Source organism: Maricaulis sp. (genome assembly GCF_048269565.1).
In the GTDB taxonomy this organism is placed as follows: Bacteria; Pseudomonadota; Alphaproteobacteria; order Caulobacterales; family Maricaulaceae; genus Maricaulis.
Genome location: NZ_JBLXIK010000001.1, coordinates 1 through 110,668, shown reverse-complemented (window position 1 = coordinate 110,668; position 110,668 = coordinate 1). Strand labels below are relative to the sequence as shown.

Here is a 110,668-nt window from a genome sequence, read left to right as displayed (position 1 = left end):
CCGTCCGACGACGGCGATGCGGGGTATAAAATCAGTCATTTGTTTTTTGGCCTATCGAAGCGCGATCAGGCGCGCCTCATCGGTAACCACATAAACGGTCTCATTGGCAATCACGGGTGCCACAAAGACCGACTGTCCGAGCGAGAACTGACGGATGATTTCGCCGTCATAGGCATTGACCAGGACGCCATCGCCATCGCTGGAGGCGAGGAAGACCCGTCCCCCGGCCAGAACGGGGCCGGCCCAGGCGATGCGGTTCTTGCGCCGGTTCGGATTCTCGAACAGATCGAGCTGGGTAATCCAGTGTACCACACCCGTATTGCGGTTGAGGCAGACCAGTTCGGCCTCGCTGGAGATGATGTAGAGGAAGTCGCCCGCAACCCAGGGCGTGTGCAGGCCACCGGCCGGCTGGCTCCAGACCCGCTCGCCGGTGCGCAGCTCGATCGCCACCAGCGTACCGGAATGGCTCATCGCATAGACGATGCCGTCGATGATGACCGGGCTACCGGCGACGTCATTGATCTCCGACAGGGCCGTCAGGCCGGCACCGCGGGTCAGGCTGTCCGACCAGACCGGATTGCCGTTCTGGACGCGCAGGGCCACAAGCTCGCCGGATGCAAACGGGGCGACAACGATGTCACCCAGCACAGCCGGGCTGGGCCCGGTCAGCAGGCGCGCCGTCTCGACGATGCCCTGATAGGTCCACAGCACCGCGCCGGACTCGGCATCAAGCGCCAGCATTTCATTGTCGTCGCTGGTCACGAAGACGCGGCCGTCGGCGACGGTCGGCGCACCATGGAAGGGCACCAGCGTCTCGGTACGCCAGATTTCCTCGCCGGTTTCGGCATCGAGCGCGACGAAGAAATTGAAGCCGGAATGGGCATAGATATGGCCCGAATCATAAGCCAGACCCGACCCGAATGACATACGGTCATAACGGTTCGGGACGCGCAGACGGACCGACCAGAGCTGATTACCGCTATCGGCATCAAGCGCGGTAATCTGTCCCGTCGCATCACCGGCGAAAATCCGGCCTTCGGCGACGACCGGCCGGGCATTGAGCCGGCGGTTATTATTGGAGCCCTGGCCAATGGACTGGCGCCAGGCGGTGTCGAGATTGCCGCTGGCCTGGGTGTGCTGCAGGGCATGGGTCGGATAACCGCCCGGCTGTGGCCAGACCGAATTGACATAGGCCTGCGGCAGCGTGACAGCCTCCAGCTCGGTATCCGTGCTGATTTGCAGCGTCTGCTCGAAACTGAGGATCGAGACGCGGCCATCGGTCGGCGCTGAATCGGCGTTCTCATCGTCGCCCGAGAGAAAATCCAGGGCATTCATCGGATTGGGGACCGAGGAACAGGCCGCGAGCGGCGCCATAACCAGGGCCAGAGCGGCTATACGCAAACGCTTTACATCAATCATCGCCCGAATCCCCGGCGCTAGCTTGTTCAGTCTCTGAGTCGGTTTCGGTGGTGGCAGCGGCCGGTTCCGGCACCGCCATTTCCGCGTGATCGGGCTCGCTCTGGCTGGCGATCAGGGCCAAACCCTCCAGCGCCCGCCGCGCCACGCCCTGCGGCGCGTCGAAACTGGTCGACAGGAATTGATACTCGCGGCGCGCCCGCTCCATATCGCCCGCCCGCAACGCGGCAACAGCGATGGCCTCGCGCGCCAGATGCCGGTAGGGCGAGGTCGCGGTGGTCAGCGGCGTCAGGCGAATCTCGACATCATTGAAGCTCAGCGTGTCCCACAAGGCCCATACCGCCTTCAGCGTGGCCAGGTCACGGATAAGGGGTTCGGCGGTGCGTGCGGCGGCCTGCTCGTAAAAACCGGCGGCGGCAGCATGATCACCCGCTTCAAGCGCGATACCCGCGCGTTGCATCAAGGCCAGCGTCGCATAGGAGTTGGTGCCGGTTTCCACCACCGTCTCCAGACCTGACACGGCCTGTGCCGGACGCCCGGCATCGAGCGCATTCATCGCGACAGCGAAGGCATCCGAGGACTGTTCACGCGTTGAGGTCTGCCAGGCGTGCCAGCCCTGATAGCCGGCGGTTCCAAGGATGATCGCAGCGGCGACACCCAGCACCAGCGGCCCGTATTGGCGCGCCAGATCCTGGTATTTGTCTCTGCGAAGTTCCTCGTCAACTTCTTCGAAAATATCGACCACGTCGAAGCGGCTCCGTGCTTATAGGATAATATGCGCGCGACCCTAGCGCCCGCGCGCCTCAGCGGCAACAGACCTCAACCGTCAACACGCTTCAGCGTGTAGACCTCGTCGCCGGAGGGAAAGCTGCGCTCGCGCACTTCGCGGGCATAGCGCGCCACGGCCGCGTCGGTGCGCTCGGCCATATTGTCATAGCGCTTGACGAATTTGGGCGTCCAGTCGAACACGCCGAGCATGTCCTGGGTCACCAGAATCTGCCCGTCACAATGGCCCGATGCGCCGATTCCAATCGTCGGCACCTTGACGGTCTGCGTGATCTCGCGCGCCAGATCCTCATCGACGCCCTCGATCACGATCGCGAAGGCGCCAGCCTGTTCGGCGATCACTGCCTCCTCGATGACGCGAGCCCGCTCGGCACCGGTCTTGCCCTTGGCCCTGAAACCGCCCTCGGCGAGCGCCGCCTGCGGTCGCAGCCCGACATGGCCGATCACCGGGATCGAGCGCTGGGCCATGAATTCGATCGTCTCGCCGGCATAGGTGCCGCTCTCGATCTTGATCGCCTGGCAGCCGGTCTCGCACATGATGCGGGCAGCATTCTCGAAGGCCTGCTGCGGCGATTGTTCATAGCTGCCAAACGGCATGTCGACCGCGACCAGCGCCCGTTTCGCCCCGCGCATCACGGCCTGGCCGTGCAGGATCATCATGTCCAGCGTGACGCCGATCGTGCTCGCCAGCCCGTGCACAACCATGCCGACACTGTCGCCGACCAGAAGCAGGTCGCAATGCGGATCGAGCAGACGCGCCATCGGCGCATCATAGGCGGTGAGGCAAACCAGGGGCTCAAGCCCCTTTCGCGCGCGAATATCGGCCGCGGTGATGCGGCGGGTCTGGGTCTGGGCGGACATGGATGCGGCCTCTCGGGGCTGGAACTGCCGCGAGACTAGCGCACGATGCTGCAGTGCAAAAGTCTCGTGCTCTCCCGCATTCGGGAAGCGTGGAACCGGTACGCAGTCCGGCGCCCTGGCGGTTCAGGCTATCCGTCGCGGCAGGATCAGCGCCACCATCCCCAGCGCCACCGCCATGGCCAGCGCGGCCAGGGTCTCCGGTGACATCAGGAAGGCAAAGTTCGCCATCAACCCGTCAGCGGGGATCTGCGCCCGGTCGAACACGCCTTCCAGCTGGGTGCCGGCAATCGCCGAGCCGATCGAGCCGGCGCCGCCCAGCATCAGCGCGCGCTTGCGGTCGGGATGCGACAGCTGCGCCACGACCTTGGCGGCAAAGGCATCGGCCTCGGCTTTTTCATTCAAAGGCTCTGCAGCCTCCGCGAAGGCGTCCCTGAGCCGTTGGTCAAAGGCATCGTTCATGGTCATGACGCCATTACCTCCGCGTCCGCAAAAAAGGCCTGCAACTTGGCACGCCCGCGATTGACGTGCGACTTGATGGTCCCCAGCGGCATGCCGGTCGCCTCGGCGGCTTCCGAATGCGACATGCCGCAGGAATAACACATCACCACCGCCACACGCTCTTCTTCTTTCAATGTGGCGAGCGCGCGATCAAGATCAACCACATTGCCCATATCGCGCGGCGCCTCCGTGTCTTCCATCCCGCTGCCAAATCTTTCCATGGCGCGGTCGGTCGACTTGCGCTTGCGCGCCGATTTGAGGAACTCGGTATAGGCGATCGAACAGAACCAGGACTTGATCGACCCGGTCCCCAGATAACTGCCGATCTTCTCGAAGGCCCGGATGAATGTATCCTGGGCGAGATCATCGGCGAGGGCGTGATTGCGGCACATGCGATGCAGCATGCCGCGCACCACGCCCTGGTGGCGCCGGACCAGCTCTCCGAAGGCGGCGGCGTTCTTCGTCGCCATCACCAGAGCCGTGAGTTCTTCGTCCGACGCCTTCATCGCACCAGTTCCTAGAGATTGTCTTTTTTGGAACCGAACAGACCGAAGCCGATCAGGACCAGGCCGATAAAGCCCGGGAAGGCCGCGATGCCGCTCATCACCGTGAAGGCTTCCTGTGCATCCTCGTCAACGCCCGAGATCGTCCAACCCATCACAACGAAGGCGATGGCGACGGCCAGAAGGATTGCCCCGGACTTGAGATCGCCATTGCCGTCCTTGCGCGGCATGCCCAGCGCCCGGACCAGTTCCGGCGTCACCTGTTGACCGGCACGAATGGCCTCTTCGACCGTGCTCAGCGCAGCCTTGCGCTTCTGGGTTCCGCCATTGATCGAGATGAACACGATGGCCACGACCATCGCGAACAGGCCCAGCGGGACCATGATTTCAACACCCATTTCAACCTCCATTAACGAGCGGCACCACGCCGCCTCTTACCCATCAGATGCACGGCGGCAGGCAATTGGATGCAAAGGCCTCAGCCGATAATGGCGACACCGAACAAGTACATGTGAACATTGATGATTATCAGGGCGAGCAAGGCACCCAGCACGATGGCCGTCAGGTCCCCGCCCCAGCCCTTGACCACAGGCGGAGGGGTTTCGCGCAGGCAGGCGGAAATGAAGGTGATGCTCGACCAGATGAAGAAACCGCCAAACAACAGCATCGCCGACAATTCGCCATTGGCCAGGAGGTGCGCGCCGGACCAGAGCGCCACCCCGGCCAGCATCGGATGGCGCACGATGCGGCGGATATGCCCCGGCGCATAGGCGGAGACGAGCAGGATCAGGGACAGCGGCACGATCATGAAGGCGACATGCCGGGTCCATTCCGGCGGCGCCCAGATCGCGACGGGCGGATGGGCGATGATCTTGCCATAGATCAGCAAGGCAAAACCGATCAGCGACGCGGCGGTATAGATCAGCTTGTAGGGCCCCTCACCCAGCGCGCCCTTGAGCCCCGTCCGCAGGCCCGGCACCACCTGCAGCGAATGCACGCCCAGAAACAAGACCAGTCCCGCAATCAAAATCAGCATGTCATCCCCCGGCTGCCAACGCCCGACTATAGGCGATTCATATCCGCCTGGCCGAAAAATCTCCGGCCATCAGGGATGGTTCAGAGCAGGCGCCGGGCCCAGCCGGGCAAAGCCACGCTATCGGTCGCGAGCTTGTGGGCAATAAAGGCGACCAGCGCGACCACGCCGAGGACCAGCAGGACCTGCTGAAAGGAGGCGGACAGGAGAAGCAGAAGCGACAGCATCAGCGGGCGCAGCAGCAACAGCGCCACAAACACCGCCAGTCCGGCCACAGCCGCACGCGCCAGCTCCAACTGGAAACGGCGCCGGGCGACCCGTTCCATCACAGCCATCCGGAAACCGGCATCCACCGCCGGTGCGGCATCAGCCTCAAAGAATGCCTTGAGCGGATCAGCTTTCATCATCACGCACTCCCAAAATCTCTGCCAGCCGGGCCCGGCCGCGCAGGGCATGTGACTTTACCGTACCCAGCGGCATTGCCAAAACCTGCGCTGCATCGGCATGGCTCCAGTCGCCGGCAAGGCACAGGGCAATGACCGCACGCTGGTCGGGGGGCAATTGCGCCAGCGCCTGCTGCATGGCGATATTCAGCTCGGTACCGGGTTGATCACTGTCCGGCCGCTCGCCCTGCCAGTCGGTCTCGCGCCACCGCGTCCGCGACATCGAACGCGCCATGCCCTGGGCGCGCCGCCAGGCAATGCCGAACAGCCAGGAGCGGATGCGCTCGGGCTTGTCCAGCGTGCGCAGCGAGGTCCAGGCGGCGAGGAATGTCTCCTGGGCCAGGTCATCGGCATCGGCCGCATGGCCACACACACGTCGCAGGAAGCTGCGCACCGCCTGTTGATGCCGGTCCACCAGGATCGCAAACGCATTGTCCGAGCCTGACCGTGCCGCCGCCACCAGGGCGGCATCGGTCCTTTGCGTCGACATCAGTCGCCCTTGCGGCCACTCTTGAACAACGAGGACACCAGGAAGGCGAGCGACAACACGCCCATGATCATGGCGATGAAGTAAAAATGGGTACCCGTTTCGCCCAGCAAGCCGGCATAGCCGGTATAGGCGAACACACCGGCCAGTCCGGCAAACAGGATGACCAGGAAGGCCTTGCCACCGCCGCCGCGCCGCTCGCTGCCACCCTCATCACCCGACCAGTCCGACTGGCTGCTCTCGGGCGCATCGAGGCTGGCGATCAGCTCGGCCGGGACTTCCTTGCCGGCGGCGGCATAGGTCTTGATCAGATCGATCTTCGCCTCGGTGCGCTTGTAACGCATCATGCTGTTCCAGCCGGCCCCGAGGAACCAGAACAGCGGGAAGAGCAACCACCAGTAACTTTGAAACAGGTCAGCCATTTTCAATCCTCTCATGCCGAAGCGATCTTGCTTTCACAAACAGGTCGCCGCTGCACGCCGGAATGGATGCAGGCCGGGCTGTGATTGTGCAAAAAATTCGCGCGCACCCCGATTGCGTGACCGCCGCTCTAGCAGTTGCGGTCACGCAGGGCACCCGGATTGGCGCTATTGTTCCAGTGGATTGGCGGTCAGATCCGGCAGCTCGACTATGATCTCCCCGTCGGCGACGGGCTCGCCGCGCATGAAGCGGTGCATCACCGCAGGCACCTCGGGCGTGGTCATGTAGAGATTGTGCCCCGCATTGCGCACAATGATGCGGGTGACATCGGTCAATCCGGCAATCGCCTCGGCCTGGCTGTCGAGATAGGTGCGGCCATCGAGCGTACCGCTGAGCAGAAGCACCGGCGTGTCGCCCTGCGGCGGCTGGCGGTACTCATCGCCGAGATCGAAGCCGTCCCAGGCGCCGCGGATCTGCGGCATCGGAAAATTGAGATAACCGCCGACCAGACTGCCCGGCAGCTGGCGCTCGAATTCGGCCAGACGCGCATCACTGATCCCGGAAGCCAGGTCCATCGCCGTCGGCATCGCGCTCAGCGTGATCGGCTCGCCGATATCCCAGAAGCGCTGCAACAGCATTGTCGTCAGCTCATACTGCCCGGCATCGACCTGGGTGTAGAGCATCAGCAAAAGCGCGGCATATTGCGGATCCGAGATCAGGCCCGAGGTGAAGCCCTGCAGGTGACGGCGCTGCAACAGGAATGGGAGGGTGGTGCCGTCCTCGGTTGGCAATTGCAGCATCACCGGCGCGGCGTCGAGCCGGTCATGCACGCGCCGCATCAGTTGCGCAATATCGGGATAGAGCGCCCGGGCTGCGGGCTGGCTGTCGATCGCGGCCTGCAGGCGGGTGAAATACAGATCGGTCTGGGCCGGCAGCTTCACCGTCTGGTCGAGCCCCTCGGCGCTGGCGAGAATGACGCGGTCGATCTGGCCGGGAATATCCTTCAGCGCCGCCAGGGCGAGATGGCTACCATAGGAAATCCCCCACAGTGTCATCTGCTCTGCCCCGAAATGATCGCGCAGGGCCGCCAGGTCCTGCACGCTTTCGCGCGTCGTGTATCCACGAACATCGATGCCCTGCTGACGCCAGAAGACTCCGCACGCCCCAACTGCGCGCAGCTGCGCCGCGGCATAATCGGCATCGCTGACGGCTTCGATCTCGGAGACAAATTCAGAGGATACGCAACGCGGCAGTTCGGTCGAGCCGCCGGTGCCGCGCTGGTCAAAGGCGATGACATCACCGTGCTGACGCATTTCCTGGAACAGCGAAAAGCGTGGCCCGCGCGCCGTAGCGCTGCCCGACCCGCCCGGGCCACCGGAAAGATATATGATCGGCGAGCCAGGATGATCACCGGTCGCCGGGAAACGAATATAGCTGACCTCGATCATGCGGCTGTCGGGATCGGCGCGATTTTCAGGCACGGTGATGGTGCCGTGAAAGGCCGCAACGCTATCGCCGCTCCGCGCCGTGAATTCGATCGCCTCCTCGCCATAGGCATTACGCACGTCGGCCGGCTGGGCCAGGCCTGGCGGAACCAGGATCAGCGCGCCAAGCGCGGCGGCCAGCAATGGGTGTTTCCAGGTTTTCATGTCTCACTCCGCAAATTCGAGCCCCCCGGCCGACACCATCCTGCCCGGCGCGGCGCTGCAGACACGCGCCAATCTGGCAATGGTCGCTTTGAACCGTTGAACGGCGGGACGTCCGCGCGCGCAGGCGCTAGAGTGAGGCCATGACACGCACGCCCCTCGCCTTCCTGATAGCCCTCGTGTTGGCGGCCCTCGCGGCCGGAGCCAGCACGGCGCAACCACATCTGATGCTCAATGATGCGCCGCTGCGCATCTGCCCCGCCGCCGCCGGTGACATAGCCGACTTTACGGCGCCGGACTGCGCCGACATCCCGCTGCGCAATCTCGACCCGCAGGGGCGCGAGCTCTGGGTGCGCACCGGCTTCGACTGGGATGGCGCGCTCTGGCCGCAGGACCGGCCGATCGGGCTCTTCGTGTTCGGCAAGGCCTCGAGCGAAGTCTGGCTCAATGGCCTACGGCTCGGCGCCAATGGTGCACCGGGCGCGGACGCGGCGACGGAACAGCCCGGCCGGATGGATGCCGTCTTCTACGTCCCGCGCGATGCCCTGCGAGCCGGTTCCAATGAACTGGTGCTGCACATGTCAGCGCATCACGGCCTGCTGCACTTGGGCTGGCCGATCCATATGATCCGCTTCGACCGCTATCAGCCGCCAACCGCGCTGATCTCTGCGGCCTACGCGCCCAGCCTGATTACGCTGGGCATTTTCGTGCTCGGCTTTGTCTTCTTCGCCGTAATGGCCATCCGCAGCAGTGATCGCGAGGGCTCCGCGCTGGTCAGTGTGCTCTCCCTGATCGCCGGTTGCCAATTACTTGCCGAGACCAGTCGCGGCCTGATCGCCTATCCCTATCCGGTGCATGATGTGCGACTCGTATTGATCGTCGGCTTCACGGCCCTGTTCGGCCTCACCCTGCTCGCCTATCTGCTGCACCGCTTCTCCGGCCTCGGACCGGGCGCGCGGCTGCTGCGGGTGCTCTGCCTGGCCGCCCTGCTCGTGCCAGCGCTATGGCTGGGACAGGGCTTCGATGCCAAGACGCTGAATGCCTTCCTGCTCACGGCCCTGGCCGGCATCGCCGGCTGTGCGCTCTGGGCCTGGCAGGGCAAACCGGGCGCCCGCCCCCATCTCGCCGTGCTGGGCGGCCTCACCGCGACCGCGCTGCTGTTTCCGGACGCCTTCGTCGACCGCTATTTCTACCAGGCGATCGCCGCGCTTCTGCTCTTCCTGTTCGTGCAGCAGGCCATCGCCCTGGTGCATGAGCGCCGCGCCCGCCGCTTGGAAGCCACCCGCGCCGACCGGCTCGAGATCGCCCTGAGCCAGGCGCGGCAAAAGGATCACCCGGTCCAGATCGAACTGGTGAGTGCCGGCCGCACCGACTACATCGCCACTGACCGCATCGCCCAGCTCAAGGCGGCCGGTGATTATGTCGAGGTGCATTTCGAGAATGGCCAGACATCGCTCTATACCGGCTCACTGACCGGCCTCGAGGCGAACCTGCCGCCGACTTTCCTGCGCGTCCACCGCTCCCATATCGTCAATACCGGCTTCGTCAGCGCCCTGGAGCGCGATGCCTCCGGCGTCGGTCGGCTGATCCTGACCAACGGGATGGATGTGCCGATCAGCCGTCGGATATTGCCGAAGGTGAGGACGGCTCTCGCCGAGGCGGCGGAATAACGCGGCGCGCGTCAGCCTACCAGTGCGGCGGCGGCCGGTTTTCCGGGGCCGGGCCCTGGGCCTCGACGGCGTGGATGCGGTCGAGGAATTGTGCCAGCCGGGCCTTGATCAGGTCGAACTCGGCGCGCTGGTCATTCATGACCTCGGAGAGCTCCTGCAGCATCTTGTCCTGGTGCGCGATATGGGCTTCGAGCGTATCGAGCCGTTCGGTCACGTCGTCGGTCGCCTGGTCGGTTGCCTGTTCGGGCGCGTGATCGGTCATTGCGTCTGTCCACCGGTAGGGAGTGTCTGGGCGCCTGTTTAGGCAAGCCGCGCACCGAAGACCAGAGGCCTGAGTCTGCGAAACCAGCGCGAGATGCAGGATTATGCTGACCGCGCGGTTAAGACCGGCTCCAGGCTCTCCAGCCGGTCCTTGCCGAAATAGAGCTCGCCATCAACGATGAAGCTGGGAATGCCGAATACGCCCTGGTCGACGGCCAATTGGGTATTGGCGATCAGCCGGGCCTTCACATCAGCGGTCTGGATCAGTTCCAGCAGGCGATCCGCCGGCAGGCCGGCCTCGGTCAGCGTCGCGTGGAAGACATCGGCATCGTCGAGCTTGCGCGGCTTCTCCCACATGAAATGGAAGATCGCCTCGACATAGGGCGTCAGCACGCCCTCGGCCTCGGCCGCGACGGCACCGCGCATGGCGCTCAGCGTATTGACCGGGAAATGCGGGTTGAAATTGAAATGGGTGAGCTTGTGCCGGGCGATGAAGCGCTCGATTTCCTTGTATTCATAGGCCAGCTTGGCCGGGACATCGGCGAAGGCGATCATCGGTGCCTGATTGCCGGTCGCCTTGAATATCCCGCCGAGCAGGACCGGGACATAGCGAAACTTGACGCCCGTGCGCGCCTCGATGCCCGGAATGATGCGGTGGGCGAAATAGGCATTCGGGCTGGCAAAGTCGAAATAGAAGACGGGGTCGTTTGAAGGATCACTCACCAGTTTTCTCCATAGGGCCGAAGGTCGAGTTCATGCGTCCAGGCATCGCGCGGCTGACGATGCAGCATGAGATAGGTCTCGGCAATCGAGGCCGGGTCCATCAGCGTGTCGGGCGGCAGGGCGGCGACGGCGTCAGTACCATGCGCCTGGGCGATGCGCTCGCGCACCCAGGCGGTATCCACGCCCGCATCGATCACGAGATGAGCGACATGAATCCCCTGCGGCCCCAGCTCGCGCGCCATGGATTGCGCCAGCGAGCGCAGCCCGGCTTTGGCCGCCCCGAAGGCCGCATAGCCCTTGCCGCCGCGCATTGAAGCCGTGGCACCCGTAAAGAAGATCGACCCCGCCCCGCGCGGCAACATGATCCGCGCCGCCTCGCGCCCGGTCAGGAAGCCGGCCTTGCAGGCCATGTCCCAGACCTTGGAGAAGACGCGCTCGGTGGTGTCCAGCAGCGGGAATTGCACATTGGCGCCGACATTGAAGATCACGGCTTCCAGCGGCGCCGAGGCTTCGGCGGCATCGAGGAAGGCCGTCACGGATCGCTCGTCCCGCGCATCCAGCGAATGCCCGGTGAAACGCCCGCCCGCAGCCTCGATCTCCCGCGCCAACGGTTCCAGCTTCTCGCCGCCGCGCCGCCCGCCATGGACATGATAGCCCTCGGCGGCAAAACGCCGGGCAATGGCGGCACCGATAAAATCACCGGCGCCGACGATGGCGATGCTGGCTTTGCGCTGGGTCATGCTGGGCCTCCTGATTGAGATCACCTTGGCGCAAAAGCCGGGCGGGCTCTAGCGGGACGCGCTTCGACTCGCGCGGCGGGCATGAATTCTGACCCAGGCGGTGCGCCAGGCTGCGGCACTTTCAAACTAGATCAAGTGTAGTCTTTGTGCTACAAACTTCGCTAATATGTAGCGCGAAGATGACAAATGCCAACACCACACCTTCCATCTGCCGCCGTCAGGCGCGCCTTGCGCAAACTCGGCGCGGATATCCATGACGCCCGCCGCCGCCGACGCCTGCCGATGGCGGTTGTCGCGGAACGTGCCTTCACGTCGCGGTCGACATTGCAGAAAATCGAAGCTGGCGACGCCGGCGTCGGTATCGGGATCTACGCCGCCGTATTGCAGGCACTCGGCCTGCTCGACGGGCTGAGCCAGATCGCCGACATCGGCAATGACAAGGTTGGACAGACACTGGCCAGTGCGGCCCTGCCCAAGCACATCCATCTCAAACGGACAGGCAAGCCGCCAACCGATGACTGACATCGAAGTTCATATCGATCTCGACGGGCGCACTCGGCCTGTCGGCCTGGCCCGTAGCAATCGGGTCCGGGGCATGGAAACGCTTGTGTTCGAATACGCCCCGTCATGGCTGGCCGATGCCGATGGCTTTTCACTGGAGCCAGCTCTCGCGCTGACACGAGGCGGCTTCGTTCCAGCCGACGGCCAAGCCATCTTTGGCTCGCTGGGCGATTCCGCGCCGGACACTTGGGGACGGCGGCTGATGCAGCGTGCCGAGCGTCGTTCGGCGGAGGCCCAAGCACGCCCGGTTCGCACACTCATGGAAAGCGATTATCTGCTTGGGGTCGCCGACGAAACCCGCCTGGGTGCATTGAGATTCCGCCGGGCGGGCGAGACAGCCTTCCAAGCGCCGATCCGCGCCGGGGTTCCCGCCCTGATCGCACTTGAGCGCCTGCTCCAGATCACCGAGCGTATCCTCCGGGATGAGGAAACAGACGAGGATTTTGAACTCATATTCGCACCCGGCTCCTCGCTCGGCGGCGCAAGGCCGAAAGCATCCGTCATCGACCGGCATGGGCACCTCTCCATCGCCAAATTTCCTAAGGAAACCGACGAGTACAGCATCGAGACCTGGGAGGAGATCGCCCTTCAGCTCGCCAACCAGGCCGGCATCAGCACGCCGCAGCATGAGCTGGTTCAAGTCGCAGGCAGGGCCGTGATGCTGTCGCGGCGTTTCGATCGCGCCGGCGCGACCCGAATTCCCTTCCTATCGGCAATGGCGATGATGGGCGCCCGGGACGGGGAACACGGCAGCTATCCGGAAATGGTAGACGCGCTTGGACAATACGGCGCGCAGGCAAAGGTCGATGCCCATGCCCTCTATCGACGCGTCGCCTTCAACGTAATGATCTCCAATGTCGATGATCACCTGCGCAATCATGGATTTTTGTGGCGCGGCAAGGCGGGATGGACGCTATCGCCCGCCTACGATCTCAACCCGGTTCCGATCGACCTCAAGGCGCGCGTGCTGACGACCAATATCGACCTCGATGAGGGCAGTTGCTCGCTCGACCTGCTCGAGGCAGCGGCGCAATATTTCAGTCTCACCCTCGCGCGGGCCCGCACGATCATCAAAGAAGTGGCGAGCGTGACCGCGACCTGGCGTCAGACCGCGAAGGCCGTCGGCGCCCGGCCGGCCGAGATCACCCGCATGGCCAGCGCCTTCGAACATGACGATCTGCGCAGAGCAATCAAGCTATAGCCCGAGCGCCGCCGGGTGCGCCTGCCCCCTACTCCCACTCAATCGTCCCCGGCGGCTTGCTGGTCACATCATAGACGACGCGATTGATGCCGCGGCATTCATTGATGATGCGGGTGGCGACTCGCCCGAGGAAATCATGCTCGAACGGGTAGTAATCCGCCGTCATGCCGTCGACCGAGGTGACGGCGCGCAGGGCGAGGACGGCGTCATAGGTGCGTTCATCGCCCATCACGCCGACGGTGTTGACCGGCAGCAGCACGGAGAAGGCCTGCCAGATGACGTCATAGAGGCCGGCCTTCTTGATCTCGTCGATATAGATCGCATCGGCCTTGCGCAGGATATCGGCCTTCTCCTTGGAGACGGCGCCGGGAATGCGAATGCCCAGGCCTGGTCCCGGGAAGGGATGGCGTTTGACGAAGGCTTCCGGCAGGCCGAGCTCGCGGCCAAGCGCGCGCACTTCATCCTTGAAGAGTTCCCGCAGGGGCTCGACCAGTTTCATCTTCATGCGCGCCGGCAGACCGCCGACATTATGGTGGGATTTGATGGTGACCGAGGGGCCGCCATCGAAGCTGACGCTTTCGATCACATCGGGATAGAGCGTGCCCTGGGCGAGGAAGTCGGCGCCGCCGGCCTCCTTCGCCTTCTCGTCGAACACGTCGATGAAGAGGCCGCCAATGATCTTGCGTTTCTGTTCCGGATCCTCGACGCCCTTGAGCGCGCCGAGGAAGAGCTCCTCGGCCTGGGCGTGAACGAGCGGGATATTGTAATGCTCGCGGAACAGGTCGACGACCTCGTCGGCCTCGCCCAGCCGCATCAGGCCGGTATCGACGAAGACACAGACCAGTTGGTCGCCAATCGCCTCGTGCAGCAGCACCGCCGCGACGGAGCTGTCGACACCGCCGGAGAGGCCACACAATACCCGCTTGTCGCCGACCTGGGCGCGGATCTTGGCGATGGCTTCATCCTTGAAGCTCGCCATCGACCAGTCGCCACGGAAACCGGCGATCTGATGCGTGAAGTTCTTGAGCAATTCGGCCCCGCGCGGCGTATGCACGACTTCGGGGTGGAATTGCACCGCGTAGAATTTGCGGTCCTCGTCGGCGATCGCCGCAAAGGGCGCATTGCCCGAGGTGGCGATGACCTTGAAACCGTCCGGCAGGGCGCTGACGCGGTCGCCATGGCTCATCCAGACGCGTTCTTCATGACCGATGGGGCCAAACCCGGCAAACAGCGGGCTGTCGGCAACAATCCTGATATCGGCGCGGCCAAATTCGCGCTCTTCGGACGCTTCCACCTTGCCGCCGAGCTGGGCGCACATGGTCTGTTCGCCATAGCAGATGCCGAGCACCGGAATACCGCGCGTGAAGACGGACGGATCGGCCTTGGGTGAATTGTCCCAATGGGTCGAGTGCGGCGAGCCTGACAGGATGATCGCCTTGGGATCATAGCCGTCGATGAAGGCCTGGTTGGCGCGGTTATAGGGATGGACTTCGCAGAAGACGCCGCTCTCGCGCAAACGCCGCGCGATCAGCTGGGTGACCTGGCTGCCAAAGTCGATGATGAGGGCTTTTTCGTGTTGATCTGTCATGCGCTCTCACTCCCGCAGGCGCGGGCTTTCCGGGGACAAAATGTGGGGGTTATGGCCGAGCTCGATATCAGCATGGCGCCGATTAGCGCGAGTCAGGCGCGATGGCCAGCAAGGAATCCGGTTTTCGCCCGTGCGAATGCGTCATGGCAGCCGGGCGGCGATGGGAAAACGGCGAAATCGAGTCCGGAAATTGGCCGGAATGCGGCCGGCACCGGGACGCGCCGCTGGCTGGTCCCGCCCGCTCATAAACCGTTCATGTTACTGTAATTAATTGCATTTCCGTAACCGCCCCGTCACCCCACGATCATCTTCCCCGGCGCTTGTATGGCTGCAGGCGGGAGACATCGGACATGCAGGAAATCATCGGCCAGGCTCCGATCTTTATCGGCGGCGCGCCGCGCTCGGGGACGACCTTGCTGCGCGCCATTGTCAATACGTCGAAGGGCATTGTCTGCGGGCCGGAATCCCGGATCGTGCCGGCGCTCGCGGCCCTGTCCTCACAGATCGAGCAGCTGCACATGCCGGTGCTGGAACGGCAATACGGGCTTGATGCCGACATGCTGCACCAGCGCTTCGCCTCCACGATCAATGGCTTTCTGGCGCCGCTACAGGCAGAATCGGGTTGCCGTATCGCCGAGAAAACGCCGGCCAATATTCTCCACTTCACGCAATTGCGCCTCCTGTTTCCCGGCAGTCCGCTGGTCGGCATTGTTCGCGATGGCCGTGATGTTGTCGCCTCCCTGCTGACGATGGACTGGCGGGACTCCCGCACCGGCCAGCCGTTGGCGATCACGCGCGATCCCGCAGCAGCGGCCCGCCTCTGGGTCCAGAGCGTTGAAGCCGGCGCGGCGATGCGCGAGGATCCAAATTATTTCGAGCTGCGCTATGAAGCCCTGGTGCGCCACCCGCGCGACATGATCGCCGGGCTGTTCGCCTTTCTTGGCGAAGACAGCGATGCCATCGAGGCGGCGCTGGACCATGCCAGCACCTTCAATCCGGCCTCGGGCGCCAATGAATCGAGCAATGACCGCGTCGCCCAACCCATCGACACGCGCGCGATCGGGCGCTGGAGGGCGGCGCTCGACGCGTCGCAACATGACTGCGTCATGCGGATTGCCGGCCCCGCCCTGTCGCGGCTGGGTTATGTCTGAGGCTGTAAGCGGCACCGGGTTCGTCTTCCTCGGCGGCTGCCCGCGCTCGGGCCTGACCCTGATACGCCGTCTGCTCGACGGGCATTCGCGGATTCATTGCGGTCCCGATACAGGACTGCCCGTGGCGATTGCCATGCAATGGGAGAATTTCGCGACCCAGCTGGGCGATCTGCATCGCGAGGATTTCGGGCTCGAGGCTGAACAGGTCCGCGCCAATATGGCCGGGCTGCTGACCGGGCTGATCGGAGAAGCGGTGCGGGACAGCCCCGGCGACCTGCTGGTGGAAAAGACCAGCCTCAATGTGCTGGCCTTCGAACGTCTCGGCCGCCTGCTGCCGGCGGCGCGTTTCGTCCACATCGTCCGCGACGGCCGCGATGTCGCCGCCTCGCTGCTGCAGCGCGACTGGCGCGGCCCCGATGGACGTCCCTTCGCGCATGTCAGCGATCCGGGCGCGGCGCTGAAATACTGGTGCGATCTGACCGGCATCGGCCTGCAGGCGGAAACCACACTTGCGCCCGGGCGGGTGCTGCGCCTGCGCTATGAGGATGTGGTGAAGAAGCCGAAACGCAGCATCACGGCGCTGCTGCGCTTTCTCGGCCTGAACTACGAGCCGGCCATGCTGGATTACACCCGCCAGCCGATCGAGCTGATCGGGCTGGAGCGCGACAGCCTGCCTCTGCTGGACGCGCCCCTAACCACCGCGCGGATCGGCGGCGGTCGCGCAGTGAACGCGGCGGTGAGCGCCGCAGTCGGCGACCGGTTGCGCGTGCTGGGCTATCGGGTGGATTGAGCGATCAGCTGCGGGCCTCGCCCGCGCTGTTCAGCCCCCTACCCCACGCGTTCCAGCACGCAGATATAAAACCCGTCGGTGTCGGTGCGCGCCGGTGAGAGCTGCAGCGCGCCGTGGGCGCCTTCGCATTTCGCGAGGATCTCCTCGGCGCCATTGGCGAGACCGCCGGAGGCGCGCATCGCCTTGATCGCGGGGACGGGCTTGAAATTCTCGTGACTGGCGAGGAAGGCGGTGATGCGGTCCCCGTTTTCTTCCGGCAGCACCGAACAGGTGACATAGACCAGGCGGCCGCCCTGTTTGACATAGCGCGAGCCACGCTCGAGCACGGTGTCCTGTTCGCCCATGCGGGTTTCCAGCGCGCGCTCGCGCAGGCGCCATTTGGCGTCGGGGCGGCGGCGCCAGGTGCCGGTACCGGTACACGGTGCATCGCAGAAGACGACATCCATCTTGCCCACGAGGTCGGCGAGGCATTTGTCTTCCTCGGCATCCTGGACCTGGACATTATGGGCGCCGGCGCGCTTGAGGCGCGGCCAGATGGCGCGCAGGCGGCGCCAGTCGATATCCCAGGCGTGGATCTGGCCGGTATTGTTCAAGAGCGCCGAGAGCGCCAGCGTCTTGCCGCCGGCACCGGCGCAATAATCGAGGATCTGCATGCCTTCGCGGCCCCCCGAGGCCAGCGCCGCGACTTGCGAGCCGATATCCTGGACCTCGACCCAGCCCTTGCCATAGGCGGGAATGCTTTCCGCCGCCGCCGACTTGCCACGCGGATCGCGCTGCGGGATGCGGATCGCCATCGCGGCGAGCTCGGACGGCTCGGCTGTCTTCAGCTTGGAGCTGACTTCCTTGAACGCCTTGTCGAAGCCGACCTGGACTTCATTGACGCGCAGATCGACCGGCGCGCGCGCGCACAGCTCGTGGGCCTCTTCCTCGGCCTTGTCGCCGAAGGCGCGCTGGAAGCTGGCCTCGAGCCATTCGGGGAAATCGCCGCGGATATGGAGCGGCGCATCGGAGATATCGCGCTCCAGACCGCTGCGCTCGGCATTGGTCAGCGGTTCCGGCGCGTGCGGATCGCTGTCCATCATGGCGTCGATCTCTTCGACCGAGAGGCCCCAGACGCGGGCGACGGTACCGAAGGCGAGCGCGCGGGCGCTGTCATCCTGCATCGCATGGCCGACCGAGGACTGATGACGCAGGGCGTCGAGCACGAGGCCGGTGATCCAGGCGCGGTCGCCGGAACCGGCATAGCGATTGGCCTTGCCCCAGTCGCGCACGGCATCCTTGACCGGCGTGTGCTGGCGGTTCTGGACTTCGAGGATTTCAATCGCTGCGGCGATCTTGGCTGCGTCTCTCATTTTGGCTGTGCTCCGCCATAGGTGGTGGCGAGCTGATGGCAGATCGCGATCGGGTCGGTCAGGAAACGGCGATCATTCGCCGTCTCCACCTTTGAATGGGCCTTCGTCTCATCGGCCAGGATCAGCGTCGGCGCATTCTGGTGCGCCTCGCCGAGCAGGGCGATGATTTCCGGCCGTGGCCGGGGGTATTCGATGCGGACGATGGTGACGGCCTCGGCCCAGTGTGGATTGCCGAGCAAGGCGCCCTCGATCAGGCAGCAATCGGCACACAGGCGCGGCCCGTCAACGCCGTCCCAGGCGCCGGTGAGCAGGAAGAGGATATCCTTGCCGGTCTCGATGGCGGGCTGCACCTGCATCATCGCGTCATCAGCTCCACAGCGAACACGACCCAATAGCCCAGCAACACCAGAAGCCCGCTGGCAAAGGCCATAAAGCGCGAGCGCAGATTATTGCTGGTGACATGGATCAGGGCGTGCAGCAGGCGCAGGCCGACATAGGCCCAGGCCAGAATGACGAGCAGCACGCTGGTGGCGCCGGTGATCAGGGCGAAAGCCGTGACGGCATAGAACAGGACCGGCGAGGCGAGCTGGTTCTCATAGGCATTCGAGACCTGCTGGATGCGCACCGGCCAGCCGGGCTGGCCGAGCGCGATATCGCCCGGCTTGACCTTGCCGGAAGCGATCGCGCCATAGCGCATCGCGCCCATGGTGAAGACCAGCACGAAGGTCAGGGCGACCTGGACGAAGACGGGAATGAGCAGTGCGGAATTCATAACTAACATCCTTGTTCAAACGGGGGGCGAGCCAAGGCTCACCGCCCCTCCCGGTCAATCGACAAAGGCGCAGACAGGCCATACGCGCCCGTCACTTGCCAGACGCCAAATCCTAGCTCTGCGTCGGATAATTCGGCGCTTCGCGGGTGATCTTGACGTCATGGACATGGCTTTCACGCAGGCCGGCATTGGTGATGCGGACGAATTGGGCCCGTTCGTGCAGCTCGCCGATCGTCTTCGAACCGGTATAGCCCATCGCCGCACGCAATCCGCCGACCATCTGGTGCAGGATCGGTGCGACCGGACCCTTATAGGGCACCTGGCCTTCAATGCCTTCGGGCACCAGCTTCATGCGCTCGGTATCCTTCTGGAAATAGCGGTCGGCAGAACCCGCCGCCATCGCCCCGAGCGAGCCCATGCCGCGATAGGATTTGTAGGAGCGGCCCTGGTAGAGAAACACCTCGCCGGGCGCTTCTTCCGTGCCGGCCAGCAAGGATCCGACCATGATGGCATCGGCGCCCGCGGCGATCGCCTTGGCCATGTCGCCGGAGAATTTGATGCCGCCATCGGCGATGATGCAGGCGTCCGAGCCTTGTGCCGCGCGGCGCGCATCCATGATCGCGGTCAATTGCGGCACACCGACTCCGGCGACGATGCGCGTCGTGCAGATCGAGCCCGGGCCGATCCCGACCTTGATGCAATCGGCACCGGCCTCGATCAGCGCCTTGGCGCCGTCATAGGTGGCGACATTGCCGGCGACGATCCGCGACAGGTTCGATGCCTTGCGGATGCGCTTGACCTGGTCGAGTACCGAGGAGCTCTGGCCGTGGGCGGTGTCGATGACGACGACATCAACGCCGGCATCAATCAAGGCCATGGCGCGTTCATAGCCACTATCGCCGACGGTGGTCGCGGCGGCGCAGCGCAGCGAGCCTTCGCGGTCCTTGGCGGCGGTGGGGTGGGCCTGCGCCTTTTCCATATCCTTGACGGTGATCAGGCCGATGCAGCGATGATCGGCATCGACGACCAGCACGCGTTCGATCCGGTGGCGGTGCAGCTTGGCGCGCGCCTCGTCCTGGGTCGCGCCTTCATTGACGGTGACGACGTCGCGCGTCATCAGATTGCCGACCTTTTCATTGGGATCATCGGCAAAGCGGACATCGCGATTGGTGATGATGCCGACCAGCTTGCCCGGCTTGCCCGGCGCCGCGCCCTCGACGACAGGAATGCCGGAGATCCGTTTTTCCTGCATCAGGGCCCGCAGCTCGGCCAAGGTCGCCTCCGGCGAGATCGTCACCGGATTGACCACCATGCCGCTCTCGAAACGCTTGACGCGGCGCACTTCCTCGGCCTGTTCGGCAATGGTCAGATTGCGGTGGATCACCGCCAGCCCGCCGGCCTGGGCCATGGCGATCGCCATATGCGCCTCGGACACCGTATCCATCGCCGCAGCCATGATCGGAATATTGAGACCGCAATCGCGCGCCACGCGTGTGGACACAATGGCGTCGGCGGGAAGAACATCGGACGGGCCGGGCTGCAAGAGCACGTCATCGAAGGTCAGACCTTCACGAATCTCCATCAGAGACTCCTTTTTGCTGCTTGCGGCGCGGCTATAACAGGTGTGGCGCGAAGGTCAATTGGCGAGTGCGGGCGACAGAAACCGGGACTGTCATGATTTCGCATGTCTGCCATCCTGCCATCCTGGCATTGAGACGCGCAACGCCTTGTATCAACTGGCGATAACGGCGGCGGGACGGCGCTCCGGCCCTGTCATCGAATGGCAGGGACTGCCACGTGCAGGCGCATTTCGGCTGTGATTTTTTGCGAGGGGCAACGATGTCAAAGAGCGGGGATCGCCCGATTATAACGCTGCGGCGGAGGCCGTGGATAAGCGGGGCCATCCGGATGTGCCTGCGCTTTCAATCCCCCACCCGTTGTCATCCCGGGCGAATGCCCGGACTTGATCCGGGGCCCTCTGTACTCAGGAGCAGGCTCCGGGCCGGGACCTACCCGCCATTCCAGCTGGTCTCACGGGTAGGTCCCGGATCTGCGCCCCGCCTGCGCGGGGCATTCGTCCGGGATGACAAAGGTTGGATTTTTTCAGGTGGAAGCAGCGGCCCGCCACGGGCCAGGACCCGCCCTGCAAACCATGCCGAGACCCGGCCCTCAATCCTCGGGACTGGTTTCCACCGGCGGGCAGCTGGGGACGTCGACGGCTTCGCAGCTTTCCGAATAGTTGCATTCCGGCCAGAGCCCGCCGGCGCCGGTACGAGTGCAGCGCTGGGTATATTCCAGGCTGCTGCCGTCGGCACAGCGGATCTGGACGGTGCGCTCGATATGGCTCACCGTCGAACAGGCGCGCAGGACGCGATTATAGATATCGATCAGAATGCCGGAGGATTCCTGTGCCACCGGTACTGTCTCGCCATTGTCGCGCGGCGGGCGCTGGGCGATTGCGGCAGAATTGTCCGGGCGCTGCACGGCCGGTTGCACCTGGCGCGTCTGGGCCGCTGCGCCATTGGCGCCGGCCAGGGCCAGCGCCAGCGCGCCGGTCAATGCAAGTCTGGTCATGTCATCCCCTCCAAAAGCCAGGCCGGCATCAAAGCACCTGCCCGCCCGCCACGCAATTTTACCCGGCCCGGCAGCCATCACGGACCCGGTCCGCTTTTTTGCTGGCGCCCGAAGTGAACAGCGTTCACAATGCGCCCAACCGTAACAGGACACGCTCCCATGACCGCCGCCCCCGCCGCCACCAAGACCACCCCCGACGACCTCACCGTCACGCCGCGCGATATCCATTTCGCGACCGAGGCCGCCCACAACAAGGCCTGGCTCGGCGGCGATCCGGTGGCGACGGCGGTGTTCAATGCGATGTCGCTGACCTTCCCCGATGGCGAGCGCCTGTTCATGGACGCGGTGCGCCACTATCGGGGCGAGCTTTCCGGCAAGCTGCTGGAGGATGCCAAGGCCTTCATCAAGCAGGAGGCGATCCATTCGCGCGAGCATGTCGCGCTCAATGGCGGGCTCGACCGCAATCATTATCCGATCGATGAGATCGAGGCGGAGATTCGCGACCGGATCCGGGTGACACGGGAACGCGGACCGATTGCCATGCTCTGCGTGACGATCGCGCTCGAGCATTTCACGGCGATGATTGCCGATGTCACGCTCGAGGATGGCAGCGTGTTCGAGGGCACGCATGAGGACATATTGCGCCTGTGGCAATGGCATGCGCTGGAAGAGACCGAACACAAGGCGGTCGCCTTCGATGTCTTCCAGCAGGTCACCGCCAGCTGGAAACCGCGCCAGCGCTATTTCGCGCGGGTGCGGGTGATGGCGCTGGTGACCCTCCTCTTCACCTCGAATATCTCGCGCTATGCCTCACGCCTGCTGATCGCCGACGGGGTCAGCCCGTGGACGGCGCGGGCGCGGGTCTTGTGGTATCTGCTGTTCAAGCCGGGCCTGTTCCGCAAGGGCTGGCGCACCTACTGGGCCTGGTACAAGCCGGGTTTTCACCCCTGGGACCATGATAATCGCGCCACAATTGCCGCCTGGCAGGACAGGTTTGCCCCGGACGGTGCCGAGCCCGGCACCGCCTGATTAGCGCTTGCCCGGCCGCACCGCGCGTGCTGTGGTTTCCCGACAGGCAGCACGGGGAGCGCCATGATGCGGATACTGGCCATTGTCGCGGCATTGATCGTCGCCATCGAGCATGCCGGCTTTCTGGTGCTGGAGATGTTCCTCTGGCAGGAAGAAGCCGGGATGCAGGTCTTCGGCCTCACAGCCGAACAGGCCGCACAGACCGCCACCCTCGCCGCCAATCAGGGCCTGTATAACGGCTTTCTCGCCGCCGGACTGGTCTGGAGCGTGCTGCGCGGCAATCGCGAATTCCTGCGCTTCTTCCTGCTCTGCGTCATCGCGGCGGGAGTTTATGGCGCGATCACGGTGAGCCCGGCCATCGCCTATATCCAGGCGGCCCCGGCGGCGGCGGCGCTGGTGCTGAGCTTCGGCTGGAAGCCGCGGCGACTGAGTTTTCGCGGGGCTTAGACGCGGTGCGGGAATACCCCGGCGCGCAGAGCCCGGCTCCTTCAAAACGAACAACAAGCGACTTCCCCCGGACCTGTTCCGGGGCCTGCCTGAGGGGAATCCAGCCAGACTCCAATCCTCCGGCACGCCCCGGAATTCGCTGCGCTCCTCCGGGGGAAGATGGTGGGTTGGTGTTGGGGGTTGTGTCTGGCGGAAGCCGGCCGATGCCGGGCAGAGCCCCTCTCACCCCTCAAGCCGCATAGCTCACCACCTCAAACTCGATCCCGTTGCCGTCGTAGAAATAGAAGCGCCGGCCCGGCTCGTAATTGCCGTGATTTTCGCTCTGATAGCCGGCGGCGAGAACGCGGGCCTCGGTGGCGTCGAGATCGTCGACGAGGATGGCGACATGGTTGAGATTGGCCTGGCGGGCGGCGCTGCGTGCGTCGGCCGACTCGGGCGTTCTGGCGCCGTAGAGTGCGAGATACTGGTCATCCGTGCCGACATGGACGGTGTGGCCGCCATTGGCCGAGGGGCCGCTCCAGCGGATGTGCCAGCCGAACAGGTCGCACAGCATGGCGGCGGTTTCGGGCGGATTGGCGACGGTGAAATTGACGTGTTCCAGCAGGCCTGTCGTCATGGGATTTCCTTTTCTGACGCGTGCAAATGCCGGCCCCCGATTCAAGCAATGGATTCGAGCGATGGGCCGGTCGATTTGCCAAGCGTAATTGCTCAACTTAAGTTGAGGTCAAGCTATTGTTTGCAGCCAAACCGGGGGACGGAAACCATGCGTGCAACGGACCTCATTCCGATCGGCAAACTCGCCGCACGGGTCGGCGTCTCCGTCTCGGCGGTGCGGTTTTACGAGGCCAGGGGGCTGATCCGCGCCGGACGCAATGCCGGCGGCCAGCGGCGCTTTGTGCGCTCCGATGTGCGCCGCCTCTCCTTCGTGCTGATCGCGCAGCAATTGGGCTTCTCGATCCAGGAGATCGGCGAGCGCCTCGCCACCCTGCCCGAAGGCCGCACCCCGACCGCCGCCGACTGGGCGAAGATCAGCGCCAGCTTCCGCGACGCGCTGGAGGAACGCATCACGCGCCTCACCGCCCTGCGCGACCGGCTCGATGGCTGTATCGGTTGCGGCTGCCTGTCGCTGGAAAAATGCGCCCTCTACAATCCGGACGATCGCGCCGCCCGGCTTGGCGCGGGGCCGCGGTATTTGCTGGGGGACAAGCCGACGGTTTGAGGTCGGAAATGGTGTCGCCCTCAGGGGTTCAGCCTTTAAACCCCATCGCAATCAAAAACGTTTCGGCGCTTTCCGAGCGGCTGGAGGCGGGCTTGAAATGGCGGACCTTGGCGAATTTCTGCTTGAGCTGTTCGAGCAGTTCCCCCTCGGCGCCGCCCTGGAAGACCTTGGCGATGAAGAAACCGCCCGGCTTGAGGGTTTCAAACGCGAACAGCGCCGCCAGTTCGACCAGGCCGACAATGCGGACATGGTCGGTATTCTTGTGGCCGGTGGTCCAGGGCGCCAGATCGGAGATGACGCCATCGGCCGGTCCGCCCATCGCGGCCTTGACCATGTCGGGCGCGTCGTCCTCGGTGAAATCTTTCTCGAAAATCGTCGCACCATCAATCGGATCAATCGGCAGGAGATCGATACCGATCACCTCGGCCACGCCCTTCTTGACGCAGACCTGCAGCCAGCCGCCCGGCGCCGAGCCGAGATCGACAATGCGCATGCCCGGACGGATAAAATGGAAACGCTCATCGAGCTCGATCAGCTTGTAGGCGGCACGGGAGCGATAGCCCTCCATCTGGGCTTTCTTGACATAGGGGTCATTGAGCTGGCGCTGCAGCCAGTTCTTCGACGAGGTCTTGCGGCCGCGCGCGGTCTTGACGCGCTCGAACATCTGTTTCGAGGCGCGGCTGTCACCGCCCTTGGTGACCGGCCCGCCGACACGGCGGCGGCGCTTGTTGTCGTCAACCGGCGGCGTATCACCGGCCGGCTTGTTGTCGTCTTCGTCCGAAGGTCCACTCATGTGCTGGTCGCTCCTGGCGATTTCTTGCGGCGGCGGCGCGATTTGGTGCGCCGCATCAGGTTGAGCAACAGGCCTTCGCGCAGACCACGATCACCGACGCGTAGGTTATCCGCCGGCCACAGCTCGGCCACCGCTTCATATATCGCACAGCCCGCCAGTACCAGCTCGGCGCGGTCATGACCGATGGTCGGCTCCAGCGATCGCCCGGCCAGATCGAGATCGCGCAGCCGCGTACAGGCCGCCTCGGCCTCGGCACAGCTCATCCACAGACCGTCGACCTTGGAGCGTTCATAGCGCGGCAGGCGCAGATGTACGCCGGCAATCGAGGTCACCGTGCCGGAAGTGCCGACCAGATGCGCCCGGCCTTCGGTGAAGATCGGCCGCATCGAGCGGGCGCCGCGCGGCGTTTTCATCAGCTGGCGGACATAGGCTTTCATGTCGTTATACCAGGCTTGGCGGTCCTCGCGTTCGGGAAAGCGCTCGGCCAGGGTGACAACACCGACCGGGGTCGAGGTCCAGGAGCGCACCGGCGGACGGCCGCCGCTCTTGAGGCCGCCGCGCTCACGCCAGGCGGCCAGGTCAACCCAGGACAATTCGGTCGAGCCGCCGCCGATATCGATCACCAGGGCGGCATCCTTGGCCTCATCGAGCAGGTCGAGACAGCCATGCAGGGCCAGGCGCGCCTCTTCCTCCGGGGTGATGAGGTCGAAGGCGATGCCGGTTTCGGCCTTCACGCGTTCGAGAAATTCAACGCCATTGCTGGCTTCACGGCAGGCCTGGGTGGCGATGGCGCGGTGGCGGATCTGGGCGTGGCGGCCGAGCTTGTCGGCACAGATGCGCAGGGCCTCGACGGCACGGTCCATGGCGCCCTGCGACAGCACACCATGGGCATTGAGCCCCTCGCCCAGCCGGACGACGCGGGAGAAGGCATCAATCACCTGAAAGCCGCCACTGGTGCGTTGCGCCACCAGCATACGGCAATTATTCGTACCCAGATCGATCGCGCCGTACACTGGAGCGGCAGGCCTGCGCCGTCCGCCCCGCTTGCGTGCGGCGGATCCGGTCCCCGGGCTTTCCGGGGGCGAAGGCTCCGCCATGTCAGTCCTTTCGCCAGTACGGAGCGCCTGCAAAGGCCGGCGCATCACGATCTGGCCCAATTTTCTTTTCATGTTCAGCATACCCGTCTTCCACCACGCCGCAAGGCGGCGTAACGCAATCAGGGGCCGCGCGGGCCCGGCGCACTCGCCGCGGCGACTGCGATTGGCCCACAGGAAATTAACCGGCAGGGTTCAAAGTGTTGCGATGGAAATGCGTGAAGCCAAATTCGGACTCGGCGATATCGTCCGCCACCGCCTCTACCCGTTCCGCGGTGTCGTCGTCGATGTCGATGCGGAATTCTCCAATACCGAGGAATGGTACCAGGCCATCCCCGAAGAGGTGCGCCCCGATCGCGACCAGCCCTTCTACCACCTGCTGGCCGAGAATGAGGACAGCTATTACGGCGCCTATGTCTCCGAGCAGAACCTGCTGCCCGACGCCGAGAACGGACCGGTCAGCCACCCGCAGATCGACGAGGCTTTCGAGGCGTTTGACGGCACCCGCTACATCCTCAGAGACCTGCCGCAAGTGTCGAATTAACCGGGCATAAACCCTGTTTCCACTGCCCCGCACCCGACCGCGATTTTCGCGCCTGTCTGGCCTGCGACTTGCTGTGTTTGGCGCATATCCCCGGATTGAGACATCCGACGCGCGCCATGGGAGCCAGATTGATGAGCACGAATCGCAATATGGGAATCGATACGCTGCGCGGGCTCGCCTGCGTCCTGCTGGTGGCCTTCCACGTTATCGGTGAAGCGCCCGAACACGGCCTGCGCCTCGACTGGGATCACCCCTTCGCCATGTTCTCGGCCCTGTTCTTCCATCTGCGCATGCCGCTGTTCGCGATGCTGTCAGGCTTTGTCTATGGCTATCGCCCGATCCGCCGCGGCGAAGGTGGCAAATTCCTGACCGGCAAGGCGCGCCGCCTGGTTCTGCCCTATCTGTTCGCCGCGACGGCCTTTGCGGTCGTCAACACCGTGCTCGGCGGTGCCTTCGCCGTGCCGCTGGGTGATTTCTGGCAGGTCTATCTGGAACCCTATGCGCATTTCTGGTTCCTGCACTCGATCCTGACCATCTTCCTGGTGATCGCGGCACTGGACTGGATCTGGCCACGCGCGCCGCTGCAGGTCGCCGTCGGCTTCCTTGCGGTCAGCTCGGTCCTGTTCCTGACGCCCTTCGGCGGCGAGATCAAACTGTTCTCCTTCTTCCACACGCCCTATCTGGCGCCCTTCTTCGCGCTCGGTCTGGTGATCAACCGGATGGAACTGGCCAAGGTGGGTGAGCTGCCGCGGCGACTGGTCTCGACCGTGCTGGTCGGCGGCCTGGTCACGATGTTCGCGGTGCACGCCTATATCGTGCTCTCCGATCCGGGCCATGAGCTGCTGCGCCGCGACTTCGTGGCGCTCGGCCTGGGCCTGTGCTTCTCCGGTGCGCTGATCATGCACCGCTTCACCATCGCGCCGCTGGCCTGGGTCGGCCAGTATTCCTTCTCGATCTATCTCTACCACATGTTCGGCGCGCTCGGCCTGCAGATGGTCTACAACTTCATCGGCATGCCCGAACCGGCACTCGGCCTGGCGCTGGGCATGATTGCCGGCCTCGGCGCACCGATAGTGTTCCAGATGCTGACACTTCAGGTCGGCGGTTTCGCACCCATGCTGGCGCTGGGCCTGAAATCACGCCGCAAGGCCAGCCCGGCCGTCACAGCGGCGCCGCGCCCGGCCAGCGCCATCTGACACAGGCGCCATCTCTCAAATGAAAAGGCCAGGACCGGTAACGGTCCTGGCCTTCTCGTGTCTGGCTCATGTCTGCAGTGTGGGCCGGTCTCAGGCCTTGACGACTTCCTGTTCGATCGCCCCGAAAATCAGATGCCCGGCGGCATCCTTCATCGAGATGCGGACGGTATCGCCATATTTCATGAAGGGCGTGGAGGGCTTGCCGTTCTCGATCGTCTCGATCATGCGGATCTCGGCGATGCAGGAATAGCCGACCCCGCCTTCGCTGATCGGCTTGCCGGGGCCGCCATCGAGCTTGTTGGAGACGGTGCCCGAACCGACAATCGTGCCGGCGGTGACCGGACGCGTCTTGGCGAGATGGGCGATCAGCTGACCGAAATCGAAGGTCATGTCGGTGCCGCAATCGGCCTTGCCGAACATTTCGCCATTATATTTCACCAGCAATTCGCCATGCAGCTTCTTGCCGTCCCAGGCATCGCCCAGCTCGTCCGGCGTAACGGCGACGGGTGAGAAGGCGCTGGGCGGCTTGGACTGGAAGAAGCCGAAGCCCTTGGCCAGTTCGCCCGGGATCAGCCCGCGCAGGGAGACATCATTGACCAGCATCACCAGACGGATCGCCTTGGCGGCTTCGTCGGGCGAGCAGCCCGCCGGCGCATCGCCGGTGATGACGGCCACTTCGCCTTCCATGTCACAGCCCCAGGCCTCATCGCCGAGAGGGATATTGTCGCGCGGGGCGAGGAAGGCATCGGAGCCGCCCTGATACATCAGCGGGTCGGTCCAGAAGGTCGCCGGCATTTCCGCATTGCGGGCCTTGCGCACCAGTTCGACGTGATTGACGTAGGCCGAACCGTCAGCCCACTGATAGGCGCGCGGCAAGGGCGAGAGCGCGTCGCGCTCATGGAAGCGCTCCGACGGCACCGTTTCGCGCTCGAGCTGATCGGCCAGCGTGCGCAATTCCGGCTCGCAGCGCGCCCAGTCATCGAGCGCCGCCTGCAGCGTCGGCGCGATCAGGCTGGCATCGGTACACCAGGCCAGATCCTTTGATACAACAACGAGTTTTCCGTCGCGATGGCCGTTTCTGAGCGAGGCGAGTTTCATGTGCGTTGACTTCCCTTCTTGTGAATTTCCAAAGGATGGCCGGGACGGCAGTGTGGCCCAAGCCGGATCAGTTCGCCAGCAAAGGATGCGGCATGGCGCCGGCGCGCGGCGAGGCCGGGAACAGACCGTAGCTCCACTCGATAATCGCATCGAGCGATGGCCCGATCGCGCGCGCGGCCTGTTCGGCCTCTTCGGTGCGGCGTGCAGCACTATAGGCCTGGGCCGGGTCCTTGGAATCGCGGGCGAATATCGGCCCGGCGACCAGCTCGCGGGCGTGGCCGGCCCCAAGTCCGAGCCCGAAGAAGGCATCAACCGCATTCAGCGCCGGCTCCGGCTCTTGCAGGAAGCGGTCGCCATCCAGCGAGGCGAAATGTCCGGCACCGGCGGCGCGCGCGCCCTCAAGCACGCTGGCCAGCTGCATGTGCCAGACCAGCGCCGCGATCTGCAAATCGGTCAGTTTCAGCAATTCGCGCGGCGCGGTGCCGGCAATGGCATGGCCGTCCATGGCGAAAATCGTGAACAGCTGCCGCGCGAAGGCCCGCCCCGGCTCGCCCTTCTTGGCGATGGAGAGCAGGAAGGCCCGGATATCGGAATAGAGCAGCAAGTGCCGCGCCTGCGGCAGAAGACGCGCGACATCACCGGCGAGGTTGTTGACGGTATTGGTCGGCTTGATCGTCACATGTTCGCGCCACACGAATGGGCGTGAGAGCAGTGCCAACACCGGCCCCAGCTCGCGGCCGAGTGCTTCGGCGCCCTGGGTGCGTTTCATGTTGGCCAGGCTCATCAGCACCGCTGGTTCGCGCAGGCTGAGATTGGAGCCAGGCCTATCGAGACAGCGCGCCAGCAGGGTCGAGCCACAAAATGCCGTGTGCCAGATGAAACAGGGCGCGCGTCTGGGCAGTGGCAGACCGGCAAAGTCACTGACTGGATGGGCCGCCTGCTCGGCCGCCGAGCGATCCCAGCGATCATCAAGAAACGCCTCCTCGGCCAGCGCCTTGCGGCTGATCCGGCTCAGGCGCAGCGTGTGGCTGCCGGCATCATGGGCATCGGGAAACCAGGCGGGATCGGCGGCAATTTGCGGCGCTTTGCTCACTGCGGCTTTCCTCCCGGCCGGACCTGATTCACGTCTCGGGCGATACTGGCCCTGACCGGGTCACGGTTCCACCGGCTCAAACACACCATCGGACCGCATCCATTCCAGAATGCCGGTCGCGATCGAAAAGCGGGCGCCATGCAATTGCATGCCCCGCGACTTCACCGCCGCAGTGACGAAGGGAAACTGGTGCAGGCGCCCGACCGATTGTTGCACCGCGAGCAATTCCATTTGGTCGCAGACGGTCGCCAGACTGGCCTCGCCGACCTTGGCGAGCACCTCTTCGCGGGTCGGCTCAAGCGGCTCCAGCCAGGGCCCGAGGAAGGTGCTCTCCAGCTTGTCGAGACCGACAGCGCAGGCTTCAATCCCGCCGCACTGACCATGCCCCATCACCACGACATGTTTGACCGCCAGCTGCTCGACCGCAAATTCCAGCGCCGCGGAAACCCCGTGGCGGCCGCCATCAAGATCAATCTGGGGCACGAGGTTGGCGACATTTCGCACGACGAAAAGATCGCCCGGCCGCGCACCGAAAATATGCACAGGATCAACACGGCTGTCGGAACAGGCAATCACCAGCGTATGGGGTTTCTGTCCCTGGCTGAGCTCCTGGTAGAGCGAGCTTTGCGCCTTGTAACTGGTGGCGCGAAACCGGCGATAGCCGGCAGCGAGTTGTTCGGGAGGCCCCTGGGTCATCAGTCCTCATTCCAGCTCTGCGCCCCGCATGTTCCGGGACTGACGGCGAATGTCACGCAGGCCGAAACAGGCTCTGCCGACGGCGCGAGCCCGTGTTTTACTGTCAAAGCGGCGCCAATAGAAGACGCTTGTGTCAGCAGGAAAAAGCGGGCCGGAGCTTCAGCTCCGGCCCGAATGAATGCGGCAAAGATTATTGGGGCCCGGGAGGGACGACCAAGACTATGCGCATTGTGCGAGCGAAAGATTCGCCCGGACTTCGTCTTCATCGCCGGCGAGCGCGGCAGCAGCATTGAAATCGGCGATGGCCGCCGCGCGGTCGCCGGCAAGCCAGTGGGCTACACCGCGATTATTCATCGCGCGCCAGGCGTCGTCCCGCAGTTCGAGGGCAGCGTCGCAGGCTTCAATGGCCAGCTCGAACTCACCGGTAGCAGCATAGCCTGCGCACAGATTGCTGAGGGCCGCAGCGCGCTGGCCGGGGGCGGCTCCGGAATTGGCGATTTCCTCGCCGAAATGGATCACCTGGCGCCATTCGCCGCGCGTGACGGCATTATACTGGGCACGCACGCCGCTATTGGCGGTCCGGTGAGCGGCGAATTGTGGCTCGGCGTCACAGGACTGCGCCTGGGCGCCGGCGGTCGCACCGGCAATGAGCGCGGTGGCGAGGATGATTGAACGAAACATTGGTAACTCCATGAGTGAACAGCGTTCAACTTGGGAACAAAGGTATTCGAATGGAATTGACGAATTCAGGATCATAGATATACAGAATTGCATGGAAGACTGGTCCGACTATCTCGTATGCCTCGCCATCTCTGAAGCTGGCAGCCTGACGGCTGCCGCGCACCAGCTTGGCGTCAGCCAGCCGACGGTGACGCGGCGCCTGCAAGCCCTGGAACAACGCTTCGGCGAGCCTGTGTTCGAACGGGATAACGGCCAGTCCCGCCTGACGCCGCTGGGCCAGAAAATCGTCGGCCATGCCGCGCGCATGCGCGAAGAGGCCTCGGCCATCGAACGCGCCGTGGTGGCCCAGGACCAGAGCCTGTCCGGCCGGGTGGTGATTTCAGCCTCGGAAGGCATCGGCGCCGACTGGCTGCCGCGCGCACTGGCCAGCTTCCATCGAACCAATCCGGGCATCGGCATCGAGATCTCGATCAAGAATCACCCGGCCAATCTCGCCGATCGTGAAGCCGATATAGCCCTGCGCTGGAATGGCCCCGGCACACAGCAAAGCCTGATCGGACGCCGCGGTGCCACGGTCGGCGCCGGCCTGTATGCGTCCAAAGCCTACCTGGCGGAGCGAGGACGGCCCGCGAGGGTCGAGGACCTTGCCGACCACACCTGTGTCGGCTGGTCGATGGGCGATTATTTCGGCTGGCCGAGCACGGATGAAGGCGCGGCAGTCGTGCCCAGCCATGTCGCCTTTCGTGCCAATACGCCGACGACTCATGTGCGCGGACTTGAAGCCGGATACGGGATCGGCATCACCTCACACCGTCTGGCCTGCCAGCACCGCGATCTCGAGCGCGTCCTGCCGGAGTTTGAATCCTCGCTCGACCTGTGGGTCGTGGCGCACGAGACCGTGCGCAAGAGCGGACGTATCCGCGCCACCTTCGATCACATCATCGACCAGATGACCGCCGACAACGCCTATTTCACCCGCGGCGCCGCCTCGGTGCTCTGACCGCAGCCTCAGGCGGGCGGTGGTGCGGGCATGGCGATGATATTCATCGCCACCGATATCCGGTCGCGGCTTCCCGTGTGCGGCCGCACGGCGTGCATCATCCAGGATGGAAAGATCACCAGCTTGCCAGGCTCCGGCGCGATCCGGTGCTGCGACAATTGCCGGTTTCCTTCGGCGTCAGTGAAAACGAGGTCCGGGGCGGCCATCCTTATCATTGGAAAGCGCGGATCCTGGGCGACAAAGAGACCGTCCTCCGGATCGCCGCCATCATCGACATAAAAGCTCGCCGACCAGAAGGAGCCGGGATGGCAATGCATCTGGTTTGACGCGCCGGCCGGCGACATGTTGGCCCACATCTCCATGCCCATTTCATAGCGCGACTGCCCCTGCGCCGCGACGATGTCACTGGTGAAACGCCCACACAGCTTCATCGTCTCGACCGCGAGGGTCTGCGCGGCATTGCCGCCCCAGTGCAGCATCTCGGTGTCGGAGTGCCAGCCCAGAATATTGGAGCGGGCAATCCCCTTTGACTGCTGCCGCCGCGCCGTGATCGCGGCGCGCAACGGTTCGATCAGCTGATCGGCCATCGGCAGTCGCACCTCGATCACCGGGGTCGCGAACAGCATGTTGACATTGATATCGGGTTCGGCGGCGGGCGGGGTCATGTTCATTCCTCATCGCCATAAATCGCGACCAGCGGCTGACCGCCGGCGCTCTGACGTGCCCGGTACATGCCCGGCGTGTTGAAGCTCCAGGCAATCTCGCCGGCCGGCGTCAGCGCGACGACACCGCCATCGCCGCCCATCGCCGTCAGCTCGTCCTGGATCACCCGGTCGGCGGCGGCCTGCAGGTCCAGCCCCTCGAATTCCACCAGGGCACAAATGCGGCTGGCCACCGTCAGGCGGATGAAATACTCGCCCGTCCCGGTCGCCGAAACGCCGCAGGAGCGGTCATTGGCATAGGTGCCGGCCCCGAGGATCGGGCTGTCGCCGACCCGGCCCCAACGCTTGGCGGTGGTGCCGCCGGTCGAGGTGCCGGCCGCGACATGGCCTTGCATGTCGAGCGCCACGACGCCAACCGTGCCGAAGCGGTGCTCACGACTGTCGCGCAGCAGCGCCCCCTCATCGACCGGCTCCGGCCCGGGCGCGCCCTCGGGACGCGGCGGGATCGGCAGGCCGAGCCGGCCCAGCTCGCGCTCCATCGAGGCCCAGCGCCGCTCGGTGAAGAAGAAGGCAGGATCGACAATCTCGAGCCCCTGCTCGGCGGCGAAGGTCTCGGCACCCTCGCCCTGCAGCATCACATGCGGGGAATGTTCCATCACGGCGCGCGCCAGCGAGATCGGGTGGCGCACCGATGTGACACCGGCGACCGCACCGGCATTGAGGTCGCGGCCATCCATGATCGAGGAATCCAGCTCATTGCGCCCGGCCGCAGTGAACACCGCGCCGCGGCCGGAATTGAACATCGCATCATCCTCCAATTCGGTGATGATCCGCTCGACGGCATCGATCGCGCTGCCGCCTGATTCGAGCACCGCCTCGCCGGTCGCAAGCGCCCGCGTCATAGCCGCACGATAGGCCGCATCGGTTTCCGGCGTCATGGCGCCGCGTTCGATCACACCGGCGCCGCCATGCACGACCAGCGCCCAGCCCGGCGCATCCTCGGCCAGCGCGCCCGGCGCAGTCAGCAAAACCGACACCGCCGCAATCAGGACATGACGCATGGTTTCAAACCCTCCCTTGTTGCCGGCAAGCTTTGCTCTGATCCGCCCGGCTGGCAAGGGCGCGGCGGGGGTCAGGGCGCGGTGCGTGCAGTGCACAGCGGGCGCAGGCCCTGCAGGCCGGGTTGCGGCCGCAACCAGCTGGCGCCACCAAAATACAATTGCACGCCCTGCACCACCCAGCCCTCCTGGCAGCGCACTTCCTGGAAACTGCCGGTGCAAGCCGCGGTCTGCGCCGTCACCGTTTCGCCGGCACCGGTGAAGAAGCGCACGGCGACGATCCGGCGGTTGCGGCCGAAACAGGTGCCTATGCCTTGCACCGTCTCGCCGACGCCCAGCACGGCGACGCCCGAGCGCGCCACCTGCCGGCCCGTCACCCGTCCGGCACAATAGCGTGCGGTCCGCGGCGGTGCGCCGCGAAAAAAGGCGCGCACCTGGCACACCCGGTTGTCGCGCGGGGTCAGTTGGAGACCGTAGAAATCCTCGGCGTTCTCGCTGAGCAGCGTCTTGCTTTCGCGTGTCTCGAGCCCCAGCAACATGGATGGTTCGCGATCGAGTTCCGAAGCGGCGAGGCTGGCAATAAATGCGAGACTGGCGATCAGCACGGGATGTCTCCGAAATCAGGGGCCGGGCGCACCAGCATAGGCCAGCATTTCGCCGCGGTCGCCTGGCCGGCGATCACAAGCGCGTGCGCCGCGCTCAGCTATCCATCCGGATCCGCACCCGCGCCCGCGAGCGGCGGCCGTCGCTGTCGACGACCTCAACCAGATAGAAGCCCGGCCCATCCGGATACCAGACAGCGTCGCCCAGTGCGTTGCGCCCGACCGGCTCGCCATCGGCATACCAGCTCACGGCGCTCTGGCCCTGGGCGGCGAGGACAAAGCCGCGGCCCGGGCGCTCGGCCCACACTTCCGATCCATCCGGCGGAAACAGGATTTGCGGCGCCGGGTCGAGCTGGAAGCGCGCCATGGTCAGCGGCGCCGGTGGCAGCTCGCTTTCGTCACGATCCGGCTGGGCCTGGCCCGGCTCGAGACTCTCGATCAGGTCAAAGACGCGGAACAGGAGCGGCAAGGCCCCCTCACGCCCGGTAATGCCCTCACGCGGCACACCATCGGCCCGCCCGCTCCAGACCACCACCGTATAGCGGCCCGACACCCCGGCCGACCAGGCATCGCGGAAGCCATAGGAGGTGCCGGTCTTGAAGGCTATCTCCGGCGCCGCCGTCGTCAGACTGGCTGGCATGCGCCCGCCCGGATGCGGCGCGCGGCGCAATATCGTCAGGATCTCGCGCGCCGATTCGGGGCTGATCAGGGCGTAGCCGGTGCCGGGATCCTGCGCGTCCTCGCCCTCGAGCCAGCGCAGCGGCCGCGCGTGCCCGTCATCGCCGAGCGCGGCATAGAGCACCGCCAGCTGGCGCACGCTCAGCCCGGCGCCGCCGAGCGCCACGGCGAGACCGTCATCACGCGCCGCGCCCTGCGGACGTTCCGGACGGGCACCGGCGAAACCGAGCGCAGCAGAGAAGCGCCGCGCCCCGACATCGTCGAGCGTGGTGACGGCGGGAATATTGAGCGAGTGCTGCAGGGCCTCGGCAATCGTGACATCGCCGCGGAAACGGCGGTCGAAATTGTCGGGCTGATAACCGGCAAAGCGGCGCGGCAGATCGGCAATACGGGTCTCCGGCGCCGCCAGGCCATCGTCGAAGGCCATGGCATAGATGAAGGGTTTCAGGGTCGAGCCCGGCGAGCGCGGCCGCGTCGTCAGATCGATCCAGCCGCCCGGCCGTTCGCGCCCGGCCGAGCCGACCGCCGCACGCACCGCCCGGGTCCCGGTTTCAACCACCATCACCGCGATCTGGGCCGCATCATCGCGGATCGGCAGATTGTCACGCACCTGCTGTTCCAGCGCCCGCTGCAGGCCGGCATCGAGGGTCGAGACCATGTCGGAGCGACCGGGATGGCTGCGTGCCAGGGTCTCGGCGACCTGCCAGGCATCGCCCGGAAAACCGCGGCGCTGCGGCGCCGGATCCAGCGCGGCATCGGCCCGGGCCGTGGAGCGGGCCAGACCGACGCTCGCCAGCCGGTCGAGCACCCGGCCACGCGCCGCAATCGCGGCTTGCGGGTTCCGGTCGGGCCGGCGCGCCTCGGGCGATTGCGGCAGCGCGATCAACAAGGCGATCTGTTCAACGGTCAGCGCATCCGGCTCGCGGCCGAAATAGGCCCAGGACGCCGCCCTCACCCCCTCGAGATTGCCGCCATAGGGTGCCAGCGTCAGATAGAGTTCGAGAATCTCGCGCTTGCTGAAACGCATTTCCAGCTGCACCGCGCGGGTCATCTGCAGGAATTTGGCGCCGAAAGTGCGCGGCCGCGGCTCGAGCAGGCGCGCCACCTGCATCGTCAGCGTCGAGGCGCCCGAGACGATCCGTCCGGCCCGAAGCCCCTCCCAGGCGGCGCGCACCACCGCTGCGGCATCGACGCCGGCATGCTGGTAGAAACGCGCATCCTCATAGGCCAGCAGCGCGGCGATGAAATCCGGATCGATATGATCGAGATCGGCCGCCATGCGCCAGCGCCCGCCCTCGACGGGAAAGGCACGCAACAATTCACCATCGCGGTCGCGCACCAGTTGCGAGCGCGCCGCGGCTTGTTCAAGCGGCGGCGGAAAGACCTCGTCGAGCGCCAGCAGCAGGACCAGGCCCGCCAGAGCGCCCGCGATCACCCAGTAAATCCGCCCCAGGCCGAGCATGGTCTAGTCGCGGGGCCGGATCGTGACCTGACCGGTCTCGCTGCGCGCGAACACATCGGGCCGGTACATGTCTTCGACGACCACACCGGGCATGGTGTAATCGCCCGGCGTCACGGCGCGGACGATATAGGCCAGGTGTGCCGGCCGGCCCGAGCGCAGATCAATCGCCGCAACGAAACGGTCATCACGGGCCTCGGCGATGCGCGGATCATTGATCTCGCCAAGCCAGGTATAGACTCCGTTCGGCCCCGCCTCTTCCGGCCGCACGATGGCTTCGATCTCCAGCCCGGCCGGCAGCAGGTCGACCAGGATGGCCGGAATGGTGCGCTGTTCGCTCGGGCTGATCTCGATACCGATGATCAGCCGGTCGCCCTGGACCAGCTTGGTCAGATCAACCGTCGTGCCATCCATCGCGCGGACATGCTTGGCGACCGTTACCTGTTCAGCGACCGCTTGGGGCGCCTCCAGCGTCTCGCCATGGGCGATCTGGGTGACCCAGACCGGATTAGCGCCGCGATTGGCGAAGCTGCGCGCCTCGACCAGCTCGCCCGGTGTCAGGGTGAAATCGCGCTGACCCGGCGTCGCCGTGTCATCCGTGCTTTCAATCTCGAGCGCCTCGGTCCCGGCCGAGAGCGCCTGCGCGGCCAGCAGCAGGAAAGCCTTTTCCTGCGTCGTCAGACGGCCCGGCTCGGGCAGTTCATGCGCGACACGCTCGGCCAGCCGGCCGACCAGATCGCTCTCGCCCGCCTCGGCGGCCAGCGCCAGGACCCCGGCGAGATCCCGCCTTGGGGTCTGATACCAGTCGCCGCGATTGGAATAGCCCAGCGCCGCTTCAGCCTGCATGAAGGCATTGTGTGCGCGGGCACGGTCCCCGATCAGATAAAGCGCCGCGCCGATCTGGGCCCGGGCCAGCGGGCTGGCAATCGCCTCGAGCCGCTCGTCATGCATGTAGCGCAGACGCGAGCGATCCGCCCGGCCGGCGCGTGCCAGCACATAAAGCGCATAGGCCGCGCTGCGATCCGACAGGCGCTGGGCCGTGTCGGTCTGACCGACCCAGCGATAGACCGTCGATTCATAACCCGAGGCGCGCCACAGCTCCTGGGCCGCGACATGTTCGAGCGCGGCATAGGCCCGCTCCATCGCGGCATCGGGAACGGTGTAGCCGGCGGTCTTGGCGCGGGCGAGGAAATCAACGGCATAGGCACCCAGCCACGGCGTCGCCCCGCGATCACCGACGCGCCACAGACCGATCGCGCCATCAGTGGCCTCGCGGCTCAGCAGGGTCGCGATCGCGTCCTGGATCTGGATGCGGGCATCGTCGAACCCGTCCGCGCCCGACAGCGCGGCCAGATCCCCGGCATAGAGCAGAGGCAGCGCCCGGCTGGTGATCTGTTCGGTGCAGCCATAGGGATAGCGGCTCAGCGATCGCAGCAGCGCATTCTCGTCGAGCGGTGTCGCCGAGAAGCTGACCGAGACCTCGCTCGACCCCGGCAGGAAGGCCGCCAGGGTCGCCGAATCGAGCGACCAGTTTTCACCGGGCTCGACGCGGCCGCGTACCACTTGCGACGACGGCAGCCAGGCCGAACGCACCTCGATCGGATAACTGCGGGAGACGGCGAAGCCGGCCGGGCCATCAACAGTCAGCCCGACCTCGCCAATGCCGGCATCGGCCCCACTGACGGGATACCGCCGGTCGATCCGGTCGCCGCTGGCCAGCTCAAGACTGTCCTCGCTGTCGGCATTGACGGCCCCGGAGGCCGTGATGGCGGCGGCATAGACACCGGCTGCGCCCTCGACATTGTCGATGGTCAGCGTCGTCATGCTGGCATCGCCCGGTGCCAGGAAGCGCGGCAGGATCAGCTCGGCCGGCACTTGATCGCGCACCGTCAGCGGCTGCGCCGCCTGGCCCAGCCCGCTCCCCGACCAGGCGACGGCCATCAGGCGCAGCTCGCCGTTGAAGTCGGGGATGTCGAGCGTCACGGTCGCATTGCCGGCGCGATCAAACGCCACCGGTCCGGAGAACAGGGCGACGGTGCGGGTCGGCACCACGGTCAGACCGGCACCACCGATCTGGTCCCCACCGCTGCGCACCGGGGCGGCGGCGCCCTGGTTGGGATCGAGCAGGCGGCCATAATCATCGAGTAGTTCGACCGCCAGCGATGACCGGCCGAAATACCAGCCGACCGGATCGGGTGACTGGAAGCGGGTCAGGGCGAGAATGCCCTCATCGACAGCCGCGACAGTCACCCAGGCACCGGAGCGCACGGGGCCGGTTGCGGTGATGGCAATCTCGAGCGGCTGGCGCGGACGCGCCAGTTCCGGCGCATCAAGGCTGAGGGTGAGCAGACGGTCGCCGGTATCGACCGGCAGATAGGTGACGCCGACGGCGCGGCGCGGGCGTGGCTGTGCCACCGGATCGCGCGGCGTGAACACCGAGACCATGGCATAGGCCCCGGCGCCCCATTCGGCGGTCACCGGGAAGCTGACCTCGGCCCCGGATTCCGGGACGAAGACCGATTGCGTCGCCAGGACATGGTCGCTGGCGATCACGATTTCGGCCTCGCCGGCATAGGGCGGCAGGATGCTGATCGTGGCCACTTCACCGGTGGCAACAGGCTGGTCAGGTCCGGCCAGGCGAACCCGGTCGGGCGCATCATCACCGGTCGTGGAGGAGCGGCCCCAACCGACCCAGAAACGCGTACTGGCGGACACACCGGTCTCGCTGTCGGTGACGACGAGCTGATAATCGCCCCAGGACAATTGCGCGATATCGATCTGCGACACGGCGTCGTCGGACAGCACGGTGACGCCATCCTCGACCACGACGGAATTCTGCGTCCGGCGCCAGCGCCAGGCCCCGCCTTCGGTGCGGTACCAGTCGTAATTCCAGTCAACCCGGATCACCTGCCAGTCGAGCCGCGCCGTGCGCAATTCGCCCAGTGGCGTCAGGCCGACCACGTCGAAACTGGCGGCGCTGTCATTGCCGAGCCGGCCTTCAAACTGCGGGTCGATCCCGAGATAGAGATCGCGCGGACGATAGGGAATGCGCACATCATCGGCGACCGGACGGCCGCCCGGCTCAATCGCCGAGATCACGGTACGGATCCGCAGCGGCGCACTGGTGCCCTCGCCCTCACCTTCCGGATCGACGCGCAGCACCGCATGGCCGGCGCCATCGGCGATGGCGTCACGCAGGTCGCGGCCGGTCTCGCGGAAGCTCTCGTCATGGCGGCCGAAGGCAAAGCGGGCATGGTCGGGGAAGGGATTGGGGTCGGTCTCGATCCGGATCGTGCCCTCGACCGGCAGGCCGGCACCGGGGGCGCCGTAGAGGAAGCGGACATCGGCCTCGACATCGCGGGCCTCGCCGGCGCGCATTGGCGTTTCGGTGTCGGCGGTCAGGTCCAGCGCGATACGCTGGGGCACGAAATCCTCAACCGAAAAGCGTGATTGCGCGATCAGGCCATAGCCGTCGAGCATGGCGTCGACGCGCCATTCGCCGCGTGCGGATTCGCGCGCCAGATCATAATCCCAGAACACGGTGCCACCGATCGGTGCGCCCTCGAAGCGTTCGCGCGCCGCCTCGATGCCATTCGGTCCGTACAACACCAGATCGCCGGACCGGTTGGAGATCGAGACGGCCTGGCCATCGCGCATCATCGCCGCGATATGGACTTCTTCGCCGGGCCGGTAGATGCCGCGATCAAGATAGACGAAGCCATCGGCGCCCTCGCTGCGGTCACGGCCGGCGATGTCCTGGCCGCTGAGATCAACCGGATTGCGCTGCAGGTCGAGCACGGCGAAATCATTGTCGGGGCCATAGGCCGTCAGCAGGCGGGGCGTATTGCCCTCCTCGCCGCGCATCAGCGGACCGGCGAAGCGGGCGCGGCCATTGGCGTCGGTCGTCGCGGTGCCGAGGATCTCATTGCTGCGCGCCACCAGTTCGACGCGGACGCCGGGCACGGGCTGTGCCGTCTGCAGCGAGCGCACGACATAATCGATCCCGTCGCGGCCGCGATAGGCGGTCAGCGCCAGATCGGTGATCACCAGCCAGCGGCTCGAGCGCGCCGGAACATGGAAATCATCCTCGGATTCGGCCGCATCGACGACCTGGACATAATAGGCACCCGGACGCAGTTGTCCGATGGTTTCGGCCAGCGGGAAGACGGTGGTCACCGGCGCATTGGCGGTGCCGCGCGTGTCCATCTCGCCGCGCCAGAGCCGTTCGGCCACCGGGAACGGGCTCTCGTCCTGGTCCTGCCAGTCATACTCGTCAAAACCGGCGGTGAAGCCGGAGGTGATCGAGCGGAAGGCCAGCGCCCGGTCGGTGACGCGCCACAGCGTAACCTCGACGGTGTCGACATTGACGGTCTCGATCGCGAGCCCGTCGGCTTCCAGCCGCGGCAGGATCACGCCCGAGCCGGCGATGCCGACATAGGCGGGACGGTCACCGAAATCGATCTCGATCTCTTCATCGGCTCGCAGCGCCCGGCCATCGGCCGCCGGGAAGCCGGAGCGCAGGGTCACGCTCTGCCCCTCGCCGAAGGCCAGCCCACCCAGGCACAGAGACTCGCCACTAACGGCCATCGCGACCGGACGTTCCGGCTCGAGCGCGACATAGGGTTCGTAATCGGCCTGCGGATCGAGCGGCTGGGTGAAGCCGAGGCAGAGCCGCGGCGCATCGCCGGTGACATCGATCTGATAGCGCAGGAAAGCAAACTCAGCGGGCGCGTCGGCGACGGCGCGGGCCGCATCGGCCGGGCGGGTGTCGAGTGACGGTCCTTGCACGCTTGTGTCGGGCTGCGAACAGCCGGCCAAGCCTGCAGCCAGTACCAGGGCCACAGCCCCTCCGCGCCAATTCAACATGCCAATCTCCCCTTTTCCCACTGCGCCCAGCATAGGCCGACAACGCGCCTCGCGCACGCAAAATTCCGGACTCCCCGGCAGATTTCCGTTCACATCACAGCGCGCTAGCCCAGTTCGATCCCGCACATCGCGGCCAGTGTGCGCCAGGGAATGGCCGCCGAGGCGAGCCCGAGGGCGACGATGGCGAGGCCTACGGTGCGGCGCAGGCCGGGGCGCTGCGACAGCCGCATCAGCATCTGGGCCCCGAAGGCGGCGCCGATGATGGCCGGCACGGTGCCGAGGCCGAAACCGGCCATGATTGCGGCACCGCCGGCAGCACTGCCGGACATCATGGCGTAGAACAGCGCCGCATAGACCATGCCGCAGGGCAGAAAGCCCCACACAAACCCGGCCAGCACCGGGCTGGCCGCCGAAAAAGCGCCGCCGAGCGGTGCGCGCAACCAGGTCACGACACGATTGCCGACCCGGTCGAGCCCGGCCAGGCTTGGCGCCCAGCCGGCCACCGACAGTCCGATATAGACCAGCGTCACCGCCCCGGCCCAGCGCAGCAGCGCATGCGCGACGCCGCGGTCGAAGGAGAAATAGACGCTGGAACCGATCAGGCCGACAATCGCGCCGGCCACGACATAGGCGCCGACCCGTCCGATCTGGGCGAGCAGGATGACACGGGCCCGCGTGGCGTGATCGCCGTCGGGCGCCAGGCTCAGCATCAGGCCGGAGGCGATGCCGCCACACATGCCGACACAATGCAGGCTGGAGGCAAAACCGGCCAGCACTCCGCCGGCCAGGCTGAGCTGGGTCAACGCGTCCATCGTGACCTCGGCGCGGGCATGGCTGTGATTCCTGTGGTGATGACCGCAATAGGCTCAATAAAAATGTGGCATAATCCCGCGAACCGGGGGAAGCATGCTACAAGGCATCCGGGAGGGTTGAACACCATGGTCACACTGCAGAAAGTCCGGCGCGACGCGCCCTGGAAATGGCTCAAGGACGGCTGGGCCGACATGATGCGCGCCCGGCGCGTCAGTCTGAGCTATGGCCTGATCTTTGTCGGCGTCGGCGTCTTGATCACCGGCGGGCTGTGGCTGCTCGGTCTCGGCGCCATCGCGCCGGTAGCCCTGAGCGGTTTTGCCCTGATCGCCCCGGCACTGGCGATCGGCATCTACCAGGTCAGCCGGGCCCTGGAACGCGGCGAGGTGCCACGCTTTCGCGTCATCATCTCGCGCTTCCCCGACCGCATCACCCAGATCGCCTTTCTCTCCCTGTTGCTGCTTCTGCTGCTGATGGCCTGGGTCGAGATCGCGCAATTCCTGCTGGTGATCATCGCCCCTGGGACACCGCTTTCGCCCGGCCCCTTCCTGGAATTCTCGCTGTCGGAACCGGCGGGCATCACCCTGCTCGTGCTCGGCACCCTTATCGGCGCCCTGCTGGCAGGCCTCGCCTTCTCGATCTCGGCGATCGCCTTTCCGATGCTGGTCGACCAGGACGTTGATGCGGTCACGGCATTGGTTGCCAGCGTCACGGCGGTGCGGCGCCAGCCCTTCGTGATGTTCACCTGGGCCTGGCTGATCGGTTTCATGACCCTGGCCGGGACCGCCTTCTTCCTGATCGGACTGGCGCTGGTCTTCCCGTGGCTGGCACACGCAAGCTGGCATGCCTACAAGGATTTCTCGCCATCGGCATCAGACTCGCCGGCGTCGGCCTGAGGCCGGGGTCGCGACGGCAGCGGCTTGTCGTCATCCATCAGGATGCGCTGGGCCGCTCCGTCGAGATCGTCGAACTGGCCCGATTTCAGGCTCCACAGAAAGCCGACCAGTCCGAGAAACCCCAGACCGAGCGCGACCGGTATCAGCCAGATCAGAACATTCATCGTCTTGCGAGCCTCAGCGCGTTGAGCGTTACCAGGATGGATGAGCCCGACATGGCGATGGCCGCGATCAGGGGCGTCACCATGCCCAGCACCGCCAGCGGTATGGCGATCATGTTATAGCCGGCCGCCAGGGCGAAATTCTCCAGAACGCGGCGCCGGGCCGAGCGCGAAATATCCAGCGCGACCAGACTGTTCGCCAGCCGATTGCCCTGCAGCACGAAATCGGCCGCCGCCTGGGATATCTCGGCTGCCGACGCCAGCGATACCGAGGCATTGGCCGCGGCCAGGGCCGGCGCGTCATTGATGCCGTCCCCGATCATCAGCACGGTGCGGCCCTCGGCCTTCAGCGCCTCGATACGGGCGATCTTCTCCTGCGGCTTCAGCTCGGCTGACCAGTGCCCGATCCCCAGCTCGGCGGCAATTGCGCCAACCGGCCCCGGGCGGTCACCGGAGAGCAACTCGATATGGCAACCGCGCTGGCGCAGCCCCTCGATCGTCTCGGCGGCATCGCTGCGCAAGCGGTCGGCAAAGCGAAACCGCACCGGATCGCCCTCATCAACCACGAGCCAGGCTTCCGAATGCGGATCGCTGATGGCATCGATGCCGAGCCAGCGGGCCGCACCAAAGCGCAGGCGGCGCCCGTCCTCGACACATTCGAGACCGCCGCCGGGCGTCTCGCGCACATCCTTCGCCGCCGGTCCCATACCGGCCGCATCGGCGATGGCGCGCGACAGCGGGTGACGGCTGGTGCGCGCCAGGCGGGCGGCAAGTTCCAGCATGCCCTCGGGCAGCGTCTCCGGCTCGACCAGGCGCGGCCGGCCTTCGGTCAGGGTGCCGGTCTTGTCGACGATAACGGTGTCGATCTTGGCCATGCGTTCCAGCGCATCGCCGGACTTGACCAGCACGCCGGCCTTGAACAGGCGTCCCGAGGCGACGACCTGGACGGCCGGCACGGCCAGCCCCAGCGCGCAGGGACAGGTGATGATCAGCACGGCGATCGCGTTGATGACGGCGGTATGCGGCTCACCGGCGAGCACGAACCAGCCGACCAGGGTCGCCAGCGCCAGCGAATGGACCAGCGGCACATACAGCCGTGCCGCCTGGTCGGCGAGGCGCACGAAGCGCGAGCGGCTCTGCTCGCCGGCCTCGACCATGCGGGTGATCTCGGCGAGCAGGGAATTGTCGCGGTCGGCACTGGCGCGCACCACCAGCTTACCGTCCAGATTGAGCATGCCGGAGAAGACCTGGACGCCGGGCCGCGCCTCGACCGGGGCCGTTTCGCCGCTGACGAGCGAGCCGTCCAGCGCCCCCTCGCCCTCGATAATCACCGCATCGACCGGCACGCGGTCGCCGGCCGCCAGCACCAGATGATCGCCGGCGCGGACCTCACGCGCCGGCACGGCTTCGATGGCGCCGTCGGACCGCAGCCGGTTGGCAGTCGCCGCCTGCATCGCGGCGAGACCGCGCGCCGCCTGGCTGGCGCGGGCGCGCAGCCGCATGTCGAGAAAACGGCCGATAAGCAGGAAGAAGAGCAGCATCACCGCGGCGTCGTAATAGGTCTCGCCATGACCGATGAAGGTCTCGTAGATCGAGAGCCCGCAGGCGAGCAGGACCGCGAGCGAGATCGGCACATCCATATTGACGTGGCGATGCCTGAGCACCGACCAGGCCGAACGGAAGAAGGGCTGGCCGGCATAGGCCACGGCCGGCAACACGATCAGGGCCGAGATGCGGTGCATCAGCGACTGCATCGCCGCGCTCATTTCCAGCCCTCCGGACCAGACCGAGATCGACAGCAGCATCACATTCGCCATCGCGAACCCGGCCACCGCCAGGGCGCGCAACAGGCGGCGCTCGTCTTCCTTCTGCGGATCGTGTTCGTTCTCAGGTTCGTAGGGGGTTGCCGGATAGCCGATCTCGCCGAGCGTGGTGACGAAACCGCGCGCCGCCGACGGCTCGCCGCGCCAGACCAGGGCCAGCCGCCCGGTGGAGAGATTCAGCCGCGCCTGTTCGACACGCTCGTCGGCGAGCATGCCCGACTCGATGCGGGCGATGCAGCCGGCGCAGGTCGCGCCGCGCACCAGGAGATCGAGATGTGACCGGCCGTCAATCCTGCGCACGAAGGCCTGCGGGTCCGCCTGGCCCGCTCCGGTGTCCGGCGTGGCAGCGTCTAGGGCAGCCATAGCTCGTATTCCACCTCAAACGGCGCGTCGCCCTCATTGAGCGCCCGCACGCGCCAGCGTCCGGCCGTCTCGCAGGCAAGCGCGACACGATAGACGCCGGGCCGGTCTTCGGCGAAGACGAGCGGGCAGGCCTGCGTCGTGTCGGGATGAACCATCTCGCCGGTCAGGGCCAGGCCGGAGACCGGTGCGGCTCCGGCATCGAGCACTTCAAGCAGCAGGGCGCCGTCAACGGCATTGAAGCGCGCCGTCCAGCCCAGCTCATCCTGCGCCTGCCGGCGGGCGATGGTCTCGTTGAATTCCAGCCCCTGGACATAGGAATGCGGCACATCCTCACCGGGGAAGGTCTTCAGGGCCAGGGTGATGAAGGTGGCATTGACGCCGATGGTGACGCCGAAAAACACCAGCACCATCACCAGCACATGCCAGCCGCGCAGCGGTTTGAGGAAGCCGGTCATTCGCTCAGCCCCGTCACCAGGACCGAGCGCGTCTCGGCGCTCTCGCCGGTTTGCGAATCGAGGACGCGGAACATGATATCCTCGCGCGGCACATCGACCGCGTCATGCGGCAGGGTGAGATAGACGATGAAATCACGCGTGCGGTCGGCTTCGATACTCATGCGCATCGGCGCCTCCTCGGGCGCGCCCAGAACCCGGACATTGATCGCCGGATCACCCTCGACAACAAGATCCAGCTCGCGCGGCTCATTGCCCTTGTTGACCACCTTGATGGTGTAGCCATTGCGGATCGAGCCATCGGACAGGCGGACATAATTGGGGTTGCGGTCGCGCGCGGCATTGAGCTCCAGCTCGGAGCGCGTCAGCAGACCGGTCAGCATCACCGCCGCCACGGCCACCAGGGCGACGGCATAGACCAGGGTGCGCATGCGCACGAAGCGATAGCGCGGTTTCTCGCCGGCCTGGAAGCGGTCGATATTGTCGTCGGTCTCGTAGGCGATCAGCCCGAGCGGGCGATCGACCTTGGCCATCACATCATCGCAGGCATCGATGCACAGGGCGCACTGGATGCATTCCAGCTGGGCGCCGTCGCGGATATCAATCCCCATCGGACAGACGGCGACGCACTGCATGCAATCGATGCAATCGCCGCGGCCCTCCCAGCTATCATTCTTCTTGTGCGGCCCGCGCGGTTCACCGCGGTCGACGCGATAGGTGACGTTGAGCGCCTCACGGTCGGTCATCGCCGCCTGGATGCGCGGCCATGGACACATATAGGTGCAGACCTGTTCGCGCATCGTGCCGGCCAGCACATAGGTCGTGAAGGTCAGGACCGCGAAGAAGAGATAGGCGGAGATATCGGCCTGGCCGGTGAAGAAATTGGCCAGCGTGTCGTAGGCATCATGGAAATACAGGATCCAGGCCCCGCCGGTCGCAGCGGCGATCAGCAGCCAGACCGCGTGCTTGCCGGTCTTGCGCCAGGCCTTGTTGAAGCTCCAGGGCGCACGGTCCAGCTTGATGCGGGCATTGCGGTCGCCCTCGAAGGCGCGCTCGACCATGATGAACAGATCGGTCCACACCGTCTGCGGACAGGCATAGCCGCACCAGACCCGGCCAAACAATGCGGTGACCAGGAAGAGCGCCAGCGCCGCGAGGATCAGCAGGCCGGTGATGTAATAGACTTCCTGCGGCCAGATCTCGATGAAGAAGAAATAGAATCGCCGGCCGGCGAAATCGGCCAGCACCGCCTGGTCGGGTGCATCGGCGCCGCGATCCCAGCGCAGGAAAGGCACGAGATAATAGACCGCCAGGGTGACGGCCATCACCACCCATTTGACGAAGCGGAACTTGCCATGCGCCAGCTTGGGATAGATCGCTTCGCGCTTCTTGTAGAGCTCGCGCTCCTCGGCGGCATTGACCGCCTTGGCTTTCGATCGGGAGATCCCGGGCGCCGCCATGCTGCGTTTTTGCGTATCAGACATGGCGGCGTTTAACCCGGTTCAAGAGGTTGAGGCGATGCGACTTACTGACCCGTGGGGCGGCTTGCCGCAGCTTCGCCGCCACCGAGCAGATAGACATAGGCGGCCAAGGCATCGATCGTGGTGTCGCCGAGCCGGTCTTCCCAGGCGGGCATGACGCCGTAGGGACCCCGATAGATGGTCGCCAGGATCTGGTCGCGCGATCCGCCATAGAGCCAGTTCTGATCGGTCAGGTCGGGAGCCCCCTGGGTGCGGTCACCACGGCCATCGGCCATATGGCAGCTGACACACTGGCTGGTGAAGATCTCGGCGCCGCGGGCGATGGCATCGGCCGGACCATCCTGTCCCGACAGGGAGAGGACATAATCGGTGACATCACCGATCTGGGACCGGGTCAGCAGCGCGTCACGGCCGAAAGACGGCATTTGCGAGAAGCGGGTATCGGCATGCTCGCCGCGGATGCCGAAGCGGATCGTGGTGCGGATATCCTCATAGCTGCCGCCCCACAGCCAGACATCGTCATTGAGATTGGGATAGCCGACAAAGCCCTGGGCGCCGGAACCATGACAGGTCGAGCAGTTATTGCCAAAGGCGGCATCGCCGGCAGCACGCACGAAACCGAGCAGGTCCGGATCGTCCTCGATCTCGTCGATGGAGGCCCCGCGCAGACGCTCGAAACCCGGAGCGCGCGATGCCTCCAGATCGGCCATCGCAACGGCGACATTGGCGCGCTCGGAATTATTACTGACGCCGCGGGTGTGATCGGTCTCCCCGGCCAGGCCCGGCAGGGCCGGAATGGCAGGCATCATCACCATATAGACAACGCCGATCGCGATACAGGCATAGAAGGTGTACAGCCACCAGCGTGGCAGCGGTGTGTCGAGTTCCTTGATCCCGTCCCACTCATGGCCGGTGGTTTCGGTTCCCGAATGCGCGTCGGTTTCGCGGATTTCCTCGTGATCAGACATGGGCCCGGTCCTCATTCGCGTCTTCGGTGATCGGTGCATCGTCGTCGTTCAGCGGCAGACGTGCCGCCTCGTCGAAGCGTTTCTGGTTGCGCGGCCACAGGGCATACGCCAGCGCGCCGGTGAACAGCAGGATGAAGAGCAACATGCCCCAGGTCTGGGCAAAGCTCGAGAGAATGGAATACATCGCCGCCCCCTATCTCAGATTTTCATCGGCTTCGGCTTCATAGGTGGAGAAGTCCACCATGGTGCCGAGCACTTGCAGATAGGCCACCAGCGCGTCGAGCTCGGAAACCCGGTCCGGATTGCCATCGAAATCGCGCAGGGTGGCGCCGGGATAGCGCGCCAGGAAGCCGTCATAGTCCGAGGCGAAAGGATCGAGCTGCGTCGTCACATCGGACACCGCGGCCTCGATCATCTCGTCGCTATAGGGCACGCCGACCGTGCGCAGGGCGCGCAGATTGGCGGCGACATTCTCATAGCTCAGGGTCGAGGTTTCCAGGAAGGCATAGGCCGGCATGATCGATTCCGGCACTACCGAGCGCGGATCACGCATATGGTCGCGATGCCATTCGTCGGAATACTTCGCACCGACGCGGGCGAGATCAGGCCCGGTCCGTTTCGAACCCCACTGGAAGGGGTGGTCATACATGCTCTCGGCGGCCAGCGAGTAATGGCCATAGCGCTCGACTTCGTCGCGCAGCGGACGGACCATTTGCGAGTGACAGTTATAGCAACCCTCGCGGACATAGATGTCGCGTCCCAGCTGTTCCAGCGGCGTATAGGGCCGCATGCCGTCGACCTCCTCGATCGTCGAGTCGAGATAGAAGAGCGGCGCAATCTCGACGATGCCGCCGATCGAGACGGTGACGAGAATGCCGACCGTGAGGATGAGCGAGTTCTTCTCGAACAGCTTTTTGTGGAGTTCGCTCCACAGGCTTTTGCCCTTTGACATAGCCGTCTCCCCCTAGGCCGGAATCTGCGCGGGTTGAGGCGAGACCGCCTCGTCCGCTTCGGTCACATCGCTCCGGATGGTGCGATAGACATTGTAAATCATGATCAGGGCACCTGCGAGATAGAGCAGGCCGCCGACCGCGCGGATGATGTAGGAGATATGCATCGCCTCGACGGTTTCCACGAAGGAGTATTCCAGGAAGCCGAGCGAGTTGTAGGCGCGCCACATCAGGCCCTGCATGATGCCGGCAACCCACATCGAGGTGATGTAGAGCAGGATGCCGAAGGTCGCGATCCAGAAGTGCCAGTCGACCAGCGCCTTGGAATACATGCCGGCCTTCTTCCACAGCCATGGCACGAGGCAATACAGCGCCCCGAAGGAGACGAAGCCGACCCAGCCGAGCGCACCGGAATGCACGTGGCCAACGGTCCAGTCGGTATAGTGGGACAGCGCATTGACGGCGCGGATCGACATCACCGGACCTTCAAAGGTCGACATGCCGTAAAACGCGACCGAGATCACCAGCATGCGCACGACCGGATCGGTACGCAGCTTGTCCCAAGCGCCCGAGAGCGTCATCAGGCCGTTGATCATCCCGCCCCAGGACGGCATCCACAGCATGATCGAGAAGGCCATGCCCAGCGTCTGCGCCCATTCCGGCAGCGCCGTATAGTGCAGGTGGTGCGGACCGGCCCAGATGTAGATGAAGATCAGCGACCAGAAGTGGATGATCGACAGGCGGTAGGAATAGACCGGCCGGTTCACCCGTTTCGGGATGAAGTAATACATGATCCCCAGGAAGCCGGCGGTGAGGAAGAAGCCAACGGCGTTATGGCCGTACCACCACTGCGTCAGCGCATCCTGCACGCCGGAGAAGGCGGAATAGCTGCGCGATCCGAGGAAGCTGACCGGAACGGCCAGATTGTTGATGATGTGCAGCATCGCAATGGTGACGATGAAGGCGAGGTAGAACCAGTTCGCGACATAGATGTGCGGTTCCTTGCGCTTCCACAGCGTGCCGAGGAAGACCAGCAGATAGGCGACCCAGACCAGGGTCAGCCAGATATCCGCATACCATTCCGGCTCGGCGTATTCGCGCGACTGGGTGATGCCGACCAGATAGCCCGACGCCGCCATCACGATGAAGAACTGGTAGCCCCAGAACACGAACCACGGCCAGATGCCGCCGGCAATGCGGGTGCGCGAGGTGCGCTGCACGACATAGAAGGAGGTCGCGATCAGCACATTGCCGCCGAAGGCGAAAATTACGGCCGAAGTGTGCAGCGGCCGCAGGCGTCCGAAACTGGTAAAGCCCCAGTCCTCGATATTGATGACCGGGAAGGCGAGCTGAAAGGCGATGATGACGCCGACCAGCAGCCCGGCCGCCGCCCAGAACAGCGAGGCGATGACCCCCGCCTTGACCAGGTTCTCGTTATACTCGCGCTCGTCGGTCTCGACACCGCCATTGGCGATACTGCCGACCAGCAGCAGGATGCCGGTGAGGAAACCGGCCAGAAGCAGCCAGGACTGGCCCTTCATCGCGGCATCCGGTGCGAAAGCCGCAGCAAACAGCGCCCACAGGGCCCCGAGCACGGTGATGAGAAGCACTGTCGCGGTACTGAAATCCAGCCCGCTGCGTGTTAGTGTTTGCGGCGATTGCATCGATGCCCCCGAGGATGTTGGCCTGTCTGTCCCCGGTTTATCGCGCGATTCCACAAAATCTGTATGGCAATTTGTCGCGTCCGGGCATGAAGTGTTGAAAACTCGCCGATTTTCTGGCCCGAAACACGGCCCGGCGTATCCAGCTTAGGCGTCCCGCCGCCGCTGTCACCCCCGCCCTTCAGTAACCGGCCAATTCGGCCCGGAATCCCGCCTCCCGCAGGGCCGCGTGCACCCGGTCCATATGGGCGGCGTCCTGGGCCTCGAGCGAGATATCGATATAGGTCACCTTGGCCGGCAGGTCGGAGAAGGTCTTGTGATAGGCGACATCGGTCACATTGCCGCCGGCCTCGGAGATGATCTGCGAGACCGAGGACAACTGGCCCGGCACATCGATCAGCTCGATGCGCAAACGCGCCAGCCGCCGCGAGCGCGCCAGATCGCGCAGCAGCAGCGATGACAGCAGGCGGGTGTCGATATTGCCGCCGGTCAGCACCAGGCCGACCACCTTGCCGGCAAAGCGCTCCGGATGCGCCAGCACCGCCGCCAGTCCCGCCGCGCCAGCCCCTTCGGGCAGAACCCGCAACCGCGTCAGATACAGGTTCAGCGCCCGCTCGATCGTGCGCTCGTCGACCAGCAACACATCATCGAGCATCTCCGTCATCACGCGCCGGGTCAGGGTGCCCGGCTCGCGCACCGCAATACCCTCGGCCAGCGTCATGCCGCCAACCGGCCGGGCACCGCTGTGAAACAGATTGTGGAAGGAGGGAAACAGGTCGGCCTGCACGCCGATGATCTCGATCTCCGGCCTGATCCGTTTTGCGGTCAGGGCGATGCCCGAGGCGAGCCCGCCGCCACCGATCGGCACCACGATGACATCAATATCGCCCTGATCGGCGAGCATTTCCGCTGCCACCGTGCCCTGCCCGGCCATCACCAGCGGGTCATCGAAAGGATGCACCAGCACCCGGCCTTCGGCAGCGCAAAAATCACGGGCCAGCTGGCTGGTCTCGTCGAAATCGGCGCCGGCGAGTTCGACTTTCGCGCCCAGAGCCCGCGTCGCATTGACCTTGATCGCCGGCGTGCCGAGCGGCATGAAGATCACCGTCTCGATCCCGAGCAGCCGTCCATGCCGCGCCACGCCCTGGGCGTGATTGCCGGCTGAGGCCGCCACCACACCGCGCGACCGCTCGGCGGGCGACAGGCTGACCAGTTTGGCATAGGCGCCGCGCTCCTTGAACGAGCCGGTCGCCTGCAGATTCTCCAGCTTGACCCGGATATCGCAGCCGGTCAGCTCGCTCAGCGCCTCGGCGCGCTGGCAGGGCGTATGCAGCACGCCGCCCATGCCGCGGGTATGGCAATCGGCAACGAAATCGAACGCGGCGGCAAGGTCTGACATCATGAGGAGCTCACTGGGGACTGGCTGCGGGGTCTGGGCGGGAAAGACGGGGAGGCACAAAAAAACCTCGCCCGGTCGGAGCGAGGTTCGGCCTGCGGCGGCATCGCGGTGATGTCAGGCAGGGGCGAGCGGCGCTCCGGTCAGCTTCTGGCCGATGATAATCAAAATAAGCGCAGCCACGCCAAGCAGACGGATCCGGCTATGGTCGGCAAGGGTAAGGGCAATGGCACGCGTCATGTTCGGTCTCGATGGCTTGATCGCAGCAGACTGGCGCCGATTGGACGAAATGTCCAGCCGGGCGCATGAAAGACCTGTATCCGCGCCAAAATCGACCCGGCTGCGGCGCTCGTCGCAATAATAATGCCCGATCGACCTATTCCGCCGCTTCCAGGGCCGGCGCCGCCTGCGCCCTGTCGCCGGCGTGGCCAAACCGCATGGCGCCATCCTCCAGCTTGCCGAAGCGAATGGTGAACATGTCCTGGACATAGTTCTGATAGGTCCGCCACGGCGATTTGACGCCCTGCTGCGGCAGGTGCGCCATGGCGCGCTGGACATAGCCCGACGAGAAATCAAGCATCGGCACCGTCTCCAGATCGGCCGGCGGTGTCGGCACGCAATAATCATAGCCCTTCGCCGCCATATGATTGAGCAGGCGGCAGACGCGCTCGCAAGTGAGGTCGATCTTCAGCGTCCAGGAGGCATTGGTATAGCCGAAGGCGATCGCCAGATTGGGCACGCCGCTGAGCATCATGCCGCGATAGGTGATGCAGTCGGCAGCACCGACCACGGCACCATCGACGCTGAGCGTCATGCCGCCAAACAACTGCATGTCCAGACCAGTTGCCGGGATGATCAGATCGGCCTCGATCTCCTCGCCGGACTTCAGCCTGATACCGCTCTTCGTGAAACACTCGATCTGGTCGGTGACGATCGAGGCGGAGCCATCGGCGAGCACATCGAAGAAATCGCCATCGGGCGCCAGACAAAAACGCTGGTCCCAGGGATTATAGCTCGGCGAGAAATGCTTGCGGACATCGAAATCCGGCCCCAGGCGCTCACGGATCGCCTTGAGGACCTGGCCCTTGACCAGGCCGGGATAGGACTGAGAGAACTGGTAGATATAGATATTGAGCAGGACATTTTTCGCCCGCGTCACCGAATAGGCAATCTTCTCGGGCAGGATCCTGCGCATGAAATCGGCGAAGCCATCGCGTGAGGGCCGCGCGGCGATATAGGTCGGCGAGCGCTGCAGCATGGTCACATGCGCCGCCTTGTCCGCCATGGCCGGCACCAGCGTCACCGCCGTCGCGCCGGAGCCGATGATCACCACTTTCTTGCCGGCATAATCGACATCCTCCGGCCAGAGCTGGGGATGGATAATGGCGCCGGAGAAATCCTCCATGCCCGGGAAATCGGGCATATAGCCATGGTCGTAGCGATAATAACCCGAGCACATCATCAGGAAGCTGCAGGTGAAACTCCTCGCCTGCCCGTCCTCGCCGCGCTCGGTACGCACCGTCCAGCGCGCCGTTTCGCTGTCCCAGCTGGCATGGGCGACACGGGTGCCGAAACGGATCTTCGCCTCGATGCCATTGCGCTGTGCCGTATCGGAAACGTATTCGCGGATCGCCGGGCCATCGGCGAACACCTTGCCATCGGTCCAGGGCCGGAAGGCAAAGCCGAAGGTGTACATGTCGCTGTCGGAGCGGATACCCGGATAGCGGAACAGGTCCCAGGTGCCGCCGATCGCATCGCGCGCCTCGAGAATCGCATAGCTGCGATCAGGCGAGCGGGTCTGCAGATGATAGGCCGCCGCGATGCCGGAAATTCCGGCCCCGACAATCAGGACATCAAAATGCTCGTCGGACATGACTGCGCTCCTGCGGCGTTGCGGACTGGGCCGGAGCAAAAGTGAACACTGTTCGCTCGATTGGCGCAAGTGCGGTTTGGTATCGCCCGCGATCCGGCGCTAGGCTCACGCCATCGCGACCGGAGCCAGCCAGCCATGCCACTGCAAAACCGGGTCACCCCGTTCGGGGAAATCCTTGCCCATCCGGCGCGAGGCGGTCTGATGGGCAATCGCGGCTGTCTGCATGACGACAAGCGCCGGCTCGGCGACAGGCGCTGGGCCCACCAGGCCTGGGTCGCCTGCGCCCTCTCCTTCAAGGACTGGCAGCGCCAGGTCATGCGCCCCGGCGTCTATACCGAGCTCTTCTTCACCGACGAGGCCGTCGCGCTCGCCGCCGGACACCGCCCCTGCGGCATGTGCCGCCACGCCGACTACATCGCCTTCCAGCAAGCCTTCGGTCGCGCCCGCCCCGAGCTGGGGCCGCGCCCCTCGCCCGGCGCCATGAACCGTCTCCTGCATGCCGACCGGGTCCATTCGCGCAGCCGCCGGCAACGCACGCATGAGGATGATTTCGAGGCGCTGCCCGACGAGGTCTTCTTCACCCTGCCCGGCCAGACCCGGGCCCTTGTCCGGCGCGACGGACAATGCCTGGCCTGGAGCTTTGAGGCCTATCACCCGATCGCAGCCCGGCCAGCCGGCCCGGTCACTGTCCTGACGCCGCGCGTCGCCGTCGACACGATCCGGGCGGGTTACCGGCCGGGACGCGCCTGATCGCCGCCCGGCCATTGCTGGACTGCCGCGACGGTGCGATAAGGCGCCATCCTGCAAGCGGAAGCCGACCTGATGACAGACCTGACACTCGCCGCCCTTGGCTGGTCGGAGGATTTCCAGTCCCAGCTTGATACCGGCGAGTCCGAGGCGACACCGCCGGCGCGGCTGTGTGATGTCCACCGCGACCGCGTCCAGGCCCTCACCCCCGATGGCGAGATCACCCTCACCCTGCCCGGCGAGCTGCAGGCCGGCGATCTGGCGGTCGGCGACTGGGTGTTGTTTGACCCGGCCGAACAGCGCATCACCCGCGCCCTGGAGCGCCACTCCGTCCTGCGCCGCCGCGCCGCCGGCACCGTGTTGATGCACCAGCTGATCGCCGCCAATGTCGACACGCTGATGATCGTCACCTCCTGCAATGCCGATTTCAATCCGGCGCGGCTGGAACGCTATCTCACCCTCGCCGCCAGCAGCGATACCCAGCCGTTGATCGTGCTGACCAAGGCCGATCTGGTCGACAATGGCGCCGAGTTTATCGCCCGTGCCGAGGCCCTGTCGCCGCATGTCAGGGCCATCACGCTCGATGCCCGCGATCCGGCCGCCCTCGCCGCCCTCCTGCCCTGGCTCAAGCCCGGCGCCACCGTGGCGCTGGTCGGCTCGTCCGGGGTTGGAAAGTCCACCATTCTCAACGGCCTCACCGGCGAGGCGAGCGAGACCCAGGGCAATCGCAAGGGCGACAGCAAGGGCCGTCACACCACCACCGCCCGCAGCCTGCGGCCGACCCGCTCGGGTGCCTGGCTGATCGATACGCCGGGCATGCGCTCGCTGGGCATGAGCGATAGCGGCGACGGGATTGACCGCGTCTTTTCCGATCTGACCGAGCTGGCGACGCAGTGCAAATTCTCTGACTGCGCCCACCAGTCCGAGCCCGGCTGTGCCATCCAGGCGGCGATCAAGTCCGGTGAGGTCGATGCCGACCGCTTCCGGCGCTGGGAAAAACTGCTCGCCGAGGACCGTTTCAATTCCGAAACCCCGTCCGAGGCCCGGGCCCGCAAGCGCGGCTTCACCAAAAAGATCCGCGCCAGCGTCCAGGGCAAGCGCGGCCGCCCGGGGCAGTAGGCAGAGCCGGCCGCGCCCCGGCGACAAGACGCGCGCCCAAACGCGAAAAATGCGCTATTCTCGCCCGACAGCTTTGTTTCCGGGGGAGTTTCATGCGTAATATCCTGATCATTGTCGGCCTGGTCGTCGTCGCGGCGCTGGCGCGGATGGCCTTCGTCATCATTCCCGCCTCGGGCATGATGGCCGAGCTGACGCCGGTGACACCGGGACAGTGCGAGGCGCTGACCATCGCGCCGGGCACGGAAGATATCACCATCGATCCGGCCTCGAGCCGCGTCTTCGTCTCCACCGATGACCGGCGCTCCGGCGCCCGCGGCGGCATTTACGCCTTCGACCTCAACGCGCCCGGCACCCTGCACGAGGTCACCGGCGATGCCCCGGCCGATTTCCACCCGCACGGCATCAGCCTGTGGACCGGCGCCGATGGCGCCCAGCGCCTGTTCGTCGTCAATCACCGCGCCGGTTTCGGCACCGCCGGCGGCGCGCATGCGATCGAGATTTTCGATGTCGGTGCGGACGGCCTGCTGAGCCATGTCGAGAGCATCAGCTATGATGAATTGCGCTCGCCCAATGACGTGCTCGCGGTCGGTCCGCGCAGCTTCTACGCCACCAATGACCGCGCCTATCATTCCGGCATCATGGCCAATCTGGAAGCCTATTTCGGCCTGCCGCTCTCGAGCGTGTCCTGGTTCAACGGCACCGATGGCGACATGGTCGCCCATGGCATTGCCTATGCCAATGGCATCAATATCTCCGCCGACGGCAGCGAGGTCTATGTCTCCGAACTGCTCGCCCGCCGGGTGCGCATCTATGACCGCGATGCCGAGAGCGGCCAGCTAACCGCCAATCGCGCCTTTGGCGTGCCGACCGCGCCGGACAATATCGAGATCGATGAACGTGGCGATCTGTGGATTGGCGGCCATCCGCGCGTGTTCGATTTTGTCGCCCACGCCGCCGATGCCAGCGCCATGGCGCCGTCGCACGCCGTGCGTCTCAATCCGCTGACCGGCGAGACCGAGACCGCCCTGCTGGTGATGGACGGCTCTCTCAACGCCTCCAGTGTTGCCGCGGAGCGTAACGGCGTGCTGCTGGTCGGCGCGGTGTTCGACGATCATATCCTGGTGTGCCGCGGCGATTAGCGCTGGCCGGTCTGCCTGCCTGCAAGGGCGGGCCATCGCTCACAGGCCATGCCGTCATGATCGGCATCCAGCCATGGCCAATAGCCCGGCTCACCGCGCCCCGCCGGCGCCAGTTCCATGGCACGGGCCGTGTCGCAATCCTTGCTGGCCACGAGATGGCGCAAGGTCGTCGGCACCGGCCAAGGGCTCAGGCTCACCGCCGTAAACCAGGCCACCCCCAGCACGGCGCCAGTAACCACAAGCCGCAGGCCCCAGGCGCGGATGATCTGATCAGCGCGCTCCCGCCGCATCGCCCGGTTTGACACGGCGCGAAACCGGTTCCTGAGACGCCGGGCATGGGTATCCCGATCCGGACGCAAGTCAGCCTCCTGCTTCACCATCAGGCCGGGCGGTCGGCACAGCGCGCACACCCGCCTGAATTGTGACAATGCGCCCCGCCCGTTAAAAAACCCTGTCTGCCGCACCGCCTGCACGAAAATCTCCACGCGGCGAGCCGCTGGAGGTTTGCTGGGTTCCTCCCCGTATTGGGAGGTGTGCGGGACGCCGGCGAATGCCGGTTTGCGCATTTAAATAGTTGAGACATCCGTGACGTCCCGCACGTGGAGATTTGCTCGGACGCCTTGCGGCCCCCGTCTCGAAACCGGAGTGGACTGTGCGGTCGAGCTTTGTGCCGCCTTTCCTCTCCGGTGGCCACGCCGGGGCTCGGGATGTCAAACCTCCGCCCGGACGAGCTCCACGCTCCCGATTGCCGCAAGTGACTGAGCTCACGCCTCCCGTGCAACCGGAACGCTGTGATTATGCGCCAGGCGGGAGGGGGGTTGGGATAAGTTCACTCAAATTTCGTCATCCCGACGCAAGTCGGGACCTCGATATCGCAGGCTCCGACCCCGTCACGTCGAGGTCCCGGCCTTCGCCGGGATGACGTGGGATAATTGTCGGCGGTGGGGGATAGGCGTGCATCAACGCCGCCCCCAACGCCCAAAACCCCCAAATTTGTCATCCCGGCCGGATGCCCGGACGCGGCAGCGATCCGGGCGTAGAGCGGGGACCTACCCGCTCATCCAGCTGGATCCATGGGTAGGTCCCGGATCTGCGCCCCGCCTGCGCGGGGCATCCGTCCGGGATGACAAAGGTATGGGATTTATTGGCAAAGTTTGCAGACGGGCGCTGTCGAAAACCGGGCTCCGCGCCTGCCATGTCGAGGTCCCGGCCTTAGCCGGGATGACGTGGGATGGTTTTCCGACGTGGGGGACAGGGGCCAATTTGCCCCGTCACCACCAAACGCATGACCCAAATACATACCCGAGGGTCGATTTTCCGGAAAAGAGGCTTATCTCTGGCTCCAGTTTCCATATGCAAGGATAGCCGAATGACCTCGACCGACGCCCTGTTCAAGCCCTTCTCGCTGGGCTCGCTGCAGCTGCCCAACCGCATCGTGATGGCCCCGATGACGCGCTCCAAGAGCCCGGGCGGCGTGCCGGGTGCGCCGGTGGTCGAGTATTATCGCCGCCGCGCCGCCAATGCGGTCGGCCTGATTATCACCGAAGGTACGACCATTGACCGGCCCGGCGCCAGCTTTGATCCGGCCGTACCCAATTTTCATACTCCCGAAGCGCTGGCCGGCTGGAAGACCGTTGTTGACGCCGTCCATGCTGCCGGCGGCAAGATCGCGCCGCAGCTCTGGCATGTCGGCCTGGCGCGCAAGCCGGGCACCGGTCCGCACCCCGAAGCCCCGTCCGACAGCCCGTCCGGCATCATGCCCGGCGGCAAGAAGGTCGGCGAGCCGATGAGCGCGGAAGACATTGCCGACACCATCGCCGCCTTCGCCAAGGCGGCCAGGGCCGCCGCCGAGACTGGTTTTGACGCCATCGAGCTGCACGGCGCCCATGGCTATCTGCTCGACCAGTTCTTCTGGGAGGGCATGAACCAGCGCGATGACCGCTATGGCGGTGACCTGGTGGAGCGCACGACGCTGGTGCAGGAAATCGTCAAGGCCGTGCGCGCTCAAATCCCCGCCGACCTGCCGCTCATCCTGCGCTTCTCGCAATGGAAACAGCAGGATTACAACGCCAAGCTGGCCCAGACGCCTGACGAGCTCGCCGCCTTCCTCGGCCCGCTGTCGGACGCCGGCGTCGACATCTTCCACGCCTCGACCCGCCGCTTCTGGCTTCCCGAATTCGAGGGCTCCGACCTCAACCTCGCCGGCTGGACCAGGAAGCTGACCGGCAAGCCCGCCATCACCGTCGGCTCGGTCGGCCTCAACTCCGACTTCATCGGCGCCTTCATGGGCGAAAACTCCCCCGCCGCCTCGCTCGACGGCCTGATCGAACGCCTCGAACGCGACGAATTCGACCTCGTCGCCGTCGGCCGCGCCCTGATCTCCGACCCGGAATGGGCCGCCAAGGTCCGCGACGGCCGTTTCGATGAGCTGGCCGACTTCCAGGCGGAAAAGCTTAAAGAGCTGGTGTGATCTTCAGTCGCTAGCAAATGACATGAGAACGCCCGGCCGGCTGGTCGGGCGTTTTTGTTTGGGGCGGCGGAGGGATGCCCCCCCTCGGAGCGCTACCGTCTTCCCCGCGCGCGGGGAAGTGGCCGCGGAGCGGCCGATGGGGCGGCCAGCCGCAGGCCGGGCGGGAGTTGGCTCCACGCCCGGCGCGCCGCCCCTCCACCATCCTCCGCCAAAGCTACGGATGGTCCCCCTCCCCGCTAAACCGGGGAGGAAAGCGTCGAGCGCCACGGGATAACGGCAAGCCCCGTTGTCATGTTTGTTGAAAAACAAAACCAGCGGGACCACACCCCGCCCTTAAAACCATGCCGAGACCCGGCCAGACTGGAATTGACCCGTCAAGGGTCCAGACCGCGAAGCGGCGCTTCGCGCCCTTGACGGGTCAATTCCAGTCTGGCGCCCTGCTTGGCAAGATTTTCAGGGATCGATATGCCCGGCGACGATCACACCTCCTTTGAACCACAACCGACTCTATGGAATGCTCGCTGGGAGGTATGGGTGCATGGCGCCAGGATTGGAGATTTCATGTCGGGGGAGTTACTCAGAGCTGCGGATGGGGCGCTCAGCGCTGCATTTGATGGCATCGAACGCTTGGCTGGGTGGGCCACACTCGGAAACGGGGCCGGTCTTGCGCTCTCTGTTACGACAATGGCCAGCATTCTGGAAATCGCGCCAGACAGAGTAACGCCCGTCCCGGCAATCCTATTTCTGCTGGGCATCATTTCCGGCGCCCTCGCCCGCGCTTGTCTCTCCGGCGTTCGTTACGCGGTCGCGGGTGAGGCGGTAGTGGAGCACAAGAATGGAAAGGCTGAGTATGCAAAGCGGAAACGCCTTTTAATCTCCATGTTCCAATTCAGTATCGGGGTCGCACTCGCCACTTTCGTGGCAGCATGCTGCATCGCGATATACGCGGTGAGCTAAACAACGTCCGTGGAATGGCAATAGAGAGACGGAGCCAAACGTCAATCAGCCGATCTCGACGCCTGCCCCATCTAGGCACTCACTTGGACTAGCAGGGTGTGGGCTAGTCATGGGCGGTGGGAATACGTTCAACTTTGATCCAAGCGGGCCATGAAGCTAAAAATGGTGCCCGGGGGCGGATTCGAACCACCGACACGCGGATTTTCAATCCGCTGCTCTACCAACTGAGCTACCCGGGCACCGGGTTCGCGCGGCGGCTTTGGGCCGCTGGCGAGAGCGCGGTTTATAAGGGGCGCGCTGGCCCGTGTCCACGATGCAGCGCGCTGGATCGCAGATTATTGCAGTGAGGCGTCGCTATTCGTTGTCGGGCTGGCCCGGCGGGGTTTCCTCGGCCTGGTCGACCGGCTCGCCGGGGATCGCATAGGCGCCGGTGAACCACTTGCCGAGATCGAGGTCGGCGCAGCGTTTCGAGCAGAAGGGCTTGAAGGCCTCGACCGGGGGATTCTTGCACATCGGGCAGGTGACGGGTTTGGGCATCAGGATTTCACTCCGCAGTCCTCGCGGCCGAATTCGGCATTCAGCGCCAGCGTGAAACGGCCGCCAATGCGTTCGGCCAGCGCCGCCTGCCAGCCGATTGTGTCGGCCTCGAGCCAGGCATGAACCTCGCTGGAGACCTGCAGGGTGAGCCGGCGCGAGCGCTGGGCGCGGGCCTCGCCTTCCAGACGCCTCAGGGCAGCCAGGGCGCAGGTTTCAACGCTTGGGGCTCCGCTCGCGTCCAGCTGGATTTCCGCCAGGGTGCGGCCACGGCGCTGACGTGCCAGCTCGCCGACGCAGAATTGCGACAGCGGCGCGACATCGACCTTGGCGCGGTCATTGCGGAACGCCTGACGCAGCGCCTGTTCGACCGCCTTGCGCTCGGGCTGGCCGCGCATGTGGACGAAATCGATCGCGGTGATGCCGCCGAGGCCGCGCAGACGGATCTGGCGGGCCGATTCCTTGGCGGCGGAGAGATTGAGCGCCTGGGCCAGCTGCAGCGGCGAGCCGGTGCCCTTGCGGCCCTCGGCATCGACATCAATGGTGACCATGGCGCGGGTCTGCTCGATACAGAGCGAGCCGCCGCCGGGAATCGGGGCGACGGGGTCCAACGCCAGTTCGAAGGCTTCCTCGAGATCGTAATCGGTCTCGTCGGCCCAGACGACGTCGGCGCCGGAGAAGGTCTGTGCCAGGCGCTGGGCCAGGATCGGCGCCGGTTCGAGGCATTCCGGCGCATCGCCGGGCCCGGCCTCGACCAGGTTGAGCGTCGGGCCCTTGTCGGCGAAGGCCTCACGCGAGACGCGCACGCCGATGGCGGCGCCCACATGCAGGCCCTTGGGCCGGCCGGCCTTGCCGAAGGGCATGAAGCCCTCCTCGCCGACACCGAGATCGATGAAGGCGGCATTGAGCGCCGGTTCGACGCGGCGCACGCGGCCACGATAGAGCTCGCCCTCGACGGCGCGCTGGCGCATTTCCGACCAGCGGTCGAGATGCAGTTCAACGATACGGCCATTCTCGGCGACGGCGGCGCGGGTCTCGCCGATATTCTCTTCAATCAGGATCTGGCGGATCATGGCGTCTTCGTTTCGTTCTGGACATCGAGGACGGGATAGCCCCGCCCGGCCAACAGATTGACGGTCTCGTGGATCGGCAGGCCGACAACGCCGGTATAGGAGCCGATCAGCGAGATGACATAGGCGCCGGCCCGGCCCTGGATGCCATAGCCGCCGGCCTTGCCGCGCCATTCGCCGCTGGCGATATAGCTCTCCAGCTCAGGCGCGCTCAGGCGTTTGAACTTGACCTTCGTCTCGACCAGTTTCGCCGTCAGCTCGCCGTCGGGCGTGCGCAGGGCGATGCCGGTATAGACGCGGTGATTGCGCCCCGAGAGCAAGGCGAGACAGGCACGCGCCTGGGCCTCGGTCTCGGCCTTGGGCAGGATGCGGCGGCCGACGCCGACCACGGTGTCGGCGGCGAGGACAAAGGCATCGCCATCGGGATGGGCGGCGGCCTTTTCCAGCGCAAGACGGCGCGCCAGAGGGCCAGGCAGCTCTCCGGGGATCTCGCTCTCGTCAATATCGGTGGGCTCGACCGCGTCCGGCACAAGTCCGGCACTGGCCAGCAAATCGAGGCGGCGCGGTGAGGCGCTGGCCAGGATCAGGCGTGGGCGGGGCTCAGCCATGCGGGCATCCATCTCGCGCATCCACGCCGCTTGCGATCTTATTTGAAGCGATAGGTGATCCGGCCCTTGGTCAGATCATAGGGCGTCATTTCGACCAGCACCTTGTCGCCGGCGAGAACGCGGATACGATTCTTGCGCATCTTGCCCGCAGTGTGGGCAATGATTTCGTGGTCGTTTTCGAGTTTCACCCGGAAGGTCGCGTTCGGAAGCAATTCCGTCACTTCGCCGGGAAACTCCAATAATTCTTCTTTAGCCATGCGGCTCCTCATACTCGTAAATGCGGGACACAGAGATGTGCAGATCAGCCCGACTCCAGGGCTGATGGCGCCCCGGCGCGCGTTATAGTCCCGCCTGCCCCACAAAGTCGAGGCTTCAGGCGCTTTTAGGCGGCAGGTCCCAGCTGGCGATGCGGGCATTGATGGCATCGCGCGTTTGCCGGTAGGCGGCGAGGCGCTGCTCACGGCTGCCCGGGGTCTCGCTTGGATCGGCAATCGGCCAGGCCTGGAACTCGGCCGACTTGTCGGCGGCGTATTGCCGGGCCAGCCGGTCGGCGGCGGTCGAGAGCGAGACGACCAGGGCGGCGGGCGGATCAGTGACGCCGCTCAGGGCCATCGGCGAAATGTTTTCCAGATCGCAACCGAGCTCGGCCATCACCGCGACCATGAAACCATCGGCGAAGGCCGCCGGGATCACACCGCAGGAGCGCGCCTGTGCCGCCTTGCCGAAATGCCGGCGCCAGAGCGCAGCCGCCATCGGCGAGCGGATCGCATTGCGACCACACACGAACAGGACCGACGGTACGCTCACGAGGCGGCCCGCCGATGCAGGGCACAGATCAGGGTGAAGAGGCGGCGCGCCGTGTCGAAATCGACCTCGATCTTGCCGGACAGGCGTTCACGCAACAGGGTCGAGCCCTCATTATGGACGCCGCGGCGTCCCATATCGATCGCCTCGATCTGGGCCAGGGGCGCATCGCGCACGGCCTCGTAATAGCTTTCGCAGATCATGAAATAGTCTTTGACGATCCGGCGCAGCGGCCCCAGCGCGAACACGAAGGCGCGCACCGGCGTATCATCCTCCAGCCGGACATCGAACAGCAGCCGGTCATGCTCGATTGCCAGACGCAGCGCATAGGGCCCGCTGGTCTCGCCGACGGCCTCGCTGACGGGGCGAAAGCTGTTGCCCTCGAGCAGATCGGCGATCGCGACCCGGCGTTCGTGATCGGCATTGACGTCGGTCGGGCCGATACTGGCCATGTCGAGATCGATCCGGACGATCCTGTCAGGCTGATCCGATGCGCCGCTCATGTCTCGTCCATCCCGTGTTCGGGCCGGCGCGTCGCCGGCCAGGGTGCGCTGATATCAACCATCGCGACTTCGAGGCACTCGACCTCGAGCCGCAGCTCGCCGCCGCCGGAGAAGACCAGCACCACCACACCCGATGGCGCCTCGCCCGGTTCAAACCCGATCGAGAGCAGATTGACCACCGCCTCCTCCGCGCCCTGGCGGAGATTGCTGGATCGTGCCGCGACAACATTGCCAAATTGCACACCACAGCGCACGCGCTGCTTGCGGCCACCGGCCTCCCAGCGAAAGCGGTTGAAGGCAATGGTGAAATTGCGCTGCTGCCGGGAGAATTCGAAATCACCGAGCTGGGCCACCGCGTCCTGCAGGGCAGCCGAGATCGCTTCGAGGTCGGCGGCGTCCAGCGCCGTCAGGCGCAGCGGGGCAATAGCGCGCTTCACGTCAAGTCTCCGTCAGTCGGCCCGGCGTTCGATGCGGGCACCGCAGCCGGACAGTTTCGCTTCCAGTCGCTCGAAGCCACGATCGAGATGGTAGACCCGGTTGACCACGGTTTCACCCTCGGCGGCAAGCCCGGCGATGACCAGTGAGACCGAAGCGCGCAGATCCGTCGCCATCACCGGCGCCCCGCGCAAGAGCGGCACGCCGCGTACCACGGCCTCGCTGCCATGAACGCTGATATCGGCGCCGAGCCGGGTCAGTTCCGGCGCGTGCATGAAACGGTTCTCGAAAATCGTCTCGCGGATCACCGACGTACCTTCGGCCAGCGTCATCAGCGCCATGAATTGCGCCTGCGCATCGGTCGGGAAGCCGGGATAGGGCTGGGTCTCGATATCGACGGCGGTCAGGCGGGTGCCGTTGCGCGCAACGCGCACGCCCTGATCGGCCGGTTCGACGGTGACGCCGGCATCGGCCATGGCGCGCCAGAGCGCCTTGTTGTGGGCCCAGTTGGCGCCGTCGAGAATGCAGTCACCGCCGGTCGCCGCAACCGCGAGGGCATAGGTGGCCGTCTCGATCCGGTCGCCGACGACATGATGGCGCACGCCCTTGAGCCGGCGCTCACCCTGGATGCGAATCGTGCTGGTGCCGGCGCCTTCGACCCGGGCGCCCATTGCGGTCAGCATCTCGGCGAGATCGGCGATTTCCGGTTCGCGCGCCGCATTCTCGATCACGCTCTCGCCGCGCGCCAGGGCGGCGGCCAGCATGGCGTGTTCGGTGGCGCCGACCGAGGCGAAGGGCAGATCGATCTCGCCGCCGACCAGGCCGCCGGCCGGGGCGCTGGCATCGACATAGCCTTCGGAGACCTCGATTTTGGCCCCCAGCGCCTCGAGCGCCCTGAGATGCAGATCGACCGGGCGGGCGCCAATGGCGCAGCCGCCGGGCAGCGAGACGCGGGCGTGACCTTCGCGCGCCACCAGCGGGCCGAGCACGTTGAAGGTCGCGCGCATCTTGCGCACCAGGTCATAGGGCGCGAAGGTATCGGCGATCACGCCGGCATGCAGGTGCAGCTCGGCACCGCTGCCCTCCTCGACCGACACACCAAGCCGGGCCAGCAAATGGCCCATGAAGCGCGAATCAGCGAGGCGCGGCATATTGGTCAGGGTCACCGGCTCATCGGTCAGCAATGCGGCGGCCATCAGTTTGAGCGCCGAATTCTTGGCGCCGCTGATCGGAATACGGCCCTCAAGCCGCGCGCCGCCCTGGATGATGATCCGGTCCATTGTCACTCCTCAATCCGATGAACACACATGCAGCGGTTCGAACCCGGCGGGATTATGACCCATCCCGGGGATTTTTCGTGGCAGGGATTGCAGAAGCTTGTGCAGTGGCGCCCTCGCCTGCGTCCGCGTCGGGCTGATCGCCGGCGTCAGATGGCGCAGCGCGGTCGGCCTTGCGGCGGCGCAGATTGCTGCGCAGGGCCGCAGCCAGGCGGGCTTCACGGCTGTCGGGATCGCTGGCGGCGGCGGCCTTGCGCGGCGAGGGCGGTGTCTTTGTCATGTCATTGGTCATGTCGAACGCAGCTCCTCACGTCAAGACGCACTTGGCGGGAGCGCGACCATGTATTATACGCCCGGCTTCGCGTCGCGACTTTAGCGACCCGGCGCCGCCATAGCTCAGGGGTAGAGCGCGTCATTGGTAATGACGAGGTCCACAGTTCAAATCTGTGTGGCGGCACCATTTTTCCCTATTCCGATGATCGAGGCTTCAACGCAGCAGGCGGCGCGGCATCGGCCTTGCCGATCCGGATCATCCGGGATCACCAGCCCAGTTCTCGTGGGCATGCCGGATACGCAGAACCAGGACATCGTCGTCGGCATCGATCACATAGATGATGAGATGGCTCCCGTGCGGATGGCACCGCACCGGCGGAGCGATCTCCACGCGCTCGCGCGCGGCCCGGGTGAGTTTGAAACCCATTGCCGGGCTTACTCGTCGGCACCGGTGAGCCGGGCCTGTGCAGCGTCACGTATTTCTGCCATCGAACGCTCACCAACGCCGCTCTCGAGCGCCTCGGTGACCAGCGCCTGCATATTCGCGATCTTGCTGCGACGGTCCTGGTCCTGCCGAATCAGGTCGCGAACATAATCGCTGGCATTGCTGTAGCGGCCCTCGGCACGCTGGGCTTCAACCCACGCTTTCATGGCATCAGGCAGTGAGACATTCATCGTCGCCATCGGGCCCTCCATTGGCGGGCATCATGGCATATTTTAGCAAAGATTGCCAATTTTCCAGCTGGTGCCCGCGGCAAGGACAGCATCATCGTCACAATACCCGCCCGGTGTGCACCACCATGCGCGTGCTGCAACGGGTCTTCGGGAGCAATTTCCCGGTGAAAGGCAATGCGGAACCGTGCTAGTGGGGCACCATTCCGGCGCCGGGGCGCCGGATGGCCCGATGGGGGACCGAGACTGGCGGCAGCGCCCGAAAATGGCTGCCGACCTGATTGCGACCGGGACAGGATGAGATGAAATCTGATTGGCGACGTGCGCTCACAGCGCTCCTCCTGACCGCCGGGCTTGGCGCCGGCCTCACCGGATTCGCGCCCGAACTGCGTGAAAAAGGCCTCCTGCCCGCCGCGCAGCCCGAAACCGAGCTGCTGTATTCCATCGTCAATCTGACCGAAGACCTGCACGCCCGCACGGCCTGTCCGCTTGATCTCGCGGCAGCGCGTGCCCGCGTCGAGGCGGGGCTGCGGGCCCAGGCGCTGAAACCTGTCTTCAGCCCGATCGCCGAAGGGCCCGGCGTGTTGATGCAGGAGGTCGCGGCCCGGCCGATATCTGCCGGCGATGGCACTGTGTGTGGCTGGACGGCGAGCGCCGCCCTCAATGGCCGCCGCGGACCGGTGCGGCATGACCGCGACGGGCATTCCTATTCCAGCCTCGAAGCGGCCAGCCGCGATGTCGAACCCTTGCTGGCAAGCCCGGTGCGCTGAGCGTGCTATCGCCGGCCCGGCGCCCGCGCTAGGCTCGCCCCGGATCAATTGCTGCGGATGCCCATGAGCCCTCTCTTCCCGCCCATCGAACCGCACCGGACGGGCCGCCTGCCCGTCAGTGCCGGACATGAGCTCTATTGGGAGCAATGCGGCCGCGCGGACGGCATCCCGCTGCTGGTGCTGCATGGCGGTCCGGGATCGGGCTGTTCGCCGCGCTTTCAGCAAATGTTCGATCCGGCCCGCATCAACATCACCCTGATGGACCAGCGCGGCTGTGGCCGCTCGACGCCGCACCTGTCGCTTGAAGCCAATACCACCGCCGATCTGATCGGCGATATCGAGGCGCTGCGCACGCATCTGGGGATCGAGCGCTGGGTCGTGTTCGGGCCCTCCTGGGGATCGACCCTGGCGCTGGCCTATGCGCAGGCTTTCCCTGAGCGGGTCAGCACGCTGGTGGTCGAGGCGATCTTCCTGGCGACGCCGGACAATCTCGACTGGTGGCACAGCGAGGCCGGCGCGCCGCGCTTCTTCCCGGAAGCCTTCGCCGATTTCATCGCCCCGGTGCCCGAGCGATACCGCGCCAGCCCGCGCGCGATCATGGACTGGTGTTTCGAGGACATGCAGCGCGAGCTGGCTGACGGGCTCACGGCGCTGAACCGGCTGACGGACCCGGGGGCAAGTCTCGCCGAACTGCGCCAATCCACCCTGTATCGCTGGACTGAATACGAGGACCGCCTCTCCTGGATCGATCAATGTGCCGAGGCCACGCGCGAAGGCCTCGCCGAGCGCGGGCCGGACTTCGTCGCCGCACATTCGCTGATCGAGGCGCATTATTTCCGCAATGGCTGCTTTCTCGAGCCCGACCAGCTGATCGCCAACGCCTCGAAGCTGGCCGCTGTGCCGATGCAGATCCTGCACAGCCGCTACGACATGGTCTGCCCGCCGCGCGGCGCGATCCGGCTGGCGGCGGCCTGTCCGCACGCGGGCCTGCACATGGCGCCGGTCAACGGGCATGCGATGACGGATGCCGTGCAGGAAATTCTGAACGGGGTGATGGCGGGGGTGCTGCCGCTACGACTGCCACAACGCTAGTCCGGCGCCTCCGGCATCCAGGCATGGATGGCGAGGCTGACCGCACCGCCGGTGAAGGCGCCGCCATTGGCGGTGAGCACGATGGCCGTGTCGCTGTAAAAGGCGGTCGGGCCGATGACACCGAGATTGCTGGCGCCTTCCGACACCCCCAGCGAACCGCCAAACTTGGCCGTCTCGCCGGCAATGCCGCAGTCAAAACTGGTGGCGCCGGTGATCCCTTCAGTGGTCCGCACTGATACGCAGAGGACGATTGAGCGTGCCGGGATCATCATCGCTGTGACCACGCTGGCGCCGGTCAGGCCGGTGACACTGTCGGCGACAAGGATGGCGCGGGTTCTGGCGCCGCCGGGCGATTCGGCCAGCACGGTATCGGCGCCGGCCAGGATCCAGGCGCTGCCGTCGTACAGGATATCGCGGCCCTCATCGATCAGATGCACGCGCCAGCCGGGCCTTGGCGGCAATTCGCTCCAGAAACCGTCGCGCCAGATCGCCAGCGAACCGGCGGCCATCGCGGCCCAGTCGTCACCGCTGGCCCCGGCCGGCAGGATCCAGCCCTGGCCGTCTTCGGGCATCGCCGGCTGGACAGCGAGTGTTCGGCTTTGCGCCTGCGGCTGCACCAGCGCGTCGAGCCTGAGCAGGCTCTCATTCACGGGGACATGTTTTTGCGCCTGCGCCGGCATCACCAGCGGCAGGGCTAGATTGGGTGTGGTTTCGGACATCGGGGCCTCCTTGGCAGCTGCCCCCGATTGTGACGCCGCCCCGGGCGCTGTGGGACAAGACAAATCGCTGTCCATACTCGCCGCTCGTACTTGACGCGCGGGCCGTGCGCGCCTTTTCTCCGCCCCGACACGATAATGGCCTTGCCGCGACAGGATGCTCATGACCGACACTATCCACGATTTTGCCGGGGGATTTCCCGCCCAGACCGCCGCCAGCTGGCGCGCACTCGCCGAAAAAGCCCTGCGCGGCGCCGATTTCGAAGCCACGGTCAAGCGGCACACGATTGACGGCCTCCAGCGCGGCCCGGTCTTCTTTGACCGCCCGGCCGGCACCGGCGCCGTCGATACGCTGCCACGCAACGGTCATCTGCCCTGGGGCATGCGCCAGTCGATTGTCGAGGCGACACCGGATGCCGCCAATACCGCCGCGCTCGATGATTTGATGGGCGGCGTGTCGGAGCTGGAATTGCGGCTCCACTCAACGGGGCAATTCGGCCTCAAGGCCAATGAGGTCGACCTGCTGGATGCAGCGCTGAAGGGCGTCGATCTCTCGCTGGCGCCCGTCTATCTCGACAGTCTCGACGGCCAGGGCCATCACGCGCATCTGGCGCTGACCCTGTTTGCCCGTCGCCGCCTCGATGGCGAGCATTTGCAAGGCGGGCTCGGCCTGGCGCCGATCGAACGCGCCGCACGCCAGGGCATCGCGCTGGATGACCAATGCTTCCCCAAGGCGCGCGATCTGGCCCAATTGTCCCAAGCCGCCTTCCCGCAGCTGAAAATCTTCCGCTGTGATGGCGCCCTCGCCTTCGAGGCCGGCGGCTCGGAGGTGCAGGAACTGGCGCTGATGGCCGCCTCGGCCGCGGCCTATATGCGCCTCATGCTCGACGCCGGCCTCTCCGTCGACGACGCCGCCGGCGCGATCGAGGCGCGGCTGGCCGCCGATACCGATATCCACCTGACCATCGCCAAGCTGCGCGCCGCCCGGCGCATCTACGCCCGCATCGCACAAAGCTTTGGCGCCCGTGAAGCGGCGCAGCGCCTCAGCCTGCATGCCACCACATCCGGCCGGATGATGAGCGCCAAGGATCCGTGGACGAATATGATCCGCACCGCCTGTGCCGGTTTTGCAGCGGCCGCTGGCGGGGCTGACACCATCACCATCCGCCCCTTCACCGATGCGATCGGCCGCCCGACCGGGCTCGGCCGCCGCGTGGCGCGCAATCTCCAGATCCTGCTCGCCGAGGAGAGCCATATCGGCAAGGTCACCGACCCGGCCGCCGGCAGCTATCTGCACGAGACGCTGAGCGATGAACTGGCCCAGGCCGCCTGGGCGCTATTCCAGCAGATCGAACGGCGCGGCGGACTGGTCGAGGCCTTCGCTGGCGGCTGGCTGCAGGGCGAGATCGCCGCCGTGCGCGACAAGCGCCTGCAACAGATCGCTGACGGCGAGGATGTCATTCTCGGCGTCACCCAGCATCCCGACCCGCATCCCAAACCGGTCGAGACCAACGGGGTCTGGCCCGAAACCAACGCACCGGAGGGCGCCGTCACGGCCATCCGCCTGGCGACGCCATTCGAGGGAGCGGCATCATGAGCACGACACCGGATTTCACCACGCTCGATCTCGGCCCCGCCCTGCCCGCCTCCGCGGCGAAGGGCGAGGACTGGACACCGGCTGAAGGCATCGCCATCCACACCGCCTACGGCCCGGCTGACAGCGACAATATCGACTTTATCCACACCGTGCCCGGTGCGGCGCCGTTTGTACGCGGGCCCTATCCGACCATGTTCCTGCAGCGCCCCTGGACGATCCGGCAATATGCCGGTTTCTCGACGGCGGAAGATTCCAACGCCTTCTATCGCCGCAATCTCGCGGCCGGCCAGAAAGGCCTCTCGGTCGCCTTCGATCTGGCGACGCATCGCGGCTATGATTCAGACCACCCGCGCGTCGCCGGCGATGTCGGCATGGCCGGTGTGGCAATCGATTCCATCTATGACATGCGCACCCTGTTCGACGGCATTCCGCTCGACCAGATGAGCGTTTCGATGACCATGAATGGCGCGGTGCTGCCGGTGCTGGCGCTCTATATCGTTGCCGCCGAGGAGCAGGGCGTGAAGCCGGAACAGCTGTCCGGCACGATCCAGAACGACATCCTCAAGGAGTTCATGGTCCGCAATACCTATATCTATCCGCCCAGCCCCTCGATGCGGATCATCTCGGACATTTTCGACTACACCTCGAAACATATGCCGAAATACAATTCGATCTCGATCTCCGGCTACCACATGCAAGAGGCGGGAGCGCCGGCCGATCTCGAGCTCGCCTACACCATCGCCGACGGTCTGGAATATATCGCCACCGGCATCGAGGCCGGCATGGATGTCGACACCTTCGCGCCGCGCCTCTCCTTCTTCTTCGGCATCGGCATGAATGTCTTCATGGAGGTCGCCAAGCTGCGCGCCGCGCGCCTGCTTTGGGCGAAGCTGGTGAAGGAACGCTTTGATCCGAAAAGCGAAAAATCGATCTGCCTGCGCACCCATTGCCAGACATCGGGCTGGTCGCTGACGGCGCAGGATGTGTTCAACAATGTCGGCCGCACGGCGCTGGAAGCCATCGCCGCCGTCGATGGCCACACCCAGTCGCTGCACACCAATTCCCTCGACGAGGCGCTGGCCCTGCCGACCGACTTCTCGGCCCGTATCGCCCGCAATACCCAGATCCTGCTGGCCAGCGAAGCGCATGCCTGTGACGCGATCGACCCGTGGGGCGGCAGTCATTATGTCGAGCGCCTGACCCATGATCTCGCCGCCCGCGCGATGGATCATATCGCCGAGATCGACGCGCTCGGCGGTATGGCCAAGGCGATCGAGGCCGGCGTGCCGAAATTGCGTATCGAAGAGGCCGCAGCCCGCACCCAGGCGCTGATCGACAGCGGTCAGCAGACCATTACCGGCGTCAATAAATTCCTGCTCGACGAAGACGAGGACGTCCCCGTCCTCAAGGTCGACAACTACCTCGTGCGCAAACAGCAGATCGAAAAGCTCGAACGCCTGCGCCAGGAGCGCGATCCGGCCAGGCTGGAAGCCGCGCTCGATGCGCTGGCCACCTCTGCCGCCTCCGGTGAGGGCAATCTGCTGGAACTGGCCGTCGATGCGGCCCGTGCCATGGCGACCGTCGGCGAGATTTCCGATGCGATGGAGCGCGCCTTCAAGCGCCATGTCGCCGAAATCAAGGCCGTGACCGGAATTTACGGTCCCGCCGCCGGCCCTGATGACAAGGTCCGCCGCGCTCGCGACACCGCAGCACGCTTCCTTGAGCTTCATGGCCGCAAGCCGAAAATCCTGATCGCCAAGCTCGGCCAGGACGGCCATGACCGCGGCCAGAAAGTCGTCGCCTCCGCCTATGCCGATCTCGGCTGGGATGTGGTGATCGGGCCGCTGTTCCAGACCCCGGAGGAAGCCGCAAACCTCGCCATCGCGGAAGACGTCCATGCCGCCGCCGCCTCATCGCTGGCGGCGGGGCATCTAACCCTGGTGCCGCAATTGCGCGCCGCGCTCTCCGAACAGGGCCGCGACGATATCCTGGTCGTGGTCGGCGGCGTCATTCCGCCCGATGACGAACCGGTGCTGCGCCAGATGGGCGCGGCGGCCGTCTTCCCGCCGGGCACGGTGATCGCCGACAGTGCGCTGATCATGCTGGACCGGATGGGCGTCGAGGCGGCGGTGGCAAGCGAGGACGAATGATCCTATCGTGAGCGGGTTACACAGCTGGAGCTGCCGCCATGAAACGCATTCTTCCCCTGCTTGTCCTTGCCCCCGCGCTCGCCCTGACGGCCTGCGCGACGTCTGGCCCGACACGCTATGCGCCGGCCCATGAGGGTCAGTACGGCTATTCTGAACGCGCCATCGAGCAGGACCGGTTCATGATCCGCTTTGATGCCGGCCCGGACACCAGTATCGAGGAGACCGAGGATCTGGCGCTGCGCCGGGCGGCCGAGTTCACACTGGAACAGGGCGGTGACTGGTTTGTGGTCGTGCGCCGCAATCGCGATGGCAATGATCGCGATCCGGTGCGGGTGGGAACCTCGGCCAGCTATTCCACCGGCTCTCGCGGCTATTCATCCCGCGGCATCGGCGTGGGCATCCGTTTTGACGGCTCAGCCGGGCAGAAATCCGTGACGCTGGAAATCCTGGTGCGCACCGGCACCGTCTCCGACGATGCCAATGCCTATGACGCCCGCAATGTACTGGCTCACATGCCCTGAGGCGCAGCCTGGCCGACATCCCGTGCCAAGTGATCTGGCTCAGGCGATCAGCGCCTTGGCCTGACCGACCCAGTCATCGCGGACGATGCGACCGCGGCCATTGATGCGGGCGTCCCAGTCGGCGATATCGCTCTCGCTCCAGGCGGCGATCTGCGCATAGCGGACCACGCCCTCGGCTTTCAGGCTGGCGGCGGCCTTGGGCCCAAGCCCCTTGATCACCGTCAGATCTTCGTCGGACGCGGCAGCGGCCGGCGCCGGCTCGGCGGGCGCCGGTGTCGCCGGTTCAGCAGCAGGGGCCGGCTTCGGTTTGGCCGGTGCTGCGGCTGGCTTGGCTGCAGCAGGCGCAGCCTTGCGCTTTGCCGCCGGCTTGGCCGGTTCGCGCTTCTCGCTTGAATCGGCTGGAATATCGGCGTGACCGGCCTTCACCGCTTCCGGGGCGCGGCTTGCGGCCACGGCGCGCGCTTCGGCTTCGCCGAGACGGCGCGCCAGGTTTTCATTCTCGCGGCGCAGCGCGATGACATCGGCCAGCGCCTTGTCGGCCTCGACGCTGCGCGCCTCGCCGCTCCAGACCTTCCAACCCGTCAGAACCCCGAATCCGAAGGCCGCCAAAATCAGGAAACCAATTTGCCAGACCAGCCAGAACATGCCTCAACCCTCAATCGATGAAACGGAAAACGTAAGTGCCTGCAACTGGTCATCCGCCAGCGCAACAATAACCCGGCTCTCGCCCTCGGCGCCGCCGGACAGCAGCGAGCGCACCTGTTCGGCACGCTGCCGCGCGAGTTCCTCGCCGCCATCGGCGATATTGATCGTCACGGAAAGCCGGGCATCCTCGGGACAGGCGCCAAAGGTGCGTCCCAGCCGGCGCAGGGCGATTTCCGTCAGCGGACTGGCACCGACACCACCGGTCTCGAAGCGCAGCGCATCGGTGCCCTGGGCCGCCCGGATCACGGCGGCGCAGGCATCAATGTCCGGCACGTTGACGATGGCCGGGGCCCCGGCGGGAATGATGATCGACGCGGCGCGGAAGGGCGCCGGCATCGATTGCAGCGTATTGGCGACAGAGCGGGCAATTTGCGGATTCTCGGCATCGCCATAAAGGCCGCCCTGCTGGCCGCTGAGCACGATGGCGCCGCGTTCGAGCCGCGCCAGCTGGCCGAGCAGGCGCTTGGCCGCCTCTTCCCATTCAGCCGCCGGAGCGCCGCCCGGGATCAGGGTCAGGTCGGAATCGGCGCCGTTGGGGAAATTGGCGGTGGCGAAACGGGCGATCGCATCGCGGGCGGCGGCATCGGTCGCGTCGCCGCGGATCAGCACGCGGCCCCGAAAGGCAACATCGGCGCGGAAGGAAAAGCCGCGATCGGTGCGCGCATCGGTGATCTCGTCGACCACGCGCGTCACGCCGCCGGCAATGCTGCCACCCGACCAGGTCGAGCCGGCCACGACTTCGAGCGCAATTTCGCGCGCCGTGTCATTGGGGGCGGCGCCGGACAGGATGGCCTCCTGGCCACGGAAGCGCACATGGGCCCAGTCCATCTCGCGCCGGTCGAGCGCGGCGCGTGCATTGCTCTCCAGACGGGACTCGAGGCTGGCGATGGAAAACGGTCCGACGACCATGGACAGGCCGGTCACGACCAGCAGGCCGGCCAGGGCGATCAACAGAATATTTCGGGCGCGCAGCGTCATGGCAAAATCATCAATGTCTCAACGGTGGGGATTCGAATCATATGGGCCTGTTCAATCATCGTATCGCGGCCAATTCAGGGCAGGCACCCCAAAGCAGGTGATGTGGTGAAGATTGTGCAGCCACAATCCTTGCGCAAGTGTCGGTAGTCTCACAGGCGCGTGTGCATGGCCCGATAACGGACCCGCAGGACAGCAGGGCGACAGGACAGCAGCCCCACAACCAAGCAGACCGACAAGAAAAAGGGCCGGGCGTCGCCGCCCGGCCCCTTCCCTGTCATGCGTAGGCTCGACTAGCGGCGGGCGCGGAGCGTAAGGCCCCAGGACCGTGCCTGGCCGGTAGAGGCATTGAAGGAACCAGGCTGGAACGGCCCATCAAAGCCGACCTGGATATAGCCTTCATCCGTCAGATTGCGGCCCCACAGTTCCAGCGACCATGTCTCATCGGCAGCGCCGATGCCGATACGGCCGTTGAACACGGTGTAGGCATCCTGCATCTTCTCGATGTCGAGATCGGAGCCGGTATTGTGCTCCGACAGATAGCGGGCGCTGAGGTGAGCCAGCCAGGTCATGTTGTCGCCGAAGGTCCCGTTATACGTGGCCGAGGCCGACGCATACCATTCCGGAGCCAGCGAGAAGTTCTGACCGGACAGGACATCAACTTCAGGCGTGCCCGTCGGAGCGAACGTGTCATAGGTCGCGTTGGCGTAGGTCAGGCCACCCTGCATGGTCAGGCCAGGCATGGCTTCAGGCAACCAGAGCAGTTCCATCTCGGCACCCTGGGTCGATGCACCATCGATCGAGGTCACGAAGAAGGCGATGCCGTTGAAGGTGTTCAGCTGGTAGGTGTCGAAATCAGACTGGAACAGATAGAAGTTGGCCAGCACCGTATCGTTGGCCCACTCGGTCTTGATACCGATCTCGAAGCTGTCGACGGTTTCCGGGTCGAAACGAGCCGGATAGGTGTTCGGATTCGCGAGCACCGAAGTGAAGTCCACCGCATCGCTGCCGGCCTGGTCGAAGCGGTCGAGGTTGAAACCGCCCGCCTTGTAGCCACGCGAATAGGTCCCGTACATCAACAGGTCATCACTGAAGCGGTGCGACAGTGACAGCAGGCCGGAGAACTCGTTCTCCTCGAGCGTCTGCGTATTGTCGATCCGGGCGAAAACATCCCGGGCGAACGGCAGACAGGTGTACGCACCGAAAGTGTCGGACCCTGGAGGGAAGAAGCCCAGGACGGCCTGTGCGAACGGGGTCGAGAAGTCGAGGGCATCACCGAACACGGTTTCCCAGACGTCACACGCCGGCGCATAGCTTTCACCAAAGTCGAAATGCGCCGTCTTTTCAGTCCGCGTATGACGCAGACCGAAGGTCAGATCTGTTGCATCGGTGAGGTGCCAGGTGTTGTGCGTGAAGAAGCTGAGGCTGTCGCCATCCTGGGTGAAGGTATCACCCACCGGATTGCCACCGCCCAGCGGCACGCCCGTTCCCGCAGCAAGCGGAACATAGCCAGGGATCAGGAAGCCGCCCAGGCCATTGGCCAGGTCGGTGACCAGCGTCGGGCTTCCGCCCAGCAGGCCGAGATAGGTCGAGAAGTGTGCACCCATCTGGATGGCGTCTTCGCGAACCAGGTTCTCGTTCGAATAGTAGGAACCGACCATCCACTCGAAATTCTCGGTCGAGCCGGAGACGCGCAGTTCGAAGGTGGTGTTACCGAATTCGAACCGGTTGTTGTCGATATCGCGGAACACGATGTCGGCGCCGGTGAAGTCCGTATCCTGACCGGAGCGCAGCTCATAGTCACGATCCGACAGGATGGCCGTCACGTCGAAGCTTTCGAAGTTCAGGTTCAGTTCGGCGCTGAAGCCCTGATCCGTGATCTCCTGGCCGGTGTCACGGTTGGACTGCACGAGACCGCTGAACGGATCCTCGCTGCCCGCCATCGGCCGCGCGCCAGGCACAAGGAAGTTGATCGCGCCGGCAGTCGGACCGGACACAATGCTCGGCGCACCGCAGCAATCCTCGTCACGTTCGGTGTAGTCAGCGGTCAGCAGCAGGTTTGCCTGGTCGCTGAAGTCAAACAGGACCTGACCGCGCAGGGTGAAGAAATTCTGGGTGCGGTCCTCGGTCTCCGTGCGCGGGCCACCGAAGGTCTCGGCGGTCTGGTAACCGTCATGAGACCGGCTGGCAGCGTAGAGACGCCCGGCGATCCGGTCGCTGAGCGGACCGGTGATGCCGGCAGCAGCACCCCAGCCGGTGGCATCGCCGCCCATATAGGTCAGCTCGCCATTATAATCGAACTCGAACTCGGGCCGCTTGGTGACGACGTTGATGATACCGGCAGTGGTATTGGCACCAAACAGCGTGCCCTGCGGGCCGCGCAGGACTTCGATGCGTTCCATTTCGCCGAGATCGTTGAAGGCAACGCCATTACGGGCGCGCGGCACACCGTCGATCACGATGCCGACAGACGATTCCAGACCCGGATTGTCGCCAACCGTACCAATGCCACGAATACGGGCGGTGGTGACAAAATCATTCGTGGTCGAGGTGACGTTGAGGCCTGGCGAGATGATCATCAGGTCCTTCAGGTCGCGGACACCTGAATTCTGCAGCAGGTCCTCATTATAGGCCGTAACCGCAACCGGCACGTCCTGGATACCCTGCTCACGCTTTTGCGCCGTCACCGTGATGACGTCCACGCTGCGGCTTTCCTGCGCCGCGGCCTGTGCACCGGTCAATGCGATGACCGAGGCTGCTGCGAACAGAATCGTTTTCTTGGTCGATAACATTCCTTGAACTCCCTCCCGAGAGCTGGCGATTTTCGCTCAGCTGTTTTCATTGAGCGCTTTGCGCGCCCTGCGGAAACATTGGGGGAGTTTGGGCCTGAGGTGAAGCGAAAAAGCGGAACAAATGCAGAGCTTCGCCGCAATTCGTACCCAAAACTCGAATTTAAACCAGACTGTTGCAGAGTCGTCACATTCCAGGCACGGAATTGTGGCTTGGCCTGTGCGGCAAAAACGGTTCTGATACAGCCATCGTCACGGGAGGTTGATTGTGTTGAAGAGTCTTCTGGCCGCACTCGCGTGCGCAATATCCACACCGGCATTGGCCCAATCTCCCCTGCCGCTGCAACCCGTTGACGTGTTTTCCCTCGAAGCCGCGTCCGATCCCCGGATCGCGCCCGATGGCGCCCTGATCGCCTATGTCCGGCGCTCCAACGACATCACAACCGACCAGACCCGGTCGGCGATCTGGCTGATCGGTCCGGATGGCAGCGATCACCGCGCCCTCGCCCCTGAAGCCGGCTCGACACACACGCCGCGCTGGTCTCCGGACGGTCGCCGGCTCGCCTATATCAAGGCCGATGATGACGTTGCCAGCATCCGGATCCGCACCCTGGCCACCGGCGCCGACCAGGAAATTGTCCAGCTGCGCGGTGGCGGAGCCGGGCTGAGCTGGTCGCCGGACGGGACACGCCTGGCCTATGCCGGCTTTGTCGGACGGGCCGCCATCCCCGCCGCCGCCCTGCCGGCGCAGGATGAGGATATGGACTGGGCCGCCGGCGCCCGGGTCGAGGACCGGCTGACCTTCCGCTTCGACGGCGTCGGCGAGCTGCCGCTCGGCCGGCAACAGATATTCATCGTCGACATCGCCGATGGCGAGCCGGTGGCCGTGACCTCCGATGAGCTCGGAGCCAGCGGCGATCTGGCCTGGTCGGCCGACGGCCAGTCGCTGCTGTTTGCGGCCGACCGGCGCGAGAACAATGCCACCCTGGCGCCGGACAGCGAGATTTTCCGCGTCGGCCTCGGCGATGATGCACAGCCACAGCCCCTGACCGGCCGCGAGGGCCCCGACATGGCGCCGCGCCCGTCACCGGACGGCAGCCTGCTCGCCTATCTCGGCTATGACGATCACCGCATGGGCTATGACAATATGCGCCTTTACCTGGCCAATGCCGATGGCAGCGCGGCGCGCGTCCTCACCGAAGCGCTCGACCGCTCCGTCGGCAATCCGCAATGGAGCGCCGATGGCGAGGCGATCTATGTCCAGTATGAGGATCATGGCGAGACCCTGATCGCCCGGGTCAGCCTCGATGGCGCGATCGAACCGGTCGCCCGCGGCCTTGGCGGCGCGGAAATGGGACGCCCCTATACCGGCGGCGACTTCACGATCGCCGGCAATGGCCGCATCGCCGCCACCATGAGCACGCCGCAACGCCCGGCAGAGCTGGTGACCGCCACGGCCGGTGAGCCCCTGCACGCCATCACCGAGCTGAATGACGATGTCCTCGCTGACCGCACCCTCTCCGACGCCGAGACCGTGCACTGGGCCTCGCCCTTCGACGGACGCGAAATCGAGGGCTGGGTGCTCTACCCGCCCGATTTCGATCCGGCGGGGCAATACCCGCTGATCCTGGAAATCCATGGCGGCCCCTTCACCGCCTACGGCCCGTCCTTCTCGGCGGAACTCCAGCTGATGGCGGCGGCCGGCTATGTCGTCATCTATACCAATCCACGCGGTTCAACGAGCTATGGCTATGATTTCGCCAACCTGATCCATCACGACTATCCCGGCCATGACTATGACGATCTGATGGGCGCGGTCGACATGATGCTGGAGCGCGGCTTCATCGATCCCGAGCGGCTCTTCGTCACCGGCGGCTCGGGCGGCGGCGTGCTGACGGCCTGGATCATCGGTTCCACCGACCGGTTTGCGGCCGCGGCCGTGGTCAAGCCGGTGATCAACTGGGCCAGCTTCGTGCTCTATTCCGACCTGCCCCAGTATTTCTACCGCTACTGGTTCGCCAGTGCGCCGTGGGAGGATCCCGGTGAGTACTGGCGCCGCTCGCCGCTCTCGCTGGTCGGCAATGTCGAGACCCCGACCCTGATGATGGTCGGCGGTGCCGATGTCCGCACCCCGCGCGGCGAAACCGAACAATATTACTCGGCCCTGCGCCTGCGCGGCGTGCCCAGCCGGCTGGTGGTGATCCCCGATTCCTTCCACGGAATCGCCAATTCACGCCCCAGCCGCCTGCTGACCAAGGTCGCCGAAATCCTGCGCTGGTTCGAGGCCTATGACCCGGCGCAAGAGGCTGAGGCGGCGCAGTGATCGCGGCGCAGCGCTAGAGGGCAGCACTCGGCCGTTTGGAGATCGCCTCGCGCCAATTGGCCAGGTGAGTCAGTTCCGGGCCGGGCTTGAGCTTCACCCAGGCGGCGAAGTCGACGAAGGCATAACCGGCAATATCGGCGGCGCTGAACGCGTCGCCGGCGAGATAATTTGCCTCGGCCAGACGCTGGTCCATCACGGTGAGGAAGGCGGCAGCGCGCTGGCGCCCGCGCTCGGCCAGGGCCGGGATCTGCTCATAGCGATCAGGGCCGGTGATCGCCGAATCCTTGAAGAATTCCGATGTGTTGCGCAGGGCTTCGGCGGCGCCCATGAAGCCTTCCCACTCGACCCGGGCCAGCCATTCGGCGACCAGCGCCTTCTCGACCGGCGTGCGGCCCAGCAGCGGCGGCTCGGGCCGGATCTCCTCGAGATAGCGCGCGATCGAGGCGTTGTCGCACAGCACCGTGCCGTCATCGAGCGCCAGCGCGGGGACGGTACAGCGTGGATTGACCACGCGGTAGGCCTCGTCGAACTGGGCCCTGGCGCCGAGATCAATCTGGATGGTCTCGATCTCCAGCCCCTTCTCCGCAATGAACATCCGGGCCCGGCGCGGGCTGGGGGCGGCCTTGTAATCATAGAATTTCATTGCGGATATCGTCCCTTGTCCAAATTTGTGACGGGCGTTCAGCCTGCGGCGAGCCTCTCGAGTGCCGGCCGAAACTGCCTCCTCGCCCCCCTCGCCGCAAGGGGTGTTCGGCGCAGACCCGCCGCAATTGATCCTCAAATAGCCGGTTTGTGCCCCATTGGCTGCCACAATTGACCATTAACCATGATGTCAGTGCCAAACCGGCGCGAAGAAGAAGGGGGAGGCCATGCCCTTAGACAACCGAACAGATCCCGGTTTCGGGAGACTCACCGATCTGCCGCCTGATCTCGCGGAATTCCGCGATGTCCGCTCGCCGGCGGAGATGATCCAGCTCGGCCGCACCATCGCGCTCGCTTCGGCACGCCATGAGGATTTGCTCAAATTCCGCCGCACCTGGGGCGGCGCCGTTGACGATCAGGAGCTGGTCGGCGAGTCCGCGATCAAGCCGATCGACCGGGCCGCGATCTACCCCAAATCCCATATCCTGCATTTTTCGGTTCTCGCCTCGCTGGTGCTGTTTGAAGGCTTGGCGAATGCCTATTTCTTCTCGACCGGCTCTGATCTCGGTCTGCTGGGCGGCTGGCTGCAGGCCATCACCGTCTCCTTCACCAATGTGATCGCCGCCTTCTTCCTGGTCGGCTTTCTCGGCCTGCGCCACATGTCGAACCCGCACAAGAAGGTTCACCGCGGCCTTGCCGCGATCGGCACGCTCGTCGGTGTCGCGACCCTGCTGGCGCTGAATCTGAGCGCGGCCCATTTCCGCGATCTGCTGGAATTCAACGCCGCAACCCTGGCCATGGGCGCCGGCGATGTCACCGGCCTGGTCCTGACGCCGGTCAGCGCCGCCATGTCGAACCCGCTTGGCATCGAGACCCTCGAAGCCCTGCTGCTGCTGGTGCTCGGCACCACATTCGCGATCATCGCCGCCTTCAAGGGCCGCACCTTCGATGACGCCATCCCCGGCTATGGCGGTGTCTCCCGCCGGCTCGAGGCGGCCGCCACCGATCTGGAAAAGGCGCTCGAGGCGGGCTGGAAAGATGCCAAGAAGCTGAGCCAGCACGAGCTCGAGCAATTGGTCGAGGCCAAGGAATTGCACGACGAGATCTGCCGCGATCTGGCGGGGCCGGGCAACCAGCGCTAGAGTGACCATCGAGGCGGGCCCCATCCGGGTCCGCCGCACACAAAGTGGCGGGGGCCCCCAATGACCGGACGCGATGCACTGGGAATATTCAATCTGCTGATAGTCGCCGCGGTTCTGGGCGCAATCAGCTACGCCGCCTTCGTGCTCAAACCGCCGGTCTATGACAGCCAGACCCTGTGCCTGGCCGGCGCCATCCCGCCGCACCGCGTCGTGGTGATCGACAAGACCGACCTCTATTCCCCCGAGCAGGCCCAGGCGATCGGCGCCCTGATCCTCAACCAGCGCGACCAGCTCGCGGTCGGCGAACGCCTCTCGCTCTACGAGCTCAACGAGAGCGGCCAGCTGCGCAATACCAACAGTTTCTCGCTGTGCAATCCGGGCGCCGGCGAGCAGGTCAATCCGCTTTACCGCAATCCTGACCGGGTGCAGGCACGCTATGACGCCCTGTTTGCCGAGCCGCTGGCCCGCGCCCTCGCCGACCTCGTCGAGCCCAAGGACGCCCCCAACAGCCCGATCATCGAAGCGCTGGCCCGCCTCGGCCAGGACCCGGCCTTTGACCGCAGCGTCCCCGAGCGGCGCATCGTGCTGGTCTCCGACATGCTGCAGAATTCGGAAATCTACACCGTCTATCGCCGCCGTCTCGGCAGCCTGGAAAACCGCGTCCCCGAGCCGGCGATTGTCGCCGATGCGATCCGCGAGACCTATGGCGACAGCCTGCGCGGCGTCCGCCTCGATATCCGCCTTATCCCGCGCGGCCAGTGGGAGGCCGAACAACACGGCCCGCTGATGCAATACTGGGACACGGTCTTCGCCATGCTCGGCGTCCAGGTGAGCTGGAACGAGCTTTAGGCCGCGGCCGCCAGATACGGGCCGGGAAAATGGGCGCCTGTCACCATTTATTTTCCCGAAGCGGCGCTTCGCCCCCCATTTGCAGCCAAACCCCCACGTCAAACAATGCGTTGTCATCCCTGACCGATGCCCGGACGCGTCAGCGATCCGGGCGTAGATCAGGGACCCAGACGCCCGACGGTTGAGATTCCGGGGTCGGGGCGGCGGATTCTTGATCGTCCATCGTGAATGAATTCGCGATGGTGGTTCTGGGTCCCTGATCTGCACCCCGCCTTCGTGGGGCATCCGTCAGGGATGACAAAGGATTGGATTTATTGGAAAATCAGCAGCGACTGGGAGAGAAGAACCTACCCCTCCCTATCCCCTCACCCGGCCATTCCATCATCCCAAAAAACGGGGACACTCACCTTTAAATTTGATGGTAGGCCTGTCCATTCCGGTGCTTGGAAACTTAAAATGGTGTGCGTTCCCGTTTATTCTTCGGCCACAACCCGACCTGAAAACCATGCCGGGATCCGGCCAGACTGGAGTTGAGGCGTCAAGGGTGAAACCGCGAAGCGGCGCTTCGCGCCCTTGACGTCTCAACTCCAGTCTGGCGCCCTGCTTGGCAAGGATTTCAGGGATCGCGCTGCCCGAAGCGGGCCAGGGCGGAAAATCAATGAAAGAAATGAAGTTGACGGATTGGGGTCAGAATAATTGTGTCTGTCCCGATTGTTTCAAACCTCATCGTCATCCCAGCACAGGCTGGGACCCAGATTCACGCATTGCGCTGCCAAGTCTGGCGCCTGATCCCACTCCGGCCTGGCTCTACGAGACTGGGTCCCAGCCTGCGCTGGGATGACGCTTGTCGGGGGCGTTCGGAGTTTCCCGCAGCCTGCGGCGGGGAAGAAAGCGTTGGCGAGGCGCTGCCCGCCACCCTTGAGCGGCAATCGCTTTTCCACAGGCCAGCACCGCGGCTCATAGCTTATGCATTTCCGCGAGCACGAAACGCTCCCACTGTATGTTGTGGCATCGGGCCACTGACACGCAACTGGTTGAGGTTTCCATGGCCGCGCCTGCCCTACTCGACGATGCCGACCTGATCTGGTCGCACGAGCCGCACAACCCGGTCCTCGACCAGGATATCTTGAGCTTCTGCGTGCGCTCGCCGCATCTGGTCGAACTGGCTTTCACCCTGGCCGATCATGGCCATACCCATGTCGGCCATGTGGTGCGGCTGACCGAATTCACCCTCACTGACCTGGCCAATGGCGACCCGTCGCTGGCGCGTGACCTGCAGCTGCGCCTGCAGAAATGCGGCCTCGACACGGGCATGGCGCTGGAGGGCTGGACGGCGCCGTCCGGCGAGGTGGCGGCGGAGGCGCTGGACTGAGAAGGCATTGCGTTTGCGAGCAGTTCGCGTATTGCCTTGGGCAGCGTTCGCAACCGGCAGGGGCTGTCCGATGATCATTGTCCACCATCTCAATAATTCGCGCTCGCAGCGCATCCTCTGGCTGCTCGAGGAATTGGGGCTCGACTACGAGATCCGGAAATACATGCGCGATGAAGCCACGATGCGCGCGCCCGCCGATCTCAAGGCCGTGCATCCGCTCGGCAAATCGCCGGTCATCACCGATGGCGATATCACCGTGGCTGAATCCGGCGCGATCATCGAATACCTGGTCGACACCTATGGCCCGGCTCTCAAGCCGGCGGCCGGCACCGAGGCGCATCGCCGCTATGTCTACTGGCTGCATTTCTCCGAGGGCTCGCTGATGCCGCCCCTGTTGATGAAATTGCTGATGAACCAGATCAAATCCGCCCCGGCGCCCTTCTTCGTCAAGCCGATCGCCAGACAAATCGCCAAGCGCGTCGAGGACCGTTTCATCGGCCCGGAACTGACCAGTCTCTTCGCCTGGATCGAAGCCGAGCTCACCGCGAATGAATGGTTCGCCGGCGATGCGTTTTCCGGCGCCGACATCCAGATGAGCTTCCCGCTCGAAGCGGCCGCCGCGCGCGGTGGCCTCGACTCGTCGCAGGTGAAGATCCAGGCCTGGGTCGACCGCATCCACGCCCGCCCGGCCTATCAGCGCGCGCTGGAGCGCGGCGGCGAGTACGGGATTGTCGGGAATTAGGCGCAGCCTTCACAGGTGCCGCCCTGGATCCTGCCGCTGGCCAAGGATGCGCAGAATCTGCAAATCGCCGTCATCGAGCCGGATATAATAGATTGAATGACTGGCCTGCTCGAACCGCCGCAGGCCGGGCGCGATGTGTCCGTAATCATGGCCGAGGCCGGGATAGTCGGCCAGCAGCGCGAAACGCGCGAACAGCGCGTCAAAATACGCGCCCGCCCGCTCCGGTCCGAAAGTCAGAATCGAGTATTCATAGATCGCCTCGACATCGGCCTCGGCCCTGATGGTGAGCCTATAGCCGGCCATCGGCCTTCAACCGGTTCTCGACCCGCGCCTTGATATCGGCGGGTGTGCTGTCGCCGATCCCGCTCTGCAGGCTTTCCTGCACGATATCACGCAGCTGGTTCTCGGCGGCATGGCGTTCCTGATCGCGGCGGATCAGATCACGCATATACTCGCTGTCATTGGCGTAATGGCCCGACTGGATCCGCGTCTTGATCCAGCTTTCCATCGCGTCGGGGATCGTGATCGTCTTGCGCATCATGGTCATGGGTGCGGCTCCTCCCGGGTGAGATTAGCCCAGGCCCGGTATGACCACAATCATACCATGAGCATACCGCCCCTGCCCTAAAAGCTGAACACCACCCGCGCCATCAGCGCATCATCGCCGCTGCCCTCGACGTCGAACAGGTATTCAACGTCGAAATCGACGCGGCGGCGATAGGCGTGGTGGTCATCCTCGCCGAACCAGTGCGAGACCGAGACGCCCGGGCCGGCTTCGAAGCGGTCCTGGCTGCCATAGATGTCGTCGGAATACTGGGCGACGGCCGTGACATAGGGCGTGACCGTCCAGCCTTCGGCGGTGCGGAACCGGCGGCCCTGGCGCACTTGCGCATAGGCGCCGAAATACTCGTTATCGCCGGGGATATAGGCGAGGTCGGCATAGACGCTGGTATAATTCCAGCTTGAGGCCTCCGGCTGCCAGTCATAGCCATCGGTCCAGCCATAGCTGGCGCGCAGCAGCCAATCGTCGCGCGCGGTGTCGCCGAGCGCGATGAGGCGTTCGCCGGAGAGGCTGAAGTCGACCGACTGGAAGGGTTTCCAGCGCGCACCGAGCCCGAGCTGGGCGCTGTCTTCATCAATGCTGAAGGCCCCGGGATCCATGCCGACATAGCCGCGCGCAAAGGCGGTGATGCCGGCGCCGTTCTCATACAGGCCTTCAGGGCGCCAGCTGAACTCGGCGCCGAGCGAGGAATAGGTGATGCTGTCCTGCAGCCCGCCCGAGAGCGAGACGCCCTCATTGCGGTAGCTGGCATAGGCAAAGCCGGAGGTGCGGCTTTCCAGCGCGGTGACTTCGCGGCGCAGCCGGTAGAGCCGCTCGGCATGGGCCGCCTCGCCGCCATCGGCGCGCAGCCGGTCGATGACGCCGATGAAGGCGGCGCCGGCCGCGTCCTGCTGGCCGGCATCCTTGAGGGCGTAGGCCTGGTCTTCGCGAATGCCGAGATTGTCCGGCTGCACGGCGATGACCTCACCGAAATGCTGAGCCGCCTCGTCATTCTCGCCGATCGAGCGCAGGGCATAGGCCAGCGACAGGCGGAGATCGGTATTGCCCGGATCGCGGGCGAGCACGGTGCGGAATTCGCCGATCGCGGCGCGCGGCTCATTGGCGGCCTGCAACATCAGGCCATGGTCAAACCGGCGCCAGGTCTGGTCGTCAATCGCGATGGCGCGCGCCATGTATTGCGCCGCCATCTCCGGCTGGCTCTCGCGCAGCACCTGGGCCTGTTCGTCATAATACTGCGCCAGGGCGACACCCTCGAACTCACCGGGACGCACCTGCCACAGGCGTGACTGGGCGTCGCCGGTGCGGCCGCTGAGACGGGCCGCACGGGCGGCCTGCAATTTGTCGGACGGCGCATCGGAGAGCTGGGCGGCATAGTCCCAGCCGATCAGGGAGCGGTCCCAGTCGCCCTGCGCCTCGGCCTGATAGCCTAGCGAGCGCAGCGCGAAGAGCTGCCCTTCCGTGTCGAGCTGGTCGCGGCGGCGCACCGCCTCCCACAGATCCGCGACGGCGCGGGCGCTGTCGCCGGCCTCAATGGCGCAATTGGCGGCGTCGAGATAATCGCTCGCGCGCGAGAGCACCGAGCCGAGCTCTTCCCAGATCGGCATCGCCTCGGCGCAGCGCCCTTGCGCGTTGAGCTGGTAGGCATGGGCGCGGGCCGAGGCAATCTCCTCGGGCGTCAGATCGGCACCGGCGGTCGTCACCCAGCCGAGCGCTGCGGCGGAAGCGCCGAGCAGCATGGCGGTGCGGGTAAAACGGGCGCGGCGGCGGGGTTTGGCGGGGACAGACATGGGTTTATTCCTTTCCACTCAGGACGCGGAGGCGTCGAGGGCGAGTTCCGGTTGACTGTCGACGAGGATTTTCCAATCCGCATCCGACACTATGCCCGATTCCCGGGCGATCTTGATAAAGTGATAGGGCGCTTCGGACCCGGCGCTGACGCGGCGGATGCCCATCCAGATCGCGGCGATCTGTTCATCCGTGGCCAGGTCCAGACGCTTGAGCACGCGCGCGGCACGCAGATCGGCCTCCAGCGGCGACCGGTCCCAGCCATAGCGCAGCCCGAAGGTGACATCGCTGGCCGGCGCGATCGCAAAGCTGATCGCCGGTTTCAGCGCCGCGCGCAGCTCGGCCTCGGCGGCCTCGTCGAGCGGTTCGGCGACAGCCAGGTTGAGCCCGGCCTTGCCCTGCCCCAGCGGGAAGACACCGAATTTGCGCGCCAGCCCGGCATCGACCAGTTCGCGGATCTCGTCCTCGACCAGCAGCGGATCAAAGGCCGCGACCGGATAGCGCGAGACCTCGCTCCAGGCGGTGGCGATTTCCTCTTCGGTCGCGTGGCCGGCCCTGACCAGAACCGTCGCCAGCCCGATGCCGGCGGCACTGGCCTCGGCCTCGGCGGCGACCAGGGTGGCGTCATTGACGATGCCGTAGAATTTGAGCGCGTCGCCGAGCGTATTGCCCTGGCCACTGATCTCCGCCATCGAGGGATAGGCGTGCATCGTCTTGTCCCAAGTGATGCGTTCACCGGTGATCATGTGGACCGCAAAGCGGCGCGCGGCGCGCATCGAGGCGAGGAAGCCGACATAATTGCCGACCACCATGCGCACCGGCGACAGGATGGCGTGTTTGAGCCCGTGCGCCGAGGCGGTGAAGATGACGCGGTGGACGACGCGGTTGACCAGGAAAAGGAAGTTGATCAGCACCAGCGTCCATACCCAGCTGTTATGGTCGATCAGCGGCGGCAGGGTGCCGACCGAGGGCACCAGCTTGGTGACGATCCAGTACAGCGCCCACTGGAACACGATGCCATAGGCCAGCATGCCGGTCGGCGCGGTCCAGATCGCCTTGCGGTCGCGATAGAGGAAATAACGGTGTGAAAACGGGCCGATCCAGCCCAGCTGTTTCCAGCCGAGATAGGAAATGCCCAGCATCCAGCGCGATTTCTGCTTCACCGAGACCGACAGGTCGTCCGGGAAATATTCGCGCGTGCCGACCAGTTCGCGGCGATAAATGGTGCGCATGCCGCTGCCATGCTTGCGCTTGATCTCGCCAACGGGAACCTTGGCCCAGAAGCGCACGAATTCCGATTTGAGACCGGCCTGGAACAGGCGGTGGCCGACATCATAGTCTTCCGTCAGGCTGTCGGTATTGAAGGGCTGGTTGTCGCGCTCCTGGCACAACAGCTCGATGCACCAGCGCGAGAACGAGGTCGCGACACCGGCCGAGGGCACCAGGCGCGTCATCGCCGAGCGCGCGATCAGATCCTTGCCATGCCATTCGGCGAACTCGTCCATATAGTGACACGGCACCAGCTCATTCCATTTGCGCGGCATCGAGAGCACCGGCAATTGCACCATGTCGGAGCGGTCGAGGTAGGCATTGACCACCTTGAAGGACAGCGGGTGGATGACGTCCTCGGAATCCTGCATCGCGAAGGCGTCGTAATGCACGCCCATCTTCTTCTCATGCGCGAAGATGTTCTGGATCATCCAGTTGAGGCAGTCGGCCTTCGAGGTCGGGCCGGGATGGCCGACCATGGCGCGCACAACCTGCTTGTGCTGGCGCGCGATGCGGTCGACTTCCGCGATGGTGTCGGGGTCATTGGGGTAGCAGCCGACGAAAATATCGTAATTGCTGTATTCCAGCGAGGTCAGCGTATTCATCAGCATGCGCGCGATGACATCGCTTTCCTGCCAGGCCGGCACCATGATGGCGAGACGCTTTTCCGGCGCTTCCATGATCGTCTTGGTCGTGGGCACGAAGCGGAAGGGCCGCGTCAGAACGCGCTGGCCCTGCAGCACCCAGAAATACAGGTCGAGGAAGGCGTCATCCGTCGAGGAGATGAAGATGGCGATGGCGGCATAGATCGTCGCCCAGCTCAGTCCCGTCCAGTAGAGGCGCGCCATGGTCGCGCCATCCAGCCCCGTCACCCAGCTGGCCGTCGCCGTCCAGGCACTGGCGCCGAATGTCTGTATTGCCGCTAATATCTCGCCCCAGCCCTCCATGATCTCACGCTCCGACCTTGACGCGTTGCGTATCCTGGACCGGTTGCGCCTCGGCGCGCACAGCCTGCAGGTCCGGCGCCGATTGTGGCGCCTCCGGCCGTGAACCGGCACCGAGGAAGGCCGAGACCAGCTGGGCAATGCGGCGGCCGGCATGGCCATCACCAAACGGGTTGGCGGCGCGCGACATGCGGCGATAGGCGCGCGGATTGTCGAGCAATTGGCGGGCATTGGTCAGGATGGTCTCGGTGCGCGAGCCCACCAGTCGGGCGACGCCGGCCTTGACCGCCTCGCCGCGCTCGGTCTTGTCCCGCAGCACCAGCACCGGCACGCCAAAGCTGGGCGCCTCTTCCTGCACACCGCCACTGTCAGACAGGATCAGGTGGGCGCGCTTCATCATGGCAACGAAGTCGGGATAGGCCAGCGGCTCGATGAGTTCGATCCGCTCCTCATTGCCGAGCAGGGCCTCGATCGGGCCACGCACGCGCGGATTGAGGTGAACGGGGATGACGAAGCGCAGATGCGGATAGCGATTGCGCAGGGCCTTGATCGCCGTCGACACACCGCTGACGCCCTCATCCCAGTTCTCGCGGCGGTGCAGGGTCACCAGCACCATGCGCTCATTCGCCCCGATGCGGTCGAGCGCCTTGGGGCGGATGTCCATCGCGCCGACCATCTGCACGGCATCGATCACCGTATTGCCGGTGACCCGGACCCTGTCGGTGGAGATACCCTCACCGGTCAGGTGTTTGGCCGCCGCACGCGTCGGCGCGAAATGAAGGTCGGCGATCGGCGAGATCAGCTTGCGGAAACCCTCTTCCGGGAAGGGGTGACGCATATCGCCCGAGCGCAGGCCTGCCTCGACATGGCCGACGGGAATATCGTTGAGGAAAGCGGCCATGGCGCCGGAGAAGGCCGAGGCCGTGTCGCCCTGGACCAGCACGAAATCGGGACGGCTGGCGGCGAATTGTTCTCCGAGGTCGCGGATCAGGGCGCTGGTCAGGCTGGTCAGCGCCTTGCCGTTCCAGTCGAGCTGCAACCGGGCATCGGGGGTAATGCCGAAGACGTCGAGCGTCTGATCGGCGAGGCTGCCGTGCTGGCCGGTGGCGACCCATTCAGGCTGCAGGTTCGGCGTGCCCAGCAGCGCGGCACGAACCGGCGCGAGCTTGATAACTTCCGGCCGCGTTCCCGCTACGATCGATACTTTCATGATTTCAGCCCCAGCTGCCCTGGCGCCCCGAAGTGGGGAGGCACCATCCTCATCCCCGGCTGTCCGGGAACACCTCATTTGTCGTTGAGGACTGGGACCGAAAACGCGCCGGGTTACGGCGATTTAAGGATCAATTAAGGTTATTCCGTCCGGCATGGGGCGATTGCGGGGCGGCGGCGGTCACCGGGCGTTCATGTTCGCGGCTTTGCCTGCGCCTGGCTGAGCGCGACAAGCAGGCTGCGGCGCATCCTGATGAACAGCAGGAGCAGGCCTGCAAACACCGTGACGAGGCTGAACAGGGCAAAGCCCTGGAGCCAGATGGTGTTGAAATCATCGCGGTCCTGATAGCCCATGATGTGCAGCATCCAGACGAAGTCGAACAGGCGCCATTCATCATTGCGCCGGCTGGTGAGCAGGCCGGTCTCGGCGCCGTAATAAAGGCTGGTGCCATCACCATCGTCGAAATTGACCCGCCAGGCCGGCAGCGGCGCGCCGCGATATTCCGTCGTCGCGGCCTCGAGATAATCCACCGACTGTGCCGGCAGGTCACCAAGGTGGAACGCCTCGGCCAGGGCAATGGCCGTCTCCTCGGAAATCGGCGTCAGGCGTTCGCCGCGATGGGCGTCGACCAGCGCGCTGTCGCCGGAACGGGCCTCGACCTGATAGACCGCGCGCCCGAGCCAGGGCATCAGCGTCACGCTGCGGACCGGGCCGGACAGACCGGCCGCCTCGACCGCCCGGGCCACGGGAATGGCATCGGCGATGCCCAGATCGACAACCGGCGGCGGCGCGACATGGTGATCGCCGTGGACGCGGTCAATATCGAGCAGGCTCATCATCGCTCCGCCGGCAACCCAGAGCACGATCTGGATGCCGACGAACAGGGCCAGCCATTTATGGATCCGCGCTGTCCAGCGTAACACTGCCGTCATCAAATGCCCTCCCCTCGCCTTCGCTCGCGTCAGAACCAGAACCGCAGCCCGACTGCAATGACACGATCACTCGCCGCCTCACCGCGCAGCCGCGCCAGATCGGCAGTCTCGCCCTGCAGATCATGCCATTCGACCCCGATATAGGGCGCGAACTCGCGTCTGATTTCATAGCGCAGACGCAGACCGAATTCGGTCTCTGTCAGGCCGGAGCCAAGATCATGGTCGGCGATATCACCGGCGGCGAACTGAAGCTCGGCGCGCGGCTGCAGCACCAGGCGCTGGGTGATCAACAGCTCATATTCCGCCTCGATCCCCGCCGTCAGATCGCCGGCATCGCTGAGGAAGGCCGCCGCATCAAGCTCGAACCAGTAGGGCGCCAGCCCCTGCAGACCAACAACGCCATAGCTGGTCGACGGGCCGGGCTCGAAATCATGGCGCACCCCGATCTGGACATCGAAATTGGGCGAGATGGCGCGGCTGTAGAGGGCCTGGATTTCCGCCGCCTCGAATTCGGTGGCGTCGAAGGAATATTCGCCCCCCGTCTTGATCCAGAGCTTGCGCTCATCGCCGCCAATCCAGCCCTGGGCATCCCACAGGACAGCGTCATCGCTGCCGCCGCTGAGATGCTCGAACCGGTCGACCAGCACCATGGAATGCGTCGTCCCCATGCCATGAAACATGTGGGCGCGGGCGGCGGCCATGCGGGCCGGGTCGGCATCGACCGGATTGCCCTGGCGCGCTTGCGCAGGAGGAAGAATGACCAGCGCCAGCAGCGCGGCGGCGATAAGCCTAGATATGACCATGATGGTCTCCATGTCCGGGGCGAACCGAGACGACCTGCATCATGCCGGCATGCATGTGGAAGAGCAGATGGCAATGAAAGGCCCACTCCCCCAGCGCATCGGCGGTGATGTCGACGGACAGGCGTTCGGCCGGCTTGACGATAATGGTGTGCTTGCGCGGCTTGTGATTGTCTTCGCCATTGACGACGTCGAAGAACATGCCGTGCAGATGGATCGGATGCGGCATCATGGTGTCGTTGACCAGGGTCAGCCGCAGGCGCTCATTGTGCCGGAACACGATGGGTTCGACGACGGGCGAGAAGGCGGCCCCGTCGAAGGACCACATATAGCGCTCCATGTTCGAGGTCAGATGCACCTCGACCTCGCGCCCCGGCGGACGCCGGTCCGGATTGGGCTCCAGGCTTTTCAGCTGGGTGTAGACCAGCACCCGGTGCGGCACCTCCGCCAGGCCGATGCCGCGCTCGCCGAGCCGGTCGAACACCATGGCCGGCATCATCGCCACGCCGGGGCCGGTGGGGTGGTCATGGGTCAGCGGCGTGTCTGTTCCGGACATTGGCGCCGCGCCATGACCCATCGCGGCGTGATCCACGGGAGTTCGCTGCGCAGGCATTGAATGGCCCATGGCAGCGTGATCCATCGCCGGCGCAGGAGCAGGTGTGCCATGCCCCATGGCGGCGTGGTCCATCGGCGCGGCGGGCGCCGGCATCGCATGGCCCATGGCGGCGTGATCCATCGGAGCGGCGGGCGCGGGCATCGCGTGGCCCATGGCCGCGTGGTCCATGGTGGCATGATCAACAGGGGCCGCCGGAGCAGCCGCGGCCGGCATGTCATGCCCCATCGCCGTGTGGTCCATCCCGGCCATGCCCGAGTGATCCATGCCCGAATGATCCATGCCCATATCGCGCATCGTCAGCAGTGGCCGTTCGCGCAGGGGCGGCACGGGTGCCTGCATGCCGGCCCGCGGCGCCAGGGTGGCGCGGACATAGCCGCTGCGGTCGATGCTCTCGGCCATCAGGGTATAGGCCTGGTCGCCCGGCTCGATAATGACGTCATAGGTTTCCGCGACGCCGATCTGAAACTCGTCGGTCTCGACCGGCTGCACCGCGAGGCCGTCGGACTGGACCACCGTCATTGGCAGGCCGGGGATGCGCAGATTGAAGATGGTCATCGCGGACGAATTGATGATCCGTAGCCGCACGCGCTCGCCGGGCCGGAACAGGCCGGTCCAGTTATCCTCGGGCCCATGGCCATTGATGAGATAGGTATAGGCCTCGGCCGTGACATCGGAGATGTCGGTCATGCTCATGCGCATCCGCGCCCACATGGCGCGCTCGGCGACGGCCTGCTCGATCCCCTCCTCGCGCGCATCGCGGAAGAAATCGACCAGGGTGCGGCGCTGGCCATTATAGACATCCGCGACCTGTTTGAGCCGGTTGAAGACGGTGTGCGCGCCCTCGAAGGTCCAGTCGCCGAGCATCAACACATATTCGCGGTCATAGGCGATGGGGTCTACGCCGGCCGGATCGATGATGATCGGGCCGTAATGGCCCATCTGTTCCTGCAGGCCGGAATGGGAATGATACCAATACGTGCCCGACTGGACCACCGGGAAGCGATACTGGAAGGTCTCGCCCGGCGCGATACCCGGATAGGTCAGGCCCGGCACGCCATCCATCTGGAAGGGCAGAAGAATGCCGTGCCAGTGGATAGAGGTGTCCTCATCCAGCGAGTTGGTCACATCGAGCGTGATCTCCTCGCCTTCGCGCCAGCGCAGCACCGGCGCCGGCAAATGCCCGTTCACGGTCACCGCCCGGCTGCCGCGGCCGTCAATGGTGACAGGCGTACGGCCGACATTGAGGTCGAAGCGCGTGCCCGTCAGGGCCGGCAGGCCGGCGCTGGTCAGTGGCGCTGCGCTCTGGGCCCAGGCCGGCAGCAGCGATGAAGCCGCTGCGAAGCCGCCAAGTGCGACCGTGCTGGTGAGAAAATTGCGCCGATCCATGCTTCTTACCTTTTACTCGCGAGCCGCTGCCGGCTCCACATCAGAGTTTGACGCTGCGCAGACGCAACGCGTTGGAAATCACCGAAACCGAGGACAGGCTCATGGCCGCGGCGGCGAACATCGGCGAGATCAGAATGCCGAACACCGGATAGAGAATTCCTGCCGCCACCGGAACCCCGGCCGCATTGTAAATCATGGCGAAGAACAGGTTCTGGCGGATATTGCGCATCGTCGCCCTCGCCAGATGGCGGGCGCGGACAATGCCGGTCAGATCGCCCTTCACCAGCGTGATGCCGGCGCTCTCGATCGCGACATCGGCACCCGTGCCCATCGCGATGCCGACATCGGCGCGCGCCAGCGCCGGGGCATCATTGACCCCGTCTCCCGCCATGGCGACCCGGTGGCCGGCGGCCTGGAGGTCCGCGATCAGCTTTGCCTTGTCGGCCGGCATCACGCCGGCATGGAATTCGGCGATGCCGAGTTGGGTGGCGACGGCCTTCGCCGTGCGTTCATTATCGCCGGTCGCCATGATGACGCGGATGCCGGCGGCGGCCAGATCCTCGAGCGCAGCGCGTGTGGTGTCCTTGATCGGGTCGGCGACGGCGATGAAGCCGGCACAGGCCTTGTCGATGGCGAGGAAGATCACGGTCTCGCCGGCATCGCGGCGTGCATCGGCATCCGCCTGGAGGGCCGCCGGATCGATCCCGAGATCGCTCATCAGGGCCAGATTGCCGAGCGCCAGCTTGTGTCCACCGGCACGGCCGGTCACGCCCTTGCCGGTAACGGACTGGAAGTCCTCGATCGGCTGCAGGCGCAGCCCTTTCGCCTCGGCGCCGTTCAGGATGGCATTGGCGAGCGGGTGCTCCGAGCCGCGCTCGAGCGCGGCGGCCAAGCCGAGCACGGCATCCTGCGAATGACCGGCGGCGGCTTGCACGCCCACCAGCGCCGGCTTGCCCAGGGTGAGCGTTCCGGTCTTGTCGACCAGCAGCGTGTCGACCTTTTCGAACCGCTCCAGCGCCTCGGCATCGCGGATCAGAACGCCCGCCTGGGCGCCGCGCCCGGCTGCGGTCATGATCGACATCGGCGTCGCCAGCCCCAGCGCGCAGGGACAGGCAATGATCAGCACCGAGACGGCCGCGATCAGCGCATGCGCCATGGCCGGCGGCGGCGACCAGAGCGACCAGCCGATAAAGGCGAGAAAGGCGACACCGATCACGGCGGGAACGAACCAGCCGGCGACGATGTCGGCGAATTTCTGGATCGGGGCGCGGCTGCGCTGCGCCCTGGCGACCATCTCGACGATCTGGCTGAGCACGCTGTCGGCGCCGACACGCCTGGCCTCGACCACCAGCCCGCCGGAGCCATTGATCGTGGCGCCGGTGACGCTGTCGCCCTCCCCCTTCTCGACCGGCAGGGCCTCGCCGGTCAGCATGGATTCGTCGACCGAGGAATGGCCGGAAACGACCAGCCCGTCGACCGGGAGTTTCTCGCCGGGACGCACCCGCAGCCGGTCGCCGACCATGACGCTGTCGAGCGCGATCTCGGCCTCGGTGCCGTCCTCGCGGATGATGCGCGCCGTCTTCGGTGCCAGATCGAGCAGGGCGCGGATCGCCGAGCCGGTGCGTTCGCGCGCGCCGAGTTCAAGGATCTGGCCGAGCAGGACGAGGACGATGATGACGGCCGCGGCTTCAAAATACACCGCTACATGACCGCCCATATGGCGGAATTCCGCCGGGAAAATGCCCGGGAAGAGCACCGCGGTGACGCTGTAGAGCCAGGCCGCACTGACCCCCAGCGCAATCAGGGTGAACATGTTGAGATGGCCGGAGCGCAATGATTGCGCGCCGCGTTGCAGGAAGGGCCAGCCGGCCCACAGCACCACCGGCGTTGCCAGGGCGAGTTCGAGCCACAGGGCCGCGCCCTCACCGACGAATTCGCGCGCAAAACCAAGGCCGATCATCGGGCCCATGGCCAGCAGCAGGAGCGGACCCGTCAGAAGGCTGCCGAGGATGAAACGGCGGCGGAAATCGACCAGTTCCGGATTCGGGCCTTCATCGCCGGCCGGCACGCCCATCGGCTCCAGCGCCATGCCACAGATCGGGCAGCTCCCCGGTCCAACCTGGATGATTTCCGGGTGCATCGGGCAGGTATATTGCGTGCCGGCGGGGACCTCGGTCTCGGCTTGACGGTGGGCGCCGCTCAGGAAGTGCTCCGGCTCGGCGGCGAAACGGTCATGGCAGCGCGTCGAGCAGAAATGCCAGGTGGTGCCGTAATGTTCGAATTGCGGCTTGCCGGCGGCCGTATCGACGCTCATGCCACAGACCGGATCGATGGCCGGCTTGCCATGGCCATGCTCCGCGCCGCCGCAGCAAGATGAAGTTTTTTCGTGACGATCGGCCGTCATGACGGTGCCTTTTGTGAGTTCTGGCACCCGGTGTAATCCTTCCAGCCACTGGAAGGTCAAGCGGCAAAATCAATCGTCCGGCAGCGTCTCGCCCGACGCTCCGCAGGCGGCGGGCTCAAGCCCCGACAACTCATCGATGATCGGGCAATCCGGCCGGTCATCGCCATGACAGGCGCTGGCTAGTTTCTGCAAGGTCGCGCGCATCGCCTTGAGCTCGGCAATCCTGTCGCCGATCTGGCGGATATGCTGCTGCGCCAGCGCCTTCACCTCGCTGCTGGAGCGCGAGGCATCGCCATCGAGCGAGAGCAGATGCCGGCAGTCCTCGATCGGGAAGCCCAGCGCCCGGGCGCGGGCCAGAAAACCGAGCTGGTGAAGATCGCTCTCGCGGTAATCGCGATAGCCATTCTCCGCCCGGGGCGGCGAGACCAGGCCGATGCTCTCATAATAGCGGATCGTCTTGGCGGACAGGCCGCTGAGGGCCGCAGCTTGCTTGATATTCATCGGCGCCTCCGGACTTGCGGGGCCGGCAGGCCTTCGGTCAATCGCCGGGGGCCTGCCGTTCCGTCATGCCGGCCATAACAGCCGGCGCGTCTATTCTTCCGCCGCAGCCTCTTCGGCGGACGTGCGGAATTCGACATCCATATTGGCGGCCAGATAGACCAGCGCCGCATAGGCGGCGACATTCTGGGCCAGGGCGTCGGGATCGATCTTGTCGAGCGTATCGTCCGGCGTGTGGTGCAGATCGAAATAATCCATACCGTCCTGGTTGAGACGCACGGTCGGCACGCCCTGCATCGCCATCGGGATGATGTCAGGCCCGCCGCCCGGCACTTCGCTGCCACCGCGCAATATCCCCAGCGGCGTCAGGATCTGGCCCATGGCGTCGATCGCCGGATTGGCGCCGGCATCGACATTGGAGACAAGCTGCCAGATGCGACCGGCGCCAAAGTCGGATTCGGTCGCCATCACGTGATTGCCGAGTTCGCCGGCATGCTGTTCGGCATAGGCGCGAGCGCCCAGAAGGCCGACCTCTTCGGCCCCGAACATGACGACGCGGATGGTGCGGCGCGGACGCTCGGGCAATTGCGCAATCAGTTCGGCAGCGGCGACGGTGATGGCGACGCCAGCCCCGTCATCAATCGCACCGGTACCCAGATCCCAGCTGTCGAGATGGCCACCGATCAGCACGATCTCGTCGGGCAGCTCACTGCCGACAATGTCGAGCACGACATTGCCGCTGGTCACTTCGCCATGCCAGCCGGGCGTCGCGCGCAGATGCATCGCCAGCGGCGAGCCATTATTGTGCAGTCGGCGCAGATGGTCGGCATCGGGATTGGAAATCGCGATCACCGGGATGCTGGCCCAGTCGCCATCCATCGAGCTGATCATGCCGGTATGCGGATTGCGGTGATAATCCGAGCCGACCGAGCGCACGACGATGGCGTCGGCACCGGCGCGTTCGGCATGTTGCCAACCAATGCGGCGGCGCTGATTGGCCGGGCCGTAACCGGCACCGGTCTGGGTGGCGACCATCGGATCACCATCGACAAAGGCGATCTTGCCCTCCAGCGAGCCGTCCGCGGCGGCGGTCAGGGCGTCGACATTGCGGAAATACACGACATCGGAATTGATCGCGCGCAGGATGGGCGAGCGGCCGGAACCGCCCAGCGCCGTGCCGTGCAGCGCCATCTCATAGGGGGAGGTGATCGAGATCTCGAGCTCGCCACGCTCCCAGAACGGCATGGTGAAGGGCTCGACCGTGACGCTGTCAAAGCTGAGCGATTGCCCCAGCGCCTCGCCCCAGGCGCGGGCGCGTTCTTCCGCTTCCGACCCGGCCAGGCGCGGCCCGACCTCGGTGGTCAGCGATTCGACGATCGACCAGGCCAGATCACTGTCAAGCGCCTGGGCCATCAGGGCTTCGGCGGTCTCGGCCTGGGCCGGATCGATCTCGAACGCGTCCTGGGCAAGGGCAGAGCCGGCCAACATCAGGGCCGCGGCGCCTGCGATGATTGATTTCATAAAAACCTCCCCACAAATAGATGCAGGCACTATGAGAGTTGAAGCGCGTCGTGCAAGCGCTTGACGTCAATCTGAAGCAGATGGAGCCATCACAATGTCGGCAATGATCGCACGCAGGATTGAGGGCCGCAGCCGTGATCTCGGTGGATTTGAGGTGCGGCGGGTATTGCCGGCACCGCGTCAGCGCATGGTCGGCCCCTTCATCTTTTTCGACCAGATGGGGCCGGCGAGCTTTGCGCCGGGCCACGGAATCGATGTCCGGCCCCACCCGCATATCGGGCTGGCAACCGTGACCTATCTGTTCGAGGGCGCCCTGCGCCACCAGGACAGTCTCGGCGTCGACGCCGTCATCCGGCCCGGCGATGTCAACTGGATGACCGCCGGCCGCGGCGTGGTCCATTCCGAGCGCACGCCCGACCCGGAACGCGCGGACGGCCATGCCCTTTATGGAATCCAGACCTGGGTCGCCCTGCCCGAAGGCTCCGAGGATATCGCCCCGGCCTTTCACCATCACCCCGCCGCGAGCCTGCCGGACTTCGAGCGCGATGGCGCCCGTTTCCGCCTGATTCTTGGCACCGCCTGGGGGCAGGAGGCACCGGTCGAGGTGTTCTCGCCGATTTTCTACCTGCACGGCGCCCTGCCGGCCGGATCGCGCGTCGAGCTCGATATCGAACATGAGGAGCGCGCGGTCTATCTGGTCAGCGGCGAGGCCACGCTCGACGGCGAGGCGCTGCAGGCGGGCGAAATGGCGGTGCTGACGCCGGGTACCACGCCCACCCTCGCCGCCAGTGTCGACAGTATCGTGATGCTGTGCGGCGGCGCCGGGCTGGGCGAGCGCCAGATTTTCTGGAACTTCGTGGCCAGCGATGCCGACCGGCTGACGCAGGCCAAGGCCGATTGGTCAGACGCGGGCGCGGCCGGCTTCCCGGCGGACGGGCGCTTCACCCTGCCCGCCGGCGAAACCGAACATATTCCGCTGCCTGAGTGACCCCTGCCTGAATGATGCCTATTGCGGCAGTTCGCGCCAGGCCGGGGCTTCCAGGCCGCGCCCGGTGACCAGATAGGTCGCGAAGCTGGCGAGCCAGTGGCCGCCGGCATAATCCTCGCCATTGACCGATTGCGTGCCGACCTCGGTATGCACCGCGGCAGCCGCAAGCAGGGCGGCGCGGCGCGGATCGCTGTCCGGCAGTGCCGAGGCAATGCCCTCCAGCGCCCAGGCGCGCGACAGGTTGACGCCGTCGAGATGGACCAGCTTGCCGTCTGTGGCGTCGAGCACGATGCCGGGCGTCAGCCAGTCAGCCGACCCATCGACCGGGATGTCGGGCAGGAAGCCCTGCAGCCACTCGGCATAATCGGCCGGCGCCATCACGCGCCGCATCAGATCGGCTTCCATCAGGCAGGGCGAGAGGAAATCCTCGCCCGAGGGCTCATAGCCGATCGGGCAATTGCGGTCCCCGGCATGAAATTCCAGCGCCTTGGCAACGATCAGCCCTTCCAGGCCGGTATCGCCGGTCTCGCGGGCCCAATCGAGCGCCAGACCGAGGGCGAAGGCGGACTGGTTGTGGGTGCCGATCCGGATCGGATAGGCCAGATTGGGCAGCCAGCTCGAAAACCGGTCGGCGACGACCTGTTCGAGCGGCGCCAGCGCCTGCGCCCAGCGGCGCGCCCGCGGATCATCCCAATCATGCAATTCAGCGCTCAACTGCAACAGCCAGGCGAGACCATAGGGACGCTCGAAGGCGGCACGGCCCTCGGCCTCGAAATAGGCGACCTCGCCGGCGATATGCTCCGGCGTCAGATTGGCGTCGAGCGCCGCCGTTGCCGCTGCGGTCAGGGCATCATCGGGCATGGAGCGCAACAGGCGCACCAGCAGCCAGTGGCCATGCACCGAGGAATGCCAGTCGAAACAGCCATAAAAGGCCGGGTGCAGCTGGCGCGGCGTCTGCGCATCGGCGTCAGAGTTCAGCACATGGCCGATCTTGTTGGGGTATTCGCGCTGGACGCAATCGAGGGCCATCGTCATGAAGCGCGCCTCAAGGCGAGGCGCCGGCTCCGCTTCAACGGCGGCCGGCTGTGCAGCACTGGCGGCCGACATCAGAACTATGCTGCTCAAAATGGATAGCGTTGTCATAAGATTTCCGCCCTTCGTTGCGATTTCCGGCGTGCCTTTTGGACTTTTCTGGACCAAGTTGATCTGATACCGCCTTATCACATGACGGTTTGCTGGAACTGGCAAGACACTTGCTTTGTCCGGCACAGTAAGCACGACGCGCCGACCAGGCGGGCAGGCCCCGCAGCGCGCCGCAGGCAATCAGGGTGACCTCTCCGACAGATGAGAGGACCAATGGGGGTTTATAGACATGTCGACATCCGAGCGTCACGATGGTGGCCTCGCGGCCATGGGTATCCAGGCTGGCAAGGTTCATCTCAACTGGAATGAAGCCAAGCTTTACCAGGCCGCGGTTCAAGCCGGTGAAGGCGAGGTCGCAGAGGGTGGCGCGCTGGTCGTCAAGACCGGCATCCATACCGGCCGCTCGGCCAAGGACAAGTTCACCGTTCGCGATGCCGATACCGAAGACCAGGTCTGGTGGGACAATAATGCCGCCATCGACCCGGCCCATTTCGACGCGCTGTGGACCGATTTCCGCAATCACATGGCCGGCAAGGACCTGTATGTGCAGCAGCTGTTTGGCGGCGCCGACAAGGATCATCGCCTGCCTGTGCGGGTCGTCAATGACCTGGCCTGGCACTCGCTCTTCATCCGCCATTTGCTGCGCCTGCCGACCGAAGCCGAATACCAGGATTTCGAGGCCGAATTCACCATCATCAACCTGCCCGATTTCAAGGCCGACCCGGCGCGTCATGGCTGCCGTTCGGAAACCGTGATCGGTGTCGACTTCACGCGCAAGCTGGTGCTGATCGGCGGCACTTCCTATGCCGGCGAAACCAAGAAGTCGGTCTTCACCATCCTCAACTACCTGCTGCCGGCCAAGGGCGTGATGCCGATGCATTGCTCGGTCAATGTCGGCGATGATGATGACGCCGCGATCTTCTTCGGCCTGTCGGGCACCGGCAAGACCACCCTGTCGGCCGATGCCAGCCGCACCCTGGTCGGTGATGACGAGCATGGCTGGTCGCCCAATGGCCTGTTCAATTTCGAGGGCGGCTGCTACGCCAAGATGATCAAGCTCTCGGCCGAGGCCGAGCCGGAGATTTTCGCCACCACGAAAATGTGGGGCACGGTGCTTGAGAATGTGGTGATGGATCCGGTCACCCGCGAGCTCGATCTCGACGATGGCTCGCTGGCGGAAAACAGCCGCGGCGCCTATCCGCTCAGCGCGATTCCCAATGCCAGCGAGACCGGAACCTGCGGCCATCCGAAAAACCTGGTCATGCTGACCTGCGACGCCTTCGGCATCATGCCGCCGATCGCCCGGCTGACCCCGGCCCAGGCGATGTATCACTTCCTGTCGGGCTATACCGCCAAGGTCGCCGGCACCGAAAAGGGTGTCACCGAGCCGAGCGCCACTTTCTCGGCCTGTTTCGGCGCCCCCTTCATGCCGCGTCACCCGGCCGAATATGGCGCCCTGCTGCGCGAGCTGATCGCGACCCACAATGTCGATTGCTGGCTGGTCAATACCGGCTGGACCGGCGGCGCCTATGGCACCGGCCAGCGCATGCCGATCAAGGCCACGCGCGGCCTGCTCAATGCGGCGCTGGACGGCTCGCTGAAAACCGCCGCCTTCCGTGAGGACCCGAATTTCGGCTTCATGGTGCCGATCGCCGTCGACGGCGTTGACAGTGCCATCCTTGACCCGCGTTCGACCTGGTCGGACCGCGAGGCCTATGACGAACAGGCCGCCAAGCTCGTTGCCATGTTCATCGAGAACTTCAAGACCTTCGAGAGCCATGTCGCGCCCTATGTCCGCGCGGCGGCACCCCGGCTTGAAAAAGCCGGCAAGACACTGGAAACAGCGGCAGAATAGCGCCGCCCGGCCCTGCCAGACAAACCAGCCCCGGTCAGCCATGACCGGGGCTTTTTGCTGGCCGGAACGCAGCCCCCGGCCCGGCCCAAGGGGTGACATTTTGGCTCGCCTGGTGCGTGAAATGCAGCTTTGAGGCAAAAAACGTTTGACCGGGCGGGCTCTCTGGTCCTTTCTTGCAAAAGAATTTCTCCACGCCCTGTTTTGGGGCCTGGCACAGCCTGACCGGACCATGATGACCCTTGATGCCCTGATCCGCCTTGACCTCCAGCGCTGCGCAACTCGCGGCGACGGCCTTGGCATGTCCCGCCCGGCGCTCATTTCCACCACCATGACCATTACCATGACCACCTCGGGTACGAGGGGGCAGGTTGGCGTGGACTAGCGGTTTTCAAAATCCGTCTCACACCCCGACCCGCTCCCACCAGGCAGCGGGTTTTTTCATGCTTGAATTCCAGATCACCCAAAGGACCAGTCCAGTGACATCTCCAGCCAGCCCAGCCCTTCCCAAGCTCAGTGTTCTCAAATTCGGCAGTTCGGTGCTCCATACGCCCGATGACTATGCCCGGGCCGCCCACGAGATCTACCGCCACACCCGCGCCGGCGAGAAGGTCGTCGCGGTGGTTTCGGCGCTGGATGGCGAGACCGATGCCCTGTTCGAGGTCGGCGCGGCGGTCGGCCAGAACTCGCATGACGCCATGCTGGCGCGGCTGGTGCGCTGCGGCGAGCTGAAATCGGCGGCCCTGATGGGGCTGGCCCTGCAGAGGGCCGGCATCACGGCGGCGGTGCTGGACCCGCATGAAATGAGCTTGAAGGCCGAAGGTTCGTCGCTGGATGCGAACCTGACCGGCCTCGACCGGGCACAGGTGCTGGCGCATTTCGAACGGGCTGATGTGATTGTTGCGCCGGGATTTTTCGGCGAGGGCGCCGAGGGCCCGGTGACGCTGGGACGCGGCGGCACGGATCTGACGGCGGTGATGTTCGCCCACTGGCTCGGCGCCAGCCGCGCCCGCCTGATCAAGGATGTCGACGGCGTCTATACCGATGATCCGGCCCGCGTGCCCGATGCGCATCGTTTCGACCAGCTCGACTATGCCGAGGCGGCGCGCGTCAGTCGCGGCCTGGTACAGGACAAGGCGATCCACGCCGCGCAGGCGCTGGATGTCATCATCGAGGTGGCGGCGCTGGGCAAGGCCTTTGCCACCCGGATCGGTCCCGTGACGCCCAAGACCGGTTCCCGGCACCGCGTGCGTCCCCTGCGGGTGGCGATGCTCGGACATGGCTCGGTCGGGGCCGGTGTCTGCGAGCATCTGCTGGCCCATCCCGGCCGTTTCCAGCTCAACCCTGTGCTGGTGCGCAATGCCCTCGAACACGCCCGCAGCGGTCGGCCCGGCCTGCGCTTCACCGAGGATCTGGCCGAGGCGCTGGAAAACCGGCCGGATATCGTGGTCGAGACCATTGGCGGCACCGGCGTCGCCCGCAGCCTGAGCCAGTCGGTGCTGCGCGATGGCATGCATCTGGTGACAGCCAACAAGGCGGTGATCGCGCTCGACTTTGAACGCCTGCACGAACTCGCCGCCGATTCCGGCCGGCAATTGCGCTATTCCGCCGCCGTCGGTGGCGGCGCCCCGATCCTGGAAACCCTCGACCGGGTCAGCCAGTCCGGCGCGGTGCTCTCGGTGGAGGGGGTGATGAACGGGACCTGTAATTTCATTCTTGGCCGGCTGGGTGAAGGCGCCCTGCTCGCCGATGCGATTGCCGAGGCCCAGGCGCTCGGCTTTGCCGAGGCCGATCCGCGCGGTGATATCGACGGCCATGACGCCGCGGACAAGCTGTCGATTATCATCCAGCACGCCTTCGGGGTGCAGCTCGATCCGGCTGATATCGCCAAGGAGAGCCTGTCGGATCTGTCGCCGCACAAGCTGCAGGCGGCCACCGAACAGAATCTCGTCTTCAAACAGGTCGGCCATTGCTCGGCCGGAAGCGATGGCCGTATCGACGCACGGATCGAACTTCGTGCCCTGCAGCCGGGTCATCGCCTGGCGCAGCTGCGCAATGAGGAGAACGGCTTTCTCGTTCAACTTCCCCATGAATCCCTCTATGTCCAGGGCAAGGGGGCCGGCCGCTGGCCGACGGCGGAGGCGGTGTTCGCCGATATTGTCGATATCCAGCGCCTGGTCGATGGCCATCTCAAGCAAACCGCCGGTCTGCGGCCGCAGCGGGCGGCACAGGCGGCACGAATGCCGGGGGAAGACAGCGCATGACATCAGCACCCAGCTCGGCCCGCGCCACGGCGCCGGCCAGTATCGGCAATGTCGGCGTCGGCTTTGACGTGCTCGGCCTCGCCTTCGACGCGGTACGCGACAGCGTCACCGCGCATCGCGAAAGCGAGCCGGGCATACGGCTCGGATCGGTCTCCGGCCTGGTCGACAGCCTGCCGGCCGAGGTGGAGCGGAATTGCGCCCTCGCCGCCGCCCAGGCGGTGCTCGACGCCGCCGGCGCGCCATTCGGCTGCCGCATCGATATTCACAAGGGCGTGCCGCTGAGCGCCGGCATGGGCGGGTCCGCCGCCTCGGCCGTTGCGGCGGCCGGTGCCGTCAATGCCCTGCTCGAGACACCGTTTGCGACGCTCGACCTGTTGCTGCCGGCGATGGCCGGCGAGCGCGTCTCCGCCGATCCGCCGCCCTGGGACAATGTGATGGCGTCCCTGCTTGGCGGTCTGGTGATCGCGGCGCGGCTCGATCCGCCGCTGATCCGGCGCCTCCCCTTGCCGACCGGTATTGCCTGCATCCTGTTTCACCCCGAGCGCAAGATCGAGACCCGCCGCGCCCGCGAGCTCCTCTCCGACACCATCGCCAAGGACATCGCCGTCGAGCACGCCCGCAATATCGCCGGCTTCGTCGCCGGCTGTGCCAGCAATGATCGCGAGCTGATCGCCGCCGGCCTGCGCGATGTATTGATCGAGCCACAACGCCTGCCGCTGCTGCCGGAACTCGCCGCGGTGCAGGCTGCGGCGATCGAAGCCGGGGCGCTGGGTTGTTCTTTCTCCGGTTCCGGACCGTCGGTATTTGCCTGGGTGCCCGATGAGGCGGCCGAGGCCTGCGGCGCGGCGATGGGCGGTGCTTTCGCGGCGGCCGGGTGCGGGGCGAAACAATATCATGCCGCCCTGATCTGTGACGGTTTGCGGCTGGAGCCAATGGCATGAGATATCGCAGCACACGCGGCGACGCGCCGCTGGTCAGCGCCGACAAGGCCCTGCGCGCCGGCGTCGCGCCGGATGGCGGGCTCTATCTGCCCGAGACCCTGCCGCGTTTCGAGCCCGGCGATTTTGCCGCCGAGACCAGCCTCGGCGCCCTCGCCAGCCGGCTTCTGTCGCCCTTCTTTGCCGGCTCGCCCCTGGCACAGCCACTGGAGGCGATCTGCGCCTCGGCATTTGATTTCCCGCTGCCGCTGGTCACCCCCGATGCGCGCGAGCCGGGGCTCCAGGTGCTGGAGCTGTTTCACGGTCCGACCGGGGCGTTCAAGGATTTCGGGGCCCGCTTCCTGTTTCGCGCCTTCGATGCCATCGCCAGCGCCGACGACCCGATCACCGTGCTCGCCGCAACGTCCGGCGATACCGGCGGCGCGGTCGGCTGTGCGGCCGAGGGCGCACGCCATGCCCGCGCCGTGATCCTGTTCCCCAAGGGGCGGATCTCGGCTTTCCAGGAACGGCAATTATGTTGCTGGCGCGAACCGGTGACGGCGCTGCGGGTCACGGGTGATTTCGACGCCTGCCAGCGCCTGGTCAAGACGGCGTTTGCCGATCCAGACCTCAGCGCCCGCCATGGCCTGACTTCGGCCAATTCGATCAGTATCGGCCGGCTGCTGCCGCAAATGGCCTATTGGGCCAGCGCCAGTCTGGACGTGTTCAGCAAGACCGGCCTCAGGCCCGGCCTGATCGTGCCGACCGGCAATCTCGGCAATGCTTTCGCGGCTGTTCTGGCACGGGCCTGCGGCCTGCCGATCGGACCGATCGTGCTGGCGACCAATGCCAATGCGACGCTGTCCGACTGGCATAGGAGCGGCCAGTACAGCGCCCGCCAGTCGATCGCGACCCTGGCCAATGCGATGGATGTCGGTGCGCCGAGCAATTTCGAGCGCCTGTCGGGCTTTGGCGATGAATTGATCGAGGATGTGGTGCGGGTCGATGACGACGCCATCCGCGCCCGCATCACCGCGTGCCATGCCGGCAGCGGCTATATCGCCTGCCCGCATACGGCGACCGCGCTGGAGGCCTTTGACCGGATGTCACCGGAGCATCGCGCCGCGCGGCCCTGGATCGCGGCGGCGACGGCACATCCCTATAAATTCGCCGATGTGGTTGAGCCGCTGACCGGCGTCAGCCTGACACCGCCGCCCGCCCTGGCCGAAGTGCTGCAGCGGCCGGTGCATGTCAGTGATATCGACGCCACGATCGAAGCCCTCGCGGCGCAACTGGGCGCGCCGGCGAGGGCTTGAGCAGGCAGGTTTGGGACGATGAATCTGGCCGGCGCACTGCTGCCCGCTTCGATGCGGGGCAGCAGCAGCCGGGCGGACGCTACCAGCCGAAGCTGAAGACGATATCGGCATTGCCATCGCCGACCTGGGTATAGGTCTGGTGCTGGCCATTGCCGACCTGGATCACACCGAGAATATTGTTATTGCCCTCCTGCACCGTGTTGACGGTGCTGCCTTCGCCGACCTGGGCGACGGCCACGATATTGCCATCGCCGTTCTGGTAGAGATTGGCGGAAAGGTCATTGCCGTATTGCTGCAGCGACATCGTGCCATTACGGCCGTTCTGGAACAGCGAGGCGCCATTATTGTGGCCGTTCTGGTTGACCGAGACGCCCTGTTCGAAACCCCGGCGCATGTCCTGGTAGATATTCAGCACCGGCGAATAGCCGCGGGCGTTGGATTCCATCGCGACGGGACGCGAATTGCGCATCGCCTCGCGGGTCTGGGCCGCATGATTGCCGCGGGATTGAGCCTCGGCGGCACCGCTGACGGCGGCCAGGGACGCCAGCGCCAGGCCGGCCATGAAGAAACGACGAAGTGACATGGGTCTTGCTCCTGTTAGCCGCCGGGCGAAATGTCCGATGGGCGATGAGGGCAAGATGCCGCCTGGCGCCTGAGTGAAGCCTGAGCGCCGCGTTCATGCTGGCGACAGGCAGATCCCGCCGGCCCGGCGTGATCCCGGATCTGGTCCGGATCATCCTCTGTGTCATGGCTGATGATGCCTTGTTTCTCCCGGGGCTGGCCTTGGACTGTCCCTGTGTGACCGGTTTTTGGCGGGGCAAGGCAGGCGCTTTCGCTTGCTTCCCGTCAGCTGCAGAGCTTGCCGCCGTGCTGGCTGTCCTGCCCTTCGATTCGCGCTCCCTGGCCGGCGTCGCACCCGGGCCGGCAAGATGCCGGCAGGCGCCGTGACAGTGGCCAGTCTAGCCGCCCGGGCCGTCGCGGGGATAAGATAGCGGTAGCGGCAGCACTCGATGCCGCCATGACTTGACCCACGCGGTCGCGATCGCCGATGGCCGCCCACGCTGAAAGCCCGCCCATGGCCCCTGTTGCAATCCATTTGCGCAAACATATCGACCCGGCCACTCATTACACACCGATCTGGCCGGACGGCCTGGTGCTGTCCCGTTTCGAGCCGCAACGCCATGCCCGCGCCGCCCGCGCCCTGCTCAATGACGCCTATGCCGGCGGCGGCGGCGATGTCCTCGCCTTCGAGACCTGGTGGCCGGCCCTCACCGCCGACCCGGAATACCGCCCCGAGCTGTGCTTTGTTGCGATCGACAGCGCGACCGGCGCCCTCGCCGGCTTCGCCCAGTGCTGGAGCCTCGGCTTCGTCAAGGATATCGCCGTCGCCGTCCCCTGGCGCGGCCGCGGCCTCGGGCGGGCGATGATGACCGAAATATTTCGCAGCTTTCAGCTGCTTGGCGTCACCGAGCTGGACCTCAAGGTCGCCGCCGACAATCCCTCACAGGCCCTCGGGTTTTACCAGCGCCTGGGGATGGTCAGACCGGGCTGACGCGGCCGGCCCGGCTCCGGCCTAACGCAGCTGGCTGTCCTTGCTGCCGCGCCGGTTGAAACCGGCGACCGCGCGCTGGCCATCGCGCTGCGACTGACAGGCAATACAGGTGCGCACGCCAGGCACGGCCAGCCGCCGCGCCTCGGGAATCGCTTCGCCGCACTCCACACAGAATGGCTCGCTCTGGCCGGTCGGCATCGCGCTGCGCGCCTGCTCAAGTGCATCCGCCACCGTGTCGTCGATCTGATCCTGTATCGCCCCGTCCCGGGTCCATCCGCCGGCCATCGGCCCTGTCTCCGCCTGTGTTCAAGGTCTGAAAAATGGCCCTTTGGCGGGAGAAATCAAGGTTGGGCGAGGCCGACCGCCGAACCTTGTCGTCACTCCAAAACAAAAAACCCGCCAACTCATTGAGCTGGCGGGCTTTTCTTTGGGTGCGGGGATAGGATTTGAACCTATGACCTTCAGGTTATGAGCCTGACGAGCTACCGGACTGCTCCACCCCGCATCAGGGTGTCTGCCCGGGGCGATGCCCGGGAGAGGCGCGTATGTAGGCTGGCTGCGCGGGTGCGTCAAGGCGATAGCTGCGCTTTGCCTGCAAGGGCGAAACGGGGCTAGACTGGCGGCCATGAGCGATCAACAACAATCCGTATCCGATCCATTCGATCTGGCCCTGGCCGACTGGCGTGGCGGCCGTTTCGGAGCTGCGCTGGCCGGGCTGCGCAAGGCCGCCTCGGGCGGCGATGCCGGCTGTGCCAGCCTGTTGCTGCAGATGAGTGCCGACCCGGCCGCACCCGCCGGTGCGCGCGCCGACGCGGCTGCCGCCATCCTCGCCGGTCCCGATACACCGCTGCTGCGCCGTCACGCCGCCTTCATCCGCGCCAGCGGATACGGCCTGGAGGCCGACCCTGCGGCCGCGCTCGCACAGCGTCTCGAGGCCGCGCGCGGCGGCGACCCCCTTGCCATGACGGAGATCGCCCTGCTCACCGCCCTGGTGCCCGACCAAACGGGCCGCGCCAGTACGGCCCTGGCGCTGCCGCTGCTCGAAGCCGCCGTCGAAGCCGGCAGCGCGGCCGCGATCGCGGCCCTGTTGCGGCTGGCGCTCGAGAGCGGGACCGTCAGCGCCGTCGCGCGGGGCCGCACGACCGCCCTGGGCCAGTCGGGGCATGCGCTGGCCGCAGCCCTGTGCGCCCC

The 110,668-nt window shown here is 65.4% G+C and carries 110 protein-coding genes, 3 tRNA genes and 1 pseudogene (1 of these 114 cut by a window edge); 36 read left to right on the top strand and 78 right to left on the bottom strand.

Annotated elements, in window-relative coordinates; all coding sequences use genetic code 11:
* From der to ACN0YL_RS00515, 12 genes are all read right to left on the bottom strand, one after another.
* On the bottom strand, positions 1-39 hold the beginning of the coding sequence (der, locus tag ACN0YL_RS00570) for a ribosome biogenesis GTPase Der (RefSeq protein ID WP_417491954.1). Its footprint begins 1,359 nt before the window's first position; 39 of the gene's 1,398 nt are visible here — the first part of the coding sequence; its start codon is at positions 37-39; its stop codon lies beyond the left edge, outside the window.
* Between the two features lie 12 nt (positions 40-51).
* Positions 52-1,401: a PQQ-binding-like beta-propeller repeat protein gene (locus ACN0YL_RS00565; protein ID WP_417496675.1), complete on the bottom strand. Its 1,350-nt coding sequence runs from the start codon at positions 1,399-1,401 to the stop codon at positions 52-54.
* Positions 1,402-1,411: 10 nt separating this feature from the next.
* Positions 1,412-2,161, bottom strand: coding sequence for a tetratricopeptide repeat protein (locus tag ACN0YL_RS00560; protein WP_417496674.1), 750 nt, complete (start codon positions 2,159-2,161; stop codon positions 1,412-1,414).
* A gap of 74 nt (positions 2,162-2,235) precedes the next feature.
* Positions 2,236-3,063 (bottom strand): 3-methyl-2-oxobutanoate hydroxymethyltransferase, encoded by an 828-nt coding sequence (gene panB, locus ACN0YL_RS00555; RefSeq protein WP_417496673.1) that lies wholly within the window; start codon positions 3,061-3,063, stop codon positions 2,236-2,238.
* Between the two features lie 123 nt (positions 3,064-3,186).
* The gene (locus ACN0YL_RS00550) at positions 3,187-3,528 is read right to left on the bottom strand and encodes a hypothetical protein (protein ID WP_417491950.1); all 342 of its coding nucleotides are present in this window, start codon (positions 3,526-3,528) and stop codon (positions 3,187-3,189) included.
* Positions 3,525-4,067: an RNA polymerase sigma factor gene (locus tag ACN0YL_RS00545; protein ID WP_417491949.1), complete on the bottom strand. Its 543-nt coding sequence runs from the start codon at positions 4,065-4,067 to the stop codon at positions 3,525-3,527. The genes ACN0YL_RS00550 and ACN0YL_RS00545 overlap by 4 nt, the downstream gene beginning before the upstream one ends.
* A gap of 11 nt (positions 4,068-4,078) precedes the next feature.
* Positions 4,079-4,462 (bottom strand): DUF6249 domain-containing protein, encoded by a 384-nt coding sequence (locus ACN0YL_RS00540; RefSeq protein ID WP_417491948.1) that lies wholly within the window; start codon positions 4,460-4,462, stop codon positions 4,079-4,081.
* Positions 4,463-4,542: 80 nt separating this feature from the next.
* On the bottom strand, positions 4,543-5,100 hold the full coding sequence (locus tag ACN0YL_RS00535) for an NnrU family protein (protein ID WP_417491947.1): 558 nt from the start codon (positions 5,098-5,100) through the stop codon (positions 4,543-4,545).
* Positions 5,101-5,180: 80 nt separating this feature from the next.
* On the bottom strand, positions 5,181-5,504 hold the full coding sequence (locus tag ACN0YL_RS00530) for a hypothetical protein (protein ID WP_417491946.1): 324 nt from the start codon (positions 5,502-5,504) through the stop codon (positions 5,181-5,183).
* A complete protein-coding gene (locus tag ACN0YL_RS00525; protein WP_417496672.1) occupies positions 5,491-6,030 on the bottom strand; it encodes an RNA polymerase sigma factor in 540 nt (179 codons plus the stop codon). Before ACN0YL_RS00525 ends, ACN0YL_RS00530 begins: the two co-directional genes overlap by 14 nt.
* Positions 6,030-6,449: a hypothetical protein gene (locus ACN0YL_RS00520; RefSeq protein ID WP_417496671.1), complete on the bottom strand. Its 420-nt coding sequence runs from the start codon at positions 6,447-6,449 to the stop codon at positions 6,030-6,032. Before ACN0YL_RS00520 ends, ACN0YL_RS00525 begins: the two co-directional genes overlap by 1 nt.
* A gap of 165 nt (positions 6,450-6,614) precedes the next feature.
* Positions 6,615-8,096, bottom strand: a complete 1,482-nt coding sequence (locus ACN0YL_RS00515) for an alpha/beta fold hydrolase (protein ID WP_417496670.1) — start codon at positions 8,094-8,096, stop codon at positions 6,615-6,617.
* 140 nt (positions 8,097-8,236) lie between these two features.
* Between ACN0YL_RS00515 and ACN0YL_RS00510 the strand changes: the two genes are divergently transcribed.
* Positions 8,237-9,763 carry a LytTR family DNA-binding domain-containing protein gene (locus ACN0YL_RS00510; RefSeq protein WP_417496669.1) on the top strand — a complete coding sequence of 509 codons (1,527 nt, stop codon included), beginning with the start codon at positions 8,237-8,239 and terminating at the stop codon, positions 9,761-9,763.
* A gap of 16 nt (positions 9,764-9,779) precedes the next feature.
* Here ACN0YL_RS00510 and ACN0YL_RS00505 read toward each other — a convergent pair whose 3' ends face one another.
* The 3 genes from ACN0YL_RS00505 to ACN0YL_RS00495 all read right to left on the bottom strand — a co-directional run bounded on the left by ACN0YL_RS00505 (position 9,780) and on the right by ACN0YL_RS00495 (position 11,487).
* The gene (locus tag ACN0YL_RS00505; RefSeq protein WP_417496668.1) at positions 9,780-10,025 is read right to left on the bottom strand and encodes a SlyX family protein; all 246 of its coding nucleotides are present in this window, start codon (positions 10,023-10,025) and stop codon (positions 9,780-9,782) included.
* Positions 10,026-10,126: 101 nt separating this feature from the next.
* Complete coding sequence (locus ACN0YL_RS00500; RefSeq protein WP_417491940.1) at positions 10,127-10,747, bottom strand: 2-hydroxychromene-2-carboxylate isomerase; 621 nt, start codon at positions 10,745-10,747, stop codon at positions 10,127-10,129.
* Complete coding sequence (locus ACN0YL_RS00495; RefSeq protein WP_417491939.1) at positions 10,744-11,487, bottom strand: SDR family NAD(P)-dependent oxidoreductase; 744 nt, start codon at positions 11,485-11,487, stop codon at positions 10,744-10,746. The genes ACN0YL_RS00500 and ACN0YL_RS00495 overlap by 4 nt, the downstream gene beginning before the upstream one ends.
* A 186-nt stretch (positions 11,488-11,673) precedes the next feature.
* Between ACN0YL_RS00495 and ACN0YL_RS00490 the strand changes: the two genes are divergently transcribed.
* A complete protein-coding gene (locus tag ACN0YL_RS00490; RefSeq protein ID WP_417496667.1) occupies positions 11,674-12,009 on the top strand; it encodes a helix-turn-helix domain-containing protein in 336 nt (111 codons plus the stop codon).
* Entirely contained in the window at positions 12,002-13,249 is a 1,248-nt protein-coding gene (locus tag ACN0YL_RS00485) for a type II toxin-antitoxin system HipA family toxin (protein ID WP_417496666.1), read from the top strand. The genes ACN0YL_RS00490 and ACN0YL_RS00485 overlap by 8 nt, the downstream gene beginning before the upstream one ends.
* A gap of 28 nt (positions 13,250-13,277) precedes the next feature.
* Here ACN0YL_RS00485 and guaA read toward each other — a convergent pair whose 3' ends face one another.
* Entirely contained in the window at positions 13,278-14,837 is a 1,560-nt protein-coding gene (guaA, locus tag ACN0YL_RS00480) for a glutamine-hydrolyzing GMP synthase (protein ID WP_417496665.1), read from the bottom strand.
* A gap of 350 nt (positions 14,838-15,187) precedes the next feature.
* On the opposite strand from guaA, the gene ACN0YL_RS00475 reads away from it, so the two are divergent.
* Positions 15,188-15,988 (top strand): sulfotransferase family protein, encoded by an 801-nt coding sequence (locus ACN0YL_RS00475; protein ID WP_417496664.1) that lies wholly within the window; start codon positions 15,188-15,190, stop codon positions 15,986-15,988.
* Positions 15,981-16,778 carry a sulfotransferase family protein gene (locus ACN0YL_RS00470; protein ID WP_417496663.1) on the top strand — a complete coding sequence of 266 codons (798 nt, stop codon included), beginning with the start codon at positions 15,981-15,983 and terminating at the stop codon, positions 16,776-16,778. Before ACN0YL_RS00475 ends, ACN0YL_RS00470 begins: the two co-directional genes overlap by 8 nt.
* 38 nt (positions 16,779-16,816) lie before the next feature.
* Here the strand turns inward: ACN0YL_RS00470 and ACN0YL_RS00465 are convergent, their stop codons facing one another.
* From ACN0YL_RS00465 to ACN0YL_RS00445, 5 genes are all read right to left on the bottom strand, one after another.
* Positions 16,817-18,130: an RsmB/NOP family class I SAM-dependent RNA methyltransferase gene (locus ACN0YL_RS00465; RefSeq protein WP_417496662.1), complete on the bottom strand. Its 1,314-nt coding sequence runs from the start codon at positions 18,128-18,130 to the stop codon at positions 16,817-16,819.
* Positions 18,127-18,489, bottom strand: coding sequence for a DUF3088 domain-containing protein (locus ACN0YL_RS00460; protein ID WP_417491932.1), 363 nt, complete (start codon positions 18,487-18,489; stop codon positions 18,127-18,129). Before ACN0YL_RS00460 ends, ACN0YL_RS00465 begins: the two co-directional genes overlap by 4 nt.
* Positions 18,486-18,902, bottom strand: coding sequence for an MAPEG family protein (locus tag ACN0YL_RS00455; RefSeq protein ID WP_417496661.1), 417 nt, complete (start codon positions 18,900-18,902; stop codon positions 18,486-18,488). The genes ACN0YL_RS00460 and ACN0YL_RS00455 overlap by 4 nt, the downstream gene beginning before the upstream one ends.
* Positions 18,903-19,014: 112 nt before the next feature.
* A complete protein-coding gene (gene guaB, locus ACN0YL_RS00450) occupies positions 19,015-20,484 on the bottom strand; it encodes an IMP dehydrogenase (protein ID WP_417496660.1) in 1,470 nt (489 codons plus the stop codon).
* 587 nt (positions 20,485-21,071) lie between these two features.
* Complete coding sequence (locus tag ACN0YL_RS00445) at positions 21,072-21,476, bottom strand: hypothetical protein (protein ID WP_417496659.1); 405 nt, start codon at positions 21,474-21,476, stop codon at positions 21,072-21,074.
* A gap of 159 nt (positions 21,477-21,635) precedes the next feature.
* Between ACN0YL_RS00445 and ACN0YL_RS00440 the strand changes: the two genes are divergently transcribed.
* Positions 21,636-22,505, top strand: coding sequence for a metal-dependent hydrolase (locus ACN0YL_RS00440; RefSeq protein WP_417496658.1), 870 nt, complete (start codon positions 21,636-21,638; stop codon positions 22,503-22,505).
* A 63-nt stretch (positions 22,506-22,568) separates the two neighbouring features.
* Positions 22,569-22,952 carry a DUF1304 domain-containing protein gene (locus ACN0YL_RS00435; RefSeq protein WP_417496657.1) on the top strand — a complete coding sequence of 128 codons (384 nt, stop codon included), beginning with the start codon at positions 22,569-22,571 and terminating at the stop codon, positions 22,950-22,952.
* Between the two features lie 229 nt (positions 22,953-23,181).
* On the opposite strand, the gene ACN0YL_RS00430 is transcribed toward ACN0YL_RS00435, so the two are convergent.
* The gene (locus ACN0YL_RS00430) at positions 23,182-23,568 is read right to left on the bottom strand and encodes a VOC family protein (protein WP_417496656.1); all 387 of its coding nucleotides are present in this window, start codon (positions 23,566-23,568) and stop codon (positions 23,182-23,184) included.
* 147 nt (positions 23,569-23,715) lie between these two features.
* On the opposite strand from ACN0YL_RS00430, the gene soxR reads away from it, so the two are divergent.
* Positions 23,716-24,171 carry a redox-sensitive transcriptional activator SoxR gene (soxR, locus tag ACN0YL_RS00425; protein WP_417468342.1) on the top strand — a complete coding sequence of 152 codons (456 nt, stop codon included), beginning with the start codon at positions 23,716-23,718 and terminating at the stop codon, positions 24,169-24,171.
* Positions 24,172-24,199: 28 nt separating this feature from the next.
* Here the strand turns inward: soxR and ACN0YL_RS00420 are convergent, their stop codons facing one another.
* Positions 24,200-24,964 carry an RlmE family RNA methyltransferase gene (locus tag ACN0YL_RS00420; protein ID WP_417496655.1) on the bottom strand — a complete coding sequence of 255 codons (765 nt, stop codon included), beginning with the start codon at positions 24,962-24,964 and terminating at the stop codon, positions 24,200-24,202.
* Entirely contained in the window at positions 24,961-25,977 is a 1,017-nt protein-coding gene (locus ACN0YL_RS00415) for a Ppx/GppA phosphatase family protein (protein ID WP_417496654.1), read from the bottom strand. Before ACN0YL_RS00415 ends, ACN0YL_RS00420 begins: the two co-directional genes overlap by 4 nt.
* Positions 25,978-26,266: 289 nt before the next feature.
* On the opposite strand from ACN0YL_RS00415, the gene hspQ reads away from it, so the two are divergent.
* Together hspQ and ACN0YL_RS00405 are read left to right on the top strand one after the other, a co-directional pair.
* The gene (gene hspQ / locus ACN0YL_RS00410; RefSeq protein ID WP_417468348.1) at positions 26,267-26,602 is read left to right on the top strand and encodes a heat shock protein HspQ; all 336 of its coding nucleotides are present in this window, start codon (positions 26,267-26,269) and stop codon (positions 26,600-26,602) included.
* 131 nt (positions 26,603-26,733) lie between these two features.
* Positions 26,734-27,798 carry an acyltransferase family protein gene (locus tag ACN0YL_RS00405; protein WP_417496653.1) on the top strand — a complete coding sequence of 355 codons (1,065 nt, stop codon included), beginning with the start codon at positions 26,734-26,736 and terminating at the stop codon, positions 27,796-27,798.
* Between the two features lie 90 nt (positions 27,799-27,888).
* Here the strand turns inward: ACN0YL_RS00405 and ACN0YL_RS00400 are convergent, their stop codons facing one another.
* The 4 genes from ACN0YL_RS00400 to ACN0YL_RS00385 form a co-directional block, all read right to left on the bottom strand.
* Positions 27,889-28,896, bottom strand: coding sequence for a fumarylacetoacetate hydrolase family protein (locus ACN0YL_RS00400; protein WP_417491917.1), 1,008 nt, complete (start codon positions 28,894-28,896; stop codon positions 27,889-27,891).
* Positions 28,897-28,963: 67 nt separating this feature from the next.
* Entirely contained in the window at positions 28,964-29,989 is a 1,026-nt protein-coding gene (locus ACN0YL_RS00395) for a hypothetical protein (RefSeq protein ID WP_417496652.1), read from the bottom strand.
* Positions 29,990-30,049: 60 nt separating this feature from the next.
* Positions 30,050-30,685, bottom strand: a complete 636-nt coding sequence (locus tag ACN0YL_RS00390) for a carbonic anhydrase (protein ID WP_417496651.1) — start codon at positions 30,683-30,685, stop codon at positions 30,050-30,052.
* A gap of 219 nt (positions 30,686-30,904) precedes the next feature.
* Entirely contained in the window at positions 30,905-31,366 is a 462-nt protein-coding gene (locus ACN0YL_RS00385) for a hypothetical protein (RefSeq protein WP_417468357.1), read from the bottom strand.
* A 91-nt stretch (positions 31,367-31,457) separates the two neighbouring features.
* On the opposite strand from ACN0YL_RS00385, the gene ACN0YL_RS00380 reads away from it, so the two are divergent.
* On the top strand, positions 31,458-32,366 hold the full coding sequence (locus ACN0YL_RS00380) for a LysR family transcriptional regulator (RefSeq protein ID WP_417491914.1): 909 nt from the start codon (positions 31,458-31,460) through the stop codon (positions 32,364-32,366).
* Between the two features lie 8 nt (positions 32,367-32,374).
* On the opposite strand, the gene ACN0YL_RS00375 is transcribed toward ACN0YL_RS00380, so the two are convergent.
* The 6 genes from ACN0YL_RS00375 to ACN0YL_RS00350 form a co-directional block, all read right to left on the bottom strand.
* Entirely contained in the window at positions 32,375-33,031 is a 657-nt protein-coding gene (locus tag ACN0YL_RS00375; protein WP_417468360.1) for a TIGR02466 family protein, read from the bottom strand.
* A gap of 2 nt (positions 33,032-33,033) precedes the next feature.
* Positions 33,034-34,089, bottom strand: coding sequence for an isoaspartyl peptidase/L-asparaginase family protein (locus ACN0YL_RS00370; RefSeq protein WP_417496650.1), 1,056 nt, complete (start codon positions 34,087-34,089; stop codon positions 33,034-33,036).
* A 71-nt stretch (positions 34,090-34,160) separates the two neighbouring features.
* Positions 34,161-34,691, bottom strand: a complete 531-nt coding sequence (locus ACN0YL_RS00365) for a hypothetical protein (RefSeq protein ID WP_417496649.1) — start codon at positions 34,689-34,691, stop codon at positions 34,161-34,163.
* Positions 34,692-34,785: 94 nt separating this feature from the next.
* Positions 34,786-36,828 (bottom strand): penicillin-binding protein 1C, encoded by a 2,043-nt coding sequence (gene pbpC, locus ACN0YL_RS00360; RefSeq protein ID WP_417491911.1) that lies wholly within the window; start codon positions 36,826-36,828, stop codon positions 34,786-34,788.
* 3 nt (positions 36,829-36,831) lie between these two features.
* The gene (locus ACN0YL_RS00355) at positions 36,832-41,691 is read right to left on the bottom strand and encodes an alpha-2-macroglobulin family protein (RefSeq protein WP_417496648.1); all 4,860 of its coding nucleotides are present in this window, start codon (positions 41,689-41,691) and stop codon (positions 36,832-36,834) included.
* Positions 41,692-41,795: 104 nt separating this feature from the next.
* A complete protein-coding gene (locus ACN0YL_RS00350; protein ID WP_417496647.1) occupies positions 41,796-42,503 on the bottom strand; it encodes a sulfite exporter TauE/SafE family protein in 708 nt (235 codons plus the stop codon).
* A 126-nt stretch (positions 42,504-42,629) separates the two neighbouring features.
* Between ACN0YL_RS00350 and ACN0YL_RS00345 the strand changes: the two genes are divergently transcribed.
* On the top strand, positions 42,630-43,397 hold the full coding sequence (locus tag ACN0YL_RS00345) for a DUF2189 domain-containing protein (protein ID WP_417491908.1): 768 nt from the start codon (positions 42,630-42,632) through the stop codon (positions 43,395-43,397).
* On the opposite strand, the gene ccoS is transcribed toward ACN0YL_RS00345, so the two are convergent.
* From ccoS to ACN0YL_RS00290, 11 genes are all read right to left on the bottom strand, one after another.
* Positions 43,349-43,561, bottom strand: a complete 213-nt coding sequence (ccoS, locus tag ACN0YL_RS00340; protein ID WP_417491907.1) for a cbb3-type cytochrome oxidase assembly protein CcoS — start codon at positions 43,559-43,561, stop codon at positions 43,349-43,351. The genes ACN0YL_RS00345 and ccoS overlap by 49 nt on opposite strands.
* Positions 43,558-45,744 carry a heavy metal translocating P-type ATPase gene (locus ACN0YL_RS00335; RefSeq protein WP_417496646.1) on the bottom strand — a complete coding sequence of 729 codons (2,187 nt, stop codon included), beginning with the start codon at positions 45,742-45,744 and terminating at the stop codon, positions 43,558-43,560. Before ACN0YL_RS00335 ends, ccoS begins: the two co-directional genes overlap by 4 nt.
* Complete coding sequence (locus tag ACN0YL_RS00330; RefSeq protein WP_417491905.1) at positions 45,732-46,199, bottom strand: FixH family protein; 468 nt, start codon at positions 46,197-46,199, stop codon at positions 45,732-45,734. Before ACN0YL_RS00330 ends, ACN0YL_RS00335 begins: the two co-directional genes overlap by 13 nt.
* Positions 46,196-47,680, bottom strand: a complete 1,485-nt coding sequence (gene ccoG / locus ACN0YL_RS00325) for a cytochrome c oxidase accessory protein CcoG (protein ID WP_417496645.1) — start codon at positions 47,678-47,680, stop codon at positions 46,196-46,198. Before ccoG ends, ACN0YL_RS00330 begins: the two co-directional genes overlap by 4 nt.
* A gap of 41 nt (positions 47,681-47,721) precedes the next feature.
* Positions 47,722-48,645: a cytochrome-c oxidase, cbb3-type subunit III gene (gene ccoP / locus ACN0YL_RS00320; RefSeq protein ID WP_417496644.1), complete on the bottom strand. Its 924-nt coding sequence runs from the start codon at positions 48,643-48,645 to the stop codon at positions 47,722-47,724.
* The gene (locus ACN0YL_RS00315; protein ID WP_417491902.1) at positions 48,638-48,829 is read right to left on the bottom strand and encodes a cbb3-type cytochrome c oxidase subunit 3; all 192 of its coding nucleotides are present in this window, start codon (positions 48,827-48,829) and stop codon (positions 48,638-48,640) included. The genes ccoP and ACN0YL_RS00315 overlap by 8 nt, the downstream gene beginning before the upstream one ends.
* Before the next feature lie 9 nt (positions 48,830-48,838).
* On the bottom strand, positions 48,839-49,597 hold the full coding sequence (gene ccoO, locus ACN0YL_RS00310) for a cytochrome-c oxidase, cbb3-type subunit II (RefSeq protein ID WP_417491901.1): 759 nt from the start codon (positions 49,595-49,597) through the stop codon (positions 48,839-48,841).
* Positions 49,598-49,609: 12 nt separating this feature from the next.
* On the bottom strand, positions 49,610-51,259 hold the full coding sequence (ccoN, locus tag ACN0YL_RS00305; RefSeq protein WP_417491900.1) for a cytochrome-c oxidase, cbb3-type subunit I: 1,650 nt from the start codon (positions 51,257-51,259) through the stop codon (positions 49,610-49,612).
* Between the two features lie 178 nt (positions 51,260-51,437).
* The gene (locus tag ACN0YL_RS00300; protein WP_417496643.1) at positions 51,438-52,658 is read right to left on the bottom strand and encodes a threonine ammonia-lyase; all 1,221 of its coding nucleotides are present in this window, start codon (positions 52,656-52,658) and stop codon (positions 51,438-51,440) included.
* 111 nt (positions 52,659-52,769) lie between these two features.
* Positions 52,770-52,892, bottom strand: coding sequence for a hypothetical protein (locus tag ACN0YL_RS00295; RefSeq protein ID WP_417496642.1), 123 nt, complete (start codon positions 52,890-52,892; stop codon positions 52,770-52,772).
* A gap of 136 nt (positions 52,893-53,028) precedes the next feature.
* Positions 53,029-54,525 (bottom strand): flavin-containing monooxygenase, encoded by a 1,497-nt coding sequence (locus ACN0YL_RS00290; protein WP_417496641.1) that lies wholly within the window; start codon positions 54,523-54,525, stop codon positions 53,029-53,031.
* A 135-nt stretch (positions 54,526-54,660) separates the two neighbouring features.
* Here ACN0YL_RS00290 and ACN0YL_RS00285 point away from each other — a divergent pair, with 135 nt between their 5' ends.
* The 3 genes from ACN0YL_RS00285 (at position 54,661) to ACN0YL_RS00275 (ending at position 57,530) form a co-directional block, all read left to right on the top strand.
* Positions 54,661-55,275, top strand: a complete 615-nt coding sequence (locus ACN0YL_RS00285; RefSeq protein ID WP_417496640.1) for a hypothetical protein — start codon at positions 54,661-54,663, stop codon at positions 55,273-55,275.
* A gap of 72 nt (positions 55,276-55,347) precedes the next feature.
* On the top strand, positions 55,348-56,391 hold the full coding sequence (gene rsgA / locus ACN0YL_RS00280) for a ribosome small subunit-dependent GTPase A (RefSeq protein ID WP_417496639.1): 1,044 nt from the start codon (positions 55,348-55,350) through the stop codon (positions 56,389-56,391).
* 92 nt (positions 56,392-56,483) lie between these two features.
* The gene (locus ACN0YL_RS00275) at positions 56,484-57,530 is read left to right on the top strand and encodes a strictosidine synthase family protein (protein ID WP_417496638.1); all 1,047 of its coding nucleotides are present in this window, start codon (positions 56,484-56,486) and stop codon (positions 57,528-57,530) included.
* Here the strand turns inward: ACN0YL_RS00275 and ACN0YL_RS00270 are convergent.
* The gene (locus ACN0YL_RS00270; protein WP_417496637.1) at positions 57,527-58,096 is read right to left on the bottom strand and encodes an excalibur calcium-binding domain-containing protein; all 570 of its coding nucleotides are present in this window, start codon (positions 58,094-58,096) and stop codon (positions 57,527-57,529) included. The genes ACN0YL_RS00275 and ACN0YL_RS00270 overlap by 4 nt on opposite strands.
* 803 nt (positions 58,097-58,899) lie before the next feature.
* On the opposite strand from ACN0YL_RS00270, the gene ACN0YL_RS00265 reads away from it, so the two are divergent.
* Complete coding sequence (locus ACN0YL_RS00265) at positions 58,900-60,000, top strand: NADH:flavin oxidoreductase (RefSeq protein WP_417496636.1); 1,101 nt, start codon at positions 58,900-58,902, stop codon at positions 59,998-60,000.
* A 441-nt stretch (positions 60,001-60,441) separates the two neighbouring features.
* Positions 60,442-60,957, top strand: coding sequence for a hypothetical protein (locus ACN0YL_RS00260; protein WP_417496635.1), 516 nt, complete (start codon positions 60,442-60,444; stop codon positions 60,955-60,957).
* Positions 60,958-61,120: 163 nt separating this feature from the next.
* Here ACN0YL_RS00260 and ACN0YL_RS00255 read toward each other — a convergent pair.
* From ACN0YL_RS00255 to ACN0YL_RS00210, 10 genes are all read right to left on the bottom strand, one after another.
* Positions 61,121-61,196 (bottom strand) — tRNA-Phe (locus ACN0YL_RS00255).
* 115 nt (positions 61,197-61,311) lie between these two features.
* Entirely contained in the window at positions 61,312-61,494 is a 183-nt protein-coding gene (locus ACN0YL_RS00250; RefSeq protein WP_417471316.1) for a DNA gyrase inhibitor YacG, read from the bottom strand.
* Entirely contained in the window at positions 61,494-62,564 is a 1,071-nt protein-coding gene (locus tag ACN0YL_RS00245; RefSeq protein WP_417496634.1) for a ribonuclease E/G, read from the bottom strand. The genes ACN0YL_RS00250 and ACN0YL_RS00245 overlap by 1 nt, the downstream gene beginning before the upstream one ends.
* Complete coding sequence (locus ACN0YL_RS00240; protein ID WP_417471313.1) at positions 62,561-63,169, bottom strand: Maf family nucleotide pyrophosphatase; 609 nt, start codon at positions 63,167-63,169, stop codon at positions 62,561-62,563. Before ACN0YL_RS00240 ends, ACN0YL_RS00245 begins: the two co-directional genes overlap by 4 nt.
* A gap of 38 nt (positions 63,170-63,207) precedes the next feature.
* On the bottom strand, positions 63,208-63,426 hold the full coding sequence (infA, locus tag ACN0YL_RS00235; RefSeq protein ID WP_019961978.1) for a translation initiation factor IF-1: 219 nt from the start codon (positions 63,424-63,426) through the stop codon (positions 63,208-63,210).
* A 115-nt stretch (positions 63,427-63,541) separates the two neighbouring features.
* Complete coding sequence (locus ACN0YL_RS00230) at positions 63,542-63,976, bottom strand: low molecular weight phosphatase family protein (protein WP_417496633.1); 435 nt, start codon at positions 63,974-63,976, stop codon at positions 63,542-63,544.
* Entirely contained in the window at positions 63,973-64,476 is a 504-nt protein-coding gene (locus ACN0YL_RS00225; RefSeq protein WP_417471309.1) for a UPF0262 family protein, read from the bottom strand. Before ACN0YL_RS00225 ends, ACN0YL_RS00230 begins: the two co-directional genes overlap by 4 nt.
* Complete coding sequence (locus ACN0YL_RS00220) at positions 64,473-64,913, bottom strand: DUF2948 family protein (protein ID WP_417496632.1); 441 nt, start codon at positions 64,911-64,913, stop codon at positions 64,473-64,475. Before ACN0YL_RS00220 ends, ACN0YL_RS00225 begins: the two co-directional genes overlap by 4 nt.
* 12 nt (positions 64,914-64,925) lie before the next feature.
* The gene (gene murA / locus ACN0YL_RS00215) at positions 64,926-66,191 is read right to left on the bottom strand and encodes a UDP-N-acetylglucosamine 1-carboxyvinyltransferase (RefSeq protein WP_417491823.1); all 1,266 of its coding nucleotides are present in this window, start codon (positions 66,189-66,191) and stop codon (positions 64,926-64,928) included.
* Positions 66,192-66,243: 52 nt separating this feature from the next.
* Positions 66,244-66,468: a hypothetical protein gene (locus ACN0YL_RS00210; RefSeq protein ID WP_417496631.1), complete on the bottom strand. Its 225-nt coding sequence runs from the start codon at positions 66,466-66,468 to the stop codon at positions 66,244-66,246.
* Between the two features lie 105 nt (positions 66,469-66,573).
* Between ACN0YL_RS00210 and ACN0YL_RS00205 the strand changes: the two genes are divergently transcribed.
* Positions 66,574-66,648, top strand: a tRNA-Thr gene (locus ACN0YL_RS00205).
* A 69-nt stretch (positions 66,649-66,717) separates the two neighbouring features.
* Here ACN0YL_RS00205 and ACN0YL_RS00200 read toward each other — a convergent pair.
* Together ACN0YL_RS00200 and ACN0YL_RS00195 are read right to left on the bottom strand one after the other, a co-directional pair.
* Positions 66,718-66,888 carry a type II toxin-antitoxin system RelE/ParE family toxin gene (locus tag ACN0YL_RS00200; protein WP_417496630.1) on the bottom strand — a complete coding sequence of 57 codons (171 nt, stop codon included), beginning with the start codon at positions 66,886-66,888 and terminating at the stop codon, positions 66,718-66,720.
* 8 nt (positions 66,889-66,896) lie between these two features.
* A complete protein-coding gene (locus ACN0YL_RS00195) occupies positions 66,897-67,145 on the bottom strand; it encodes a type II toxin-antitoxin system ParD family antitoxin (protein WP_417471300.1) in 249 nt (82 codons plus the stop codon).
* A gap of 290 nt (positions 67,146-67,435) precedes the next feature.
* On the opposite strand from ACN0YL_RS00195, the gene ACN0YL_RS00190 reads away from it, so the two are divergent.
* Together ACN0YL_RS00190 and pip are read left to right on the top strand one after the other, a co-directional pair.
* Positions 67,436-67,903, top strand: coding sequence for a hypothetical protein (locus ACN0YL_RS00190; RefSeq protein WP_417491822.1), 468 nt, complete (start codon positions 67,436-67,438; stop codon positions 67,901-67,903).
* Between the two features lie 63 nt (positions 67,904-67,966).
* A complete protein-coding gene (gene pip, locus ACN0YL_RS00185; protein WP_417496629.1) occupies positions 67,967-68,995 on the top strand; it encodes a prolyl aminopeptidase in 1,029 nt (342 codons plus the stop codon).
* Here pip and ACN0YL_RS00180 read toward each other — a convergent pair.
* Positions 68,992-69,714, bottom strand: a complete 723-nt coding sequence (locus ACN0YL_RS00180; RefSeq protein WP_417496628.1) for a DUF2793 domain-containing protein — start codon at positions 69,712-69,714, stop codon at positions 68,992-68,994. The two genes, pip and ACN0YL_RS00180, sit on opposite strands and share 4 nt — an antisense overlap.
* A gap of 160 nt (positions 69,715-69,874) precedes the next feature.
* On the opposite strand from ACN0YL_RS00180, the gene ACN0YL_RS00175 reads away from it, so the two are divergent.
* The 3 genes from ACN0YL_RS00175 to ACN0YL_RS00165 are packed head-to-tail and all read left to right on the top strand — an operon-like array spanning position 69,875 to position 73,979.
* Positions 69,875-71,308, top strand: a complete 1,434-nt coding sequence (locus ACN0YL_RS00175) for a methylmalonyl-CoA mutase family protein (RefSeq protein ID WP_417496627.1) — start codon at positions 69,875-69,877, stop codon at positions 71,306-71,308.
* The gene (scpA, locus tag ACN0YL_RS00170) at positions 71,305-73,458 is read left to right on the top strand and encodes a methylmalonyl-CoA mutase (protein ID WP_417496626.1); all 2,154 of its coding nucleotides are present in this window, start codon (positions 71,305-71,307) and stop codon (positions 73,456-73,458) included. Before ACN0YL_RS00175 ends, scpA begins: the two co-directional genes overlap by 4 nt.
* Positions 73,459-73,496: 38 nt before the next feature.
* A complete protein-coding gene (locus tag ACN0YL_RS00165; RefSeq protein WP_417496625.1) occupies positions 73,497-73,979 on the top strand; it encodes a CC0125/CC1285 family lipoprotein in 483 nt (160 codons plus the stop codon).
* Between the two features lie 39 nt (positions 73,980-74,018).
* Here ACN0YL_RS00165 and ACN0YL_RS00160 read toward each other — a convergent pair whose 3' ends face one another.
* From ACN0YL_RS00160 to ACN0YL_RS00150, 3 genes are all read right to left on the bottom strand, one after another.
* Complete coding sequence (locus tag ACN0YL_RS00160) at positions 74,019-74,624, bottom strand: 5' DNA nuclease (protein ID WP_417496624.1); 606 nt, start codon at positions 74,622-74,624, stop codon at positions 74,019-74,021.
* Positions 74,625-74,627: 3 nt separating this feature from the next.
* The gene (locus ACN0YL_RS00155) at positions 74,628-75,662 is read right to left on the bottom strand and encodes a hypothetical protein (RefSeq protein WP_417496623.1); all 1,035 of its coding nucleotides are present in this window, start codon (positions 75,660-75,662) and stop codon (positions 74,628-74,630) included.
* Between the two features lie 290 nt (positions 75,663-75,952).
* Positions 75,953-78,451, bottom strand: coding sequence for a TonB-dependent receptor (locus ACN0YL_RS00150; protein WP_417471282.1), 2,499 nt, complete (start codon positions 78,449-78,451; stop codon positions 75,953-75,955).
* 316 nt (positions 78,452-78,767) lie between these two features.
* On the opposite strand from ACN0YL_RS00150, the gene ACN0YL_RS00145 reads away from it, so the two are divergent.
* Entirely contained in the window at positions 78,768-80,771 is a 2,004-nt protein-coding gene (locus ACN0YL_RS00145) for a S9 family peptidase (RefSeq protein ID WP_417496622.1), read from the top strand.
* A 13-nt stretch (positions 80,772-80,784) separates the two neighbouring features.
* Here the strand turns inward: ACN0YL_RS00145 and ACN0YL_RS00140 are convergent, their stop codons facing one another.
* Complete coding sequence (locus tag ACN0YL_RS00140) at positions 80,785-81,414, bottom strand: glutathione S-transferase family protein (RefSeq protein WP_417496621.1); 630 nt, start codon at positions 81,412-81,414, stop codon at positions 80,785-80,787.
* A 226-nt stretch (positions 81,415-81,640) separates the two neighbouring features.
* On the opposite strand from ACN0YL_RS00140, the gene ACN0YL_RS00135 reads away from it, so the two are divergent.
* The 4 genes from ACN0YL_RS00135 to ACN0YL_RS00120 all read left to right on the top strand — a co-directional run bounded on the left by ACN0YL_RS00135 (position 81,641) and on the right by ACN0YL_RS00120 (position 85,518).
* A complete protein-coding gene (locus ACN0YL_RS00135; RefSeq protein ID WP_417496620.1) occupies positions 81,641-82,555 on the top strand; it encodes a hypothetical protein in 915 nt (304 codons plus the stop codon).
* 60 nt (positions 82,556-82,615) lie between these two features.
* Complete coding sequence (locus tag ACN0YL_RS00130; RefSeq protein WP_417496619.1) at positions 82,616-83,404, top strand: hypothetical protein; 789 nt, start codon at positions 82,616-82,618, stop codon at positions 83,402-83,404.
* Positions 83,405-84,449: 1,045 nt separating this feature from the next.
* Entirely contained in the window at positions 84,450-84,776 is a 327-nt protein-coding gene (locus ACN0YL_RS00125; RefSeq protein WP_417496618.1) for a hypothetical protein, read from the top strand.
* 70 nt (positions 84,777-84,846) lie between these two features.
* Complete coding sequence (locus tag ACN0YL_RS00120; RefSeq protein WP_417496617.1) at positions 84,847-85,518, top strand: glutathione S-transferase family protein; 672 nt, start codon at positions 84,847-84,849, stop codon at positions 85,516-85,518.
* A gap of 9 nt (positions 85,519-85,527) precedes the next feature.
* On the opposite strand, the gene ACN0YL_RS00115 is transcribed toward ACN0YL_RS00120, so the two are convergent.
* The 11 genes from ACN0YL_RS00115 to ACN0YL_RS00065 all read right to left on the bottom strand — a co-directional run bounded on the left by ACN0YL_RS00115 (position 85,528) and on the right by ACN0YL_RS00065 (position 99,412).
* Positions 85,528-85,821 (bottom strand): type II toxin-antitoxin system RelE/ParE family toxin, encoded by a 294-nt coding sequence (locus ACN0YL_RS00115; protein WP_417496616.1) that lies wholly within the window; start codon positions 85,819-85,821, stop codon positions 85,528-85,530.
* A complete protein-coding gene (locus tag ACN0YL_RS00110) occupies positions 85,808-86,065 on the bottom strand; it encodes a type II toxin-antitoxin system ParD family antitoxin (RefSeq protein ID WP_417491805.1) in 258 nt (85 codons plus the stop codon). The genes ACN0YL_RS00115 and ACN0YL_RS00110 overlap by 14 nt, the downstream gene beginning before the upstream one ends.
* A 77-nt stretch (positions 86,066-86,142) precedes the next feature.
* Positions 86,143-87,867, bottom strand: coding sequence for an NfrA family protein (locus ACN0YL_RS00105; protein WP_417496615.1), 1,725 nt, complete (start codon positions 87,865-87,867; stop codon positions 86,143-86,145).
* Between the two features lie 18 nt (positions 87,868-87,885).
* Positions 87,886-90,081, bottom strand: coding sequence for a glycosyl transferase family protein (locus ACN0YL_RS00100; RefSeq protein ID WP_417496614.1), 2,196 nt, complete (start codon positions 90,079-90,081; stop codon positions 87,886-87,888).
* A gap of 4 nt (positions 90,082-90,085) precedes the next feature.
* Positions 90,086-91,288, bottom strand: a complete 1,203-nt coding sequence (gene wecB, locus ACN0YL_RS00095) for a non-hydrolyzing UDP-N-acetylglucosamine 2-epimerase (protein ID WP_417496613.1) — start codon at positions 91,286-91,288, stop codon at positions 90,086-90,088.
* Positions 91,289-91,479: 191 nt separating this feature from the next.
* Positions 91,480-92,220 carry a hypothetical protein gene (locus ACN0YL_RS00090; protein ID WP_417496612.1) on the bottom strand — a complete coding sequence of 247 codons (741 nt, stop codon included), beginning with the start codon at positions 92,218-92,220 and terminating at the stop codon, positions 91,480-91,482.
* Between the two features lie 29 nt (positions 92,221-92,249).
* Entirely contained in the window at positions 92,250-93,023 is a 774-nt protein-coding gene (locus ACN0YL_RS00085) for a copper resistance protein B (protein ID WP_417491800.1), read from the bottom strand.
* Entirely contained in the window at positions 93,010-95,022 is a 2,013-nt protein-coding gene (locus tag ACN0YL_RS00080; protein WP_417496611.1) for a copper resistance system multicopper oxidase, read from the bottom strand. The genes ACN0YL_RS00085 and ACN0YL_RS00080 overlap by 14 nt, the downstream gene beginning before the upstream one ends.
* Before the next feature lie 40 nt (positions 95,023-95,062).
* Complete coding sequence (locus ACN0YL_RS00075) at positions 95,063-97,426, bottom strand: heavy metal translocating P-type ATPase (RefSeq protein ID WP_417496610.1); 2,364 nt, start codon at positions 97,424-97,426, stop codon at positions 95,063-95,065.
* A gap of 69 nt (positions 97,427-97,495) precedes the next feature.
* The gene (gene cueR / locus ACN0YL_RS00070) at positions 97,496-97,927 is read right to left on the bottom strand and encodes a Cu(I)-responsive transcriptional regulator (protein WP_417491798.1); all 432 of its coding nucleotides are present in this window, start codon (positions 97,925-97,927) and stop codon (positions 97,496-97,498) included.
* Positions 97,928-98,017: 90 nt separating this feature from the next.
* On the bottom strand, positions 98,018-99,412 hold the full coding sequence (locus ACN0YL_RS00065; protein WP_417497047.1) for a M20/M25/M40 family metallo-hydrolase: 1,395 nt from the start codon (positions 99,410-99,412) through the stop codon (positions 98,018-98,020).
* Between the two features lie 127 nt (positions 99,413-99,539).
* Between ACN0YL_RS00065 and ACN0YL_RS00060 the strand changes: the two genes are divergently transcribed.
* Complete coding sequence (locus tag ACN0YL_RS00060; RefSeq protein ID WP_417496609.1) at positions 99,540-100,433, top strand: pirin family protein; 894 nt, start codon at positions 99,540-99,542, stop codon at positions 100,431-100,433.
* An 18-nt stretch (positions 100,434-100,451) separates the two neighbouring features.
* Here ACN0YL_RS00060 and ACN0YL_RS00055 read toward each other — a convergent pair whose 3' ends face one another.
* Complete coding sequence (locus ACN0YL_RS00055) at positions 100,452-101,540, bottom strand: DUF2891 domain-containing protein (protein ID WP_417496608.1); 1,089 nt, start codon at positions 101,538-101,540, stop codon at positions 100,452-100,454.
* A 265-nt stretch (positions 101,541-101,805) separates the two neighbouring features.
* Between ACN0YL_RS00055 and ACN0YL_RS00050 the strand changes: the two genes are divergently transcribed.
* The 5 genes from ACN0YL_RS00050 (at position 101,806) to thrC (ending at position 107,925) form a co-directional block, all read left to right on the top strand.
* The gene (locus ACN0YL_RS00050) at positions 101,806-103,431 is read left to right on the top strand and encodes a phosphoenolpyruvate carboxykinase (protein ID WP_417491795.1); all 1,626 of its coding nucleotides are present in this window, start codon (positions 101,806-101,808) and stop codon (positions 103,429-103,431) included.
* Positions 103,432-103,660: 229 nt separating this feature from the next.
* Positions 103,661-103,813: a hypothetical protein gene (locus ACN0YL_RS00045; protein WP_417491794.1), complete on the top strand. Its 153-nt coding sequence runs from the start codon at positions 103,661-103,663 to the stop codon at positions 103,811-103,813.
* A gap of 94 nt (positions 103,814-103,907) precedes the next feature.
* Entirely contained in the window at positions 103,908-105,692 is a 1,785-nt protein-coding gene (locus tag ACN0YL_RS00040; RefSeq protein WP_417491793.1) for a homoserine dehydrogenase, read from the top strand.
* Entirely contained in the window at positions 105,689-106,633 is a 945-nt protein-coding gene (locus tag ACN0YL_RS00035) for a homoserine kinase (RefSeq protein WP_417491792.1), read from the top strand. Before ACN0YL_RS00040 ends, ACN0YL_RS00035 begins: the two co-directional genes overlap by 4 nt.
* Positions 106,630-107,925 carry a threonine synthase gene (thrC, locus tag ACN0YL_RS00030; RefSeq protein WP_417491791.1) on the top strand — a complete coding sequence of 432 codons (1,296 nt, stop codon included), beginning with the start codon at positions 106,630-106,632 and terminating at the stop codon, positions 107,923-107,925. Before ACN0YL_RS00035 ends, thrC begins: the two co-directional genes overlap by 4 nt.
* 79 nt (positions 107,926-108,004) lie before the next feature.
* Here the strand turns inward: thrC and ACN0YL_RS00025 are convergent, their stop codons facing one another.
* Positions 108,005-108,508, bottom strand: a complete 504-nt coding sequence (locus ACN0YL_RS00025) for a hypothetical protein (RefSeq protein ID WP_417471243.1) — start codon at positions 108,506-108,508, stop codon at positions 108,005-108,007.
* A gap of 492 nt (positions 108,509-109,000) precedes the next feature.
* Here ACN0YL_RS00025 and ACN0YL_RS00020 point away from each other — a divergent pair, with 492 nt between their 5' ends.
* Positions 109,001-109,477 carry a GNAT family N-acetyltransferase gene (locus tag ACN0YL_RS00020; RefSeq protein ID WP_417491790.1) on the top strand — a complete coding sequence of 159 codons (477 nt, stop codon included), beginning with the start codon at positions 109,001-109,003 and terminating at the stop codon, positions 109,475-109,477.
* Positions 109,478-109,498: 21 nt separating this feature from the next.
* On the opposite strand, the gene ACN0YL_RS00015 is transcribed toward ACN0YL_RS00020, so the two are convergent.
* Entirely contained in the window at positions 109,499-109,762 is a 264-nt protein-coding gene (locus tag ACN0YL_RS00015) for a DksA/TraR family C4-type zinc finger protein (RefSeq protein ID WP_417491789.1), read from the bottom strand.
* 143 nt (positions 109,763-109,905) lie between these two features.
* Positions 109,906-109,982 (bottom strand) — tRNA-Met (locus tag ACN0YL_RS00010).
* A 120-nt stretch (positions 109,983-110,102) separates the two neighbouring features.
* Between ACN0YL_RS00010 and ACN0YL_RS00005 the strand changes: the two are divergent.
* Positions 110,103-110,668, top strand: a pseudogene (locus ACN0YL_RS00005) (hypothetical protein); the annotation flags it as partial.

Excerpts from the sequence above, each read along its gene's own strand:
- ACN0YL_RS00035 (WP_417491792.1), top strand. The coding sequence starts at position 105,689 with ATGACATCAGCACCCAGCTCGGCCCGCGCCACGGCGCCGGCCAGTATC.
- ACN0YL_RS00270 (WP_417496637.1), bottom strand. The coding sequence starts at position 58,096 with ATGCGCAAACCGGCATTCGCCGGCGTCCCGCACACCTCCCAATACGGG.
- ACN0YL_RS00510 (WP_417496669.1), top strand. The coding sequence starts at position 8,237 with ATGACACGCACGCCCCTCGCCTTCCTGATAGCCCTCGTGTTGGCGGCC.
- rsgA (WP_417496639.1), top strand. The coding sequence starts at position 55,348 with ATGACAGACCTGACACTCGCCGCCCTTGGCTGGTCGGAGGATTTCCAG.
- ACN0YL_RS00045 (WP_417491794.1), top strand. The coding sequence starts at position 103,661 with ATGATGACCCTTGATGCCCTGATCCGCCTTGACCTCCAGCGCTGCGCA.
- infA (WP_019961978.1), bottom strand. The coding sequence starts at position 63,426 with ATGGCTAAAGAAGAATTATTGGAGTTTCCCGGCGAAGTGACGGAATTG.
- ccoP (WP_417496644.1), bottom strand. The coding sequence starts at position 48,645 with ATGTCTGATCACGAGGAAATCCGCGAAACCGACGCGCATTCGGGAACC.
- ccoS (WP_417491907.1), bottom strand. The coding sequence starts at position 43,561 with ATGAATGTTCTGATCTGGCTGATACCGGTCGCGCTCGGTCTGGGGTTT.
- ACN0YL_RS00120 (WP_417496617.1), top strand. The coding sequence starts at position 84,847 with ATGATCATTGTCCACCATCTCAATAATTCGCGCTCGCAGCGCATCCTC.
- scpA (WP_417496626.1), top strand. The coding sequence starts at position 71,305 with ATGAGCACGACACCGGATTTCACCACGCTCGATCTCGGCCCCGCCCTG.
- ACN0YL_RS00485 (WP_417496666.1), top strand. The coding sequence starts at position 12,002 with ATGACTGACATCGAAGTTCATATCGATCTCGACGGGCGCACTCGGCCT.
- ACN0YL_RS00390 (WP_417496651.1), bottom strand. The coding sequence starts at position 30,685 with ATGACCCAGGGGCCTCCCGAACAACTCGCTGCCGGCTATCGCCGGTTT.
- ACN0YL_RS00240 (WP_417471313.1), bottom strand. The coding sequence starts at position 63,169 with ATGGCTGAGCCCCGCCCACGCCTGATCCTGGCCAGCGCCTCACCGCGC.
- ACN0YL_RS00315 (WP_417491902.1), bottom strand. The coding sequence starts at position 48,829 with ATGTATTCCATTCTCTCGAGCTTTGCCCAGACCTGGGGCATGTTGCTC.
- ACN0YL_RS00470 (WP_417496663.1), top strand. The coding sequence starts at position 15,981 with ATGTCTGAGGCTGTAAGCGGCACCGGGTTCGTCTTCCTCGGCGGCTGC.
- ACN0YL_RS00105 (WP_417496615.1), bottom strand. The coding sequence starts at position 87,867 with ATGTCTGTCCCCGCCAAACCCCGCCGCCGCGCCCGTTTTACCCGCACC.
- ACN0YL_RS00475 (WP_417496664.1), top strand. The coding sequence starts at position 15,188 with ATGCAGGAAATCATCGGCCAGGCTCCGATCTTTATCGGCGGCGCGCCG.
- ACN0YL_RS00110 (WP_417491805.1), bottom strand. The coding sequence starts at position 86,065 with ATGACCATGATGCGCAAGACGATCACGATCCCCGACGCGATGGAAAGC.
- ACN0YL_RS00125 (WP_417496618.1), top strand. The coding sequence starts at position 84,450 with ATGGCCGCGCCTGCCCTACTCGACGATGCCGACCTGATCTGGTCGCAC.
- ACN0YL_RS00400 (WP_417491917.1), bottom strand. The coding sequence starts at position 28,896 with ATGAAACTCGCCTCGCTCAGAAACGGCCATCGCGACGGAAAACTCGTT.
- ACN0YL_RS00355 (WP_417496648.1), bottom strand. The coding sequence starts at position 41,691 with ATGTTGAATTGGCGCGGAGGGGCTGTGGCCCTGGTACTGGCTGCAGGC.
- ACN0YL_RS00495 (WP_417491939.1), bottom strand. The coding sequence starts at position 11,487 with ATGACCCAGCGCAAAGCCAGCATCGCCATCGTCGGCGCCGGTGATTTT.
- ACN0YL_RS00530 (WP_417491946.1), bottom strand. The coding sequence starts at position 5,504 with ATGATGAAAGCTGATCCGCTCAAGGCATTCTTTGAGGCTGATGCCGCA.
- ACN0YL_RS00350 (WP_417496647.1), bottom strand. The coding sequence starts at position 42,503 with ATGGACGCGTTGACCCAGCTCAGCCTGGCCGGCGGAGTGCTGGCCGGT.
- ACN0YL_RS00195 (WP_417471300.1), bottom strand. The coding sequence starts at position 67,145 with ATGGCGACGATGAATGTCTCACTGCCTGATGCCATGAAAGCGTGGGTT.
- ccoN (WP_417491900.1), bottom strand. The coding sequence starts at position 51,259 with ATGCAATCGCCGCAAACACTAACACGCAGCGGGCTGGATTTCAGTACC.
- ACN0YL_RS00515 (WP_417496670.1), bottom strand. The coding sequence starts at position 8,096 with ATGAAAACCTGGAAACACCCATTGCTGGCCGCCGCGCTTGGCGCGCTG.
- ACN0YL_RS00180 (WP_417496628.1), bottom strand. The coding sequence starts at position 69,714 with ATGTCCGAAACCACACCCAATCTAGCCCTGCCGCTGGTGATGCCGGCG.
- ACN0YL_RS00295 (WP_417496642.1), bottom strand. The coding sequence starts at position 52,892 with ATGACGCGTGCCATTGCCCTTACCCTTGCCGACCATAGCCGGATCCGT.
- guaB (WP_417496660.1), bottom strand. The coding sequence starts at position 20,484 with ATGGAGATTCGTGAAGGTCTGACCTTCGATGACGTGCTCTTGCAGCCC.
- ACN0YL_RS00290 (WP_417496641.1), bottom strand. The coding sequence starts at position 54,525 with ATGTCCGACGAGCATTTTGATGTCCTGATTGTCGGGGCCGGAATTTCC.
- ACN0YL_RS00200 (WP_417496630.1), bottom strand. The coding sequence starts at position 66,888 with ATGGGTTTCAAACTCACCCGGGCCGCGCGCGAGCGCGTGGAGATCGCT.
- ACN0YL_RS00085 (WP_417491800.1), bottom strand. The coding sequence starts at position 93,023 with ATGGTCATATCTAGGCTTATCGCCGCCGCGCTGCTGGCGCTGGTCATT.
- murA (WP_417491823.1), bottom strand. The coding sequence starts at position 66,191 with ATGGACCGGATCATCATCCAGGGCGGCGCGCGGCTTGAGGGCCGTATT.
- ACN0YL_RS00155 (WP_417496623.1), bottom strand. The coding sequence starts at position 75,662 with ATGACGCTGCGCGCCCGAAATATTCTGTTGATCGCCCTGGCCGGCCTG.
- ACN0YL_RS00210 (WP_417496631.1), bottom strand. The coding sequence starts at position 66,468 with ATGACAAAGACACCGCCCTCGCCGCGCAAGGCCGCCGCCGCCAGCGAT.
- cueR (WP_417491798.1), bottom strand. The coding sequence starts at position 97,927 with ATGAATATCAAGCAAGCTGCGGCCCTCAGCGGCCTGTCCGCCAAGACG.
- ACN0YL_RS00545 (WP_417491949.1), bottom strand. The coding sequence starts at position 4,067 with ATGAAGGCGTCGGACGAAGAACTCACGGCTCTGGTGATGGCGACGAAG.
- ACN0YL_RS00060 (WP_417496609.1), top strand. The coding sequence starts at position 99,540 with ATGTCGGCAATGATCGCACGCAGGATTGAGGGCCGCAGCCGTGATCTC.
- ACN0YL_RS00160 (WP_417496624.1), bottom strand. The coding sequence starts at position 74,624 with ATGTTCTGGCTGGTCTGGCAAATTGGTTTCCTGATTTTGGCGGCCTTC.
- ACN0YL_RS00285 (WP_417496640.1), top strand. The coding sequence starts at position 54,661 with ATGCCACTGCAAAACCGGGTCACCCCGTTCGGGGAAATCCTTGCCCAT.
- ACN0YL_RS00015 (WP_417491789.1), bottom strand. The coding sequence starts at position 109,762 with ATGGCCGGCGGATGGACCCGGGACGGGGCGATACAGGATCAGATCGAC.
- ACN0YL_RS00335 (WP_417496646.1), bottom strand. The coding sequence starts at position 45,744 with ATGGCTGCCCTAGACGCTGCCACGCCGGACACCGGAGCGGGCCAGGCG.
- ACN0YL_RS00250 (WP_417471316.1), bottom strand. The coding sequence starts at position 61,494 with ATGCCCAAACCCGTCACCTGCCCGATGTGCAAGAATCCCCCGGTCGAG.
- soxR (WP_417468342.1), top strand. The coding sequence starts at position 23,716 with ATGCGTGCAACGGACCTCATTCCGATCGGCAAACTCGCCGCACGGGTC.
- ACN0YL_RS00540 (WP_417491948.1), bottom strand. The coding sequence starts at position 4,462 with ATGGGTGTTGAAATCATGGTCCCGCTGGGCCTGTTCGCGATGGTCGTG.
- ACN0YL_RS00465 (WP_417496662.1), bottom strand. The coding sequence starts at position 18,130 with ATGAGAGACGCAGCCAAGATCGCCGCAGCGATTGAAATCCTCGAAGTC.
- ACN0YL_RS00275 (WP_417496638.1), top strand. The coding sequence starts at position 56,484 with ATGCGTAATATCCTGATCATTGTCGGCCTGGTCGTCGTCGCGGCGCTG.
- ACN0YL_RS00405 (WP_417496653.1), top strand. The coding sequence starts at position 26,734 with ATGAGCACGAATCGCAATATGGGAATCGATACGCTGCGCGGGCTCGCC.
- pbpC (WP_417491911.1), bottom strand. The coding sequence starts at position 36,828 with ATGCTCGGCCTGGGGCGGATTTACTGGGTGATCGCGGGCGCTCTGGCG.
- ACN0YL_RS00460 (WP_417491932.1), bottom strand. The coding sequence starts at position 18,489 with ATGATGCAGGTGCAGCCCGCCATCGAGACCGGCAAGGATATCCTCTTC.
- ACN0YL_RS00025 (WP_417471243.1), bottom strand. The coding sequence starts at position 108,508 with ATGTCACTTCGTCGTTTCTTCATGGCCGGCCTGGCGCTGGCGTCCCTG.
- ACN0YL_RS00165 (WP_417496625.1), top strand. The coding sequence starts at position 73,497 with ATGAAACGCATTCTTCCCCTGCTTGTCCTTGCCCCCGCGCTCGCCCTG.
- ACN0YL_RS00080 (WP_417496611.1), bottom strand. The coding sequence starts at position 95,022 with ATGGATCGGCGCAATTTTCTCACCAGCACGGTCGCACTTGGCGGCTTC.
- ACN0YL_RS00455 (WP_417496661.1), bottom strand. The coding sequence starts at position 18,902 with ATGAATTCCGCACTGCTCATTCCCGTCTTCGTCCAGGTCGCCCTGACC.
- ACN0YL_RS00300 (WP_417496643.1), bottom strand. The coding sequence starts at position 52,658 with ATGATGTCAGACCTTGCCGCCGCGTTCGATTTCGTTGCCGATTGCCAT.
- ACN0YL_RS00175 (WP_417496627.1), top strand. The coding sequence starts at position 69,875 with ATGACCGACACTATCCACGATTTTGCCGGGGGATTTCCCGCCCAGACC.
- ACN0YL_RS00130 (WP_417496619.1), top strand. The coding sequence starts at position 82,616 with ATGACCGGACGCGATGCACTGGGAATATTCAATCTGCTGATAGTCGCC.
- ACN0YL_RS00550 (WP_417491950.1), bottom strand. The coding sequence starts at position 3,528 with ATGACCATGAACGATGCCTTTGACCAACGGCTCAGGGACGCCTTCGCG.
- ACN0YL_RS00065 (WP_417497047.1), bottom strand. The coding sequence starts at position 99,412 with ATGTTGGCCGGCTCTGCCCTTGCCCAGGACGCGTTCGAGATCGATCCG.
- guaA (WP_417496665.1), bottom strand. The coding sequence starts at position 14,837 with ATGACAGATCAACACGAAAAAGCCCTCATCATCGACTTTGGCAGCCAG.
- ccoG (WP_417496645.1), bottom strand. The coding sequence starts at position 47,680 with ATGTCTGATACGCAAAAACGCAGCATGGCGGCGCCCGGGATCTCCCGA.
- ccoO (WP_417491901.1), bottom strand. The coding sequence starts at position 49,597 with ATGTCAAAGGGCAAAAGCCTGTGGAGCGAACTCCACAAAAAGCTGTTC.
- ACN0YL_RS00190 (WP_417491822.1), top strand. The coding sequence starts at position 67,436 with ATGAAATCTGATTGGCGACGTGCGCTCACAGCGCTCCTCCTGACCGCC.
- ACN0YL_RS00075 (WP_417496610.1), bottom strand. The coding sequence starts at position 97,426 with ATGACGGCCGATCGTCACGAAAAAACTTCATCTTGCTGCGGCGGCGCG.
- ACN0YL_RS00100 (WP_417496614.1), bottom strand. The coding sequence starts at position 90,081 with ATGGAGGGCTGGGGCGAGATATTAGCGGCAATACAGACATTCGGCGCC.
- ACN0YL_RS00505 (WP_417496668.1), bottom strand. The coding sequence starts at position 10,025 with ATGACCGATCACGCGCCCGAACAGGCAACCGACCAGGCGACCGACGAC.
- ACN0YL_RS00375 (WP_417468360.1), bottom strand. The coding sequence starts at position 33,031 with ATGACCCCGCCCGCCGCCGAACCCGATATCAATGTCAACATGCTGTTC.
- ACN0YL_RS00245 (WP_417496634.1), bottom strand. The coding sequence starts at position 62,564 with ATGATCCGCCAGATCCTGATTGAAGAGAATATCGGCGAGACCCGCGCC.
- ACN0YL_RS00435 (WP_417496657.1), top strand. The coding sequence starts at position 22,569 with ATGATGCGGATACTGGCCATTGTCGCGGCATTGATCGTCGCCATCGAG.
- ACN0YL_RS00055 (WP_417496608.1), bottom strand. The coding sequence starts at position 101,540 with ATGTCGGCCGCCAGTGCTGCACAGCCGGCCGCCGTTGAAGCGGAGCCG.
- ACN0YL_RS00385 (WP_417468357.1), bottom strand. The coding sequence starts at position 31,366 with ATGTTTCGTTCAATCATCCTCGCCACCGCGCTCATTGCCGGTGCGACC.
- panB (WP_417496673.1), bottom strand. The coding sequence starts at position 3,063 with ATGTCCGCCCAGACCCAGACCCGCCGCATCACCGCGGCCGATATTCGC.
- ACN0YL_RS00330 (WP_417491905.1), bottom strand. The coding sequence starts at position 46,199 with ATGACCGGCTTCCTCAAACCGCTGCGCGGCTGGCATGTGCTGGTGATG.
- ACN0YL_RS00535 (WP_417491947.1), bottom strand. The coding sequence starts at position 5,100 with ATGCTGATTTTGATTGCGGGACTGGTCTTGTTTCTGGGCGTGCATTCG.
- ACN0YL_RS00265 (WP_417496636.1), top strand. The coding sequence starts at position 58,900 with ATGACCTCGACCGACGCCCTGTTCAAGCCCTTCTCGCTGGGCTCGCTG.
- ACN0YL_RS00345 (WP_417491908.1), top strand. The coding sequence starts at position 42,630 with ATGGTCACACTGCAGAAAGTCCGGCGCGACGCGCCCTGGAAATGGCTC.
- ACN0YL_RS00020 (WP_417491790.1), top strand. The coding sequence starts at position 109,001 with ATGGCCCCTGTTGCAATCCATTTGCGCAAACATATCGACCCGGCCACT.
- ACN0YL_RS00380 (WP_417491914.1), top strand. The coding sequence starts at position 31,458 with ATGGAAGACTGGTCCGACTATCTCGTATGCCTCGCCATCTCTGAAGCT.
- ACN0YL_RS00445 (WP_417496659.1), bottom strand. The coding sequence starts at position 21,476 with ATGACCAGACTTGCATTGACCGGCGCGCTGGCGCTGGCCCTGGCCGGC.
- ACN0YL_RS00090 (WP_417496612.1), bottom strand. The coding sequence starts at position 92,220 with ATGACGGCAGTGTTACGCTGGACAGCGCGGATCCATAAATGGCTGGCC.
- wecB (WP_417496613.1), bottom strand. The coding sequence starts at position 91,288 with ATGAAAGTATCGATCGTAGCGGGAACGCGGCCGGAAGTTATCAAGCTC.
- ACN0YL_RS00440 (WP_417496658.1), top strand. The coding sequence starts at position 21,636 with ATGACCGCCGCCCCCGCCGCCACCAAGACCACCCCCGACGACCTCACC.
- ACN0YL_RS00140 (WP_417496621.1), bottom strand. The coding sequence starts at position 81,414 with ATGAAATTCTATGATTACAAGGCCGCCCCCAGCCCGCGCCGGGCCCGG.
- ACN0YL_RS00520 (WP_417496671.1), bottom strand. The coding sequence starts at position 6,449 with ATGGCTGACCTGTTTCAAAGTTACTGGTGGTTGCTCTTCCCGCTGTTC.
- pip (WP_417496629.1), top strand. The coding sequence starts at position 67,967 with ATGAGCCCTCTCTTCCCGCCCATCGAACCGCACCGGACGGGCCGCCTG.
- ACN0YL_RS00525 (WP_417496672.1), bottom strand. The coding sequence starts at position 6,030 with ATGTCGACGCAAAGGACCGATGCCGCCCTGGTGGCGGCGGCACGGTCA.
- ACN0YL_RS00225 (WP_417471309.1), bottom strand. The coding sequence starts at position 64,476 with ATGAGCGGCGCATCGGATCAGCCTGACAGGATCGTCCGGATCGATCTC.
- ACN0YL_RS00490 (WP_417496667.1), top strand. The coding sequence starts at position 11,674 with ATGCCAACACCACACCTTCCATCTGCCGCCGTCAGGCGCGCCTTGCGC.
- thrC (WP_417491791.1), top strand. The coding sequence starts at position 106,630 with ATGAGATATCGCAGCACACGCGGCGACGCGCCGCTGGTCAGCGCCGAC.
- ACN0YL_RS00135 (WP_417496620.1), top strand. The coding sequence starts at position 81,641 with ATGCCCTTAGACAACCGAACAGATCCCGGTTTCGGGAGACTCACCGAT.
- ACN0YL_RS00370 (WP_417496650.1), bottom strand. The coding sequence starts at position 34,089 with ATGCGTCATGTCCTGATTGCGGCGGTGTCGGTTTTGCTGACTGCGCCG.
- ACN0YL_RS00115 (WP_417496616.1), bottom strand. The coding sequence starts at position 85,821 with ATGGCCGGCTATAGGCTCACCATCAGGGCCGAGGCCGATGTCGAGGCG.
- ACN0YL_RS00420 (WP_417496655.1), bottom strand. The coding sequence starts at position 24,964 with ATGAGTGGACCTTCGGACGAAGACGACAACAAGCCGGCCGGTGATACG.
- ACN0YL_RS00150 (WP_417471282.1), bottom strand. The coding sequence starts at position 78,451 with ATGTTATCGACCAAGAAAACGATTCTGTTCGCAGCAGCCTCGGTCATC.
- ACN0YL_RS00050 (WP_417491795.1), top strand. The coding sequence starts at position 101,806 with ATGTCGACATCCGAGCGTCACGATGGTGGCCTCGCGGCCATGGGTATC.
- hspQ (WP_417468348.1), top strand. The coding sequence starts at position 26,267 with ATGGAAATGCGTGAAGCCAAATTCGGACTCGGCGATATCGTCCGCCAC.
- ACN0YL_RS00430 (WP_417496656.1), bottom strand. The coding sequence starts at position 23,568 with ATGACGACAGGCCTGCTGGAACACGTCAATTTCACCGTCGCCAATCCG.